The 115,343-nt window shown below is 61.2% G+C and carries 100 protein-coding genes, 1 pseudogene and 1 riboswitch (2 of these 102 only partly in view); of the genes and pseudogenes, 54 read left to right on the forward strand and 47 right to left on the reverse strand.

Annotated elements, in window-relative coordinates; genetic code table 11:
- The 3 genes from M5C56_RS11055 to M5C56_RS11065 form a co-directional block, all read right to left on the reverse strand.
- Positions 1–75, reverse strand: partial view of a hypothetical protein gene (locus tag M5C56_RS11055; protein WP_247263137.1) — the 5' portion only. Its footprint begins 852 nt before the window's first position; only the first 75 of its 927 coding nucleotides appear in the window; the start codon lies at positions 73–75; the stop codon falls past the left edge of the window.
- Positions 76–184: 109 nt separating this feature from the next.
- Positions 185–370 carry a hypothetical protein gene (locus M5C56_RS11060; RefSeq protein WP_103496203.1) on the reverse strand — a complete coding sequence of 62 codons (186 nt, stop codon included), beginning with the start codon at positions 368–370 and terminating at the stop codon, positions 185–187.
- 570 nt (positions 371–940) lie between these two features.
- Complete coding sequence (locus tag M5C56_RS11065; protein WP_103496204.1) at positions 941–1,219, reverse strand: DUF3077 domain-containing protein; 279 nt, start codon at positions 1,217–1,219, stop codon at positions 941–943.
- A 515-nt stretch (positions 1,220–1,734) separates the two neighbouring features.
- On the opposite strand from M5C56_RS11065, the gene M5C56_RS11070 reads away from it, so the two are divergent.
- Positions 1,735–2,250 (forward strand): cytochrome b/b6 domain-containing protein, encoded by a 516-nt coding sequence (locus M5C56_RS11070; RefSeq protein ID WP_247263136.1) that lies wholly within the window; start codon positions 1,735–1,737, stop codon positions 2,248–2,250.
- A 3-nt stretch (positions 2,251–2,253) separates the two neighbouring features.
- On the opposite strand, the gene M5C56_RS11075 is transcribed toward M5C56_RS11070, so the two are convergent.
- The 4 genes from M5C56_RS11075 to M5C56_RS11090 all read right to left on the reverse strand — a co-directional run bounded on the left by M5C56_RS11075 (position 2,254) and on the right by M5C56_RS11090 (position 4,846).
- A complete protein-coding gene (locus tag M5C56_RS11075) occupies positions 2,254–2,607 on the reverse strand; it encodes a VOC family protein (protein WP_103496206.1) in 354 nt (117 codons plus the stop codon).
- A gap of 81 nt (positions 2,608–2,688) precedes the next feature.
- Positions 2,689–3,168, reverse strand: coding sequence for a VOC family protein (locus tag M5C56_RS11080; protein WP_103496207.1), 480 nt, complete (start codon positions 3,166–3,168; stop codon positions 2,689–2,691).
- A gap of 91 nt (positions 3,169–3,259) precedes the next feature.
- Entirely contained in the window at positions 3,260–3,421 is a 162-nt protein-coding gene (locus M5C56_RS11085) for a DUF2986 domain-containing protein (RefSeq protein WP_103496208.1), read from the reverse strand.
- 174 nt (positions 3,422–3,595) lie between these two features.
- Complete coding sequence (locus M5C56_RS11090) at positions 3,596–4,846, reverse strand: outer membrane protein transport protein (RefSeq protein WP_247263135.1); 1,251 nt, start codon at positions 4,844–4,846, stop codon at positions 3,596–3,598.
- Between the two features lie 332 nt (positions 4,847–5,178).
- Between M5C56_RS11090 and M5C56_RS11095 the strand changes: the two genes are divergently transcribed.
- The 4 genes from M5C56_RS11095 to lepB all read left to right on the forward strand — a co-directional run bounded on the left by M5C56_RS11095 (position 5,179) and on the right by lepB (position 9,086).
- Entirely contained in the window at positions 5,179–5,952 is a 774-nt protein-coding gene (locus tag M5C56_RS11095; protein WP_103498728.1) for an SDR family oxidoreductase, read from the forward strand.
- A gap of 76 nt (positions 5,953–6,028) precedes the next feature.
- The gene (locus M5C56_RS11100; protein WP_103498727.1) at positions 6,029–7,231 is read left to right on the forward strand and encodes a low temperature requirement protein A; all 1,203 of its coding nucleotides are present in this window, start codon (positions 6,029–6,031) and stop codon (positions 7,229–7,231) included.
- Positions 7,232–7,237: 6 nt separating this feature from the next.
- A complete protein-coding gene (locus M5C56_RS11105; RefSeq protein ID WP_103498726.1) occupies positions 7,238–8,143 on the forward strand; it encodes a LysR family transcriptional regulator in 906 nt (301 codons plus the stop codon).
- A 274-nt stretch (positions 8,144–8,417) separates the two neighbouring features.
- Positions 8,418–9,086, forward strand: coding sequence for a signal peptidase I (lepB, locus tag M5C56_RS11110; protein WP_103498725.1), 669 nt, complete (start codon positions 8,418–8,420; stop codon positions 9,084–9,086).
- 87 nt (positions 9,087–9,173) lie between these two features.
- On the opposite strand, the gene M5C56_RS11115 is transcribed toward lepB, so the two are convergent.
- Positions 9,174–9,878, reverse strand: a complete 705-nt coding sequence (locus M5C56_RS11115; protein WP_247263134.1) for an SDR family NAD(P)-dependent oxidoreductase — start codon at positions 9,876–9,878, stop codon at positions 9,174–9,176.
- 165 nt (positions 9,879–10,043) lie between these two features.
- Here M5C56_RS11115 and M5C56_RS11120 point away from each other — a divergent pair, with 165 nt between their 5' ends.
- On the forward strand, positions 10,044–11,021 hold the full coding sequence (locus M5C56_RS11120) for an alpha/beta hydrolase (RefSeq protein WP_103498723.1): 978 nt from the start codon (positions 10,044–10,046) through the stop codon (positions 11,019–11,021).
- Positions 11,022–11,078: 57 nt separating this feature from the next.
- Here M5C56_RS11120 and M5C56_RS11125 read toward each other — a convergent pair whose 3' ends face one another.
- From M5C56_RS11125 to M5C56_RS11140, 4 genes are all read right to left on the reverse strand, one after another.
- Complete coding sequence (locus tag M5C56_RS11125) at positions 11,079–12,794, reverse strand: amidase (RefSeq protein WP_103498722.1); 1,716 nt, start codon at positions 12,792–12,794, stop codon at positions 11,079–11,081.
- 147 nt (positions 12,795–12,941) lie between these two features.
- Positions 12,942–14,120 carry a cystathionine gamma-synthase gene (locus M5C56_RS11130; RefSeq protein WP_103498721.1) on the reverse strand — a complete coding sequence of 393 codons (1,179 nt, stop codon included), beginning with the start codon at positions 14,118–14,120 and terminating at the stop codon, positions 12,942–12,944.
- Positions 14,117–15,493, reverse strand: a complete 1,377-nt coding sequence (locus M5C56_RS11135) for a cystathionine beta-synthase (RefSeq protein WP_103498720.1) — start codon at positions 15,491–15,493, stop codon at positions 14,117–14,119. Before M5C56_RS11135 ends, M5C56_RS11130 begins: the two co-directional genes overlap by 4 nt.
- A 263-nt stretch (positions 15,494–15,756) precedes the next feature.
- Positions 15,757–17,313 carry a rhomboid family intramembrane serine protease gene (locus M5C56_RS11140; RefSeq protein WP_247263133.1) on the reverse strand — a complete coding sequence of 519 codons (1,557 nt, stop codon included), beginning with the start codon at positions 17,311–17,313 and terminating at the stop codon, positions 15,757–15,759.
- Positions 17,314–17,447: 134 nt separating this feature from the next.
- Between M5C56_RS11140 and M5C56_RS11145 the strand changes: the two genes are divergently transcribed.
- The gene (locus M5C56_RS11145) at positions 17,448–18,179 is read left to right on the forward strand and encodes a type 1 glutamine amidotransferase (protein ID WP_103499648.1); all 732 of its coding nucleotides are present in this window, start codon (positions 17,448–17,450) and stop codon (positions 18,177–18,179) included.
- 21 nt (positions 18,180–18,200) lie between these two features.
- Here the strand turns inward: M5C56_RS11145 and M5C56_RS11150 are convergent, their stop codons facing one another.
- Positions 18,201–18,911 (reverse strand): murein L,D-transpeptidase catalytic domain family protein, encoded by a 711-nt coding sequence (locus tag M5C56_RS11150; protein ID WP_103499649.1) that lies wholly within the window; start codon positions 18,909–18,911, stop codon positions 18,201–18,203.
- A 143-nt stretch (positions 18,912–19,054) separates the two neighbouring features.
- Between M5C56_RS11150 and M5C56_RS11155 the strand changes: the two genes are divergently transcribed.
- A complete protein-coding gene (locus M5C56_RS11155) occupies positions 19,055–20,632 on the forward strand; it encodes a L,D-transpeptidase family protein (RefSeq protein ID WP_103499650.1) in 1,578 nt (525 codons plus the stop codon).
- A gap of 86 nt (positions 20,633–20,718) precedes the next feature.
- Positions 20,719–22,923 (forward strand): OsmC domain/YcaO domain-containing protein, encoded by a 2,205-nt coding sequence (locus M5C56_RS11160; RefSeq protein WP_103499651.1) that lies wholly within the window; start codon positions 20,719–20,721, stop codon positions 22,921–22,923.
- A 55-nt stretch (positions 22,924–22,978) separates the two neighbouring features.
- On the opposite strand, the gene M5C56_RS11165 is transcribed toward M5C56_RS11160, so the two are convergent.
- Positions 22,979–23,479, reverse strand: coding sequence for a GNAT family N-acetyltransferase (locus M5C56_RS11165; RefSeq protein WP_103499652.1), 501 nt, complete (start codon positions 23,477–23,479; stop codon positions 22,979–22,981).
- 150 nt (positions 23,480–23,629) lie between these two features.
- A complete protein-coding gene (locus M5C56_RS11170) occupies positions 23,630–24,610 on the reverse strand; it encodes a helix-turn-helix domain-containing protein (RefSeq protein WP_103499653.1) in 981 nt (326 codons plus the stop codon).
- Between the two features lie 107 nt (positions 24,611–24,717).
- Between M5C56_RS11170 and M5C56_RS11175 the strand changes: the two genes are divergently transcribed.
- Both M5C56_RS11175 and M5C56_RS11180 read left to right on the forward strand, forming a co-directional pair.
- Positions 24,718–25,269, forward strand: a complete 552-nt coding sequence (locus M5C56_RS11175; RefSeq protein WP_103499654.1) for an acyl-CoA thioesterase — start codon at positions 24,718–24,720, stop codon at positions 25,267–25,269.
- 110 nt (positions 25,270–25,379) lie between these two features.
- Positions 25,380–26,126, forward strand: coding sequence for an EcsC family protein (locus M5C56_RS11180; RefSeq protein WP_103499655.1), 747 nt, complete (start codon positions 25,380–25,382; stop codon positions 26,124–26,126).
- A 4-nt stretch (positions 26,127–26,130) separates the two neighbouring features.
- Here M5C56_RS11180 and M5C56_RS11185 read toward each other — a convergent pair whose 3' ends face one another.
- On the reverse strand, positions 26,131–26,928 hold the full coding sequence (locus M5C56_RS11185) for an AraC family transcriptional regulator (RefSeq protein ID WP_103499656.1): 798 nt from the start codon (positions 26,926–26,928) through the stop codon (positions 26,131–26,133).
- A 105-nt stretch (positions 26,929–27,033) separates the two neighbouring features.
- On the opposite strand from M5C56_RS11185, the gene M5C56_RS11190 reads away from it, so the two are divergent.
- Positions 27,034–27,990, forward strand: coding sequence for a threonine dehydratase (locus M5C56_RS11190; RefSeq protein ID WP_103499657.1), 957 nt, complete (start codon positions 27,034–27,036; stop codon positions 27,988–27,990).
- Positions 27,991–28,027: 37 nt separating this feature from the next.
- On the opposite strand, the gene M5C56_RS11195 is transcribed toward M5C56_RS11190, so the two are convergent.
- Positions 28,028–28,855, reverse strand: a complete 828-nt coding sequence (locus M5C56_RS11195; protein ID WP_247263132.1) for a helix-turn-helix transcriptional regulator — start codon at positions 28,853–28,855, stop codon at positions 28,028–28,030.
- A gap of 99 nt (positions 28,856–28,954) precedes the next feature.
- On the opposite strand from M5C56_RS11195, the gene M5C56_RS11200 reads away from it, so the two are divergent.
- From M5C56_RS11200 to M5C56_RS11225, 6 genes are all read left to right on the forward strand, one after another.
- The gene (locus tag M5C56_RS11200) at positions 28,955–29,839 is read left to right on the forward strand and encodes an SDR family oxidoreductase (RefSeq protein WP_103494413.1); all 885 of its coding nucleotides are present in this window, start codon (positions 28,955–28,957) and stop codon (positions 29,837–29,839) included.
- A gap of 186 nt (positions 29,840–30,025) precedes the next feature.
- Positions 30,026–30,292 carry a ParD-like family protein gene (locus M5C56_RS11205; protein WP_103494412.1) on the forward strand — a complete coding sequence of 89 codons (267 nt, stop codon included), beginning with the start codon at positions 30,026–30,028 and terminating at the stop codon, positions 30,290–30,292.
- A complete protein-coding gene (gene map / locus M5C56_RS11210; protein ID WP_103494411.1) occupies positions 30,289–31,101 on the forward strand; it encodes a type I methionyl aminopeptidase in 813 nt (270 codons plus the stop codon). Before M5C56_RS11205 ends, map begins: the two co-directional genes overlap by 4 nt.
- Positions 31,102–31,188: 87 nt before the next feature.
- Positions 31,189–32,061: an AraC family transcriptional regulator gene (locus tag M5C56_RS11215; protein WP_103494410.1), complete on the forward strand. Its 873-nt coding sequence runs from the start codon at positions 31,189–31,191 to the stop codon at positions 32,059–32,061.
- A gap of 156 nt (positions 32,062–32,217) precedes the next feature.
- On the forward strand, positions 32,218–33,486 hold the full coding sequence (locus tag M5C56_RS11220; protein WP_103494409.1) for a DUF1479 domain-containing protein: 1,269 nt from the start codon (positions 32,218–32,220) through the stop codon (positions 33,484–33,486).
- A gap of 103 nt (positions 33,487–33,589) precedes the next feature.
- Positions 33,590–35,158, forward strand: coding sequence for a sensor domain-containing diguanylate cyclase (locus tag M5C56_RS11225; protein ID WP_103494408.1), 1,569 nt, complete (start codon positions 33,590–33,592; stop codon positions 35,156–35,158).
- 130 nt (positions 35,159–35,288) lie between these two features.
- On the opposite strand, the pseudogene M5C56_RS11230 reads toward M5C56_RS11225, so the two are convergent.
- Both M5C56_RS11230 and M5C56_RS11235 read right to left on the reverse strand, forming a co-directional pair.
- Positions 35,289–36,095 (reverse strand): annotated as a pseudogene (locus tag M5C56_RS11230) (hydantoinase/carbamoylase family amidase); the annotation flags it as partial.
- A 76-nt stretch (positions 36,096–36,171) separates the two neighbouring features.
- Positions 36,172–37,029, reverse strand: a complete 858-nt coding sequence (locus M5C56_RS11235) for a LysR substrate-binding domain-containing protein (RefSeq protein WP_103494407.1) — start codon at positions 37,027–37,029, stop codon at positions 36,172–36,174.
- A gap of 243 nt (positions 37,030–37,272) precedes the next feature.
- On the opposite strand from M5C56_RS11235, the gene M5C56_RS11240 reads away from it, so the two are divergent.
- From M5C56_RS11240 to metC, 10 genes are all read left to right on the forward strand, one after another.
- Positions 37,273–38,106 carry a transporter substrate-binding domain-containing protein gene (locus M5C56_RS11240; protein WP_103494406.1) on the forward strand — a complete coding sequence of 278 codons (834 nt, stop codon included), beginning with the start codon at positions 37,273–37,275 and terminating at the stop codon, positions 38,104–38,106.
- 152 nt (positions 38,107–38,258) lie between these two features.
- Positions 38,259–39,080: a transporter substrate-binding domain-containing protein gene (locus M5C56_RS11245; RefSeq protein WP_103494405.1), complete on the forward strand. Its 822-nt coding sequence runs from the start codon at positions 38,259–38,261 to the stop codon at positions 39,078–39,080.
- On the forward strand, positions 39,077–40,486 hold the full coding sequence (locus tag M5C56_RS11250) for an FAD-binding oxidoreductase (RefSeq protein WP_103494404.1): 1,410 nt from the start codon (positions 39,077–39,079) through the stop codon (positions 40,484–40,486). The genes M5C56_RS11245 and M5C56_RS11250 overlap by 4 nt, the downstream gene beginning before the upstream one ends.
- Positions 40,483–41,697, forward strand: coding sequence for an aminotransferase class I/II-fold pyridoxal phosphate-dependent enzyme (locus tag M5C56_RS11255; RefSeq protein ID WP_103494403.1), 1,215 nt, complete (start codon positions 40,483–40,485; stop codon positions 41,695–41,697). Before M5C56_RS11250 ends, M5C56_RS11255 begins: the two co-directional genes overlap by 4 nt.
- Positions 41,697–42,419 (forward strand): amino acid ABC transporter permease, encoded by a 723-nt coding sequence (locus M5C56_RS11260; RefSeq protein ID WP_103494402.1) that lies wholly within the window; start codon positions 41,697–41,699, stop codon positions 42,417–42,419. Before M5C56_RS11255 ends, M5C56_RS11260 begins: the two co-directional genes overlap by 1 nt.
- Positions 42,409–43,083, forward strand: a complete 675-nt coding sequence (locus tag M5C56_RS11265; RefSeq protein WP_103494401.1) for an amino acid ABC transporter permease — start codon at positions 42,409–42,411, stop codon at positions 43,081–43,083. The genes M5C56_RS11260 and M5C56_RS11265 overlap by 11 nt, the downstream gene beginning before the upstream one ends.
- Positions 43,070–43,891, forward strand: a complete 822-nt coding sequence (locus M5C56_RS11270; RefSeq protein WP_103494400.1) for an amino acid ABC transporter ATP-binding protein — start codon at positions 43,070–43,072, stop codon at positions 43,889–43,891. The genes M5C56_RS11265 and M5C56_RS11270 overlap by 14 nt, the downstream gene beginning before the upstream one ends.
- Before the next feature lie 29 nt (positions 43,892–43,920).
- Positions 43,921–44,520 (forward strand): cysteine dioxygenase, encoded by a 600-nt coding sequence (locus M5C56_RS11275; protein WP_103494399.1) that lies wholly within the window; start codon positions 43,921–43,923, stop codon positions 44,518–44,520.
- Positions 44,517–45,173: a glutathione binding-like protein gene (locus M5C56_RS11280; protein ID WP_103494398.1), complete on the forward strand. Its 657-nt coding sequence runs from the start codon at positions 44,517–44,519 to the stop codon at positions 45,171–45,173. Before M5C56_RS11275 ends, M5C56_RS11280 begins: the two co-directional genes overlap by 4 nt.
- A 26-nt stretch (positions 45,174–45,199) precedes the next feature.
- On the forward strand, positions 45,200–47,944 hold the full coding sequence (metC, locus tag M5C56_RS11285) for a cystathionine beta-lyase (protein WP_103494414.1): 2,745 nt from the start codon (positions 45,200–45,202) through the stop codon (positions 47,942–47,944).
- Positions 47,945–47,960: 16 nt separating this feature from the next.
- Here metC and M5C56_RS11290 read toward each other — a convergent pair whose 3' ends face one another.
- Positions 47,961–48,866 (reverse strand): AraC family transcriptional regulator, encoded by a 906-nt coding sequence (locus tag M5C56_RS11290; RefSeq protein WP_100943409.1) that lies wholly within the window; start codon positions 48,864–48,866, stop codon positions 47,961–47,963.
- Between the two features lie 125 nt (positions 48,867–48,991).
- On the opposite strand from M5C56_RS11290, the gene cobF reads away from it, so the two are divergent.
- Both cobF and M5C56_RS11300 read left to right on the forward strand, forming a co-directional pair.
- Complete coding sequence (cobF, locus tag M5C56_RS11295) at positions 48,992–49,741, forward strand: precorrin-6A synthase (deacetylating) (RefSeq protein ID WP_103494397.1); 750 nt, start codon at positions 48,992–48,994, stop codon at positions 49,739–49,741.
- A 211-nt stretch (positions 49,742–49,952) separates the two neighbouring features.
- Entirely contained in the window at positions 49,953–52,286 is a 2,334-nt protein-coding gene (locus M5C56_RS11300; RefSeq protein WP_247263131.1) for a glycoside hydrolase, read from the forward strand.
- Positions 52,287–52,289: 3 nt separating this feature from the next.
- On the opposite strand, the gene M5C56_RS11305 is transcribed toward M5C56_RS11300, so the two are convergent.
- The gene (locus M5C56_RS11305; protein WP_103494227.1) at positions 52,290–53,582 is read right to left on the reverse strand and encodes a glycosyltransferase family 4 protein; all 1,293 of its coding nucleotides are present in this window, start codon (positions 53,580–53,582) and stop codon (positions 52,290–52,292) included.
- An 88-nt stretch (positions 53,583–53,670) separates the two neighbouring features.
- Positions 53,671–53,890: riboswitch (cobalamin riboswitch) on the forward strand.
- 94 nt (positions 53,891–53,984) lie between these two features.
- Here M5C56_RS11305 and cobW point away from each other — a divergent pair.
- The 4 genes from cobW to M5C56_RS11325 are packed head-to-tail and all read left to right on the forward strand — an operon-like array spanning position 53,985 to position 60,514.
- Entirely contained in the window at positions 53,985–55,052 is a 1,068-nt protein-coding gene (gene cobW / locus M5C56_RS11310) for a cobalamin biosynthesis protein CobW (protein WP_103494228.1), read from the forward strand.
- Positions 55,053–55,055: 3 nt separating this feature from the next.
- Positions 55,056–58,829: a cobaltochelatase subunit CobN gene (gene cobN, locus M5C56_RS11315; protein WP_103494229.1), complete on the forward strand. Its 3,774-nt coding sequence runs from the start codon at positions 55,056–55,058 to the stop codon at positions 58,827–58,829.
- Between the two features lie 12 nt (positions 58,830–58,841).
- Positions 58,842–59,867, forward strand: a complete 1,026-nt coding sequence (locus M5C56_RS11320; RefSeq protein WP_103494230.1) for an AAA family ATPase — start codon at positions 58,842–58,844, stop codon at positions 59,865–59,867.
- A gap of 35 nt (positions 59,868–59,902) precedes the next feature.
- Entirely contained in the window at positions 59,903–60,514 is a 612-nt protein-coding gene (locus M5C56_RS11325; RefSeq protein WP_103494231.1) for a VWA domain-containing protein, read from the forward strand.
- 162 nt (positions 60,515–60,676) lie between these two features.
- Here M5C56_RS11325 and M5C56_RS11330 read toward each other — a convergent pair whose 3' ends face one another.
- Positions 60,677–60,940: a hypothetical protein gene (locus M5C56_RS11330; protein WP_100943402.1), complete on the reverse strand. Its 264-nt coding sequence runs from the start codon at positions 60,938–60,940 to the stop codon at positions 60,677–60,679.
- Positions 60,941–61,300: 360 nt separating this feature from the next.
- On the opposite strand from M5C56_RS11330, the gene M5C56_RS11335 reads away from it, so the two are divergent.
- Positions 61,301–62,626, forward strand: coding sequence for a sigma-54 dependent transcriptional regulator (locus M5C56_RS11335; RefSeq protein ID WP_103494232.1), 1,326 nt, complete (start codon positions 61,301–61,303; stop codon positions 62,624–62,626).
- A 67-nt stretch (positions 62,627–62,693) separates the two neighbouring features.
- Here M5C56_RS11335 and M5C56_RS11340 read toward each other — a convergent pair whose 3' ends face one another.
- From M5C56_RS11340 to M5C56_RS11375, 8 genes are all read right to left on the reverse strand, one after another.
- On the reverse strand, positions 62,694–63,995 hold the full coding sequence (locus M5C56_RS11340) for a hypothetical protein (RefSeq protein ID WP_103494233.1): 1,302 nt from the start codon (positions 63,993–63,995) through the stop codon (positions 62,694–62,696).
- Between the two features lie 49 nt (positions 63,996–64,044).
- Positions 64,045–64,794 carry a hypothetical protein gene (locus M5C56_RS11345; protein WP_103494234.1) on the reverse strand — a complete coding sequence of 250 codons (750 nt, stop codon included), beginning with the start codon at positions 64,792–64,794 and terminating at the stop codon, positions 64,045–64,047.
- Between the two features lie 43 nt (positions 64,795–64,837).
- Positions 64,838–65,518, reverse strand: coding sequence for a C39 family peptidase (locus M5C56_RS11350; RefSeq protein WP_103494268.1), 681 nt, complete (start codon positions 65,516–65,518; stop codon positions 64,838–64,840).
- A 63-nt stretch (positions 65,519–65,581) separates the two neighbouring features.
- Positions 65,582–66,556 carry a heme utilization protein gene (locus tag M5C56_RS11355; protein ID WP_103494235.1) on the reverse strand — a complete coding sequence of 325 codons (975 nt, stop codon included), beginning with the start codon at positions 66,554–66,556 and terminating at the stop codon, positions 65,582–65,584.
- Between the two features lie 65 nt (positions 66,557–66,621).
- Positions 66,622–67,197, reverse strand: a complete 576-nt coding sequence (locus tag M5C56_RS11360) for an adhesin (RefSeq protein WP_103494236.1) — start codon at positions 67,195–67,197, stop codon at positions 66,622–66,624.
- Between the two features lies 1 nt (position 67,198).
- On the reverse strand, positions 67,199–67,639 hold the full coding sequence (locus M5C56_RS11365; RefSeq protein WP_103494237.1) for a hypothetical protein: 441 nt from the start codon (positions 67,637–67,639) through the stop codon (positions 67,199–67,201).
- A gap of 338 nt (positions 67,640–67,977) precedes the next feature.
- The gene (locus tag M5C56_RS11370) at positions 67,978–68,505 is read right to left on the reverse strand and encodes an AAA family ATPase (protein ID WP_103494269.1); all 528 of its coding nucleotides are present in this window, start codon (positions 68,503–68,505) and stop codon (positions 67,978–67,980) included.
- A gap of 61 nt (positions 68,506–68,566) precedes the next feature.
- On the reverse strand, positions 68,567–70,201 hold the full coding sequence (locus tag M5C56_RS11375; RefSeq protein ID WP_103494238.1) for a methyl-accepting chemotaxis protein: 1,635 nt from the start codon (positions 70,199–70,201) through the stop codon (positions 68,567–68,569).
- Between the two features lie 295 nt (positions 70,202–70,496).
- Here M5C56_RS11375 and M5C56_RS11380 point away from each other — a divergent pair, with 295 nt between their 5' ends.
- Together M5C56_RS11380 and M5C56_RS11385 are read left to right on the forward strand one after the other, a co-directional pair.
- On the forward strand, positions 70,497–71,324 hold the full coding sequence (locus M5C56_RS11380; RefSeq protein ID WP_103494239.1) for an undecaprenyl-diphosphate phosphatase: 828 nt from the start codon (positions 70,497–70,499) through the stop codon (positions 71,322–71,324).
- Positions 71,321–71,752, forward strand: a complete 432-nt coding sequence (locus tag M5C56_RS11385; protein ID WP_103494240.1) for a DUF1294 domain-containing protein — start codon at positions 71,321–71,323, stop codon at positions 71,750–71,752. The genes M5C56_RS11380 and M5C56_RS11385 overlap by 4 nt, the downstream gene beginning before the upstream one ends.
- Here the strand turns inward: M5C56_RS11385 and M5C56_RS11390 are convergent.
- Together M5C56_RS11390 and M5C56_RS11395 are read right to left on the reverse strand one after the other, a co-directional pair.
- Positions 71,747–72,106 carry an MmcQ/YjbR family DNA-binding protein gene (locus M5C56_RS11390; RefSeq protein WP_103494241.1) on the reverse strand — a complete coding sequence of 120 codons (360 nt, stop codon included), beginning with the start codon at positions 72,104–72,106 and terminating at the stop codon, positions 71,747–71,749. The genes M5C56_RS11385 and M5C56_RS11390 overlap by 6 nt on opposite strands.
- The gene (locus tag M5C56_RS11395) at positions 72,103–73,011 is read right to left on the reverse strand and encodes a LysR substrate-binding domain-containing protein (protein WP_103494242.1); all 909 of its coding nucleotides are present in this window, start codon (positions 73,009–73,011) and stop codon (positions 72,103–72,105) included. The genes M5C56_RS11390 and M5C56_RS11395 overlap by 4 nt, the downstream gene beginning before the upstream one ends.
- Positions 73,012–73,140: 129 nt before the next feature.
- On the opposite strand from M5C56_RS11395, the gene M5C56_RS11400 reads away from it, so the two are divergent.
- A complete protein-coding gene (locus M5C56_RS11400) occupies positions 73,141–73,752 on the forward strand; it encodes an FMN-dependent NADH-azoreductase (RefSeq protein WP_103494243.1) in 612 nt (203 codons plus the stop codon).
- Between the two features lie 249 nt (positions 73,753–74,001).
- Positions 74,002–75,033 (forward strand): dienelactone hydrolase, encoded by a 1,032-nt coding sequence (locus tag M5C56_RS11405; protein WP_103494244.1) that lies wholly within the window; start codon positions 74,002–74,004, stop codon positions 75,031–75,033.
- 1 nt (position 75,034) lies between these two features.
- Here the strand turns inward: M5C56_RS11405 and M5C56_RS11410 are convergent, their stop codons facing one another.
- Together M5C56_RS11410 and M5C56_RS11415 are read right to left on the reverse strand one after the other, a co-directional pair.
- A complete protein-coding gene (locus tag M5C56_RS11410) occupies positions 75,035–76,228 on the reverse strand; it encodes an MFS transporter (protein WP_103494245.1) in 1,194 nt (397 codons plus the stop codon).
- Positions 76,229–76,353: 125 nt separating this feature from the next.
- Entirely contained in the window at positions 76,354–77,943 is a 1,590-nt protein-coding gene (locus M5C56_RS11415) for an ABC-F family ATPase (RefSeq protein ID WP_103494246.1), read from the reverse strand.
- 723 nt (positions 77,944–78,666) lie between these two features.
- Here M5C56_RS11415 and M5C56_RS11420 point away from each other — a divergent pair.
- Positions 78,667–84,963, forward strand: a complete 6,297-nt coding sequence (locus M5C56_RS11420; protein ID WP_247263129.1) for a TcdA/TcdB pore-forming domain-containing protein — start codon at positions 78,667–78,669, stop codon at positions 84,961–84,963.
- Positions 84,964–85,072: 109 nt separating this feature from the next.
- The gene (locus M5C56_RS11425) at positions 85,073–85,417 is read left to right on the forward strand and encodes a hypothetical protein (RefSeq protein WP_103494248.1); all 345 of its coding nucleotides are present in this window, start codon (positions 85,073–85,075) and stop codon (positions 85,415–85,417) included.
- Between the two features lie 14 nt (positions 85,418–85,431).
- Here the strand turns inward: M5C56_RS11425 and M5C56_RS11430 are convergent, their stop codons facing one another.
- Positions 85,432–86,538 (reverse strand): GNAT family N-acetyltransferase/peptidase C39 family protein, encoded by a 1,107-nt coding sequence (locus M5C56_RS11430; RefSeq protein WP_103494249.1) that lies wholly within the window; start codon positions 86,536–86,538, stop codon positions 85,432–85,434.
- A gap of 92 nt (positions 86,539–86,630) precedes the next feature.
- Here M5C56_RS11430 and M5C56_RS11435 point away from each other — a divergent pair, with 92 nt between their 5' ends.
- Both M5C56_RS11435 and ilvA read left to right on the forward strand, forming a co-directional pair.
- Complete coding sequence (locus M5C56_RS11435; protein ID WP_103494250.1) at positions 86,631–88,217, forward strand: RimK family protein; 1,587 nt, start codon at positions 86,631–86,633, stop codon at positions 88,215–88,217.
- Positions 88,218–88,416: 199 nt separating this feature from the next.
- Positions 88,417–89,448, forward strand: a complete 1,032-nt coding sequence (gene ilvA, locus M5C56_RS11440) for a threonine ammonia-lyase, biosynthetic (protein WP_103494251.1) — start codon at positions 88,417–88,419, stop codon at positions 89,446–89,448.
- Between the two features lie 11 nt (positions 89,449–89,459).
- Here the strand turns inward: ilvA and eco are convergent, their stop codons facing one another.
- Positions 89,460–89,939: a serine protease inhibitor ecotin gene (eco, locus tag M5C56_RS11445; RefSeq protein WP_103494252.1), complete on the reverse strand. Its 480-nt coding sequence runs from the start codon at positions 89,937–89,939 to the stop codon at positions 89,460–89,462.
- Between the two features lie 427 nt (positions 89,940–90,366).
- Here eco and M5C56_RS11450 point away from each other — a divergent pair, with 427 nt between their 5' ends.
- Both M5C56_RS11450 and pgm read left to right on the forward strand, forming a co-directional pair.
- Positions 90,367–90,636 carry a DUF1652 domain-containing protein gene (locus tag M5C56_RS11450; protein ID WP_103494253.1) on the forward strand — a complete coding sequence of 90 codons (270 nt, stop codon included), beginning with the start codon at positions 90,367–90,369 and terminating at the stop codon, positions 90,634–90,636.
- A gap of 164 nt (positions 90,637–90,800) precedes the next feature.
- Positions 90,801–92,447: a phosphoglucomutase (alpha-D-glucose-1,6-bisphosphate-dependent) gene (pgm, locus tag M5C56_RS11455; RefSeq protein WP_103494254.1), complete on the forward strand. Its 1,647-nt coding sequence runs from the start codon at positions 90,801–90,803 to the stop codon at positions 92,445–92,447.
- Positions 92,448–92,605: 158 nt separating this feature from the next.
- Here pgm and M5C56_RS11460 read toward each other — a convergent pair whose 3' ends face one another.
- The gene (locus M5C56_RS11460) at positions 92,606–93,304 is read right to left on the reverse strand and encodes a pirin family protein (protein ID WP_103494255.1); all 699 of its coding nucleotides are present in this window, start codon (positions 93,302–93,304) and stop codon (positions 92,606–92,608) included.
- Between the two features lie 271 nt (positions 93,305–93,575).
- On the opposite strand from M5C56_RS11460, the gene M5C56_RS11465 reads away from it, so the two are divergent.
- Positions 93,576–96,041: a UvrD-helicase domain-containing protein gene (locus M5C56_RS11465; RefSeq protein ID WP_103494256.1), complete on the forward strand. Its 2,466-nt coding sequence runs from the start codon at positions 93,576–93,578 to the stop codon at positions 96,039–96,041.
- 149 nt (positions 96,042–96,190) lie between these two features.
- On the opposite strand, the gene M5C56_RS11470 is transcribed toward M5C56_RS11465, so the two are convergent.
- Positions 96,191–96,481, reverse strand: a complete 291-nt coding sequence (locus M5C56_RS11470; RefSeq protein WP_103494257.1) for a DUF1652 domain-containing protein — start codon at positions 96,479–96,481, stop codon at positions 96,191–96,193.
- A 170-nt stretch (positions 96,482–96,651) separates the two neighbouring features.
- Here M5C56_RS11470 and M5C56_RS11475 point away from each other — a divergent pair, with 170 nt between their 5' ends.
- From M5C56_RS11475 to M5C56_RS11490, 4 genes are all read left to right on the forward strand, one after another.
- Positions 96,652–97,467 (forward strand): helix-turn-helix domain-containing protein, encoded by an 816-nt coding sequence (locus M5C56_RS11475; RefSeq protein WP_103494258.1) that lies wholly within the window; start codon positions 96,652–96,654, stop codon positions 97,465–97,467.
- Between the two features lie 49 nt (positions 97,468–97,516).
- Entirely contained in the window at positions 97,517–98,923 is a 1,407-nt protein-coding gene (locus M5C56_RS11480) for an FAD-dependent oxidoreductase (RefSeq protein WP_103494259.1), read from the forward strand.
- Between the two features lie 104 nt (positions 98,924–99,027).
- On the forward strand, positions 99,028–100,107 hold the full coding sequence (locus M5C56_RS11485; protein WP_103494260.1) for a polyamine ABC transporter substrate-binding protein: 1,080 nt from the start codon (positions 99,028–99,030) through the stop codon (positions 100,105–100,107).
- 336 nt (positions 100,108–100,443) lie between these two features.
- Entirely contained in the window at positions 100,444–102,069 is a 1,626-nt protein-coding gene (locus M5C56_RS11490; RefSeq protein WP_103494261.1) for a methyl-accepting chemotaxis protein, read from the forward strand.
- A 49-nt stretch (positions 102,070–102,118) separates the two neighbouring features.
- On the opposite strand, the gene M5C56_RS11495 is transcribed toward M5C56_RS11490, so the two are convergent.
- From M5C56_RS11495 to M5C56_RS11535, 9 genes are all read right to left on the reverse strand, one after another.
- Positions 102,119–103,096: an NAD(P)-dependent oxidoreductase gene (locus tag M5C56_RS11495; protein WP_103494262.1), complete on the reverse strand. Its 978-nt coding sequence runs from the start codon at positions 103,094–103,096 to the stop codon at positions 102,119–102,121.
- Positions 103,097–103,115: 19 nt separating this feature from the next.
- Positions 103,116–104,414, reverse strand: a complete 1,299-nt coding sequence (locus M5C56_RS11500) for an MFS transporter (RefSeq protein WP_103494263.1) — start codon at positions 104,412–104,414, stop codon at positions 103,116–103,118.
- Positions 104,415–104,477: 63 nt separating this feature from the next.
- A complete protein-coding gene (locus M5C56_RS11505; protein WP_103494264.1) occupies positions 104,478–105,431 on the reverse strand; it encodes a sugar kinase in 954 nt (317 codons plus the stop codon).
- Positions 105,424–106,212, reverse strand: a complete 789-nt coding sequence (locus tag M5C56_RS11510) for a TIM barrel protein (RefSeq protein WP_103494265.1) — start codon at positions 106,210–106,212, stop codon at positions 105,424–105,426. The genes M5C56_RS11505 and M5C56_RS11510 overlap by 8 nt, the downstream gene beginning before the upstream one ends.
- 71 nt (positions 106,213–106,283) lie before the next feature.
- Positions 106,284–107,312, reverse strand: coding sequence for a LacI family DNA-binding transcriptional regulator (locus M5C56_RS11515; RefSeq protein ID WP_103494270.1), 1,029 nt, complete (start codon positions 107,310–107,312; stop codon positions 106,284–106,286).
- 104 nt (positions 107,313–107,416) lie between these two features.
- Positions 107,417–108,346: an alpha/beta hydrolase gene (locus tag M5C56_RS11520; protein ID WP_247263128.1), complete on the reverse strand. Its 930-nt coding sequence runs from the start codon at positions 108,344–108,346 to the stop codon at positions 107,417–107,419.
- Between the two features lie 221 nt (positions 108,347–108,567).
- Entirely contained in the window at positions 108,568–109,509 is a 942-nt protein-coding gene (locus M5C56_RS11525) for a choline ABC transporter substrate-binding protein (protein WP_100943482.1), read from the reverse strand.
- A 134-nt stretch (positions 109,510–109,643) separates the two neighbouring features.
- Positions 109,644–110,255: a LysE family translocator gene (locus tag M5C56_RS11530; RefSeq protein ID WP_103499143.1), complete on the reverse strand. Its 612-nt coding sequence runs from the start codon at positions 110,253–110,255 to the stop codon at positions 109,644–109,646.
- A 51-nt stretch (positions 110,256–110,306) separates the two neighbouring features.
- Entirely contained in the window at positions 110,307–111,158 is an 852-nt protein-coding gene (locus M5C56_RS11535) for an AraC family transcriptional regulator (protein ID WP_103499142.1), read from the reverse strand.
- A gap of 172 nt (positions 111,159–111,330) precedes the next feature.
- On the opposite strand from M5C56_RS11535, the gene M5C56_RS11540 reads away from it, so the two are divergent.
- The 4 genes from M5C56_RS11540 to M5C56_RS11555 form a co-directional block, all read left to right on the forward strand.
- Positions 111,331–112,434, forward strand: coding sequence for a P1 family peptidase (locus M5C56_RS11540; protein ID WP_103499141.1), 1,104 nt, complete (start codon positions 111,331–111,333; stop codon positions 112,432–112,434).
- Positions 112,435–112,743: 309 nt separating this feature from the next.
- On the forward strand, positions 112,744–114,192 hold the full coding sequence (locus tag M5C56_RS11545; protein ID WP_103499140.1) for a serralysin family metalloprotease: 1,449 nt from the start codon (positions 112,744–112,746) through the stop codon (positions 114,190–114,192).
- Positions 114,193–114,249: 57 nt separating this feature from the next.
- On the forward strand, positions 114,250–114,639 hold the full coding sequence (locus tag M5C56_RS11550; protein WP_247263127.1) for a protease inhibitor Inh/omp19 family protein: 390 nt from the start codon (positions 114,250–114,252) through the stop codon (positions 114,637–114,639).
- Between the two features lie 183 nt (positions 114,640–114,822).
- Positions 114,823–115,343 carry the 5' end (the start) of a type I secretion system permease/ATPase gene (locus M5C56_RS11555; protein WP_103499139.1) on the forward strand. It continues 1,261 nt past the right edge of the window, so 521 of the gene's 1,782 nt are visible here — the first part of the coding sequence; its start codon is at positions 114,823–114,825; the stop codon falls past the right edge of the window.

Here is a 115,343-nt window from a genome sequence, read left to right on the forward strand (position 1 = left end):
TGAATTGGTCTCGGCTTCTTTTAATGACTGTTTTAGGCGTGGTAGCTTTAGTAATAAATTTTTAGCAAATAACATGTGTGGTGATGGTGCTGTCCCTCTTGCATCGTAGATTCTTATAGCAAAATCGTCGATCCGTCCTATTTTGTTTCTTTTGTTAAAAATTTCTATTTTTAAAAAAACCGACTCAAGTTTTTTTTGCTTTTCCAGTAAAGGTTTTTTCGTTTGTGGAGAATTTGAAAAATAATGTATTTGATATTTGAAATTTTGGATTGAATTTTAAGATGTAGTTGTCGATAAATGTGAAGAAGCCAAGTATTCCGCCAACCGCTCCTATAATTGAGCTGATAGCCTGTAAGTCGCTGGTGATCATATTTTCTCCTATAAAAAATAGTAGGTGGGGAATGGTGAGGTTATTTCTTGCTCTCGAATTCCGTTTCTAGTTAAAAATCTCCCGAGCTGACTAGGTCACGCTTGAAGCTACGGTTGAAAAAAATACATAAATATTTTTCTGTGCCCAGTTCTGGGTTAGCATCCAGACTAGCAATTTTTTGTTTTAAAGGATAGATTGCTTGTGTTTTTTATACGAAATTTAATGGCCACTTCTGGTCAGTTGCAGTCGTTGATAGGGTTAGTAGAGAGTCGGGAGCCTGCTATGAATTTCCAGGTGTAGGTGACGTCGTACTGCGTTGACTGGTGAATGGATAGCAATACGACTGCGCAGAGTCGCACACAGCCAGAACTGTAGTCAGAGGTTAGGGGGGATAGATTGGTTTTCCCGTTATTGCTGTGTTAAATCAATCTTGCCCACTATTAACATGAAAACGCCATAGTGCATCAGGGGGGGCAGCGTTTTTTTGACGCCAATCGCGAGCAAGCTTACTTCAATAGTAGCTTTGTCTGGCCGGTAATTTCGACCGGCCAGTAGTTGTCCAGTCCCAACCTAGGCCTTTTGGCCAGACAACATCCTCTGGTTCAGATCGTCGACCACCGCCTTGCCCATTTCACAAAGGTAGTGGGACGCCCACGCATAACGTTCCCCATCTTTCTCCATGGCCGCATCCAAGGCCAAGTGTTTTGCGCAGTAAAACAGATTGGAGGCGTGCTCCATGGCGTCCTTGATCGGGATATCCGGGTTAACTCGGAACAACTCCTGATCACCCGCACCGCAGGAGGCAAAAGTAATGACACCGAGAGTCTTTATAGGGGGATGGTCACTCATTGAACACCTCCAGCAATTACGCAGGTGTCCGAGGTGTGAAGGTCCGAAGCGAGTACGTGCATGTCTAAAGCTCCTACGTCTAAGTGAGAGCCGCCACGTTCGTTCCAAGCGAGGGGGTGGCAGCTGTACGCAGGTTGGAAACCGGGGACATAGGACCCGGCAGGACCGAAATCCTCCCGCGCACAGCCGCCATTGAAAAAAGCGGACGAAAAAACGCCCGCAATTGTAACCGATGGGCGCCTGTGCGCTATGTCTTCGGGTTTCCAAGCCCGGTCGCCGAATAGGCGGCGACATTCGAAGACTAGTGCCCAGCCTTCACAGCGACAAGCCCGGGAGTATTACCGATTGTGGCGAAGGGATTTCATTGACGCAGAGCATCCAAACCCCGCAAACACAGGGGGTAGGGCGCCCAAACCCTTGCAGTGCGGATAGCGGGATAGTACCGTGGCACTGCAAATAGAAATGCAAATCCTTCTTACTAATGGGCGCCGCACGATTTTATGGACCAACCCGTCTTGCAATCACCCCCCAAGCCCTATACGACCACCCGTATCTACCTGCATTGGATCTCCGCGCTGGTCATCCTCTGGGCTACGTTGAGCGGCTTTGGTGTGACCTTGCTTCCCGTGCATCACCCCGTTCGCCAGTGGGTGGAAAGCATCAATCCCCAAATAACCACGGTGTTTATTCCGCTCTTTGCCTGGCGCCTGTGGTTATACCTGAGCGCCTCGTCCGAACAGCCGACAGGCCCCCGAGACCTGCAGAAAAGCATCGCCAAGCTGACCCACACCCTGATCTATTTCTGCGTAAGTGGCGTACTGCTGACCGGTGTGGTGATGATGAACCATCCCGTGCTGTTGCTTGGGATCATGCCATTGCCGCAGTTGCTTCACTCGGTGCCAGCCCTGGCAGAGGTTCAACAACTGCATCATCTGCTCTGCACGATGCTGGTCGCGCTGCTGGCATTGCACTTGGCCGCAGTGGTGCGGCATCAGTTCCGAGGCAACCCGGTGCTGCGCCGGATGCTATGAAGTTCAGCCACTGTGTTGCAACACATTGATCAACGTACCCAGTGGATCACGCACGAAGAAGCGCCGAACGCCCCAAGGTTCGACGGTCAGCGGGTAGGGGATCTCGTAACCCGCACGTTGCGCCCGCTCGAAGACCTCGTCGAGGTTGTCCACTTCGATGGACAGCTGCGGAACCGGCGCGCCGGAACCGCCTTCGCTGGCAATGCTCAGCTGTGCGAGGGCCTGGCTGTCGGAGGCCAGGGTGACGATCCAGCCGTGGTCCATCACCGGGGCGATATCAAACAGCTCGCTATAAAAGGTTGCGACTTCGGCGGGGTGCTGGCTGGTCAGGTTGGCGACGATACGGCGGATGGTCATGACGGGCTCCAGATGGGACAGGAGCGTTCAGCATAGTCGGATTGCCAATCTATCCAAACACCCGGCCCCGAGTCGTACGGCTTAACCCTTCAGCGCCGCTTCGATCACCGCGATATCAATCTTTCTCATGCCCATCATGGCCTCGAACGCCCGCTTGGCCGCGGCTCGATCAGGGCTGGCGATCGCTGTCGTCAATACACGTGGGGTGATCTGCCACGACAGCCCCCACTTGTCCTTGCACCAGCCGCAGGCACTTTCCTCGCCGCCGTTGCCGATAATCGCGTTCCACAGGCGATCCGTTTCGGCTTGATCGTCGGTCGCCACCTGGAACGAAAACGCCTCGCTATGTTTGAACACCGGGCCGCCGTTCAGCCCGAGACAAGGGATGCCCATCACGCTGAATTCGACCGTCAGGACATCGCCCTGTTTGCCCGAAGGGTAGTCGCCAGGTGCACGGTGGACGGCGCTCACCGCGCTGTCCGGGAAAGTCTCGGCATAAAACGTCGCGGCCTCCAGGGCGGTGCCGTCGTACCAGAGACAAATCGTGTTTTTGCCGGTCATCTTGAGTCTCCACGATTGGGGAATGGTCCGTGGATTTTAGTCGATGACAGATTGGAGCGATTGCCGAGCATGCCGTGATGCCCGTTATCGATCAGCTTTCAGGGGAGATGATGGGGGCTTGACCGGCTTCAGCCGCCAGTTTCAATCGGTCAGCTTTACTGATGTATGTGTTTTTGCTCTTGGGGGCCAATTTGGCACTGGCCTTTTTGGCGTTGGCCTTGAATAACTGCTTCAGCTTTTTTTGACGATTCATATTTTCCTACTCGGCTTGTCAATGCATGAATGGTATCAGCTCCTTGATCGGCTTGAGAAAACAAAACACCCCGCGAAAGCTGACCTTCGCAGGGTGTGGGGGGCTCTCATCAACCTGCATCAGACCTTGCAGGTTCTTCTAGCCAACAATCGAGCGCTTCAAGCTCGCCGTGAATCAGAACTTGTAGGTAAAGCCCAGGCCGTAGCCCCATGCGCTGTTTTGGTACTGGGCGCTGTAGGAGCCTTTCTGCGGGTTGTTCAGGTTGATGTTGACGTCTTCTTCCTTGAGGTAGGAGACGGCGAGGTCGATGGTCAGGTCGTCGGTTGGGCTGTAGCCGGCACCGACGCTGACAACACGGCGATCACCCGTTGGGATGCGCACGGAACGGTCGGTGTTGTTGGTCGGTGCCTGGTCGACCGACAGGCCGCTGCGCAGGACCCATTCCTTGTTGACCCGGTAGGACACGCCAATGGCCGAGGCCCAGGTGTCATGCCAGTTCTGCGGTTCGGTGCTGGTGGTGAGCTGGCCGGCGAGCGGGCCGGTCACACCCTGGTTGTTGATGGTGATGTCTTGCAGGCGGCTCCAGCGGGTCCAGGTGGCACCGCCATAGACGGTCCACTGATCATCCAGTTTCTGGGTGATCGAGAAGTCCACGTTCTCTGGCGTGGTGATATCCAGGGAGGTCTTGTAGCGGGCGTCGGGAATCCTGAAACCGGTGAGGCCGGTGACGCTGGTGTGGCCGTCCAGCGAATAGCTGACCTTGGAATGGTAGGTCAGGCCCAGGCGGGTGGTGTCGGTCGGTTGGACAATCACACCGACGTTGTAGCCCACCGCGGTGTCGTCGCCCTTGACGTCGACAAAGCCGTTGCCGATCGGCAGCGTGGAGCTCAGCTCGCCGTTGATACGGTTGAAGGTCGGACCGAAACCGATGGAAACCACGTCGTTGATGGCGTAGCTGACCGTCGGTTGCAGGGTCACAACCTTGACCTGGCTCTTCTGGCCGTAGTTGCTGCCGGCAAAGCCGCTTTCATAATCGGTGATCAGGCCGAAAGGTGCGTAGGCCCCCAGACCCACTGCCCAGCCGTTACCCAGCTGTTTGACGAAGAAGGCATTGGGTACGGACGTGAACGGGACCATATCACCGTCGTTGGTGCCGCCCGGGCGACCGCCGCTGGTGTTCTTGATATCGGTCTTGGCATCCAGCACCGCGACGCCGGCAGTGACTTGGTCGCGCTTGAGCAGCGACATGCCGGCCGGGTTACCGTAAAGGGTGCTGGCATCTTCGGCGGAAGAAGAACGACCGGCATAACCGGTGCCCATTCCGCTGATGCTTTGTTCGTTGATGGCAATACCACTGGCGAAAAGTGGGCTGGAAGCGAGGGTAACGGCAAGGCTAAGTGTGGTCTTGAGTATGACTTTTTTCATTATTAGAACTCTGGGGGTAATCACGTGCGGCGCAAATTACCAATGTTTCAGTTTTGATGCTATAGGCTGAATGGCTTGAGATAGAGCGGCTTGTAGGGCAATCCGACGAGAAATTGCCAGGTTTTATGGAAAATAGGTGTTTGTGATAACGGTCGATAGAAGTGGCTGATGAGTCATGGCTTTTTCAGGTGCGGGGATCTCTCTGAGACTTTCTCCGCTCGCCACTGAGGATTGGTCGTAATACCTGGACAGATCATCCAGCCTTCACTGGCTTATCTTTGCGCAATGCATCTCTAGACTGTGGCGTACTTTCATCAGCCAGGAGCTACGCCATGCCAGACCATTCCATCAAAGGTAAAGTGGTGCTTGTCGCCGGTGGCGCCAAGAATCTGGGGGGGCTTATCGCTCGGGACCTGGCGCAACAAGGTGCGAAGGCAGTGGTGGTGCATTACAACAGCGCCGCCAGCCAGCCGGATGCCGAGGCCACTGTGGCGGCGATCAAGGCCTTGGGCGCCGACGCCGTGGCGTTGCAGGCCGATCTGACCACGGCCGGTGCGGTGGAAAAACTCTTCAAGGATGCGGTGGCGGCGGTGGGGCGGCCGGACATTGCGATCAACACTGTCGGCAAAGTCTTGAAAAAACCGATGTCCGATATCAGTGAGGCCGAGTACGACGAGATGATGGCGGTCAATGCCAAGTCCGCGTTCTTCTTTATCAAGGAGGCGGGTAAACAGCTCAACGACAACGGCAAGATCTGCTCCATCGTCACCTCGTTGCTGGGGGCGTTCACGCCTTTCTATGCGGCTTATGCCGGTGGCAAGGCCCCCGTCGAGCACTTCACCCGGGCCGCGGCGAAGGAGTTGGGCGCACGCGGTATCTCGGTGACGGCGGTAGGCCCGGGGCCCATGGACACCCCGTTCTTTTACCCGGCTGAAGGCCAGGACGCGGTCAACTACCATAAAACCGCAGCGGCTCTGTCGCCGTTCTCCCATACCGGGCTGACGGATATCGCGGATGTGGTGCCGTTCATTCGCCATCTGGTCAGCGACGGCTGGTGGGTCACCGGCCAGACGATCCTGATCAACGGCGGCTACACCACCAAGTGAGCCGATAAAAAACATTGCAACCCCGGCAAGGCGCGTTGACACTTTTTCCCGACACTACCAGGCCACGGGGTTGGACATGAGCGTAAACCAGCACGCGCCTCATCCTTTGCTTCGCCATCGCGACGGCCATCATGCGCGGGTGACCTTCGAAGAACTCATGTTCGATCTGGTGTATGTGTTCGCCGTGACGCAACTCAGTCACGGCCTGCTCAATCATCTGACCGGGGTCGGGGTGATGGAGACCCTGGTCCTGTGGTTCGCCGTGTGGCTGGGCTGGCAGTACACCGGCTGGGTCACCAACTGGTTCGATCCCGAGACGCCGTTGATACGGGGGCTGATCTTTGCCCTGATGATCCCGGCCCTGCTGATGGCCGCCAGCATCCCCGAGGCTTTTGCCGGGCGCGGACTGGTTTTTGCCCTGGCCTATGTCTCGATACAGGTCGGGCGCACGGGCTTTATCGTGTTGCAACTGCCCCGTGAGCATCCCCTGGCGCCCAATTTCAGACGCATGCTCGGCTGGGTGGTGGTGGCCGCAGTGTTCTGGGTGGCCGGTGCCTGTGTGGACGGGCCGCTGCGCATTGGCCTCTGGTTGATCGCGGTGTTGTGCGAGTACATCTCGCCCATGTTCGGTTTCGCCTTCCCCGGCCTGGGACGTTCGCGTACGAGTGACTGGACCATCGAAGGCGGCCATCTGGCCGAGCGCTGCCAGTTGTTCGTGATTGTCGCCCTGGGCGAAACCCTGCTGGCCAGCGGCGCGGTCCTGGGCGAAACCGGGCATTGGGAGATGCCCATCCTGCTGGGCCTGGGAGCGACGTTCCTCGGCACCCTGGCGATGTGGTGGTTGTACTTCGGGACCGCCGGCAAGGACGCCACGCAGCGCATCACCAGCGCCGACGATCCGGGCCGTATCGGTGCCTACTTTCACTATATCCACGCCATTCTGGTGGCGGGGATCATCACCACGGCCGTGGGTAACGATCTGGTGATGCTGCATCCCGACGGGCAGCTGTCGACGGTCGATGCCATTACCCTTGTGGCCGGTCCGATGATCTACCTGTTCGGCAGCATTCTGTACAAGCGTGTGGTGTATCGGGTGGTGCCCAAATCCCATCTCGCCGGGCTGCTGTTGCTGCTGGCGCTGGTGCCCGTCGCCTATACCACGGACCTGCTGATGATGAGCTGGCTGACCACGGCGGTGATGCTGGTGGTGTGTGTTATTGAAGGACGCGTGGTCAGGCGCTATCGAGCCCGGCACGCCCACGCAACCCTCAAGCATTGACGGCCTATGGACAGAATTGAGCAATACCGGGTCTTTCTTCAGGTGGCCGAGCTGGGCAGTTTCATCCAGGCCGCGCGGGTGTTGAAACTGCCACGGGCGACGGTGTCCGCGGCTGTGCAGAAGCTGGAGGCGGATGTCGGCACGCGCCTGCTGCATCGCACCACGCGCAAGGTCAGCCTGACCGCCGACGGCAGCCAGTTGCTGGAGCGTGCACGGCGGGTGCTGCTGGATATCGATGATATCGACCAACTGTTCCAGACCCATCAGCAGCACGTCTTGGGGCGGCTGAGTGTCGATGCGCCCAGTCGCATCGCCCGGCGCCTGATCATCCCGGCATTGCCCGACTTGCTGCGTCGCTACCCAGGACTTCAACTCTGTTTGGGCTCCACTGATCGGGCCATCAATCCGATAGAGGAGGGGGTCGATTGCGTGATTCGTTTCGGCACGCCAGAGAGCAGCAGCCTGGTGGTAAAACCCTTGGGGCAGGTGCTACTGGTCAACTGCGCGAGCCCGGGATATCTGGCCGAATGGGGTGTGCCGGAGCATCCCAATGATCTGGAGGACGGTCATCTGTGCATCGGCTACGCGCCCACCATTGGTGGCCAGGAGTTACCTTGGGAATACGTCCTCGAGGGTGTCGAACAGTCCCGGGCACTGCCCAGCCAGGTCGTGGTGAACAACGCTGAAAACTATATCGCCAGCTGCTGTGCCGGGCTGGGACTGATCCAGGTGCCGTTGTTCGATGTCCGGCATCTGCTGGAGGCCGGGGTTCTGGTTGAAGTCATGCCCGCGTACCGAGCGGCACCCATGACGGTTTCGGTGTTGTATCCTGATCGGCGACAGCGCTCGCGCCGGCTCGGCATGTTTATCGAGTGGTTCGCGACGCTGATCGAGCCTTTTCTAGCGCGCTGATTGAAGGTGGCTTCATTCGCGCCCGGCTGATTGTCAGCGTGCCGTTTTCCCTGGCGGAATGTTGGTTGGCGCTCAAGCTTGTGGAGTTCTACCCGCAATTGTCGGTGGATCTCCGTGTGGAGGACGACCCCGTTGACCTCGCCCGGCATCGCCAGTCGCTGCGCTGTTCATGTAAGCTGTTTGCGCTGTAGTAAACGTTGGCAAAAAATGACCCTGGGTTGCTTGGCGGATGCCAGGAGCGTTCTCTGCAGCCCTTTCTGTATTGCGAGGATGTATGCGACGTTGGTTGAGCCGGTACCGTTACGCCATTATTTTCTGGCTGTGCTTTGGCGTTTTCCGCACATCCTTGGCCGATTGGAATCCCATCCCCTCCGGATCCATGCGCCCGACCTTGGTTGAGGGGGATGTGGTGCTGGTGAATCGGGTGGCTTACGACCTCAAGTTGCCTCTCACTGATATCTCCCTGGTCAAGGTTGATAATCCTCGCCGGGGCGATGTCGTGACCTTCACCTCACCCAAGGATGGCATCCGCTTGATCAAGCGGATCGTGGGTATTCCTGGCGACACGCTGGAAATGAGGAATGAGGTGCTGTGGGTCAACGGTACCCCTGCAACCTACCTGAATGCGCAGGACATCATCGAGCCGATCGCTTCTGGTCAATCTGTCCCGGGTATCAAGCTGACCGAACGCGCGGACAAGAGTCAGCGCTCCGTTCAGTTTATGCCGACGGTACGCGCCTTACGGAATTTCGGTCCTGTTGTGGTACCTGCCGACCATTACTTCATGTTGGGGGATAACCGTGATGACAGCGCGGACTCAAGGTATATCGGCTTTGTGCCACGCCGGCTGTTGATCGGGCATGCGCACCACATCCTGGCGTCGGCTGAGATCTTGGATCACTGGATGCCGCGATTTCGCCGATTTGGCTCGCCGATATTGTGATGCTTGGAGGACATGGCGAGACATCAGGCCGTTTAGGTCTTCTCTTTCTGTGCGCTGTTGTAACAGCAATGACTTTAGCCATGAGTTTTACCAAGGCAGTACGGCTACGTTCTCATTTTCGAGAGAGTAGAATTGGTTGGACGGCGGTGCGCTTTTAACAAGATCAAATAATCGCTTTGCCGAGCGGCTGGGTTCCAGTGTCGCTTCCGCGACCCCGATGCCTGTTTTCAATCTGCCAGGATGAACGGCATAGCAGGCAACGCGATCGCCAAATTCGTCCGCTATGCAAAGAGACAGCATATTCAACGCGGATTTCGAGATTCTATAAGCATAAGAGCAGCCTTTTTTGGAAATGTCGCGGGCTGCGTTGTGCTCCACGGAGCCTCTGCGCGACGAAATGTTTACAATGGTTTTGAGTGAAAAGGTATTCAGCAGGCGTGCTGATAATGCAAAAGGGGCTATGCAGTTGACACTTAATGAGTTTTGAATATTTTGTGCGGTTTCACTGAGCAATGACGCTCCCTTGCTGCCCATGCCGGCATTGTTGATCAGCAGGTCGATGTTGTTGATGTTGTTTCTTTTCAGGGTGTGCTCCAGGTCGCTTATTTTTTCTTCGATGTTTTCATCCAGAAAATCTATTTCATAGTGTCGGTCCGCGAGACCCTGTGCCTCAAGCGTTCGAAGTTTATCGGCGGATCTGCCAAGCGCTATAACAAAATGCCCTTCAGCCCTGGCCTGCTGGCACAGTGCACGACCGTATCCACCCGTGGCACCGGTAATCAAAACTATCATCTTTCCTCCCTGATTCTTTTGAGGTATCGCGATGCTATTAGCCAATAGTGCTGCACCCTTTGTGTCAGTAGCAATAGAGGGCGCTCCTGCAGGCAGGGCTTGTTCAGATGTGGGGAAGGCATGCATAGTCTTGGGTCAGCTGGCATCTATGGACTGGAAAACAAAATGTTCGTTTCTGGAAACTACTTGAGCCAATTAACCTTGGCTGTATTGCTCTGCTTGTCCGCGGCGATGGCTCAGGCCGCGGGCATAAAAATCGTTCAGATTCCCTCCGATGCCAGCGGCCCGGCCTTGAAGGCGATTATCTGGACGCCCTGCGCGGATGCCGCACAGGAAGTACCGATGGGACCTTTTGTTTTGACGGGCCGACGCGACTGTCCGGTAGTGGGAGAGAGGCTACCCTTGGTGGTGATTTCCCACGGTCACGGTGGCTCTTTCCTTGGCCACCATGACCTTGCCGAGACACTGGCTGATGCCGGCTTTATCGTGGCTGCCATCAATCATCCGGGTGACACCTTTTCCGATATGAGCCACGGCGTCGATTTTTCTCCGTTCGTCGAACGGCCGACCGATATAAAACGCCTGATCGATTACATGCTGGGCGCCGCGCCGGACGCCGCCAGGATTGACCCGCAGCGGATAGGCTTCTTTGGGTTTTCACGCGGTGGCTACACAGGCCTTGTACTGGCCGGCGGCAATCCGGATTTCCTCAACGCCAACGTGCCGTGTCCAGATCCGGCATGGCCCATTTGCCAACAACTGCGTAACAAGGATGTCCCCACGCAGCCGTTGACCCATGACCCACGGATCAAAGCCTTTGTGTTGGCGGATCCGCTCAACGAATTTCCAAACCCTGGCAACCTGACGAATGTGAAAGCCCCGATGCAGCTTTGGGCTTCAGAGTTTGGCGGCGATGGCGTGCTGCCTGAAGCCACGCCTGCACTCGCCAAGGCACTGCCCCGGAAACCGGAGTTCCACCGTGTTTCCGGCGCCGCGCATTTTGCCTTTCTTGCCCCGTGTCCTGTGGCGTTGAAACAGGATGCGCCGCAACTCTGTGTCGATGCCAAGGGATTCGACCGGGTTGCCTTTCACAAGCAGCTTAACGAAAGCGCGCGGGATTTTTTTGCAACGCATCTCCGTTAGCGTATTGATCTCATCGAGTCCCCCCACTGGAGCGTTTATGACCGATACCCCTTCTGATTACTGGTTACTCGTTGCCAATGCCGGCGTACGAGGCGGGATCAAGCGCTTGGTCCCGGTCGATTCAAACGCCGAAGCGAGATGAAGCAGCGCTGAGTCGTCATACGCCCGGCCAGCGAAGGTCAGGCCGACCGGCATGCCGATATCCGCCATGACGCCCATCGGCACAGTGACCGTGGGCACACCCAGATGGCGGATGGCGAGGTTGCCGTTGGCGACCCAGATGCCGTTGCTCCAGGCGATATCCGCCGACTGCGGATTGATATCGGCATCCGCCGGACCGACGTCGGCCACCGTCGGGAAGAGCACCGCATCGAGCCCCAGGCGATCCATCCACTCCTCGAGATCGATACGACGGGTCTGTTCAAGCCCACGCAGTCCGTCAGCCAGGGTGCTGATCTCGTTCCAAGGGGTAATGCCACGCTCGGCCATCCGCACATACTCGTCCATGCCGGCGGCCAGGTCGCCTTCGCGGTTGGGCAGGGTGCCGGGGTCGTGGGGGAAAATCTTCGGCCCGTCCACGTCTACCAGACGGTTCAACGCCGGATCGCCGTTGGCCCGCAGGAAGTCATCGAAGGCCCAGGCCGACAGATCCCACAACTCATGGTGCAGGAACTCCTTGGACACCAGGCCCCGGGTGAACACCGTCGGCGTGCCGGGACGATCACCTTCGCAATTGGAGACCAGCGGGAAGTCGACTTCCACCACCTCGGCACCGGCCGCTTCGAGGGCCTTGCGCGCGGCTTCCCAGAGATCGATCACGGAAGCCCGGGTGTTGATGCGTTGCCCCGTCGGACCACCGATCCCCGGGGCCTCGCTGGTGCCCGCTTCGGGATCGGCATTGATGAACATACGCGGCACACCGAAGCGTTTGCCGGCGAGTGCATCGGTACCGGCGGCCAGTGCGCCATAGGACGCGGGACGCACCGAGGCCACGCTCGGAATCGGTACCCAGGGTTGCATCCGCCACAGATCGCCACGGGTGTCGGGATCTTCCGCCACCACCACGTCGAGCACTTCGAGCAGGTCGGCCATGGTCCTGGCATAGGGCACGACCACATCCATGGTCGGGGTCAGCGGCCAGTTGCCGCGCACCGAGATCACGCCCCGGGAAGGGGTGTAGGCACACAAGCCATTGTTCGAAGCCGGTCCACGTCCGCTCGACCAGGTTTCTTCCGCAAGGCCGAAGGCCGCGAAGCTGGCCGCGGTTGCGGTCCCGGCGCCATTGGATGAGCCCGAGGCGAACGGCGCGGTGAGGTAGCCGGCGTTGTACGGGCTTTCCGCCCGGCCGTAGACTCCGCGCTGCATGCCGCCGTTGGCCATGGGCGGCATATTGGTCTTGCCCAGGCAGATGGCACCGCCGGCGCGTAGCCGTTCGATGGTGAACGCGTCGCGATGGGCGATCAGCTTGGCGAAGGCCGGACTGCCGGAAGCGGCGGTAAGCCCCTTGACCAGATAGCTGTCCTTGGCTGTATAGGGAATGCCATCGAGTGGCCCCAGTGTTTCGCCCTTGGCCCGGCGAGCATCGGAGGCCTGTGCTTCCTTGAGGGCATCGGGGTTGCGAACCACTACCGCGTTGAGGGCGGTAGGCGTGTCGGGGCCGTCGTAGGCGTCGATCCTGGCGAGGTAGGCCTGGACCAGCTCAACCGCCGTGGTCTGGCCGGATTCGAGCGCAGCACGCAGCTGGGCAATGGAAACTTCGGTTACTTCGATCATGTTGTTAGCGCCGACTGCGGAGGGGGCGTGATGGGGATTGGCATTACAGGGGATGCTGGGCCACTCAATCAGCCCGATGGAAAACGCAGTTTAAAATAAAGACGGCAGGCCACCAACTTTCATTGAAGGTGGCCTGCGCGGCGGGGTTTAGATCCGTGCCAATGCCTGCGCCAGATCCGCCCGCAGGTCTTCGACATCCTCGACACCCACCGACAAGCGCACCAGCCCATCGCCGATGCCAAGTTGCGCGCGGGTTTCAGCAGGGATGCTGGCGTGGGTCATGATCGCCGGGTGTTCGATCAGGCTTTCCACGCCGCCCAGGCTCTCGGCCAGGGCGAAGATCTCCACGCTTTCGAGGAAGCGCTTGGCCCCGGCCAGGTCGCTTTTCAGGTCAACCGAAATCATCCCGCCGAAGCCACGCATCTGCCGACGCGCCAGTTCGTGCTGTGGGTGTGACGGCAGGCCCGGGTAGTAGACGCGCGCCACCTGTGGCTGACGCTCCAGCCAGGTCGCCAGGTCCAGGGCGTTGCTGCAATGGCGCTCCATGCGCAGCGACAGGGTCTTCACGCCGCGCAGGGTGAGGAAGGCGTCAAAGGGCCCGGCAATGGCACCCACCGAGTTTTGCAGGAAGCCCAGGCGTTCGGCGAGTTCGGGGTTTTTCCCGACCACCGCGATGCCGCCGATCACGTCGGAGTGGCCGTTGAGGTATTTGGTCGTGGAGTGCACCACGATGTCGAAGCCCAGCTCCAACGGACGCTGGATCCACGGACTGGCAAAGGTGTTGTCGGCGACGCAGATGATGCCGCGATCGCGACAGATGCGGGCGATGGCGGCAAGGTCGGTGAGGCTCAGCAGGGGATTGCTCGGCGTCTCGACCCAGACCATCCGCGTAGTGTCCTGCAGCGCCGCTTCGAAGGCGTTGAGGTCGGTCAGGTCGACGTAGCTGAAACGATGCCCGGCGCTGCGTTGGCGAACCTTGTCGAACAGGCGAAAAGTGCCGCCGTACAGGTCATTGCCGGAGACCACATGGGCGCCGGCGTCGAGCAGTTCGAGCACGGTGGAAATCGCCGCCAGTCCGGAGGCAAAGGCGAAAGCCTGGGTACCGCCCTCAAGGTCGGCCACGCAGCGCTCCAGGGCAAAGCGTGTCGGGTTGTGCGAGCGACCGTAGTCGAAGCCCTTGTGCACCCCGGGGCTCTCTTGCAGATAGGTGGAGTTGGCGTAGATCGGCGGCATCAGCGCGCCGGTGGTCGGGTCCGGCGACTGCCCGGCATGAATGACACGGGTAGCAAAGGCGCGGGGAGCGGCGGACTTGTCGTGCTGACTCATGCAAGGGATCTCCGTAAGTGATTGAGCAGGTCGACGCGGGTAATCAGGCCATGGAAGCCCGAGGCGTCGGCGATAATCGCCACCAGCCCGCGAGCCAGCTCGGCCTGCAGTTCAGCCAGGCTGGCGGTGGGGGCCAGGGTTTGCAGTTTGTTGGTCATGACGCTGGACACGCTCAGACGGAAGTGTGTCGCGTCGTCATGCATACCCAGCAGGATATCCGATTCGTCGATCACGCCCACCAGTTGTTGGCCGTCCACCAGCACCGGTAGCTGCGACACGTCCGCCAGGCGCATGCGCTGGAAGGCGGTGAGCAGGGTGTCGTCCGGCCCGACGCTGATCACCCGGCCATCCTCGAAGCGCCGCGCGATCAGGTCGCGCAGATCGCCGTAGTGCTTGTACTTCAGCAAGCCCTGGTCGTTCATCCACTGGTCGTTGTAGACCTTGGACAGGTAACGGGTGCCGGTGTCGCAGACAAAGGTGACGACGCGCTTGGGTTCGGTTTGCTCGCGGCAATAACGCAGCGCCGCGGCCAGCAAGGTGCCGGTTGAGGAGCCGCCGAGAATGCCTTCGGCGCGCAGCAGTTGGCGGGCATGGTCGAAGCTTTCTTCGTCGCTGATCGAATAGGCCTTGCGCACGCTGGACAGGTCGGCAATCGACGGGACGAAGTCTTCGCCGATGCCTTCCACGGCCCAGGAACCCGCGGTGCCGATGGTGCCGCTGCGGCTGTATTCGGCCATTACCGAGCCGACGGGATCGGCCAGGACCATGGCCAGGTCCGGTTGTACGCGTTGGAAAAAACGGGTCAGCCCGGTCAGGGTGCCGGCCGAGCCGACGCCGACGACGATGGCGTCCAAGTCGTGTTGGGTTTGTGCCCAGATCTCTGGCGCTGTACTGGTTTCATGGGCCAGCGGGTTGGCCGGGTTGTTGAATTGATCGGCGAAGAACGCGTCGGGAATATCCCGCGCCAGCCGCGCGGCGACGTCCTGGTAGTACTCGGGATGGCCCTTGCCGACATCGGAGCGGGTGATATGCACCTCGGCGCCCATGGCCTTGAGGTGCAGGACTTTTTCGGTGGACATCTTGTCGGGGACCACCAGCACGACCCGATAGCCCTTGGCCCGGCCCACCAGGGCCAGGCCGAGACCGGTGTTGCCGGCAGTCGCTTCGACGATGGTGCCGCCGGGACGCAGGCGCCCATCACGCTCGGCCGCATCGATCATTGCCAGGCCGATACGATCCTTGATCGAGCCGCCAGGGTTCTGCGATTCAAGTTTGAGGAACAACGTGCACGGGCCGGTATCGAAGCGGCTGACGCGCACCAGCGGCGTATTGCCGATCAGTTCGAGCACGGCGGGGCGGGAGTTGTTCGGCATGTGTCACCTCGTTACGGGGGCGTTCGTATTGGATGGACAGCAGGCTGGGGCGGCTGGTTGCAGATAAATGTATCGCTTGGAACATAGGCCGGGATTGCCCCGGCCGCAACCTGGAGGCGGCCAATCATGGACAGACTGGTGACGGTGAATGTGTTCACCCGATCGGGTTGTTCAAGGTTCTATCGGGCCAGTGATACGCTCATTGGCCTCCCTGCGGCGTTGAGCGTGCCGCTGGTGATCAGCAGGCTCGGGGATGGCCGCTTTCAATGACGTCCACCTTGCTTGTTGGCCGCGGCCAGTTGCTGAAGCACGGCGATCTGTTCCATCGAGTCACTCTTTAGTGTCTTGACCTGGGCCAGCAGCGCGGGATCCGGCGTGGGGCCGAGCCTGACCATGATGGCGCTCAGACTACACATTTTTCGCATGTCGTCGAAGTAGCGCAGCATGGCTGACCTGATCACGATTTGCGGCGAATTGGCGGGTAGATGGGCGCTGTCAACGGCGGCATACAGCTTGTCCCATTGCGGGACGACCTCTTGCGAGATGGCGTTGGCTATCGCCGCTCTTTTACCCGGCGTATCGCTAGGCTGGTGCAGGAGCGCGGCGATCTCTTTCATTGCCTTTTGCTCGCTCGGGCCAAGACTGGGAATCAATGCCCTGAATTGAATCTCTTCACGGGCAGTCTCGCTGGAACGCGCCAACGGGTAAACCGATGCGATCAGGACGGCGAGTACCAGTGCACAGGAAAACAAGGTGCTTTCAAGCGCCACTTTTGTGCGAGCTGTCGGGTTGAGCGACCTGGCCAGGGTCAAGCCAAGTAACACGCCGCCCAGCAAGCCGCCGAGATGGGCGCCATTGTCGATGCCCGGGTGGGTAAAACCGTAGAGCAGGTTGTACCCGATGAGTACCAGTATCGAGACGCGTTGCTGTACGGCAATCGACTTCGGTAACTCGTGGCGGTACTTCAGTACGAACACCAACAGTCCACCGAACACCCCGAAAATCGCCCCTGACGCCCCCGCACTGTTGATCATCGGATGCCATAGCAAACTGGCAATGCTGCCGGTGACACCGGCAAATAGATACAACATCAGGAATCGCCCGCTTCCGTACAGGCGCTCGGCCAGTCGGCCGATCTGGTACAGCGTGAACATGTTGAGCATCAGGTGGATCAGGCCGAAATGGACGAACACCGATGTGAGCAGGCGCCACCATTGCCCCGTCAGTGTGTCAGGGCCGAAGTTCGTGCCCCATTTGACGGTCATTGCCAAGTTCTGCGCCATGACACCAACACCACCCGCGCACATCGCGAGGTAAACCAGCACGTTGATCGCGATCAGCCCGTAGGTGGCCCATGTGATCGGTGCCAGTGTCCGGATCCGTTCGGAGTAGCTGGACAGGGCTATTTGCTCGGCCTCATGGGCAGGCGTTGCGTGTCCGGGGAGCCATTCGAGGATTTGTTGTGCTGCGTTGCGGCTGGATGCGATCAGGAAGACGTGTTGGATGCCCTCGGGCCCATGAATGTCGAAATAGACATACTTTCTGATGGTTTTGGCATCAAAGATCTGGCTGCGCGGGATGACCCGTTTCGTTTCGGTGGAACGTCGGAACAGCCTGCGACTCGACTTGATGAGCACGACTTCCTCATCGGTGATGCAAAGCTCTCCTTTCCTGAGCATGGAGCGCAGAACAGCACCGCGTTGCCCTCGCTTGGGCCTGACGGCGAACCGGGCCCTGGACGTTCCTATGAGCTTGCTGCCCGGAATATCCGGGAGTTCCGGGGGGAGGGTGAAGACCATCGTGGGTTCAATCCGCTCCATGTTCTGCGCTTCCTGTCGACTTATTGGTATGTGGCAAAATGCTATCAGTAAGGTTCCTCCCACATGATGAAAGATGACTGGACTTCATCCTCGAGGATGGGTAACAAACAGGGACTGTCACCAGAGGAATTCCAATGAAAGTCCATTTCGTCGTTCACGAAGCCTTCGAGTCGCCGGGTGCCTACGAGGCCTGGGTTGAAGAACGCGGCTACGAGGCAAGCTACTCGCGGGTTTATGAGCGTCATGCTTTCCCGGACGTGGATAACATCGATCTGCTGGTGGTGCTGGGCGGTCCTCAGTCACCGGCCACCACCCGGGAAGAGTGTCCGCACTTCGACGCCGCGGCCGAATGTGCGCTGATCGCCAAAGCCGTTACGGCGCAAAAGGCCGTGGTGGGTGTCTGCCTCGGTGCCCAACTGCTCGGCGAGGCACTGGGGGCCAGGTTCGGTCACAGCCCCGAGAAAGAGATCGGCAAGTACCCGATTACCCTCACCGAGGCGGGGAAGGACAACGACAAGATCGCTCATTTCGGCGACGTCGTTGAGGTCGGGCATTGGCACAACGATATGCCCGGCCTGACCGAGAACGCCAGGATCCTGGCCTATAGCGAAGGCTGCCCACGGCAGATCGTTGAATACGGTCCGCTCGTGTATGGCTTTCAATGCCATATGGAGTTCACCCTCGATGTTGTGGAGCGGCTTATCGCCGCGTCCGAGAGCGAACTCGTGGAGGCCACTGGCGGCCGTTTCGTCCAGCAACCGGCAGCCCTTCGGGCCAATGACTATGGGCAAATGAACCAGAAGCTCTTTGGGTTTCTGGACAAGCTGGTGGCGCAGTACAGGCTGCGCCAAGGCCATCCGAGGTAGAGGTGCTGTTTCCCCTGGGGATCAACCGCCGGGGACTGTGGCACTGGCCATCTGCTGGGGTTTGCAGTTGAGATAGGCCGAGGATTTCAGCCAGTGCTTGTCGGGGTACCAGACAAACATGAACTGGCCGTCCTTGAGTTTGTCGACCACCTGCCGCGCCACTTGCGGGCGGACGGCGGGGCAGCCCTGGCTGCGGCCGAGACGGCCTTCGCGCTTGCTCCACTGGGGGCTCACGTAGTCGGCTGCATGAATCACGATGTCACGGTCGCGGGCGCGGTCATTGAAACCGGGCTCCAGGCCGTCCATGCGCAGGGAATAACCATGGGTGCCCTCGTAACTTTCCTGGGTGCGGAACAGGCCCAGGCTGGATTGATAACTGCCCACCTGATTGGAAAATTGGGTGGCGAAGTTCTCTCCGGATTTTTGTCCATGGGCGACCAGGTCGCGCAGCACCAGGGTCTTCTTGCGCAGGTCGAAGATCCACAGGCGCCGCTTGGTCGAGGGTTGCGAGTAGTCGATCACCGCCAGGCGCTCGGATTGTTCGAGGCCGCTGTTGATGGCGCATTGCATGGCGCTCAGGGCGTTTTTCAGAACCAGGGGGTTGAGTTCCGGCGCCGCGTGGGCGAGTCTGCGGTACAGCGTCGGTTCATGGCCCTTGGCGGCCAGGGCAGAACTGCAGGGTGCAGCCAGGGTCAGAATAATCAGGCAGAGTCGGGAGCAAGAAGTCAGCATGTTGAAGAGTGCCTCAGCCGTCAATCCAGGCTCGCGCCTCCCAACGGTCTTCGGGCAGCGTGGTCACAGGCTGCCTGAAGGTTTTTCGCTTCTGTTGCAGCTGTGAACTATCAATGCGACGACCGTGGATTGGAGTCAAGCCGTTGTTCAAAAAACACGCATATTACTTGAGCATTTACCTGCTCGTGGCACCACTGGTCGCGACAGCAGAAGACCTGCTCACCGATCTGCCCATGCCTTTGCCGTCGTTCCTGACGCAGTTGTCGACCGAGTGCCCGGGCCTGGTCGCACAGTTGGACACGTCGGCACAGCAGCGTTTGCAGGCGTTTTACCAGTCTCAGAATGATGCGCCTGTCTGGTCCGTCAGCGGGCGTCTGTCGGCCTTGCAGGCGCAGTTGCCGTTGTTGGCCGATGACGGCCTGGACCCGGCGCGTTACCCGTTGCCCCAGGACACGGGAGCCGGCAACGCGCTGTGTACCGATGTCGAAATCAGCCGGCAGTATCTGCAAGCCTTGCAGGACCTGCGTTACGGTCGTTTGCAGCAGGCGCGCTTCGAGCCGCTCTGGCATGCACAGCCGTCGACCCGCGACGTCGACGCCGAGGTCCTGACGCTGGCGGCGACGGGGCTGCAGGATATGGCCCTGGCCTTTGATCAGGCGCGGCCGAATATCGAGTTTTACCGCAGCCTGCGGCGGGTCTACGCGGCGCAGCGCCTGCAGCCATTGGCCCATTGGCAAGCGATCGCCGGTGGAACCTTGCTGCGTCCCGGGATGGAGGACGCTCGGGTACCCGCACTGGCGCAGCGAATGCTCGCCGAGGGCTATCTGGAGAGCCTGCCCGGCGGTCCTGAAAAAACCTACGGCGAGGAACTGAGCAGCGCGGTCAAGCACTTCCAACTGAGCCATTCGCTACAGGGCGATGGGGTGATCGGGCCAGGCACCCTGACCGAGCTGAATATCAGCCCGGCGCTACGGCGCGAGCAGCTGCGGATCAACCTTGAACGCTTTCGTTGGCTGGCACCGGACCTGGAGCCAGAGGGGGTGCTGGTCAACGTCGCGGCGGCCCGGTTGAGTGTCTATCACGACGGCGCGCCGGTGTGGCAGACACGCCTTCAGGTAGGACGTGCCGATCGGCAGACACCGCTATTGAAATCCCGGGTCACCCGGCTGACCCTGAACCCGACCTGGACCGTGCCGCCGACCATCATGCGTGAGGACAAGCTGCCGGCTATCCGTCAGGATCCGACCTACCTGAGCCAGCAGAACCTGCAGATCCTGGACAGTGCAGGCAATCCCCTGGCGGCGGACGCCATCGACTGGGAACGGCCCGGCAATATCATGCTGCGCCAAGAGGCCGGTCCACGGAACCCGCTGGGCAAGATCGTCCTGCGGTTCCCCAATCCCTTTTCGGTATACCTGCACGACACCCCCAGCCAGCCGCTATTTGCCAAGGGGCCGCGGGCTTTCAGCTCGGGTTGTGTGCGGGTCGAGCAGCCGATGCACCTGCGGGACCTGCTGCTGACCCCGGCGGAACGTGCACGGACCGAGGAGTTGCTGGCCAGCGGCACCACCCATGAATTCAGGCTGGTCGCGCCGGTGCCGATCCTGCTCGGTTATTGGACGGTGCAAGTCGCTGGTGACGGAACCTTGCTCTATGCCCCGGATATCTATGGGCATGATCCGGTACTGTTGAAGGCCTTGGGAGGTGCGTCGAGTCATTGAGTGTGGCGATTGAAAGCACAAGACTTCCAACTGAAAAACCGGATAATGGCGGCCAATTATTTGTCTCGTTATTTTGGTAATCCCGCATGGAAATCAAGGTCAATTTTCTCGACAACCTTCGGCTTGAAGCCAAATTCGATGACTTCACGGTGGTGGCCGATCAACCTATTCGCTATAAGGGCGATGGGTCGGCCCCCGGCCCGTTCGATTATTTTCTGGCTTCGTCGGCGTTGTGTGCGGCTTACTTTGTGAAGTTGTACTGCGAAACCCGCAATATTCCCACCGACAATATCCGTCTTTCGCAGAACAATATTGTTGATCCGGAAAACCGCTACAACCAGATTTTCAAGATTCAGGTCGAGTTGCCGGCGGATATCTCCGCCAAGGACCGCCAGGGCATTTTGCGTTCCATCGACCGTTGCACGGTAAAGAAGGTCGTGCAAACCGGGCCTGAGTTTGTGATCGAGGAAGTGGAGAACCTGGATGCCGATGCCCAGGCATTGCTGATGCTCGGCCCGGTTTCGGACGCCGCGACCTATATTGCCGGCAAGGATCTGCCGCTGGAACAAACCATCGCCAATATGTCGGGCATTCTGGCCGGCCTGGGCATGAAGATTGAAATCGCTTCGTGGCGCAATATTGTTCCCAATGTGTGGTCGCTGCACATCCGCGATGCGCATTCGCCGATGTGTTTTACCAATGGCAAGGGCTCGACCAAGGAAGGCGCATTGGCCTCGGCGTTGGGCGAGTTTATCGAGCGACTGAATTGCAATTTCTTCTACAACGATCAGTTCTGGGGCGAAGACATCGCCAATGCGGCGTTTGTGCATTACCCGAACGAACGCTGGTTCAAGCCTGGCCGCAAGGATGAGCTGCCGGCTGAAATTCTCGACGAGCATTGCCTGGCGATCTACAACCCCGATGGCGAGTTGCGTGGCTCGCACCTGATCGATACCAACTCCGGCAATGAAGAGCGTGGTATCTGCTCGTTGCCGTATGTGCGTCAGTCGGATGGCGAGGTGGTGTATTTCCCGTCGAACCTGATCGAGAACCTGTTCCTCAGCAATGGCATGAGCGCCGGTAATACGCTGGCCGAAGCGCAGGTTCAGTGCCTGTCGGAAATCTTCGAGCGCGCGGTAAAACGCGAAATCCTCGAAGGTGAAATCGCACTGCCGGATGTGCCACAGGAAGTCCTGGCGAAATACCCCGGTATCCTGGCCGGTATCCAGGGTCTGGAAGAGCAGGGCTTTCCGGTGCTGGTGAAGGATGCGTCGCTGGGCGGGGAATTCCCGGTGATGTGCGTCACCCTGATGAACCCGCGTACTGGCGGTGTGTTTGCTTCGTTCGGGGCGCACCCAAGCTTTGAGGTGGCGCTGGAGCGCAGTCTTACGGAACTGTTGCAGGGTCGCAGTTTTGAAGGTCTGAACGATCTGCCCCAGCCGACCTTTGAAAGTCACGCGGTGATGGAGCCGAACAACTTTGTGGAACACTTTATCGACTCCAGCGGTGTGGTGTCGTGGCGTTTCTTCAGTGCCAAGTCGGATTTCGAATTTGTTGAATGGGATTTCTCCGGCCAGGGTGAAAACTCCAATGCCGAGGAAGCCGCGACCTTGTTCGGTATTCTTGAAGACCTGGGCAAAGAGGTCTACATGGCCGTGTATGAGCATATCGGTGCAACGGCCTGCCGCATTCTGGTACCGAATTACTCGGAAATTTATCCGGTGGACGATCTGATCTGGGATAACACCAACAAGGCGCTGTTCTTCCGCGCCGATATCCTGAATCTGCACAGCCTCGACGATGCCGACCTCAAAGCCCTGGTCAAGCGTCTGGAAGAAAGCGAGCTGGACGACTACACCGATATCACCACCTTGATCGGCATCGAGTTTGACGACAATACGGCTTGGGGTCAGTTGACGATCCTGGAGTTGAAGCTGCTGATCTATCTCGCTTTGAAGCAATTTGACGAGGCGAAAGAGCTGGTGGAAACCTTCCTGCAGTTCAACGACAACACGGTCGAGCGCGGGTTGTTCTACCAGGCCTTGAATGTGGTGCTGGAGGTGCAGATGGACAACGAGCTGGAATTGAGCGATTACGAGGTCAATTTCCGCCGGATGTTTGGCAACCCGCGGATGGACGCCGTGATCGGTTCGGTCGAGGGTAGCGTACGCTTCTTCGGCTTGACGCCTACCAGCATGAAGCTGGAGGGGCTTGATCGGCACCTGCGCCTGATCGACAGCTACAAAAAGCTGCACGCGGCGCGGGCCAGGGTGACGGCGTTATCCAGCTGAAATAGTGCTGACAAAAAAGCACCTCAGGTGCTTTTTTGTTTTTTGCGGCCAGTCTCTAGAGCGAAAGGATGAATAGATATTCATCCTTCGTCTTGTCCATACCGAGTTCATGTTCAAGCAGAAACCCGCACCGGCTCAGTACTTTTTGTGAGCCAATATTGTTCTTGTAGACAATGGCCAGCAGTTGCGTAAGGTTCCAGTGCGTCCGTGCCTCCTGGATAAGATGCTGCAGTGCCAGGGTGGCGAGTCCCTGCCCGCAAAAGCGTTGATCAATCCGATACCCGACTTCTGCACAACCCTCTGGTGAGTTGATGTTTTTCAAGTTGGCTCGACCGACTATTCCCTCACTGGCTTCTTCGATAACAAAGGGATGCCAGGCACCGAGAGCAAAGTCGGACAAATAGCGCTCAATATGATCGGTAACCCCTTGCCGTGAGTAGAAGGAAGGGGCACGGGCGTCAATTTGAGATTCGAACCATTCACGGTTATGGGTTTCGAATCTCAGCAAGGCTTCAATATCCGTTTCTTCTAGCGTGCGAACACTGAATCTCTGCATTGGTTCGCGCCTCCTTGCTTGAATGCTCTTGGGCGTGGGTCTTCGCTTGCCGAGTATTATCAGCCTCACTTGAGTAATCAATGCTTTTTTGTACACCAATGCTCAGTTTGTGCCGCGCTTCAGCGGTCTTCTAGCAGGCCCCTGGATCCCTCATTCCATGAAGGCGTGGTTCGTAACGGGTTGAAATTGCTTCCGGTAGGCGGCCGGTAACAAACCGACTCGCTGCTGGAAGAGCCGGCGAAAGGAGTTGCTGTCTTCGTAACCCACGGCGTTGGTAATGCTGCCCACGCTCATTCGAGTCGACTCGAGCAACTGCTTTGCCCGTTCCAACCGTAGTGTCTGTAGATAGAGCAGTGGCGGGTAGCCCGTGGCGTCCTTGAAGCGCCTTTTGAAATTCCTGACACCAAACGCGAATTGTTGAGCGATGTCGTCAATCAGCACCGGCTGCTGGAAATGCGCGTCCAGCCAATTCTGAACCCGCAGTATCTCAGCATCCCCGTGAAGTTTTGGCGGTGTCCACGTGGCATAGGTCGACTGCTGGGTTCGTATCTTGTCGACCAGCAAATACTTGCTGCACTTGCGGGCCAGATCGAGCGACGCGAAACGCCGGACCAGAAACAGCAGAAGGTCCATGGCGGCGCTCGCACCGCCGCTGGTGATCAAGCGATTGTCCTCGTAAAGCATCTGCGCTTCATCCAGGCGCACCTTGGCGTAACGGCGACGGAAGAGGTCGGCAAAGGCCCAATGGGTCGTGCCCCGGATGCCGTCCAGCAGCCCTGCCTCGGCCAGCATGAAGGCGGCCGTGCACATGGACGCCAGCACCGCCCCTTGCGCATGCTGCTGCCGTAGCCATGGGCCATGATCGGCGAAGGTCGGCAGGGCGTCTTTCAGAGTGAAAAGAAAACCGGGGATCAGTACCAGATCGGTATGGGCTATCGCCTCGATCGACCGGTCCACCCGCAGCTTCTGCCCGCCCCATGCCGCGACATCAGCACCTGTCAGCGAAGCACAGACCACCTCGAACGGTGGGCTGGCGCTGTCGGCGAACAAGTTGGCGGCACTCAGCACTTCAAGGGCCAGGGTGGCGCTTGCGGCGGAGCATTGATCAACCAGGAGCAGGGTGATGTGCATGAAGGTCCAGTTGCGCTTTTCGCATGAAATAAGTCATTTATGCACCTACTGTAACCCAGCGGGCTCCCCGTAAAGTACGCCGCTCTTTCCCTCACATCGGTGTATTCATGAATCTGTGGTTCAGACTTCTGCTCATGTTGTTCCGTCGCCCTTGGCGCAAGCCCGTTGACGGCTTGGCCACCACCGTCATCCGCCTGCGTGTCTGGCCGTCTGATCTCGATCTCAACCGGCATGTCACCAATGGTCGGTATTTCAACCTGGCCGATGTGGGGCGCATGGACTTCGTGTTGCGCAGTGGCGCCTATCGCGCCGCCTTGCGTCACCGGGCAGTGCCGATCGTGGGGGATACCTGGGGCAAATTCCGTCGCGAGTTACGGCTGTTCGAAGCCTTTGAAATTCACAGCAGGATTCTCGGCTGGGACCACAAGTGGAGCTTTATGGAGCACCGCTTCGTGAGCAAGGGCCGGGTGGTCGGTACCGTGGTGATGCGCGGTCTGTTTCGCTCCGCCCGGGGCACGGTGGCTCCAGGTGAGTTCGTCCGCGAGATGGGGCTGACCGAGCAGCCGGCCGATATGCCTGGATGGCTGACGGATTGGTCCAACTGCTGTGATGACATGAGTGCCGAGATTCGAGAGGAAGAACAGCAAATGGCATCATGACTTGCCTTTTCCATACGGTGGCCGCACTTTGATACTCACGTTGCCACAAGGATGCACTGGAGCTTTTTGTCCTGTAGCTGTCCTGCCAACCCAGTATCGAGTACGGATTGATGAGCTTCTCGGAAGACGATCGAAATGAGCTGCAATGTGCAAAGAACCTGCTGGAGAACCCCGGCTTCGTCGCCAAGCTGACGAATATTATCGGCATGCCCATCGAGGTCGCACTGGCGCAGTTACCCAAAAGCATCACCAAAAGAATTGCCGGCATCACTCAATCAGCACTGGTGAAGGCCCTCGATGCCGCGGTGTTTACCATGAAGGATAGGCCGGGCGAGGGACCTTCCAATCTCTGGCACAAGACCGGCATCGCTGTCAGCGGGGGCGTCGGCGGCTTTTTCGGTTTTGCCGGGCTCAGTGTCGAGTTGCCGCTCTCAACTTCAATCATGCTGCGCTCCATTGCCGATATCGCCAGGAGCCATGACGAGCGCATTGATACCGACGAAGCGAAACAGGCTTGCCTGGCGGTCTTTGCACTCGGCGGTCGATCAACCAAGGACGATGATTCGGAAACCGGTTATTACACCGTGCGGGCCGCGTTGGCGAAGTCCCTGTCGGATGGCTCGATACTCAAGCTGATCGCCACCATCGCCGAACGCTTCAGCATCCACGTGGGGGAGAAGGCCGCCGCACAGGCCATACCGGCGATCGGCGCGGTGGGCGGCGCGCTGATCAACCTGGCCTTTATCAACCACTTCCAGGACATGGCGCACGGGCATTTCATTATCAGAAAGCTGGAGCGGCGCTACGGACAAGAGGCGGTCCAACAGTTGTACCAGTCCCTTCCAGCGCGCGGATAGCCGATCACCCACGCATGTCTCGCGGACTGACGCCCAAACGCTGCCTGAACGCCGTGGCCATATGGGCCTGGGAGGCAAAACCGCAGGCCTGGGCGATGTCCGCCAGGCGCTCTGCCGGGTTGCGCAACAGGTCCCGGGCGCGGACCAGGCGTCGATCGATCAGGTAGCTGTGGGGGCTCTTGCCCGTGGCGTCCTTGAACGCCCGTATGAAGTAGCCTTCGGATAACCCCAGCACCGCCGACATTGCCTGCACACTCAACGCCCCGTCGAGCCCGGCGTCAATGAACTCATCGAGCAGGCGCAACCGCTGGGTAGTCATCGAACCCCGCAGAGGTTCCGGCAACCGATCGTCTCCCGCCGCTCGTTGAACCAGGGCCAGTGCCCAGGTCTCCCAGTCGTCCTCCACCGAGGCCCGTAACAGCGCACTGCGCATTCGCTGGGCGAGGGCAATGGCTTGCCGATCGATGCGATTGTTGAACGCATGGTCCCCCGCCAGCGGCGTGCCGTCGGTGCGAATCAGTCGCAGGTACTCACCGCCCTTGGGCGATTCGGAAAACACATCACACCCCGGTGGTATGAACGCCAGGCCGTTGGGCGTGGCGACAAATGGGCGGATCCGGTCGCTGCCAATTGCGTGCTGGCCTCGCTGGCTGTCGAAGGCAAAACCAACGGCGGCCTGGGTTGCGATATAGCGGGTTTCGTAGCTGGCCGCCGGTAGCAATTCGATCGCCCACGGCCCGGCCTCGGCCCGACGGACCGGTTCGCGCAGGGGCGGTGACGGCAAGCTGTTTCGGCGATTCATAGGCTCCATCTTACTGAAGGGCACGCCTGAAGGTCAGGTCAATTTTCTGAAAGCCAGCAGCTTGTGCGTCTGCCTAGACTGGGCAAAACCTCAGAGAGAATAGCCATGCACGGACTGACTCGCGACGACATCGAAAACGCTGCCCGCCAGGTGTACCAGGTGATGCCCGCCACCGCCCAATATGCCTGGCCATTGCTGGCCGAACGCTTGGGGTGCACGGTTTGGGTCAAGCACGAAAACCACACCCCCACCGGGGCTTTCAAGGTGCGCGGCGGCATTACCTTCATGCACTGGCTCAAACGTACCCACCCGGACACCCGAGGCGTTGTCACCGCCACCCGCGGCAACCACGGCCAGAGCATCGCCCTGGCGGCCCGGGCGCTGGGCTTGAGGGCGTTGATCGTGGTGCCGCGGGGCAATTCCGTGGAGAAAAACAACGCCATGCGCGGCTTTGGTGGCGAGGTCGTCGAGTTTGGCTGGGATTTCGACGAGGCCCGTGAGGAGGCCGCGCGCCTGGCTGAGGCGCAAGGCCTCTACCTGGTGCCGCCGTACCATCCCGAGTTGATCAAGGGGGTTTCCACTTACGCGCTGGAGTTGTTCAAGGCGGTACCGGACCTGGACACCGTTTATGTGCCCATCGGTTGCGGATCGGGAGTTTGTGGGGTGATCGCCGCCCGCGATGTGCTGGGCCTCAAGACCCAGGTGGTGGGCGTGGTATCGACTGAAGCGGACGCCGCGAAGTTATCCTTCGAAGCCGGAAAAATACTGGAAACCGCGTCGGCCAATACCCTGGCCGACGGTATGGCCGTGCGCAAGCCGATCCCCGAAGCCTTTGCGGTTTATGCGGCGGGTACGGCGAGGATCGTATCGGTGACGGACGAGGAGGTCAGCGAGGCCATGCGCGTGTATTACAGCGACACCCACAACCTGGCCGAAGGGGCAGGGGCGGCGGCGCTGGCGGCGTTGATGCAGGAGCGTGGGGCCATGGAGGGGAAGAAGGTGGGGATCATTCTGACCGGTGGGAATGTCGACCGGCCGGTGTATGCGAAGGTGATTGGGTAAGCCGCTGACCGGGCTGCCTGGATCGACTGCTGCCTCCTCAGGCACGGTCGACCAGGACCTTGATTTTTTCCGCTGTGGTGTCGTCGATTGGGGTATAGACGATCATGCCCAGATCCGGCCGACCGTCGATGGAAAACGCCGAGTGCTCCAACTCGATGCGCCCCAGTTCAGGGTGCAGCAAGCGCTTTACGCTTTCTCCCTCTGCATAACCGTGCACTTCATGATGGCGCCATAACGCTGCGAATTCCGGGCTGACGGTGCAAAGCTCGTCCACCAGTTCGCTGACCTCGGATACCAACCCGGCGCGTGCCACATCCGCTCTGAACGCACCGACCACAAAACGCGACACACTCTCCCAATCATGCTGTTTGGCGCGGACCGCCGGATCGCAGAACAGGAACCGCAGGATATTGCGTTGTCCAACCGGCAGCGTGCTGTAGTCCGTCAGCACGACAGCGGCGGCCCGGTTCCAGGCAATGATGTCCCAAGTGGCACTCTTGATGATGGCCGGGCTGGCCGGCAGGGAATCAAGCACGCGCTGCAGCCTGGGGTTGATGCCTTCCACAGGCGTGTAGTGGACTTCCGGTGGCCGACCCAGCGCCAGCATGTAAAGGTGCTCGTGCTCCGATTGCGTGAGCATCAAGGCGCTGGAGATCCGCTTCAATACGGCGGCAGACGGCGCGCCGCCACGCCCTTGTTCCAACCAGGTGTACCAGGTCGGGCTGATATTGGCCCGCTGGGCCACCTCTTCACGGCGCAGACCAGGTGTTCGCCTGCGTCCGGTATAGCCCAGGCTGGCAGGGTCGAGACGTGCCCGGCGGCTTCTTAGAAAATCCCCGAGAGAGCTGCCCGTATTGGCTGGCATGAGAAGTCCTGTTAGTCATCTTAATAGGATAACGTCACTACTTTAACGGGATAAAGAATGCTCCGATAGTGAATGGGAAACCACCCAGGAGACTCTGCTATGCGAATATTTCTGACGGGCGCGACCGGTTTTATCGGTTCGGCGATTGTTCGTGAACTGCTCAAGGCCGGGCACGAGGTCATTGGCATGGCCCGTTCGGAGATGGGCGCACAGGCACTGCTCGACGCAGGGGCTGAAGTGCATCGCGGCGATTTGGAGGACCCCGAGAGCCTACGCGCCGGTGCGGCGAAGGCCGACGGTGTTATCCATACGGCTTTCGACCATGATTTCTCGAGGTTTGTCGCCAATTGCGAGAAGGACAAGCGTGCCATTGAGGCACTGGGGTCCGCACTCGCGGGTTCCAATCGTCCCCTGGTCATTACCTCCGGGACCGGGTTGGGCAGCTCCGCACATGGGGTACTGGCGACCGAAGATGTCTGCAATACCAGCCATCCCAATCCACGCGTCGCGTCCGAGCTGGCGGGAAATGTTTTGTTGGAAGCAGGCGTCAACCTGTCGGTGGTGCGATTACCCCAAGTCCACAACACACTCAAGCAGGGCCTTATCACACCGCTTGTTGCCGTTGCGCGCGAAAAGGGCATCTCGGCGTACATGGGTGAAGGCCGTAACCGTTGGCCGGCGGGCCATCTCTTCGATGCCGCGCGTCTATACCGCCTGGCCCTGGAGAAAGGCGAGCCGGGGGCGCGTTATCACGCCGTCGGCGAAGAAGGCGTCAGCAGTCGCGAAATAGCCGAGGCGATTGGCCGGGGTCTGAATGTACCGGTGGTGTCGATCACGGCTCAGGAAGCCGTGGCGCACTTTGGCTGGCTGGAGATGTTCGTCAGTCTGGATATGCCGGCTTCCAGTGCCCAGACACAAGCACGCCTGGGTTGGCATCCGACAGGGCCGCTGCTGATCGCCGATCTTGACGAAGCACGTTTCTAAGAGCCATTCAGGGGGGCAGTTTTCTACCCCCCTTGCGATCTGTCGCGGAACCTGTGGAAGCGCCCTGGAGCGGGCGATCGTACTGACACATGGGCTGCGCGATAGTCACCTCGCACGATGAAATTGCGATCCCACACCGTTATCGACTAATATACGATTCATATATATTTCATATTGGATAAGTCGATGGGCATCGTAAAAATTTCAGAGGGTATGCATGAGCATCTGCGCGTCGCCAGCGATGCCTTGAGTCGTTCGATCAATGCCCAGGCCGAGCACTGGATGCGCATCGGCATGCTGGCGGAGCTGTATCCCGACCTGGATCACCGCGACATCAGTCGTTTGCTGATTCGTGCCGAACTGGCTGGCGGCCTCGATTTGAAGCAGCTGTGTGCGCTTGCCGATCTTTCCCAAGGCTCCCAGGTCCATGCGGCACCAGGAGCCCAGCAATGAAAACCAACGTCAAGATCAATACCCAGGCGGAAATAGCCCTGTCCGGCGCGGCGGGCAAACTGGCCGCCGAGGTGCTGGCCATGATCACGCCCCACGTCAAGGCGGGTGTTACCACCGACGAGCTGGATCAGCTTTGCCACGATTACATCGTCAATGTGCAGAAGGCCATTCCCGGTAATGTCGGCTACCACGGCTTCCCGAAAACCGTGTGTGCCTCTGTCAACGAGGTGGTCTGCCACGGCATTCCTTCGGCCAAGGTGCTGAAGGACGGCGATATCGTCAATATCGATATCGCCGTGGTCAAGGATGGCTGGTACGGCGACACCAGCCGCATGTACTTCGTCGGTGAGCCCAGCCCGCAGGCTCGGCGTCTGGTCAAGACCACGTATGAAGCCATGTGCGCGGGTATTCGCATGGTCCGCCCCGGCGCGACCCTGGGCGATATCGGTCATGCGATTCAGAGCGTTGCCGAGCGCGACGGCTTCAGTGTGGTGCGCGAGTACTGCGGCCATGGTATCGGCAAGATCTACCACGATGAGCCACAGGTCCTGCATTACGGCTATCCGGGTCAGGGCCTGACACTGAAAGCCGGGATGATTTTCACCATTGAACCCATGCTCAATGCCGGCAAGCGCCATGTGAAAACCCTGAGCGATGGCTGGACGGTGGTCACCAAGGATCAGACCCTCTCGGCCCAGTGGGAACATATGGTGGCGGTCACCGACGACGGCTTCAAGGTGTTGACGCCTTGGCCTGACAGCGTCGACGACTATCCCGCCATTGTTCAGGCGCCTATCAGGTCATCGTAAGCAGGCAGCGCCTGCGGGAAGTGTGACTGGTGACGCCCAATGATACGATTGTGGCGTGCTCACTTCCCTCTAAGGCAGTAATGGTTCATGAAGCCCAGTTTCGAGAAGGTACCCAGCGCAGCGGATACTTCCTGGACCTTGCTGAACAGGCGCCTTGCGCAGGCGATACCCTTTGAGTGGCACCATCATCCTGAGTACGAGCTGACCCTCACGTTGAACAGTCGAGGGCATCGCTATATCAGTAATGATGTGGCGCTGTACGACGATGGCGATCTGGTCCTGATCGGCCCTAACGTCCCACACAGTTGGTCCTCCGCCGAACTTATTGATCCGACCGGACCGCACATTGCCTTGGTCATCTGGTTCTCCGAGGCTTGGGTGCAGGCTCTGGTCAAACTGTGCCCGGAGATGGGGGCTGTCCGCGCCTTGTTGGTAGCCGCTCGGAATGCCCTGCGTTTCAGTGACGCCGCTTCTGGCGAACTGCGCCCTATCATCGAAGCGATGGTGGATCAGGACGCTACGCAACGGCTGATCTCACTGCTGACGGTGCTGAACAGGCTCGCCCGGGATGTGCATGCCGAGAAAATTGCCCCCGCCTGCAGCACTCAGGCCTTCACTGCAATCACCGAAGATGCTCGTATCCATCGGGCCCTTGATTACATTCACGACCACTATGCGAGTGCGCTGAGTCTTTCAGCGTTGGCGGAGATGGCCTGCGTCAGCGTTTCAGCCTTTCATCGAATGTTCAGGAGGCACACGCGGTGTACGGTGTTGGAGTACATCGTCCGGTTGCGCGTCGGACACGCCTGTGCGTTGTTGATGCAAGGCAACGTGGCCGTTTCGATCATTGCCGGGCGGGTGGGGTACTCGTCCCAAGCGCTTTTCAACCGGCAGTTCAAGGCGCAAAAGGGCATGACCCCTTCGGAGTTCCGGCAGCGGCACGGGCACCATTTCCAATAAGCCTGCCCATGGCGACCTGTCAGGCCGTTAATCGAATGGCGCCATGGGCGCAAGGAAGGAAGCCAGAATCGTATTGCTCAACGCTTGAAATGTGGCTGCCGCCAAGCACCGCCCAATGTTTTGATGCCTGTACGAACAATAAGACGCAGGTGTCTCATGAATCAGTATCAAGCATTCGAAAGCGCGACGCTCCCGGACAACTACAAGGACAGCATCGTCAAAATGAAAAAGACCTTGCGCGCGCAGATAGGCGATGTGGAGTCCTTGTTTGCCGAAGTCTGTGGGTTCATTACGGCCGAGATCGCCTCGATCAAGGCGCAGGAGGCGCTGACCGGTTCCGGATGGCCAGTCCTAGAATTTGACGCCATCGCCGCGGGTGAGGTGAGCGAAGAGCAACTTGCAGGAATCAGGCGCCGGGGCTGTCTGGTGATCAAAAATCACTTCCCCAGAGAGCAGGTCCTGGCATGGGACAAGGGGCTTCTGGAGTACTTGGACAAGAATGACTTCGACCGGATTTATCGCGGGCCGGTCGATCAATTCTTTGGCAACCTCGAGGCCTCGCGGCCGGAGATTTTTCCGATCTATTGGTCGGTTTCACAGATGCAACTGCGCCAGGATGCGCGCATGGGCACCGCGCAGTCATTTCTGAACCGGCTGTGGAAAATTCATTCCCAAGGTCAGCAGTGGTTCAACCCGGATATCAACGCGCTTTACCCGGATCGCGTACGCCGTCGTCCACCCGGCACCACTTCCCGGGGGCTGGGGCCGCATACCGACTCGGGGGCGTTGGAGCGCTGGCTGCATCCTGCCTACTTGAAGGTCTTCGACAAAATCTACCGCAATGACTTCAAGTCTTACGACCCTTGGGATGCAGCGTATCGTACCGAGGTAGACGAGTATGCCTACAAAGACACGGTGAAATGCTCCGCATTCAGGACCTTTCAAGGCTGGACCGCATTATCCGATATGCGCGCCGATCAAGGTGTATTGCATACCTTGCCGATCCCCAAGGCCATGGCCTACATGCTCCTACGTCCCTTGCTCGATGATGTGCCGGAGGATGAGCTGTGTGGCGTCGCGCCGGGCAAGGTACTGCCGGTTTCGCAACAGTGGCATCCGCTGCTGGTCCAGGGGCTGACGCCCATCCCCGATGTGCAGGCGGGGGACTCAGTTTGGTGGCACTGCGATGTTATCCATAGTGTTGCGCCCGTGGAGGATCAAGAGGGCTGGGGTAACGTCATGTATGTGCCCGCAGCCCCGATGTGCCCGAAAAACCGCCAATATGCCAAGGACGTTTGCCGAGCGTTCGAGGCCGGCGAGTCGCCGGATGATTTTCCGCCTGAACACTACGAAGCGTCATGGAAGGGCCGTTTCACGGTTGAGCAGTTGAACGCCTTCGGGCGCAACGGTTTGGGCCTATTCTGAAGGGGGGCTGGCATCGTGAGTGCCTCTCATGGCCAGAAATGTGAGGTGTCGGTGAAAATCGCATAAGCTACATCACATCATTTCAACCACACGGAAGGGTTTCATGATCACAAAAGCGACCTCGTTTCTAAGGACCGAATGGGCGAATGCCAAGCTCAAGCTCGGCCATGTGGTGCTTTTTGTGGCAGCGGTCTGTATCTCATTGATCGCGATCAGCATCTGGGGGATGTTCAATTCTTTGGAGTACCACTTGCATGACAAAGAAATCCAGATGTCAAACCTTTCCAAGGCCTTGTCATCCAGTATCGCGGCGACGCTCACTCAAGTTGACACCGTGATATTGGGTATTCAGGGACAAGTGGAAGTTGAGGGCACCGGGGCGCAGACCCTGGAAAGGCTGGGGGCGATACTGAAAAACCAACAAAAAAGCCTGCCGCAAGTCCATGGTTTTTTTATTTATGACGAGCAGGGGCGCTGGTTATTCAACTCAAACGGCGCAACTCCGCCGGGCGTCAACAATTCGGATCGCGACTATTTTATCTACCATCGCGATCATGCCAGCTCGGCGCCCTATATTGGCCCCTCCATACGCAGTCGCTCAACAAATGAATGGGTCATGACCATCTCGCGGAGGCTCAATCACCCGGACGGCAGTTTCGCCGGAGTAACAGTAGCCACGATCTATCTTAAATACTTTCTCGGTCTCTATGACGGCATCGACATGGGGGCCAATGGCCTGATCAATCTGACTTCCTCCACAGGGCATATCGTCGTACGCAAACCTTTTCACGACGCTGATATCGGCACCGATATTTCAACGGGGGAAGTCTTTGCGTTGCTGAGGCCTGAGATCAGCTCGGGCACTGCTACCATAAGGTCATTTATTGACCATGTTGAGCGGGTCATCAGCTTTCAGCGGGTCAATGGCTACCCCCTGGTGGTGATTGCGGCCTTTGACAGAAGTGAAGTTCTGGCGGATTGGCGTAACGAATCCTTTGCCAGCTTTCTTATTTCATCGGTATTGCTGATTGTGCTCAGCGTTCTTGGCTATCGGCTGATCAAACTCATGAGCCAGCAGATTCAGGCGCAAAAGGACTTGCAGCGTTCTGAAAAAAATTATATCGAGGCCAACAAGGCGCTCGGGCAACTGGCGCTCGAGGATAGCCTGACGGGCCTGCCGAATCGCCGTAAGTTTGACTTGTTTATCAGTGCGGAGATCAACAAGGCAAGACGCAGGCCTGATGACATTGCCCTGATCATGATCGACGTGGATCTGTTTAAAAAATACAACGATCATTACGGTCATGTTCAAGGCGATGAGTGTTTGAAGATGGTGAGCACCATTATCAAGAAAAACATCACTCGAGAAGGCGATCTGGCCGCCCGCTATGGAGGAGAGGAGTTTGCTATCATCCTCTCGAATACAGACTACGTGGGTGCCTTTATTATTGCCGAAAGAATTCGAACTGAAGTGGAGAGTTGTTCCATTCAACATGATGAATCGCCGGCCAAAGTCGTCACCATCAGTGTGGGCATCAGTGCGTTGTCAGGCTCAAGAATGGACACGCCTGAGAACTTGATCGATATCGCTGACAAGGCACTGTATGTCGCCAAGACCAGTGGTAGAAATCGGACCGTTATTTCCAATCATCTTTCGGATGCGACGGTTTGAGCTGAAACGGCCAAGTGCCGACGGCATTCAAGCGCTTGCCAACCACGCCTGTTGGCGGGCCCGAAGCGAATCCGCGGACTCACCCACCAGCTTCGCGTAGACGCCGGTGGCCTGTGGTTTTCGGGGAGTGCTACAGCTGGACGTTCAGGCGATGGCTGACCACATCCAGGAGCACCTCGGCACCTTTGATCAACTGATCGTCATCGGTGTGCTCGCGCGGGTTGTGGCTGATGCCGCCACGGCTGGGTACGAAGATCATCGCCGACGGGGCAATTCTCGCAATCATCTGTGCGTCATGGCCCGCGCCCGAGGTCATGCGCTTGTGGCTGAAGCCGAAACTTTGGGCGCTGGCTTCGATCTCGTCGGCCAGGCCGGCGTCGAATATCACCGGTTGGAAGCGCACCAGTTGTGTGGTGCTGATATGCACGCCCTCGGCCTCCGAAATTTTGGCAAGGAACCGGGAAAGTCGTTGTTCGGCGGCTGCCAGCCGTGCTTCATCGGGATCACGCAGGTCCACGGTGAAGCTGGCCTTGCGCGGTATGACGTTGATCACATTCGGCTCGAAATTCATGCAGCCGACGGTGGCCAGGGTGGTGTCGTCCGAGTCCATGGCGATCTTGCGCAGTTCGGCCACCACCGCGCTGGCGACGTAGCCGGCGTCATGACGCAAGCGGGTAGGGGTGGTGCCCGCGTGGTTGGCATTGCCTTGCACGATCACCTGTTGCCAGGAGATTCCCTGGAGGTTTTCCACCACGCCGATCAAGGTGTTTTCCGCCTCGAGGATCGGCCCCTGCTCGATATGCAGTTCCAGGTATTCGTGGGGGACGATGGCTCCCGGTTGCAGGTCGCCGGCATAGCCGATGCGTGCCAGCTCTTCGGCGAGGCGCGTGCCGTCCGTGCCGATGGTGGCCAAGGCGTCCTCAATCGACAGCCCCCCCGGCGTACACCAGTGAGCCTGGGTTACGGGCTGACGGTCATCGCGCGGTGGAGGTGGAGAATGAGCGCTTGAGCGCCTACAACCCCTGGCTGCTACGAATCAGATCATAGGCCCGGCGCACCAGTGGATTGACCGTGTTGGGGCGGATCCACAGGTGATAGGTCACATCCGGCAAGCGCGGCAAGCCATCGTTTTCCCCCAGTACCCGCATATCCGGCCCCAGCAGCTCCATGCTGCGCGGCGTCACGCCGAGTCCGGCACGAATCGCCGCCTTGATGCCGATCAGGTTCGAGGCCAGGTAGGCCTGGCGCCAGGCAATCCCCTCACGCTCCAGTGCTTCCATGGCATAGCGCCGGTAGATACTCGGTTCTTCCACCAGGATCAGTGGCAACGGTTCGCTGGGGACATGGATGTACTGCGCCGAACAGATCCACCACACCGGCGAGGTGCGCAGGGCAAAACCTTGCAGGCGCGAGTCTTCGCGGGTGGAAATGACCATGTCGATCTTGCCCCGGTGCAGGTCTTCCATCAGGTAGGGGCTGCGGCCGACATCGATTTCCAGGCGCAGGCGCGGTGCCGAGCGGGCGATATGGCTGAGGATCGGCGGCAGGATGGTGTCGGCGATATCGTGGGGCGAACCGATGCGCAGTACGCCACTCAAGTGGCTTTCCTTCAGGGCATTGAGCGCCTCGTCATTCAGCGACAACAGTTGCCGGGCATGACGCAGTAACTGCCGCCCCGGCTCGGTCAGCTGTTTCTGCCGGCCCTGTTTCTGGAACAGGCTGACGCCCACCTGCTGTTCCAGGCGTTGCATCTGCTGGGTCACGGACGATTGCGTGCGCGCCAGGTGCTGGCCGGCTTCGGCAAAACTGTGATGGTCCACCACCGCGACGAAGGTGCGAAGCAGTTCCAGATCCAGGGTCGGAGAGGGCATGGCGGCTCGAATTCATATCAAGGGCGATCGCCAATAGATTACAGATGCTGATGTATTTGGCGAGCCTAAATTATTCTTAACGCTGAAAGTCCCAGTAAACAGGGGATATGCCGTTTTTCTCAAAAGCTAATAACCAGAAAGTTATAACAATATTAGATATTTGAATTTCCGTTCGTCCCTGGCGCTCCCTAGCATGCAGGTCAACAAGGTCGGGATACGCCGATTGCCATCGAGGGGATAGTCATGTCGTTCAAGCGCACACCGGGCCAACGCCTGCTTCCTGCTTTTATCGGCGCCGTGCTGGCGTTGGGGGCGGTGGCTGCGGCCCAGGCCGATACCACCCTGGACAAGATCGAGCAGCGCCACAAACTGGTGGTCGGCGTGCTGTTGTCCGGCGGGCCGTTCGGTTCCATCGATCCGTCGACCCAGGCGCCCAAGGGCCTCAATGTCGATTTGGCCAATGCCCTGGGCCAGGACCTGAAGGTTGATGTCGAACTGGTGCCGGTGCTGCCGGCCAACCGCGTGCAGTTTCTGCAGCAGGGCAAGGTTGACCTGCTGATCGCCAATATGGAGTGGACGCCGGAGCGCGACGGCCAGTTGGGGCATGTGCCGACGCCGTTCTACAAGGTCGGCGGTACCGCGGCGGTGTTGAAGAGCAGCAAGATCACCCGCTGGGAAGACCTCAAGGGGCAGCCGGTGTGCACTTCCCAGGGCAGCAGCTATGTCAAGCCGTTGAGCGAGCTGGGCGCGCAGTTGAAAGCCTTCAAGAGTTCTTCGGAGTCCCTGCTGGCACTGCGCGGCAACAACTGCGTGGCGGCGGTCCACGATGCGACGCTGATCAATCCGCTGCTGGCGGGCAACCCGGAGTGGCAGGACTATCGCGCCATCACTCCGGAGTTGAACCCGGCCCCGTCAGTGATCTGGACCCGTCAGGGCGAGGTCGATACCCAGAAGCGCTTGGACACGGTGGTCCAGGGCCTGCACCGCAGCGGCTGGCTGATCGAGGCCGAGAGCCGTAATCAGATCTCGCCGAAGTCGCCGGCGCTGGTGGAGTTGCATAACCAGTTCAAGGGTTGATTCTCACGCCGATTCGCAGGCAGCCCCGTTCATTGTAGGAGCATGGCTTGTCGGGACGCCGCACTGCGGCGAAGGGGTCCGTAAGACCGCTAAAAGCTTCGCGGGCAAGCCCTGCTCCTACAGACCGATGTTGCATTCAAGGAATACTCTACATGCTCAGATTGTTACCCTTCGCCCTAGCGCTCTTCGCCTCCCTGGCCCAGGCCGATGCCACCCTCGACAAGATCCAGTCGCGGCACAAGATCAGTATCGGCGTGATCCTCAGCGGTCCACCGTTCGGCACCATCGACCCGGCCACCGGTGCCCATCAAGGCTATAACGTCGAGCTCGCCAAGGGCCTGGCCCAGCGCCTCGGCGTGGAGCTGGAAAGCGTCTCGGTACTGGCACCCAACCGCGTGCAGTTCCTGCAACAGGGCAAGGTCGATGCGCTGATCGCCAATATGCAGTTCACCGAAGAACGCGCCGAGATCCTCGACTATGTGCCCACGCCTTACGAAGAAGTCGGCGGCGCGGCGCTGATTCGCAAGGGCGCCGGCATCACCCGTTGGGAAGACCTCAAGGGCAAGCCGGTCTGTGTTTCCCAGGGCAGCAACTTCACCAAGCCATTGCAGGAAGTCTATGGCGCGCAGATCAAGGCCTTCCGCAGCCAGTCCGAATCGCTGCTGTCCCTGCGCGGCAATGGCTGCGTGGCCGCGGTCCACGTCAGCCCGACCATGCACAGCCTGCTCGACGAGGCCGAATGGTCCGGCTACGAGATCCCGCTGCCCACCGACCTGATCCCGTCGAATTCGGTGATCTGGGTGCGCAAGGGCGAAAAGGATATCCAGGCCCGTCTCGACGCGATTGTCCGTGACTGGCACCGCAGTGGCTGGCTGATCGAGCTGGGCAAGCGCACCGGCATGCCGCCCTCTCAAGCGCTGCTGCAGTTGCATGAGCAGTTCAAGGATGCGGCTCCACTGGCGCAGCTCCCATGAGTGGGTTGTTCGCGCAGTTGCAACAACTGCTGGGCGCGGCCCATGTCCAGGACTCCATCGCCGGGAGCGCGTTCCTCAGCGACAAGCACCGTGTCTACCATGGCCGGGTCGTCGCCGTGGTGCACCCGGCCAGTACCGAGGAAGTCGCCGCCGTGGTGCGGGTCTGCGCCCACCATGGTGCGCCGCTGGTGGTGCAGGGTGGCAATACCGGCCTGATGGGCGCGGCCACTCCGGACGCCACGGGCAGCAGCGTGTTGGTGCTGCTCGACCGCATGAACCGCATCCGCCAGATCGATACCGACAACGACACCGTCACCGTCGAGGCCGGCTGTATCCTGCAGAACCTGCAGGACGCGGCCCGTAACGCCGGGCGCCTGTTTCCCCTGAGCCTGGGTGCGCAAGGCAGTTGCACCCTGGGCGGCAATCTCGGCACCAATGCCGGCGGCACCGGTGTGTTGCGTTATGGCAATACCCGCGAGCTGACCCTGGGCCTGGAAGTGGTGACCGCCGACGGTGATATCTGGAACGGCTTGCGCGGTCTGCGCAAGGACAATACCGGCTACGACCTGCGCGACCTGTTTATCGGCAGCGAAGGCACCCTGGGCATTATCACCGCCGCCACCTTGAAACTCTTTCCGCTGCCCAAGGCCCAGAGCACTGCGTTGCTGGCATTCGACTCCCTGGAGCAGGCGGTGACCTTCCTGTCCCATGCCCGCGCCGGTTTTGGCGCCGACCTGACGGCTTTCGAACTGATGTCCGCCGCCTGCCTGGCGTTGTTGCGCCAGCAATTTCCCGATGACCCGCAACCCTTCGCCCAGGCACCGCAAGCCTGGTTCGCGTTGCTGGAGCTGTCCGACAACCACAGCGCCGAACATGCCCGTGATGCTTTCGAACGGGTGCTGGGCGAGGCCTTCGAGCTGAATCTGCTGGCCGATGCGCTGATTGCCGAAAGCCTGGCCCAGAGCGCCGCGCTGTGGCAGTTGCGGGAAAACATGAGCGAAGCCCAGGCCCGCGAGGGGCGCAATATGAAGCACGATATCTCGCTGCCGATCTCGCGCATTGCCGACTTCGTCCGCGAGACCGATGCCTTGTTGCAGGAACATTTCCCCGGCGTGCGCAACCTGACTTTCGGCCACCTCGGCGACGGCAACCTGCACTACAACGTCGCCGCGCGCCTCGGCCAGCCGGTCGAAGCGCATATGGCCCACTACGCGGCGCTCAGCGCCCTGGTGCATCGCAATACCCACGCCCACGGCGGTTCCATCAGCGCCGAGCACGGTATCGGCCAACGCAAGCGCGCGTTGCTGGCCGAGGTCAAGAGCCCGGTGGAGCTGGACCTGATGCGCCGAATCAAACAGGCCCTCGATCCCCGTGGGTTGCTCAATCCAGGCAAGGTGCTGCCATGACTGTTCGACTGTCCAAACGGGTGCAGAAGGTGTCGCTGTCGGCCAATGCGGCAGCCAAGTCCCGGGCCACGGCCTTGCGCGACGGCGGTCGCGACGTGCTTGACCTGACCACCGGCGAGCCGGATTTCGATACCCCCTTGCATATCAAGGAAGCGGCCTGTGCGGCCATCGCCGCCGGCGCGACCAAATACACCGCGACCCCGGGCGTACCGGCGCTGCGCGAGGCGGTGCGGCGCAAACTCCAGCGCGAAAATCGCCTCGACTATGACGTGCCCCAGATCGTGATCGCCAACGGTGCGAAACAGATCATCTTCAATGCCTTCGCCGCGACCCTCGACGAGGGTGACGAAGTGCTGGTGCCGGTGCCGTACTGGCCGTCTTTCCCGGACAGCGTGCGGATCAATGGCGGCGAACCGGTGTTTATCCACTCGACCCTGGAGCAGGGCTGCAAGCTGACTCCGGCGCAGCTCAACGGCTTGATTGGCGAGCGCACCCGCTGGCTGATCCTCAACAGCCCGGGCAACCCCAGCGGTGCGGTCTACAGTGCCGATGAGCTGAGTGCGTTGGCCGAGGTGCTGCGCCGCCATCCCCAGATGCTGGTGCTGCTCGATGAGTTGTACGAGCACATTCGTTTCGACGGCCAGGCGCCGCTGAACCTGCTCAATGTCGCGCCGGATCTGCAGGAGCGCTGCCTGCTGGTGGGCGGGGTGTCCAAGACCTATGCCATGACCGGCTGGCGCATCGGCTTTGGCGCCGGTCCCCAGGCACTGACCACGGCCATGAGCGTGGTCCAGTCGCAATCGGCGTCCGGTGCTTCGTCGGTCAGTCAGGCGGCGGCCCTGGCGGCTTATGAAGGCGGGCTGGATTTCCTCAAGCCGCAAGTGGCGGCCTATCAGGAGCGCCGCGATCTACTGGTGGCCGCCTTGAGCGAAGTCGACGGGCTCGAAGTGCTGCAACCCGAGGGCGGTTTTTTCGTCTTTGTCCGTTGTGCCGGCCTGATCGGCCGCCTGCGCCCGGACGGCCAGGTCATCGGCAGCGACAACGAACTGGTGGATTATCTGCTGGAGGAGGGCGTCGCCGGGGTCGCGGGGAGCGCCTATGGCCTGTCGCCGTGGTTCCGTCTGTCGATCGCCACGGCCACCGACAGCGTGCGTGAGGCCGGCCGCCGGATTGCCGCCGCCTGTGCCCGGCTGGGCGAGGGCCCGGCGTGATGGAAACCTTTGTGCAGTGGGCCGCCCACCTGGGGCTCAACTACCGCTTCCTGCTGGACGGCTACCAACGCGGCAGCCTGATCGACGGGGCCTGGACCACGCTGCTGCTGTGCGTGCTGACCATTATCGGCAGCCTGCTGGCGGGGCTCACCCTGGCGGCGATGCTGACCAGCGGGAACAAGGCGCTGTCGCGTCCGGCGCGGCTATTTATCGAGGTCACGCGCAATACGCCGACCCTGGTCCAGCTCTACTGCGCCTTCCTGGTGCTGAACATGCTGCTGACCCAGGCGGTGGGCGCGGCCAACCCGCTGACGCCGTTTGCCTGGGTGGTGATCGTGATTTCCATGCACAAGGGCGCCTTCCATGCCGAAGCCCTGCGCGCCGGGATCGAGGCGGTGCCGGCGGTGACAATGGAGGCCGCCAGTTCCCTGGCCTTCAGTCGTCGCCAGTTGCTGTGGAATGTGCAGTTGCCGCTGGCCCTGCGCTTTGCCCTGCCGTCACTGGTGAACAACCTGATCGACCTGGTGAAGATGACCGCCGTGGCCTCGGCCATTGCCGTCGGTGATATCACCTACGCCTCGATCATGATCTGGACCCAGAGCGACAACGTGCTGGAACTGATGATTCTGATGCTGAGTTTTTTCGGGATACTGAGTTTTATCGTCAACTGTGTGGGCCGGGCGTTGGAAGCGCGGTTGAGGATGCCCGGTTATGGTCATTGAATCCTTGTGGCAATGGTCGCCGGCGCTGGCCGTGGGCTTTGCGCAGAATATCCTGATCAGCCTGCTGGCGATTGTCATCGGCTCGCTGCTGGGTTTGCTGATCGGTGCGCTGGGGCTGTCGCCGCTGCGGATCCTGCGCCTGCCGGCACGGCTATGGGTGCAGCTGTTTCGCAACGCGCCCTGGCTGGTGCTGATCTACTTCACCACCTACGTGTTTCCCTTCGAGATCCATATCGGCGGCACCTACCTGCCGTTTCCCGACTGGCTGAAAGTCACCGTCGGCCTGGCGCTGCCGGCCAGTGCCAACGTCGCCGAGATCTTTCGCGGGGCCATCGGCTCGATTCCCGGCACCCAGTGGGAAGCCGCGCGCTCCCTGGCCTTCAGTCGCGGCCAGTTGTTTCGCTCGATCATCCTGCCTCAGTGCTTCAAACGCATGCTGCCGCCATGGATGAACCTCTACGCGGTGATCACCATGGGCACGGCGCTGGCGTCGCTGGTGGGCGTGCATGACCTGATCGACACCGCGCAGATCGCCAGCAACACCGTCAACCGCACCGGCTTCACCGTGCTGATCTACTTCAGCGTGCTGGCGTTGTTCTTTGTCTATTGCTACCCGATTTCCCGTCTGACCCAACGCCTGGAGCGACGCTATGCCTTCTACTGAACCCCTCGTCAGCCTGCGCGACCTGCACCTGTCGTTCGGCGCCAACGCGGTGCTCAAGGGCATCGACCTTGATGTGCAGCGTGGCCAGGCAGTGTCCATCATCGGGCCTTCGGGCTCGGGCAAGTCGACGATCCTGCGTTGCATCACCGGGCTGCTCAAACCCCAGCGCGGGACCATTCGCGTCGGCGCCACCGAGGTGCGCCAACTGCACCGCGAGGCCGAGCTGATCGAGTTGCGCAAGCGGGTCGGCTTCGTTTTCCAGCAATACAACCTGTTCCCGCACCTGTCGGTGCTGGACAACCTGCTGATCGCCCCGTGCAAGGTGCTGGGCCGCAGCCGTGCCGACGCCGAAAAGGAGGCCCGGCAGTTGCTCGCCAAAGTGCGCATGGAGCACAAGGTCGACGCCTTTCCCGGACAACTGTCCGGCGGCCAGCAACAGCGGGTGGCGATTGCCCGGGCCCTGGCCATGCGCCCGGAACTGATCCTGTTCGATGAAGTGACCTCGGCCCTCGACCCGGAAACCGTCGGCGAAGTACTGACGGTGATTCGCGAGCTGACCGAAGAGGGCATGACCTGCGTGCTGGTGACCCATGAAATGCGCTTTGCCGAGGAGATCAGCGATCAGGTGTATTTCACCGAAAACGGTCTGATCGTCGAATCCGGCAGCGCCTACCAGGTGTTCCAGCAGCCGCAAAGCGAACGCACCCGCGAATTCCTCCGGCATGCCCTGGGCGACGCCGGCCGTCGCCACCTGCAACCCGACCCGTATTTGCTGAGCAATATCAGCCGCTACAGCCTGTCCGTCTGACCGTGATCCACCCGATAAGGAGCCTGCCCATGAGCACCACCGAACGCGCCAACGTGATCGAATCTTTCCTGGTGAAAATCCGTGCCATCCATCAGCGCGGTGTTGACCGTGCCGCTTTGCAAGAGATCGTCGCCCTGTTGGAAGACCTTGCCGAGCGCCGCGACCTGTTCAACTTCGAAGCCTTTCCGGCACCGGTGGCGGGTGAGGGGAGTACCGCCTTCCGCTATCGCCTGAACGACGATGGCGAGACCCCGACCCTGTACCTCAACTCGCTGCTGCCGGGCAAGAACACCATCGCCCACAACCACGAAACCTGGGCGGTGATCAGTGCCGTCGAGGGCCAGGAACTCAACCGCGTCTATGCCCGCGGTGACGACGGCAGCGACCCTCGGCGTGCCGAGCTCAAGCTTGAGCGCGAAGTGGTGGTCCAGCCGGGCACCTCCATCGCTTTCCTCGGTGAAGACCTGCACAGCATCCGTGTCGATGGCGAGCAGGCGACCCTGCATTTCCATCTCTACGGGCGTCCGCTGGAATCCCTCAATGGTCGCTATGGCGTGCAGGACGACGGCAGTATCCTCAACTACAACGCTTCGCAGATGGCGCCTTCGATCAAGGCCTACGCGGCATGATCGACCTCCATTACTGGCCGACGGCCAATGGCTTGAAAGTCGGGATTCTGATCGAAGAGCTGGGGTTGGAATATCGCCTGCTGCCGGTGAACATCCGCCAGGGTCAGCAGCGTGAAGCGGCGTTCCAGCAGATCAGTGCCAATGGCCGGATTCCGGCCATTGTCGATCACCGGCCGGCCGACAACGGCGAGCCGTTGAGCCTGTTCGAATCCGGGGCGATTCTCAACTACCTGGCCGACAAGACCGGGCAGTTCCTCCCGCCGGCCGGCAGTCGCGAGCGGCGACGGGTGCAGGAGTGGCTATTCTGGCAGGTGGGGCATATCACGCCGTACCTGAGCCAGTGGCAGCTGTTCCGGGAAAAGGCCCCGGAGCCGATTCCCTTTGCCCTCGACCTGCTGCAGGGCGAAGCCACCCGGCTGTATGAAGTACTGGAGCGACGCCTGGCCCTGCAGGACTTTGTCGCGGGTGAATACAGCATTGCCGATATGGCGATCTTCCCCTGGATCCAGCCCGCCCGGCAGGGTTTCGACCTGGGCGACTACCCGGCGATCAACGCCTGGCGCGAACGCATCAAGGCCCGTCCGGCGGTGCAGCGTGCCTACGCCAGGGGCCGTGAACTGGCCGCGGGCGAGCGCTCGTTGGTGCTGGAATGAGCTCTTCACTGGAAAGCGGGGTTTATGTGAGTAAAACCATTACACCGGCACAGTTGCAGCAATGGCTGTTCGACGGACGGGAAATCGCCCTGTTCGATGTGCGTGAGCACGGTCAGTACGGTGAGGCCCATCTGTTTCACGGGGTGCATTTGCCCTATAGCCGCCTGGAGCTGGAGGTCCGTCGTCTGGCACCCGAGCCGCGAGTGCGGTTGGTGATCTACGACCAGGATGGCGGCGAACTGGCTGCCCGTGCCGCGCAACGCCTGCAGGCATTGGGTTATGAGCAGGTGCATGTGCTGCAGGGCGGTGCCGACGGTTGGCAGGCGGCGGGCCTGCAGTTGTTCGCCGGCGTGCATGTGCCGTCCAAGGCCTTTGGCGAATGGGTGGAAGAAGCCTGTCATACGCCGCATATCAGCGCGACCGAACTGGCTGACTGGCAGGCCCGGGGCGAACCCTTGGTACTGCTGGACGGCCGACCCTTCGACGAATACCGCAAGATGACCATTCCGGGCTCGGTCTGCTGCCCGAATGGTGAGTTGGGCTATCGCCTGCACGACCTGGTGGCGGACGAGTCGACGCCGATCGTGATCAACTGCGCCGGGCGCACCCGCAGCATTATCGGGGCCCAGACGCTGATCAATCTCGGGGTGAAAAACCCGGTTTATGCCCTGGAAAACGGCACGCAAGGTTGGTTCCTGGCCGATCTTCAGTTGGAGCATGGCAGTACCCGACGCTACAGCGATGTGGCGCCGCCGGTGGGTATCGAGCAGCAGCGCGAGGCGGCCCGCACGCTGGCCCGGCGTGCCGAGGTGCCGACGGTCACGGCGGCCCAGGTCACGGCCTGGGCACAAGCGGGTGACGGCAGTTTGTTCCTCTGCGATGTGCGCAGTGCCGAGGAGTTCGGTCTCGGCAGCCTGCCGGGCGCGCAACACACGCCGGGAGGCCAGTTGATCCAGGCCACCGATTTGTATATCGGTGTGCGCCAGGCGCGGGTGGTGGTGTTCGACGACGATGGCGTGCGCGCACCCATCGTTGCCAGTTGGTTGCGCCAGTTGGGGCACGATGCCCGGGTCCTGGAAGACGGGTTGTATAGCGGTTTGCGCTTGCCGCTGGCGGGCACCTTGCCATTGCCCGAGTTGCCCGCGCTTGAGGCGCAGGAGCTGTCCCGTGAACTGGCCGAAGACGCGCTGGTGCTGATCGACCTGCGTCCGAGCATGGTCTTTCGCAAGGCCCATCTGGCCGGTTCGCGCTGGTCGATCCGCTCGTTGCTCGCCGCTGAAGTCGCGGGCGAAGAGCGGCCCCTGGTGCTGCTGGCGGACGATATCGCCGTGGCGCAGTTGGCGGCCCTGGAACTGCCCGAGGCCCAGCGCCAACAGGTGCGGTTTTCCAGCGCGGACCTGTCGGCCTGGCAAGCGGCCGGGCTGACGCTGGTCAACGATGCGTCGGTGTTGCCTGACGAGCGTTGCATCGACTTCCTGTTTTTCACCCACGACCGCCATTCCGGCAACAAGGACGCGGCACGCCAGTACCTGGCCTGGGAAACCGGCCTGCTGGCGCAGATGACCCCGGCGGAAATCGCCAGCCTGAAACCGCTGGCACCGGCCAAGGCCCCCGTGGATGTGCGGACCCGGCTGGTTCACGCGGCCCGTACCCTCAAGGGCAGCGGCCCGCGTTCGGTGAACGTGCCGGTCACTCGCTTGAGCACCGTGCTGTTCGACAACCTGGCGGATATGCGTGACGCCCGCCGTCGCCGCGACAGCGAACGGGTCCTGAGCTACGGCGCTCGGGGCAATCCCACGGCCTTTGCCCTGGAAGACCTGGTGACGGAGCTGGAAGGCGGCCATCGCACGCGTCTGTTCGGAACCGGGCTGGCGGCGGTGGCGCAGACCTTCCTGGCCTATCTGCGTCCGGGCGACCATGTGCTGATTACCGATGGCGTCTACTTCCCGGTGCGGCGCCTGGCGAAGGAGTTCCTGGCGCCCTTTGGCATCGAGGTCGGTTATTTCCCGGCGGACGGCCGGGATATCGAGTCGCGTCTGCAGGCCAATACCCGCATGGTCTATTGCGAGTCGCCGAGTTCCCTGCTCTACGAACTGAACGATCTGCCGGCCATCGCGGCCTTGTGCAAGCCACGGGGTATCCTGCTGGCGGTCGACAACACCTGGGGTTCGGGCTACCAGTACCGGCCGTTGGTCCTGGGGGCGGATATCTCGATCATGGCCTTGACCAAGTACCTGTGCGGTCACAGCGACGTGGTGATGGGCAGTGTCTGTACCACCGAGGCGGCCTGGCCGGCGTTGGCGCGGATGAGCGACAGCTTTGGCAACACGGTGAGCCCGGATGATGCCTACCTGGTGCTGCGCGGTGCGCGGACCCTGGCGGCGCGCCTGGAGGTGCATCAACGCCAGGCGCTGGAAGTTGCTCGCTGGTTGCAGGCGCAGCCACAGGTGCGCCAGGTGTTCCATCCGGCCTTGTCCACGCACCCGGATCATGAGCTTTGGGTGCGGGATTTCGGTGGCAGCAACGGGCTGCTGTCGTTCGAGTTCGCTGACGCCGATCCCGGACAGTTGGAGCGCTTTATCGGGGCGTTGCAGTTGTTCGGGCTGGGGGCTTCATGGGGCGGCTATGAAAGCCTGGTGACCGTGGTGGATGTGAGCGAGCGGCAATTTGCCGAGCCGACACTGCACCCGGTGATCCGCTTGCATATCGGCCTGGAGGCGGTTTCTTCGCTGATTGAAGACTTGCAGCGTGGTTTTGCCGCCCTGGCGTAACCTGCCGACCACGGCTTCAGCCGTGGTTCTGCTCCGTCAGGCGCTGTACCGCCAGACGCCGGTAATGCGAGGGCGTCATGCCCTTGAGTTGCTGGAAGCGGCGGTTGAAGTTGGAGATATTGTTGAAGCCTGACTCGAAGCAGACATCGGTCACCGGCTTGTCGCCGTCCGCGAGCAATTCGCAGGACTTGCTGATGCGCAGGCGATTGACGAATTCGACGAAACAACGGCCGGTGGCCTGCTTGAACACCCGGGAAAAGTAGGTGGGCTTCATGCCCAGGTACTCGGCCACTTCTTCCAGCGGCAGCTCCCGGGCATAGTGGGCAAAAATATAGTCGACCGCCCGGTTGGTGCGGTCGATATTGTGCTCGTCGGCCAGTTGTGGTGTGGTAACACCCGACAGCAACTGGTAATCGTCACAGTTGCCGAGCAGCTCCAGCAGGATCAGGAAGTGACCGAGCCGGGTGACTCCCTGGGAGTCGGCGATACGTTGCATCAAGGTCGTGGCCTGGCGCACGGTGTGCTGGCAACGGAACTCGATGCCGTACTGGGCCCGTTCCAGCAGTGGCGTCAGGGTTTTCAGCTCGGCGAACACCAGATGGCCACTTTCGAACAGCTCGTCGGTGAAGTTCACCAGCATGTCGCGCTTGGGCACCACTTCGTCCTCGGCCACCTGGCTGATCCAGTTGTGGGGCAGGTTGGGGCCGGTCAGGAACAGGGTCTGTGGGTAGAAGTTGCCGATATAATCGCCAATGAACACCTTGCCGGAGCTGGCGACGATCAGGTGCAGTTCGTATTCCTTGTGGAAATGCCAACGGACCAGGGGGCAGGGAAAACCATGCTGGCGATAGATGATCGACAGGCCGTTGTGGTCGTCCATCAGCTCGTAGGAGGGGTCGGTGACGCGGGCTGCTCGGGTCATGCCTGGCTACTTGTCGTTTTTTGTTGTGGGCGCTTTCCGATAATGCCCTCATCCTTGCCATCGCGCCAGTTGCGCCGTACCCAAGAGGGGGACGTGCCAGGCGTCAGACAACCGGAGCGCCAGTCATGAAAACCCTTCTGCTGATCGGCATGGGCCCCGGCCACCCGGAGCAGATCACCGTCCAGGCGATCAATGCGCTCAATCGCGCCTCGGTGCTGTTCCTGCTGGACAAGGGCGAGACCAAGGACGATCTGTTGAATTTGCGCAAGGACATCTGCGAACGCTACATCCAGCAGCCCGGTTGCCGACAGGTCCAGGTCAGCGATCCGGTGCGCGAGGACTCGGCGGCGTCCTACGAGGCGGGTGTCGAGCACTGGCATCGACAACGGGCGGCCCTGTTCGCGCGGCTGATCGACGAGGAGCTGGGCGAGGATGAGTGCGGCGCGTTCCTGGTCTGGGGCGATCCGGGGCTCTATGACAGTACCCTGAGAATCCTTGAGCGGGTCCGTGCGCTGGGCGGTCCGGCGTTTGCCGTCGAGGTGATTCCGGGCATCAGCAGTATCCAGGTGCTGGCCGCGCAGCATCGGATTGCCCTGAATCGTATCGGCGAGCCGCTGCTGATCACCACCGGGCGACGGCTGGAAGCGGCTGATCTGGACAATGTGGTGGTCATGCTCGATGCCCGCTGCGCGTTTAGCCAGTTCGCCGACCAGGACCTGGAAATCTATTGGGGCGCCTACCTGGGGACCGAAGACGAGCTGCTGGTGGCCGGCAAGCTCCACGAGGTGGGCGAGCGGATTCGCCGTGTGCGCGAAGCCGCGCGCAAGCGCAAAGGCTGGATCATGGACTGTTACCTGTTGCGCCGGCCGCTGTAGGAGCGGAGCCTGTCGGATCGCCGCACCGCCGCGAAGGGGCCCGTGAGGCCGCTGAAAGCTTCGCGGCGGTGCGGCGATCCGACAAGCTCCGCTCCCACATCCACAGATTTTTAGTGCTTTCACTCGACTTGAGGAGAAGCGGACTACAGGGTCTTTTCTCCTCGGTCAGTTAAGGTTCATCGGTTTACACACCTGAATCGATGAGGACAACATGAAGGTCATGCCGCCGCGGTGGATGAATGATCGTCACTGCCTGCAGATCTGGCTGACCCTGCTCGGATGGACCTTGGCCCTGAGCGTCGAAGGGGCTTCCCAGGTCTACCTGCCTCATCGTTCAGGGACCTTTGTCGTCGACCCGGCGACCCTGGCCGTGTCCCTGCACCACAGCGACGAACATCGGTTCCCGGCCTTGCTCAGCGCCGCGGCCTTCGACGAGGACGCGCAGGTCATCGAGCGAGACGGTAACCGCTGGCGGGTCCGACAGGCGGACCAGGATTTCAGGATCGAGGTCGGGGTCGATGGGAATGCCCTGGTGGTCACGGTGCAGGCCGAACAACCGGGGCGGCTGGAGTGGCCCAGGCCCGTCGAGGACGGGGCGATCGAAGCCCATGCGATTCCCTTTGGCGAAGGCGCCTATATCCCCAGCGACGATCCGAAATGGCTCGACTGGCTGCTGCGGCGTTATCAGCCGGCCCGGCTCAATGGGGTGTTGTCGATGCCGTTCTGGACCGAACTGCGCAAGGACTGTTCCATCACCTGGATCGTCGAGACGCCGTTCAACACCAGCTTTGGCATCAAGGCGCAAAACGCCCGGCCCTTGCCGACCCTCAGCCATGCCTTCAATCGCCTGGCCCCCGGCGCGCCTTACCGGGTACGCATCGTCGTCGGCCCGCGGGAACCGCTGATCGGCGCACGGCTGTACCGCCAGTGGCTGCGCGATCACGATCAGTTCGTCTCGTTGCGCGAGAAAATCCACACTCAACCCCACGTTGCCCGCCTGGGCGGCGCGCCGCATATCTATCTGTGGGATGCCGGACCGCTGAAGGCGGGCGATATCCTGCACTGGCCGGAGTTCCTGCGCTTTTTTGCCCAGCACCGCGATGACAGCGATCACCTGGCCTCCAGGCTCTGGGGGGCCTTCGAGCTCAAGGCTCGAGAGGCCTTCCTGCTGGCGTTGGGTGAAGCCGATAGTGCCTTTGGGCAGGTCCCACCTTTTGCCCGGATCCAGGTGATCCGGGCGATCAATGCCGGGTTGCTCGCGGTGATCGGGCGTGAGGCCCGGGCACCCTTGCCCGGCAATCATGATCCCCTGGCCGAGGTGGCCTGGGCGCAAACGGTGCGTCAGCAGTTGCGCGAGGCCTTTGGTGATCTGCTGGCACCGGCCGAGCGCTGGGGTGGTGGTTTGTCCCTGGACACCGTTGCCGCCTTGCAGGGGGCGGGTCTGGCCCGGGCCTGGCTGGGCGCCGATGACTGGCGCGATGCCTTCTGGCACCCCGAGGCGGTGGACGCGGCCAAGGCCGCCGGCTACCTGGTGTCGGCCTACGACAGTTACGGCAGCGCGCATCCGTCGAATCTGCAAGCCAGTTGGGCGACCGCGAAGATGGGCGATGAACTGGTCGCCGCCGGTTATACCGACGAGCAGGGCAAGAAAGTCCAGGGCTTCAATGGCCGTGGTGTGTTCGTCAATCCGCGCAGCGTCGAGGCCTATGCCCGGCGGCGGATCAGCGCCGTGGCGCGGGCGGGGCGCCTGAACAGCTATTTTCTCGATGTCGACGCCGCCGGTCCCGAGTTCAGTGATTACACACCGGGTCGGGAAACCAGCCAGGCGCAGGATGCCGAGGCGCGCCGCCGGCGCCTGGCGTATCCGGTCCAGGCGCTGGACCTGGTCACGGGCAGCGAGGGCGGGCAGGCCTTCTATGCGCCGATCATCGCCTTCAGCCATGGCATTGCCACCCAGCCCTTTGCCTGGATGGACGCGGATATGCGCAAGAACAAGCGCTCGCGTTATTACCTGGGCGGTTATTGGCCGCCGGAAACCCCCAACCTGTATTTCAAGGCGGTCCCGCTCAAGCCGGAGGTGGCGCGCTTCGTGACGTCGGCCGAGTTTCGCCTGCCGCTGTACCAGATAGCGCTGCATGACAGCCTGGTCAGTACCCATCACTGGGAGTACGGCTCGCTGAAGTTCTCCAGCGAACGTGATGTCACGGCCTTGCTGCAGTTGCTGTACATGGTGCCGCCGCTGTATCACCTGAACGATCAGGTGATTTCCCGTGACCTGCCGCTGATCAGTGCCTACGACAAGGTGTTCCGGCCCTTGCACGAGCGCCTGTTCAGCCAGGCCTTGGACGATTTCCAGGTGTTGTCCGGGGATCGCCTGCTGCAACGCTCGACCTTTGCCGATGGCACGCTGATTACCGTCAACTTCTCCGTCAGGCCCAGCCGCACGCCGGAGGGCCGGCAACTGCCTCCGTTGTCGGCCCATGTGGTGGTGGCCGGCGAGCCGGCGCAACTGATCGAGATCCGCCAGCTCCTCGGTGCCTCCTGAGGCTCAGTCGACGCGGTTCTTCGCCTCGATCCACTGGGACATGTACTGGGTGCTCTTGTGGTGATGGTGGCGCAGCATCGCCCCAGTGAAATTGTTCCGACGGTGGGCCGCCAGATCCTCGCGGCAGGCCTGGATCCGGGCAATCAACGCCGGGCCGTGGACCCGACGCTCATAACGGGCGGCGAGCAGCACCTGGCCGTTGGCCTGGGCCTGCTGCCACAGCGCACGGTCCTGGTAGAGACGCACGGCCGATTGCGCCAGGGCGACGGCGCTGGTTTCGATGGCGCCGGCCCAGGGCAGCTCACCGTGCATGGCTTCGGCGCCGATGGGGGTGGTGACATTCGGTGTGCCGCAGAGCATGGCGTCAAGGATCTTGCCCTTGATCCCGGCGCCGAAACGCAGCGGCGCCAGGCACACCCGTGCCGCGGCCATGACCTGCAAGGCGTCCTCGGCCCAGTTCATCACATGAAAGCCCTGGGCGGGGTTATGCAGCGCAGTGGCCTTGGGCGGGGTGTAGGCGCCATAGATATGCAACTGGGCCGTGGGCAGCTGCTGGCGGATCAGCGGCCAGATCGTGGTCTTCATCCAGAGCACGGCATCCCAGTTCGGCGCGTGGCGGAAGTTGCCGATGCTGAGAAAGTGCGCGCGCTCATCGAAATCGCGGTACGCCGCCGTGGGCATGTCGATCATCAGTGGGCACCAGTGCAATAGCGCCGCCGGGACCTTGAACTGCTCGATCAGCAACTGCGACTCGACATCGGAAATCATCAGGTTCAGGTCCGAGCGGTAGATGGCGGCGATTTCCCGCTGGGCCTGATCGGTCGCGCTCATCTGTTCGAACATCTGCCGCTGGTCGGGGGCGAACAGGGTGCTGAAGTCATTCAGGTCCTGATCGTCTTTCAGGCGTGCCTTGAGCTGTTGCTGGCGGGCATCGCGCAGGCTTTGCAGGTCCGAGGTCTCCAGCACCCGCAGGGCCCCGGGACAGTGTTTTTCCACGCGCCAGCCGAACTGCTCTTCCATCATGAAACGGTCGAACAGCACCACGTCGGGTTGCAGGTCGGCGACAAAACTGTCGAAGCTGCTGTTATTGAGCTCGATGCGACATTCCTCGATGCCCAGGCTCGCCAGGTCGGCCTTGTGCTCGCCGATAACGGCCGGGCTGGCGAAGGTGATGCGCCAGCCGGCCTCGAGAAAGCTTTCGAGGATCTGCATCATGTGCCCGCCGGCGGCCGACGAGCGCGGTTCCGGCCAGACATAACCGATAACCAGGACCTGGGTGATGTCGGTGGCGTTCATAACAGGATTCCTTGAAACGGGCAGGGCGGGAAAAGGGGCGCAATTAAACCACAGCGGCGCTCGCGATTGACCTGCCCCGGCGCACTGCGTAGCCTTGCAGCTTCGAGGTTCTTCGGCGCTCGGCCGAAGCTAAGAAGGGAACGCGGTATGCCGCGGCTGCCCCCGCAACTGTAAACGGTTCGATAGCCCTGCAATGCCACTGCCTACGGGCGGGAAGGCGCAAGGCCCGGCCGGTTCGCCTGCTTTCGAGAGCAAGCGCGACCGCCAGACCGTAAGCCAGGAGACCTGCCTCGTCACCGTTTCTCACTACAACCGGGCGGGGTGATCCGGTGGCGAACGCATCCGCGCCCAAGGGCCGCGGTTCTCGTCCCGTATGCCCGCCACTTTGCCAAAGGGCATCCGATGAAAACACTGGCCAAGCTTCCCGTCACCATCGTCACCGGCTTTCTCGGCTCGGGCAAGACCACCCTGTTGCGCCATATGCTCGACAACGCCCAGGGCCGCCGCATCGCGGTGATCGTCAACGAGTTCGGCGAATTGGGCATCGACGGCGAGATCCTCAAGCAGTGCTCCATCGGCTGCAGCGAAGAAGAAGCCAATGGCCGTGTCTATGAACTGGCCAACGGCTGCCTCTGCTGCACGGTCCAGGAAGAATTCTTCCCGGTGATGCGCGAACTGGTGGCGCGCCGTGGCGACCTCGATCATATCCTTATCGAAACCTCCGGCCTGGCGCTGCCCAAACCCCTGGTACAAGCCTTCCAGTGGCCGGAAATCCGCAGTGCCTGCACCGTCGATGCGGTGATCACCGTGGTCGACAGCCCGGCCGTGGCCGCCGGCACCTTCGCCGCGTTCCCGGACCAGGTGGATGCCCAGCGCAAGCTCGACCCGAACCTGGACCACGAATCGCCGCTGCACGAGCTGTTCGCCGACCAACTGTCCAGCGCCGACCTGGTGATTCTCAACAAGGCCGACCTGATCAGCCCTGAAGACCTGGCCCGGGTGCGCCTGGAAGTGGCCGAGGAGCTGCCGCCGGCGGTGAAAGTCATCGAAGCCAGCAGCGGTCGCCTGCCCCTGGACGTGCTGCTGGGCCTGGGCGCCGGTTCCGAGGAGCATATCGACGGTCGCCACAGCCACCATGATCACCACCACCACGATGACGATCATGACGACCACGATCATGATGCCTTCGACTCGATCTCCCTCGAACTGCCGCAAGCCGATGAAAGTCTGCTGCTGGACGCCCTGACGCAACTGGTGGTCAAGCACGGTATCCTGCGGGTCAAGGGTTTCGCCGCGATCCCGAACAAGCCGATGCGCCTGCTGATCCAGGGTGTGGGCAGCCGTTTCGACAAGCATTTCGACCGCGCCTGGACGGCGGACGAGCCACGTGTCACCCGCCTGGTGCTGATCGGCCAGGAACTGGATGCCGCGCTGCTCGAATCGACCCTGCGCGCCGCGCTGACTGTCTGACCCATGCATCTGCTCAGGACCCAGCCCGGCGGTTTTGTATCGGATGACAATATCGCCGACCTGGGGCAAACCCCCGCCGAGCTGGTGATCCTCTGCAGCGGCGACTCAAGCCTGGCATTGCTCGCCGAAGCGGCGCGGCAACTGCCTGAAAATTACCCCAGTCTGCGCCTGGCCAACCCCATGCAGGTGCAGAACCACGCCTCGGTCGACCTCTATTTCGACCAGGTGCTGCAACACGCCCGGGTCATTCTGTTGTCTCTGCACGGTGGGATCGGTTACTGGCGCTACGGTATCGAGCGGTTGGTGCAACTGGCCGAGCGCGGGGTGACCCTGATCCTGGTACCGGGGGACGACCGTCCGGACCCGGAACTGAGCGACCTGAGCACGGTGCCCGCCGAGGAAGGCCGGCGGCTTTGGCATTTTCTGCGCCAGGGCGGCATGGGCAATGCCCTGGACCTGTATCGCTGTCTCGCCAACCTTTGGTTGGGGCGCGACTACTCCTGGGCCGAGCCGCAACCCTTGCCGCGCACGGCGATCTATCATCCTCGCCATGGCAGCGTCGGACTGCCTGCCTGGCGTGCCGACTGGCAGGCCGGGCAACCGGTCGCGGCGGTGCTGTTCTACCGCTCGCACTTGCAGGCGGCCAATACCGCCTTCGTCGATGTGTTCTGTCAGCGCTTGCAGGCGGCAGGGCTCAATCCCTTGCCGATTGCCGTGGCCAGTCTCAAGGAGCCCGCTTGCCTGAGTGTGGTGGAGGATCTGCTGGACGAGGTGGCGGCCGCGATCATCCTCAATACCACCGGATTTGCCCAGTCCAGCCCCGAGGCTCCCCATCTGCGGCCGTTTCGCCGGGATATCCCGGTGATCCAGGCCATCTGCGCCCAGGACAACGAGCCCGGCTGGCAGGCCAGCGAGCAGGGCCTCGGGCCCCGCGACCTGGCGATGCATATCGCCTTGCCGGAACTGGACGGGCGCATCATCAGCCGGCCCATCAGCTTCAAGGACCTGGCCTGGCGCAGCGAGCGCAGCCAGAGCGATGTGGTCTGCTACCGCGCCCAGCCCGAACGCATGGATTTCGTTGCCGAACTGGCCCGTCGCTGGATCGATCTGGCACGGCTGCCCAATGCGGACAAGCGCGTTGCCCTGATCCTCGCCAACTACCCGACCCGCGATGGGCGGATCGGCAACGGCGTGGGCCTGGATACCCCGGCGGCGGCGCTGAATATCCTGCGGGCGCTCAAGGAGCAGGGTTATCCGTTGAGCGAGGATTTGCCTGAAAGCGGCACGGCGCTGATCCAGGCCTTGCTCGGTGGTGTCAGCAACGATCTCGACAGCCTTGACCTGCGGCCGTGTCACCAAAGCATGGCGCTGGCCGATTACCAGACGATGTTCGAGCGCCTGCCCGAGGCCAATCGCCAGGCGGTCATCGCGCGCTGGGGCCGGCCGGAACAGGACCCGATGTTCCGTGGCGGGCGGATGATGGTCGCCGGGCTGCGTTTTGGCCTGACCTTCGTCGGCATCCAGCCGGCCCGGGGTTATCAGGTCGATGCCAGCGCGGTCTACCATGACCCGGACCTGGTGCCGCCCCATGGCTACCTGGCGTTCTATTTCTGGCTGCGACACACCTACGGCAGCCATGCGCTGATCCATGTCGGCAAGCACGGCAACCTGGAGTGGCTGCCGGGCAAGGGCGTCGGGCTGTCGCAGCAGTGCTGGCCGGATGCATTGCTGGGGCCATTGCCGAATATCTATCCGTTTATCGTCAACGACCCGGGCGAGGGTGCCCAGGCCAAGCGCCGCACTCAGGCCGTGATCATCGATCACCTGATGCCGCCGTTGACCCGAGCCGAAACCTACGGACCGCTGCGGGATCTGGAGTTGCTGGCTGACGAATACTACGAAGCTCAATTGCTCGACCCACGGCGTGCCCGCGAATTGCAGCGTGACATTCTCAAGCTGGTGCGCGAGACGCAGATCGACCGTGAACTGCAACTCGACGCGGGCCTGGACAGCGATGCCGACGCGGCGATCTGGCTGCCCCGGTTGGACACCTACCTGTGCGACTTGAAAGAGTCGCAGATCCGCGACGGCTTGCATGTGTTCGGCGAATCGCCGAGCGGGCGCCTGCGCATCGACACGCTGCTGGCCTTGCTGCGGATTCCCCGTGGCGACGGGCGCGGTGCCCAGTCCAGCCTGTTGCGGGCCTTGGCCAAGGCCTTTGAAATGGGCTTCGATCCGTTGGACTGTGCCCTGGCCGAACCCTGGAATGGGCCCCGGCCTGAGTCGTTGCAAGGCGTCAGCGAGGAAACCTGGCGTACCGCCGGTGACAGCCGCGAGCGCCTGGAACTGTACGCAGGGCAACTGATCGAGCGGGCGTTGCAAGCCGGGATCGATTGGCCGGACACGGCGTTGTGGACCGATGTGCGGCTGATCATCGATGGCTTGCTGACGGTGGTCGCCCCGCGCCTGGATGCTTGTGGTCCGGCGGAGATGAATGGCCTGCTCGATGCCCTGGCGGGTCGCTTCGTGCCGGCGGGTCCCAGCGGCGCGCCGAGTCGCGGACGCCTGGACGTATTGCCCACCGGGCGCAATTTCTTTTCCGTGGATGTGCGCAACCTGCCGACCACCACCGCCTGGCGCATCGGTTTTCAGTCGGCCAACCTGATTCTCGAACGGCATTTGCAGGACCATGGCGATCATCTGCGCCAGCTCGGCCTGTCGGTCTGGGGCACGGCGACCATGCGCACCGGCGGCGACGATATCGCCCAGGCCATGGCGCTGATGGGCGTGCGGCCGGTGTGGGCCACGGGTAGCCAGCGGGTCGACGATTTCGAGATCTTGCCCCTGAGCCTGCTGGACCGTCCACGGGTCGATGTGACCCTGCGCGTGTCCGGGTTTTTCCGCGATGCCTTTGCCAACCTGATCCGCCTGTTCGACGCGGCCGTGCAGGCCGTGGCGGCGCTGGACGAACCGGCGGATATGAACCCGTTGGCTGCCCGGGTCCGCGCCGAGCGCGAGCAGTTGCAAGCCGAAGGTCTGGATAAGGAACAGGCGGCCCGTCAGGCCGGCTGGCGAATTTTCGGTGCCAAGCCCGGGGCCTATGGCGCCGGGGTGCAGAACGCCATCGACGGGCGCTTGTGGCAGAGCCGCGAGGACCTGGCTGAGGTCTACCTGAACTGGGGCGGTTATGCCTATGGCGGCCAGGATGAAGGCACGGCGGCACGTGGACAGTTCGCGCAACGCTTGAGCCAGGTCCAGGCGGTGCTGCAAAACCAGGACAATCGTGAGCACGACCTGCTCGATTCCAATGATTACTACCAGTTCCAGGGCGGCATGCTGGCGGCGGTGGAAACCCTGCGCGGCGAACAGGCCGCCAGCTATCATGGCGACCACAGCCAGCCGGACCTGCCGAAGATCCGCACCCTCAAGGATGAGTTGAACCGGGTGATCCGCTCGCGGGCGGCGAATCCGAAATGGATCGACGGGGTCAAGCGCCATGGTTACAAAGGCGCTTTCGAGCTGGCGGCGACCGTCGACAACCTGTTTGCCTTCGACGCCACCACTGGCCTGATCGACGATCACCAATACGCGTTGCTGGCGGATGCCTATCTGCTGGACCCGGACACCCGTGACTTTGTCCGCGAACATAATCCGGCAGCGCTGCGGGATATGACCGAGCGCTTGCTGGAAGCCCAGCAACGCGGGTTGTGGAGCGAGCCCGGCGAGTACCGCGAGGCGCTGGAAAACCTGCTGCTGGATATAGAAGAAGATTCCTGAGGTGTGCAAGCCATGAGCGATACCCCGCATTTCCCGCTGTCGGCCGTGGTCGGCGCCGACGACCTGAAACTGGCGCTGTGCCTGACGGCGATTGACCCGAAGATCGGCGGCGTGCTGATCGAGGGCCCACGGGGCATGGCCAAGTCGACCCTGGCCCGTGGGCTGGCGGATCTGTTGGCCAGCGGGTTGTTCGTCACCTTGCCCCTGGGGGCGACGGAAGAGCGGCTGGTGGGCACCCTTGATCTGGACGCGGCCTTGGGCGAAGGCCGGGCGCAGTTTTCCCCCGGCGTGCTGGCGAAGGCCGACGGCGGGGTGCTCTATGTCGATGAGGTCAACCTGCTGCCCGATCATCTGGTGGACCTGTTGCTGGACGTCGCCGCCAGTGGCGTCAATCGGGTGGAGCGCGATGGTATTTCCCATCGGCACTCGGCGCGGTTCGTATTGATCGGCACCATGAACCCGGAGGAGGGCGAGTTGCGTCCGCAACTGCTGGACCGTTTCGGCCTCAACGTAGCCCTCAGCGGCCAGCCGCAGCCGAGCGAGCGGGGGCAGATTATCCGTCGGCGCCTGGATTTTGATAGTGACCCGCAAGGTTTCTGCGAGCAGTGGGCGCCGGCGCAGGAGGCCTTGCGCGAGCGCTGCCGCCAGGCCCGGGCACGCCTGCCGGAGATCGCCCTGGATGACCAGGCCCTGGAGGCGATTACCGAACGCTGCTTTGCGGCGGGTGTCGACGGCATGCGCGCCGACCTGGTGTGGTTGCGTGCCGCCCGGGCTCATGCGGCCTGGCGCGGTGCCGGGCAGATCTCCCCGGAGGATATCGAGGCGGTGGCCGAGTTTGCCTTGCGCCATCGTCGTCGCGAAGGTGTGCCGCCAACCTCGGCACCGGCCTCGAATCCGGGGGCAGCGCCCCAGTCGGCAAGCGAGCCCGGCGAGGGCCAGGGGCAATGGGGTGAGCTGCCGGCCCAGGCCTTGCCGGTGGGGGCGCGCCGGGAAATTCCGAGCTGGCCAAAAAAGCCCCAGGCATCCGCCCTCGACTGAAACCGGGGGCGGATGCCAGGCCTCGGTCAGGTCGTTTGTCCGCTGGGCGTCAAGGCGTCAGCAGGGCTGGTGATAGCGGTGCGATCAGTTGGGTGGAGACCTTGCTGGGCGGGCGCCCGCGTCTGCGCAAGGACCTGCGCTTTCGTCCGCGCAGCCGCTCGCCCCATGAACTGTGGCTGGTGATTGTCGATGCTTCGGCCTCGACCCGCCGGCACCATGCGTTGAGTGAGGCCAAGGGCTTGCTGGCGCAGGTGTTTGACGATGCTTATCGGCAGCGGGCGCGCCTGGCGTTGATGACTGCCAGCGGTGATCGGCCCAAGTGGCAGCTTCAGGGTTTGAAAGCTTCGAGTGATTTACGCGGTTGGCTGGAGGACTTGGGAGCAGGGGGCGGAACGCCTTTGCAGGCAGCGCTGGCGCAAGCGGCGGATTGGTTGGCCAAGCGGCAGAAACGCTTTGCGGCTGAACAGCAGCGGGTGCTGTTGCTGACGGATGGGCGTTTGAAAGCCTGGTCGGGCTTGCCGGTCTTTAACTGCCAGGCGTTGCTGGTGGACCTGGAAAAAGGTCCGATCCGCCTGGGACGTGCCGTGCGGTTGGCGGCGGAACTGGGCGCGCAGTATCGGCATATCGAAGAGCTTTCGACACCCTGAAAGACACTGCGATCGTGCGGGAGAACGCGGTCAACTGTAGGAGCAGAGCTTGCTCGCGAACCGCTGCAAGCGGCCATACACCTTGGAGCTACGGCGCCTATGAATCCGCCTTCGCGAGCAAGCTCTGCTCCTACAAGGTTTTGCGTGTTCTCTGGAGCGCTATCAGGCCGACAATGTCCACGGCTGCAGGTCGTAGCCTTTCTGGCTCAACTCCGCACGGGCCTGTTGCAGCAGGCTGACCAACTGCTCGGAGTCGGAGTAGGCGCTGCAAGGAATCTGCTGGCGACCGATGCTGTTGTTGGTCCGGTCGATCACGGTCAGGCTCAGTTCGCCTTTGTCTTGTGCCACCCAGGCAACACATTGGAATGGCTTGAGGGCCTGGCCGGCCATCAGAAGTGCTTCGTTCATACGGAGCGGGGCGTTCATGGGTTTTCTCTCAAGTATGCCCAAACAATTTCGCTGGACCGTCGGTTTGGGCTCACCGTTTCGGTCGGTTACTTGTACTGATGTCCGATCGCGGGCATCAGGTCACACAAGTCATAAAGTTTTTTTCACTTTCTTTCATATACTCAGTTCAAGCCCCGGTATGGCCACGTCCGCTCCGCCAAACCAGTAGCGGTGGCCCGAAGGCTCTGGCTTGCAGCTTTCCGGATCTATGGCTTATGCATCGGCAAAGTTATAACCAAACGGTACAAGCCTGCGTCAAGTTCTTGCTAGTGTTACAGGCAGGTTTGCCAACTGCTTGTTTCTAATAAATATTTAAAACTCTGGCGCCAAGGATCAGTCATGCAAGAAGCGGTTCCGCTCAGACGCCTGCTGGTGGTTGATCCCTGCGATGATTGTCATCGCCTGTTACCTGGCTTGCGCACCGTCGGCTGGGATGTCGACAGTTGCAATCTGGACGCCGCCCTCGACCGTTCCTGCGATGTCGGTCTGTTGCGTCTGCAACCGTTTCATCTCGAACGCCCTGAAGCGGTCAAGGACCTGATCAGCCGCAGCGGCACCGAGTGGATCGCGGTCCTCAGCCAGGAAGTGCTGCGTTTGCAGAACGTCGGTGACTTCGTGTGCGAGTGGTTCTTCGATTTCCATACTTTGCCCTTCGATGTTTCCCGCGTACAGGTGACATTAGGTCGCGCCTTCGGCATGGCGCGCTTGCGCGGCCAGGGTTCGATCCATGTCGACCAGCCGGAGCACGAGTTGCTCGGCGACAGCCGGCCGATCCGCGAGCTGCGCAAGCTGCTGGGCAAACTGGCGCCCACCGAGTCGCCGGTGTTGATCCGTGGGGAAAGCGGGACCGGCAAGGAGTTGGTGGCGCGCACCCTGCATCGTCAGTCCCAACGACACGCCAAGCCATTCGTGGCGATCAATTGCGGGGCGATTCCGGAACACCTGATCCAGTCCGAGCTGTTCGGCCATGAGAAAGGCGCCTTTACCGGAGCGCACCAGCGCAAGGTCGGGCGCATCGAAGCGGCCAACGGCGGCACCTTGTTTCTCGATGAAATCGGCGACTTGCCCCTGGAGTTGCAGGCCAATCTGTTGCGTTTCCTCCAGGAAAAGCACATCGAGCGAGTCGGCGGCAGCCAGCCCATCGCGGTGGATGTACGGGTGCTGGCGGCGACCCATGTCGATCTGGAAGCCGCCATCGGCAGCGGGCGTTTCCGCGAGGACCTCTATTATCGGCTCAACGTCTTGCAAGTGATAACGGCGCCACTGCGCGAACGGCATGGCGATGTGGCGATGCTGGCCAACCATTTTTCCCATTTCTACAGCCAGGAAACCGGGCGCCGGCCGCGTAGTTTCAGTGAAGAGGCCTTGGTCGCCCTGGGCAATCATGCCTGGCCGGGCAATGTCCGCGAGCTGGCCAATCGGGTCAGGCGCGGGCTGGTGCTGGCCGAGGGGCGGCAGATCGAGGCCCGGGACCTGGGTTTGAACAGCCTGCCGTGCGACAGCGCACCCATGGGCACCCTCGAAGACTATGTGCACCGTGCCGAGCACCAGGCACTGTGCGATGTGTTGAACCGGCACAGCGACAATATGAGCGTGGCCGCCCGGGTGCTGGGGGTGTCACGTCCGACTTTCTATCGATTGCTGCACAAGCACCAGATCCGCTAGGGCGCGGTGAGCGAAACGAAAAGGCCCGCAGCGTTTGCACGTTGCGGGCCTTTTCCATGGGGCTGCGTCAGAAGTAGTAGGGGAATTTCACGCTGAAGGAGAAGTCCGGCGCGTCGGGGGTCATGCCCAGGGACAGCATGGGTACGATGGTGAGGTTCGGCGAAGCGGCAATGGTCATGCCGATGTTGAAGAACCCCGAGTTGGCATCGCTGCCGATCACGTTCTGCCAGCTCTGACCGCTCTGCTGGAGCTTGCTCCTGCTTTGCACCAGGTCCGAGAACGAGAAGGACATGCTCATCTTCTCGTTCAGGGCGAAGGCCACGCCCGCGCCGATCTGGAAGCTGTCGCCGAGCTGGACCTTGCCGGGAACGACCACACCCTGTTGTGCACTGATATCGTTGAACGATTGCTCGAAGTTGTGAGTGTAGGCCAAGGTGCCGAACAGCACGGCCGGGTCAAAGGTTTTGACCAGCGAGATGCCGGGTGTGACGGACCAGACACCGTTGCCGGTCGGCAAGCTTTGCGGATAAGTCAGGCTGGTGCTTTGAGACGAGGTGAGGAACTTGATGCCATACGGATCCTTGCCGGTAGGCGCCTTGATCCGGAAACTGAAGACGGCATCCGGCCAGTTCTCCGACTCGTCGAGGAACTTGTAGGCCACGCCGAAGTTGACGTCGCCCAAGGCCGGGTCCTGTCTCACCGTTTGCTCGACGGTGGTGCCGGCTGCGCCACCGTTGCCGCCTCCGGCTTGATAGACCGAGTCCCGGTAGACGATCGGGGCGTTTATGTCGAACTGCCAACGGTTGTCGAGGTTATAACGGCCGGTCAGGTCGAGCGTCCAGGTATCGGACTTGATCCGATCCAGGTTGATATTGCCGAGGAAGATCGAGTCCAGGGCCAGAAAGCCGTTGAGAAACAGCTGCCGGGTATCGTAGTGCGAATACGTGACACCCGTCTCGACACTGAACTTGCCATTGCCAAAGAAGCCGCTGGCCTCGTTGTACAGGTCGGACACACTCTGGGCCGGTGCTGAATCATCCTTGAGGGACTGGCCATAAGAGGCGCCAGATGTGCTGGCCGCTGAGCCTGGAGCGCTCGCGCCGGCCGCCGCCACCGTTTGCCCCTTTTTCAGGTCCGCCGGGGATTTGACCAGGCGTTTGGGCGGTGGCGGTGCCGGTTGATCCTCGACCTGACGAACCCGTTGTTCCAGTACCGACAACGCTTGTTGCTGTTGTACGTAGCGTTGTTTCAGCTCCTGGAGTTCCTGTTTCAGGGCCTCTACCTCGGGGTCAGTTGCTGCTTGCAGCATCGTCGCCGGGAAGAGCGCACCCACACATACCGCCATGCGTAGAGAGAGCGATAGAGACATGAGATAAGTCGTCCTTTTCTGACATCCAATGGTCGAAAATGAGCGTAGTTCAGAATCCCATACTGCGTAGTCCCTTGAGTTGAGTCAGGCTGCAATCCAGTGCTCCCACGGTAGGCATGTTGTTCTGCAACACCACATTGAGTTGGGTCATGCTGTTGACCAGGTTGTTGCCACCCAGCAGGGTAGTGGACTGCAACACACCGCCCTGGGCGATCTGTTGCAGCGCGTTGCCCTGATTGTTGTTGGCCAGTATCTGCATTTTCACGCCGCTGGCCGCGGCAGAGACGGTGACGCTGCCGGCGGCACCGGAGCCGGTAATGCTGCCGCCGCTGGTGAGCGCCTGGCCCATTTGCTGAGGGCTGGTCGGGACCTGGTTCGCTTCACTGACATTGATCGCCACGTTGTTGCTGGCACCGTTGCCGTCGCCAGCGGCACGCACTACCTGGGTCACTCCCGCCGAGGCGTTCAGGCCGGCACCGCCGATCACCGTGCCGGTGCCCTGGGTGGGGGCCGCCCCGTTGCCCTGGGTGCTGAAGGTGGTGACGTAGAACTGCGGTTTGACAGTCGATTGCTGGATTTGCAGGGAAGTGGCCGCGCCGATGATGTCGCCCCGGGCGTTGGTCCAACTGCTTTGCATGACAATGCCGAAACTGATGATGCGTCCTGGCATGACGTAGCGACCACGCAGTTCGGACATCTCTGAATCTTTCAGTTCGATAGGCTTGAAGGGCAGGGTTGCGTGTGCCGGCAGGCAGGTGAGTGCCAGGCAACTGACCATCAACCAGTGTGAGTTTTTCATGTGCTGCTCCCGGAGCATCCTGCCCCTTTATTTTTAGTTCACCTTAGAAGAAGTCGCTCTGGATAAAGCCGAAATCCATCAGTTCCGCGTCCTTGACCGGGTGGAAGGTGTCCAGCTTGTTCTTGGCCGTCAGCGGGGCCGGTGGGTCGAGCAAGGCGTTGCTCTTGTCGTAGCCGGGACCGATGATGGCGAAGATGATGCCGTTCCAGCCTTTCTGGAAGTCGGCCTTGCTGTAGCGCTTGTGGCCCAGTACCGGGTCGCCGATATAGACCCAGTCCTTGTCGGCGCGCTGCATCACCACGAAATGCTTGTAGCCGCGGATCTCCATCATCACCACGACCGGAATGGTCACGCTGGGCAGGCTGTCGGCGGGAATCTTGTAGCCCCTGGCGCGCATGCCGATGCTTTCGATGTAGCGCTTCATGTCCAGCATGGAGAAGCCTTGCTTCTTGACCAGCTCCTGGTCGGAGGTGGTCAGCATGCCTTTGATGATCTGTTCTTCGTTGACGTCCAGCCAGTAGGCCTGGCGCAACAAGGTGGCGAGTGCGGCGGCACCACAACTGAAGTCGGTCTTCTGCTCGACCAGGTCGGAAAAACGCCGTTCGCGAATGCTTTGTACGTGCTTGTAGAAAACCACTGCACCCGGCAGGCCGGGCACGGCCATGGTCGCGGCCTGAATAGGGATGGAGAGAAAAAGCGCGAGGGCAAGGGCGATAGTACGCATGGTCATACGCCTCTCAGAGCTGAAAAAAGAGCCCCGTTTCCGGGGCTCTCAGTACTGTTGCCACTACATGCAGGCGCGGCAGCCTGCTGCGATGGACAGGGTGTTGCCTTGTTGGTTGCCGACACCGGCCGCCACGTTGGCACCCACATTGCCCGAGGCATTGTTGAGCGAGTTGTTGATGCTGGCGTTGTTGACCACAGGCATGGTCCAGCCGTTAGGTGTCATCACTTGATAGGTGGCGACGCCATTCAGGTCGATAGTCCCCATCTCGGTACCTTTGATGGTTTCTTTCCCTTTGCCGTTGTCTCCGCCACCCCAGCCGTCATTGCCATAACCGCCTTTGCCGCTGCTTTCGGTGCCTGAGAAGGTCCCTTTGTAGCTGCCATCAATATCGATAGTGGCTTTGAGGGTGGTGACTTTGTAGGCTTGTACCGCGGCGTTGGCCACTTGCAGGCCGTTGGAGTTCTGGGTAGCCGCGCCGGTTGCCGACGCGACACGACCGCCGGATACGGCGATGGCCAGGTCGTTTTTCTGTTGGTTGAAGTTGCCGGCAGCAACGTTGACACCCATGTTGCCGGAGCCGTTGTTACCAGAGTTGTTCAATGACCCATTGTTCTGGGTGGATTGGTTCAGGACCGTGTTGTTGTGGTTGGTTTGGGTCAAAGTGGTGCTGGAAACGGCGCTGCCGAAGATGAAGCTTTCGTCGGCGGTGGCCAGCGCGGCTTCGTTGAGCTGCTGGTTGCCATCGCCGGCCGCGGCGTTGGCGCCCATGTTGCCGCTGGCACTGTTCAACGAGCTGTTGATGCTGCCGTTGTTCTGGGTGCCTTCGTTGACGACGGAGTTGCCGTGGCTGTCCTGGGTGTCATTCACCGAGGCGGTGGCGCCTGCGGTGATTTGCAGCAGGGTCGCCAGGTCCGGGCCTTTGTCATGGTCATGATGACGACGACCGTGTCCTTCATCACCGCCTGCCTGAGCGGCCATTGCCATGATGGCGGCCAGAGCGAAGACCAGTGGTTTGAGAGCCATTGTAGGTTTCATGGTGTGTATCTCCGTGCTTATTAGTTGAGTTAAGTGTTGGTACTTTCTAATGGGCACTGCACGGGTCAATCAGCGACCCGGATACTGAGGGTGTTGGCCATACGGTTGCCCACCCCCGCGCTCTGGCTCACCTGAATCACGCCCCGGCTGCCGGTGAAGGCCTGGTCGCTGGTAACGACCTGGCGACTGCCGGAGGGTGTGGATGAGTCCGAGTTCGGTGACAGCGCCACGTTCTGTTGGGACAGGACGCTGTCGTCGATGCTTTGCGGCGCGGCACTGATGCTGATCCGCACGGCATTGATCATCTGGTTGTTGGCACCGGCGGATTGGTTGACCCCAACCATGCCGTTGCCGTTACTGAAAGAGTTGCCCTGGATGGCCGCCTTGGCGTCGATTGCCGTACTGGCCCCGGTGGTGATTTTCTGGTTCAGCGAGGTCGTGGCACTGGCGTTGGTGCCGACCGCGATGGCGCGGCTGTTGAGCTGTTGCTGCTGGTCGCCGGCGGCCTGGTTGACCATCACGTTGCCGTTGTATTGCTGGCTACTGTTGTTGATCGTGGCGCTGTCGATAACCGGGCTACCGGAGTCGGCCAGTACGCCGGCGCTACTGAACAGGGCGAGAAGAAACAGTGAATGGCGCATGTCATTGCCCCTTGCCGATGGCGCCGAGGGCGTTCATACCCGCCGACAGCCCATGGTTGATCGTGTTGGCGATGCTGGCGCCATTGCCGCCGCCGTGTCCGGCGGTCATCCCTGGCAGGCCATTGGGGTTGTTCAGGCCGGGCATGCTGGTGGTATTGGTGGTGATCAGTTGGCTAATGGAGCCGCCGGTACTGATGCCAGCGATATCGCCATCACTCAGTTCCTGGCCGGTGGTCGAGGTGATTACGGCGGAAGGGTTGGCGTTGACCGTGGTGGGGTTGGGATCAGGTTGTAGGGCCGGGCGGCCATAACTCTGTGGTTGCACGGTACGATCAAGGACAATCACTCCGTTGCCACCGGCCTGGGCCGTGAGGCAGAGCATCGAACTGATCGCGCAACTGATCAGCACGGTGCGGGTAAAGCCGGTAGTGAAAGTCCCCATGACGGCATTCCTTCTTCAGTACGCTGGCCCTAGCCTGGCGTTTGAGAGGGAAAGAGCAGAAGCTGTGCCGCTTTTTGTTTTTCCTTTTAAAACAATGGGTTGTTTTGGAAGGCAAATGAATCGCGTGAAAACTGTTTCACGGATGAGACAGTATCGAGGGGGGCAGACGGGGAGATTTCGGCGCAACGCGGTAATACGGGCCTTTCAGGGGAGGTGTATCAGGGGCTTAACACTTGGGGCAGTGCCGTGCCTGAACCGTTGATTTTGAGGCTTCGCCTGTGTAGCGGGTGTTTCAGAAATGGACACTGATCCCGATTTTCCTGGGGTTTTCGGCGTTTTCAGGCACTTTCAAGCAGCCGGGCGACGGCCGCGAAGGCCTGCTCGCGACGCGCCTGCCAATCGCCTTCGATCACCGTTACCGGTTGTCCATGCTGTAACAGCCAATCCAGGCTGGCGGCGAAAAAGGTCTGGCGTTCACCCAGCTCCGGTTGGCAGCGCTGGCCATCGTCGATCCAGCCCACGCCTTCGGGACGCAGTAACAGGTGCAGGTCATAGTGGCGCGCCAGCAGGGCCTGTTCGATCCACGCCGGGCATTCGCCGAACAGGATCCGGCTCCAGAGCAGATTGCTCAGCAAGTGGGTGTCGAGAATCAGCAGCCTGGGGGCCTGCGCGCGAGCCGCATCCTCCCAATCAAGCTGCCCGCGGGCGATGGCCGGGATATCCTCCAGGCAAGTATCACGCGGGTTGCACTCGATGAAATAACGCACGTATTCGCCCACCACCAGGCCACCGAAATGGGCTTGCAGTTCGGCGGACAGCCAGCTTTTACCACTGGATTCAGGCCCCGCCAGGACAATGACCTTCATGGGCGCGGGCATGGGAATTCCTTGGGCTCGAAAAAAGGAGGGCGATTGTACCCTCCCGCTCTCAGACCTTGAACTGCTTGAGCAAGGTATTGAGTTGCTGGCTCAGGTTCTTGAGCTTTTCACTGTCGACACTCGATTGCTCGGCCGCCAGGGCCGTGCTGTGGGACAGGCCCGCCGCGTCGGTGACGTTCTGGTTGATTTCCTCCACCACATGGGACTGCTCAAGGGTGGCGCTGGCAATCGAGGCATTGAGCCCATTGAGGTTACGCAGGGCCTGGCCGATGGCGTTCAGGCTCTCACCGGCCAGGCCGGCCTGCTCGATGGTCAGTTGCGAGGCACGGCTGCTGTCGCCGATGACTTTCACCGCGGCTTCGGAATGACCTTGCAGGCGTTCGATCATCGACTGGATCTCCGCCGTGGACTTCTGGGTGCGCTGGGCCAGCAGGCGCACTTCATCGGCGACCACGGCAAAGCCGCGACCCTGTTCACCGGCCCGGGCGGCTTCGATGGCGGCGTTCAGGGCCAGCAGGTTGGTCTGTTCGGCAATCGAGCGAATCACTTCCAGGACGCTGCCGATCTGCGTGCTTTCGGCCGCCAGGGTGCGGATCACCTCCACCGCCTGGTTGATGGTGGCGGAGAGTGAATCGATCTGTTGCAGGCTGTTGTCGATATTCAGTTGGCCCTGGCGCGCCTGGGCTTCGGCATCACGCATCTCGCTGGCGGCCTGCTCGGCATTCTTGGCCACGTCCTGCACGCCATAGGTGACTTCGTTGATCGCCGTCGCCACCATTTCCATCTGTTGCGATTGCTGCTGGCTGCGGGCCTGGGCCTGGGTGGCGTTGCTGCCCAGGTCGCTGGAGGACTGGCCGAGTGCGGTGGCCGAGTCCTGGAGCTGACCAACCACGCTGCGCAGCTTGCTGGTAAACCCGTTGAAATGGCGGGCCAGTTGCGTTACTTCATCCTGCCCGTGGGTATCGAGGCTGTGGGTCAGGTCGCTTTCACCGCTGGCGATATTGGCCATGGCGTTCACGGTTTCCTGCAGGGGGCGCACGATGCTGCGGGCAATCATCGTCACCAGCAACGCCATGATCAGCGCAATCCCCAGGCCGATCAGCGACGCTCGCCAGACCTGGCCGTAGAACTCGTCCTGCAGGTCGTCGACGTACACGCCCGAGCCGAGGATCCAGCCCCAGGGTTCGAAGAGCTGGACATAGGAGGTTTTCTGTACCGGGGCGCTGGCCCCCGGTTTTGGCCAGCGATAGTTGATCATCCCCGCGCCCTTGGCCTTGGTCAGGGTGACCATCTCGTTGAACAGGGCGTAGCCGTCCGGGTCCTTGATCCCTGACAGGTCCTGGCCTTCAAGCTTGGGGTTGGCCGGGTGCATGATCATCACCGGGCGCAGGTCGTTGATCCAGAAATAGTCGGTCTGGTTGTAGCGCAGGCCGCGGATCACGTTCATGGCCTGCTTCTGCGCGGCGTCGCGGCTGAGGGTGCCGGCGGTTTCCAGGTCATGGTAGTAGTTGAGGATGCCACTGGCGACCTGGACCACGTGCTGGGTCTTCTGCGCCTTGCCCTGGTACAGGTCGTCATGGATCTGCTGGAGCATCAACAGGCCCAGGGTCAGCAGCATCGCCATGGCGACGATGAGGATGAGCCACAACCGCCGACTGATCGACACATTTCGCAAACTATTCATGAGGACACCGCTCCTTGTTTCTTCTTGTTGTGATCATCGCCAATCTGCATCCAAACAGGTTTTATCGCTCCTGCCCAGCAGGCTTTTGGCTACTTTCCTGGCAGCCACAAACAGACGTGTCTGATAGGATCTCGGCCCGAAACTGACAAACCTGAGTTGATGTTTGATTTTTCAGGCATTTTTTACGCTTTGACGACAAGTGGTGCGGCACGCTGTGTACCTGTTGTCATGGGCAACTGATCGAGCGTCGAATTTTTCAAGTGCCGCGCGGGGTGTGCGGCAGCATGGGGGAATAATGGATCTGTGGACCGCCGTACAGGCAGTGATTCTGGGTATTGTCGAGGGTTTGACGGAGTTCTTGCCGATCTCCAGCACTGGGCACCAGATTATCGTCGCGGACCTGCTGAATTTCGGTGGGGAACGGGCGATTGCCTTCAATATCATTATCCAGCTCGGGGCGATCCTGGCGGTTGTCTGGGAGTTTCGTCACAAGGTGTTCTCGGTGGTCCGGGACCTGCCGACGCAGCGCAATGCCCAGCGCTTTACTTTCAACCTGCTGGTGGCGTTCCTGCCGGCGGTGGTGCTGGGGGTGTTGTTCAAGGAGGTTATCGCCACCTATCTGTTCAACCCGATCACCGTCGCCGCCGCGCTGGTGGTGGGCGGCTTGATCATCCTCTGGGCCGAGCGCCGCCAGCACGTGGTGCATGCCGAGACGGTGGATGAGATCACCTGGAAAGATGCCCTGAAGGTCGGCTTCGCCCAATGCCTGGCGATGATCCCCGGCACCTCGCGTTCCGGTGCGACCATTATCGGCGGCTTGCTGTTCGGGCTGTCGCGCAAGACCGCCACCGAGTTTTCGTTCTTCCTGGCGATGCCGACCATGGTCGCCGCCGCGGTGTATTCCGGTTACGGTTTCCGCCATCAGTTCCAGATGGCGGACTTGCCGGTGATTGCCCTGGGTTTCGTGACGTCCTTTGTTTTCGCGATGATCGCCGTGCGCGGCTTGCTGAAGTTCATCGCCAGCCACACCTATGTGGCGTTCGCTTGGTATCGGATTGCTTTCGGCCTGGTGATCCTGGCCACCTGGCAGTTCGGCTGGGTCGACTGGTCGAGCCACGGATGAGGGCGCCACGTAACGAGGAACGTACCCGCCAGGCTGGCGGCCGGGTCCGGCATCTCAAGCTCAAGCTGGCGGTGCTGCTGGTGCTCTGCGTGTTGCCTGGATTTGGCGCGCTGAAGATGTGGCTCGGCGGTGGCTCCCCGGCACCGTTGTGGGCTTACGGACTGGTCAGCCTGCTGGCGTTTTTTCTCTACTGGAGCGACAAGCGCAAGGCTCGCGACGAAAGCTGGCGTACACCGGAGAAGGTCCTCCACGCCATCGAGCTGCTGGGCGGCTGGCCGGGGGCGCTGATCGCCCAGCAGGTGTTTCGGCACAAGACCCGCAAAGTCTCGTTTCAGTTGGTGTTCTGGTTGATCGTGCTGTTGCACCAGGTGTTCTGGATCGACTACCTGTTCCTCGGCACCAGCCTGGTGCACCTGTCGTTTCTATAACAGCAGGCCGACCTGGACGCGCTTGGGCAGTTTTGCCACCACCAGTTGGTGGGAACGCTGGATCAACCCTTGCAGTTCGTCACGGCCAAGCGGGTAGGGTGTGTCCATGATGATCCAGTGGGCCCTGGCCAGATACGGCGCGGGCCCGATCCCCGGACGGTCGACATGACCGAGGAACAGCTCCTTGTCGACCTTGAAGGCCAGGGAGTCGCCGCGCAGCCCTTGCACGGCGAACATCTTGTTGCCGGCAATGGAAAATACCCGCACGCCGCCCCATTTGTAGTCTTCCCGCGCCCCGGGCAGTGTCAGGCAGAACTGCGCGACGTCTTCCCGGCTCAGGCTTGATCCTTTCACAGTGTTCTATCTCCGCAACCTTTGAAAACTTCAGCCAGATGATCGATCCAGGCCCGCACCGCCGGCAGTACGCCGCGCCGATGGGGGTAGACGGCCTGCAACCAGCCGCCGGGCAAGGACCATTCCGGGAGTATCTGCACGAAAGTGCCGTTGGCCAACTCCTGCTCACAATACAGCATCGGCAGGACGGTAAAGCCCAGGCCGGCAAGGGCACAGGCCTTGCGCACGACAAAGTCGTCGACTCCGAGTCGGGCCTCGAGGGTCAGTTCGCGTTTTTCACCCTCGGCGTTGATCAGGCTCAGGTGCACCAGCCGATCAGCCTCCAGGGCGCCCAATACGGGTGCATTCCTGAGATCGTCCAACTGGTTGATGGGGTGTTGTTCGAGAAAGGCCGGTGTCGCCAGGATAAAGGTTTGCGCCTGACGCAGGCGGCGGGTCACCAGCAACGGGTCTTCGTCGCCTTGTTCGCGGACCCGCAGGGCGACATCGACGCCCTCGGTCACCAGGTCGACCCGCCGATTGACCATCAGCACTTCCAACTGAACCAGCGGGTGCGCGGTCAGGAAGCTGGAGATCACCCAGGGCATGAACTCCTGGGCCAGGCCCACCGGAGAGGAGACGCGCAAGCGTCCACGGGGTTCGCTGGACATGCTGGCCACCGCCTCGTCGGCCATCTCGGCCTCCAGCAGCATCGCCTGGCAATGGCGCAGGTAGCGCTCGCCGACCGCCGTGAGTTTCAGCTGGCGGGTGGTGCGTTGCAGCAAGCGCGCGCCGAGGCGTTCTTCCAGCTCGGCGATGCGTCGCGACAGGCGCGACTTGGGAATGCCCAGCAGACGCCCGGCCGCCGCGAAGCCGCCGGCTTCGACCACCTTGGCGAAGTAGTAGAGATCGTTGAGGTCCTGCATGGGCGTGACTCGATTGTTCTATGGTTGGGACAAACTATCACATTCAAGCTGTCTAATCGGCTATTGGTTTCGCCTGTAGGATTATCTCAACTTGATCGCCCAGTGGCGATCCTCACTTGGAGATCCCGCATGAAACTCTTGCACATTGATTCCAGCATCCTGGGCGACAACTCCGCCTCCCGTCAGTTGAGCCGTCAGGTGGTCGACGCCTGGAAACTCGCCGAGCCTTCTGCCGTGGTGACCTACCGCGACCTGGCCAGCGACGCCATCAGCCACTTCTCCAGCCTGACCCTGGTCGCCGGCGGTACCGCTGCCGAACTGCGTGACGCCGCCCAGCGCCACGAAGCCGAACTCAGTGCTTCGACCATCGAAGAGTTCCTCGCCGCCGATGCCATCGTCATCGCGGCACCGATGTACAACTTCAGCATCCCGACCCAACTCAAGGCCTGGATCGACCGCATCACCGTCGCCGGCAAGACTTTCCGTTACACCGAAGCCGGTCCTGAAGGCCTGGCGGGTGGCAAGAAACTGGTGATCGTCTCCACTTCCGGCGGCCTGCATGTCGGCATGCCTACCGGCGTAGCCCATGAAGACTACCTGAACGTGCTGTTCGGTTTCCTCGGCATCACCGATATCGAATTCGTCCGCGCCCATGGCTTGGGTTACGGCGAAGAAGTCCGCGCCAAGGCCATCAGCACCGCGCAGGCGCGGATCAGCGAAGAGCTGTTCGCCACCGCGTAAAGCTTTGGTAAACGCGCGAGCTTCTTTCGGGAACACCCATTAAACTCCGTACTCTGATCATTATGAATGGTCAGAGTACGGAGTTTTTTGCGTCTGGCTGTTCAGGTTTGGCTCGGTTTATGCAAGCATCGATCAACCATAGGTGCTCTGAAAAACCTCGAAAATCAGTCAAAGCCCTCTCCAGAGCTTTAGCTTCAGGGAATTGAAGAGAATTGGCGTGCTAATTACGCAGCAAAGGTGGACATCCCCATGATGCGTCTTTGTGCAGTGTTACTGATCTGCTTGTCCAGCAGCCTCCTGACGGTGCAGGCTGCGCCGCCCGCTCATTGGAGCGTCGGTTATCATCGTCTGATATTCCTCGATCCGCTGGATCTCAAGCCGATGTCGGCGATTGCCTTCTATCCTTCCAGTGATCGTGAGCACACGAGCCGGATCGGCAACTACACGATCCAGGCCGGCGAAGACGTCAAGGTTGCCATTGGTCGCTATCCACTGCTGATGTTGTCCCATGGCAACACCGGCACGCCCCTGGCCCTGCACGACCTGGCCACTTCCCTGGCGCGCAAGGGCTTTATCGTGGTCGCGGTGTTGCACCCGGGCGACAACTACAAGGATCAAAGCCGCCTGGGGACGCTGAGCAACCTCTATGGCCGGCCTATGCAGATTTCCGAAGCCATCACCGCCGCCCTCGGCGACTCGACCCTGTCACCGTTTATCGAAGCCGAGAATGTCGGCGTGATCGGTTATTCGGCGGGCGGCGAAACCGCGCTGATCCTGGCCGGCGCCCAGCCGAACCTGGAGCGTCTGCGTCGTTATTGCCAGCAGCGTCCGGATGACAAGGATGCCTGCAACACCAAGGGCGAATTGATTGTCGACCGCGATGACCTGCAGCCGGTGGCCGATCCACGGGTGCATGCGCTGTTGCTGATGGCGCCGCTGAGCCTGATGTTCGGCCGCCATACCCTGGCCGGTGTCCATGTGCCGGTACTGATGTACAGCGGCGGTGACGACAAGCTGGTGTTTCCGGACAAGAATGCCGCCGCCCTGGCGCGCAAGCTGCCGGTGGCGCCGCAGTTCAAGCTGATCGCCGGGGCCGGGCATTTCGTCTTCATGGCGCCGTGCGGCCCCGAGCAACTGCAGGCCACGCCGGGACTCTGTACCGATGCCGAAGGGGTCAACCGCGAGGATATTCATCGCGACCTGATCCACGAAGCCGGGCGCTTCTTCAGCAAGACCCTCAGTACGCCGAGCCATGGCGGGATGCAGACCGCCGATCAGTGAGTCAGTGGGCGGCCGCGCGACGTGCCAGCAGCACCGTGACCGACAGGCCGCCGACCGAGAGGAGTGCGGCCGTGAAGAAAATCCACGAATAGCCCAGGTTCGAGGCCACCGCGCCCATCACCGGACCGGCGATGGCCAGTGCCAGGTCGAAAAATACCGCATAGGCGCTCAGGCCCGCGCCGCGACTGCTACTCGGCACCTGTTTGATCGCCTCCACACCCAGCGCCGGATACACCAGCGACAGGCCAAACCCCGCCAGGCCCGCGCCGGCCAGGGCGACGCCGGTGGAAGGCGCCAGCCAGAGCAGCACCAGGCCCAGGGTCTCGATACTCATGCAGGCGATGGCTGCCTTGAAACCGCCGAAGCGGTTGATGCAGCCGATAAAGAACAGCCGGGCGAGGATGAAGCAGGTGCCGAACACCGTCAGGCAATAGGCGGCACCGGTCCAGCCGCGGCTGAGATAGAAGAGGGTGACAAAGGTAGTCAGGGTGCCATAGCCGATGGAGGCCAGGGTCAGGCTGGCGCCATAGGGCGCGATACGCCCGAACACCGCCCAGAACGGCAGGCGCTCACCGCGAATCACCGGCACCGAAGGTTTGTTGCGAATCAGCAGCAGCGCTCCGAGGGCCAGGGTCGACAAGGCGATGCCGAGGCTGGCGAAGCCGTAATCCTCGACCATCAGCACCCCCAATGGCGCGCCAATGGCGATGGCGCCGTAGGAGGCGATGCCGTTCCAGGAAATGACCCGGGCGGTCTGATCCGCGCCGACCTGGCCAATGCCCCAGCTGATGGTGCCGACGCCGATCAGGCCCTGGGCGATCCCCAGCAGCAGGCGCGCACCGATCAGAATCCCCAGGCTCAGCAGTGGCAGGTGCTGCACTTGTGTCGAGACCCACGTCAGCGCGCCGCTGAGCACAATGCCCGACAGGCCATAGATGATCGAACGTTTGGTGCCGATACCGTCGGCCATGCGCCCTGCCATGGGGCGGCTGAGCAGGGTCGCCAGGTATTGCGAACCGATGGTCAGGCCAGCGATCACCGCGCTGAACCCCAGTTGTCCGTGTACATAACCGGGCAACACCGCAATCGGCAGGCCGATGCAAAGGAAGGCGATGAAGGTGTAGAAGACGATGGAAACGATCTGCAGGGTGATCGTCAGGTTGCTGGTCGGTCTGGGAGGTTGCTGGGCGGACATGAAGGCTCGTTCGCGGGCGGGCGGTTAGAGGCGAACATGATGGCGGGATGGGAGGATAAAAGAAAGCAGGCTAACTAATTTCTTGTGTGCTCTATGGGAGCCGGCGTGCCGGCTCCCATAGTTTTTTAGAACACCACGCCCTGGCTGCGCAGGTAGTCGTCATAGGTGCCGCTGAAGTCGATCACGCCGCTTGGGCTCAGTTCGATGATGCGGGTGGCCAGGGATGAAACGAACTCACGGTCGTGGCTGACGAAGATCAGCGTGCCCGGGTAGTTCTCCAGCGCCAGGTTGAGGGACTCGATGGATTCCATGTCCAGGTGGTTGGTCGGTTCGTCCATGATCAGCACGTTCGGCTTTTGCAGGATCAGCTTGCCGAACAACATGCGGCCTTGCTCACCACCGGAGATGACCTTGACCGACTTGAGGATCTCGTCGTTGGAGAACAGCATGCGGCCGAGGGTACCGCGAACCACTTGTTCGCCTTCCTTGGTCCAGCGGCCCATCCAGTCGAACAGATTGGATTCGTCTTCGAAGTCCGAAGCGTGATCCTGGGCGTAGTAGCCCAGTTCGGCCGCTTCGGTCCACTTGACGGTACCGGCGTCCGGGGTCAGTTCGTTGACCAGGGTGCGCAGCAGGGTGGTCTTGCCGATCCCGTTCGGGCCGATGATCGCCACGCGCTCGCCGGCTTCAACCTGGAAGCTGAAGTCCTTGAACAGGGTCTTGCCATCAAAACCTTTGGCCATGCGCTCGACGATGACCGCCTGGCGGTGCAGCTTCTTGGTCTGTTCAAAGCGAATGAACGGGCTGACGCGGCTCGATGGCTTGACTTCGGCCAGCTGGATCTTGTCGATCGCCTTGGCGCGGGAAGTGGCCTGCTTGGCTTTCGAGGCGTTGGCCGAGAAGCGGCTGACGAAGGATTGCAGCTCGGAGATCTGTGCTTTCTTCTTGGCGTTGTCCGACAGCAACTGCTCGCGGGACTGGGTCGCCACGGTCATGTATTCGTCGTAGTTGCCCGGGAACAGGCGCAGCTCGCCGTAGTCCAGGTCCGCCATGTGGGTGCAGACGCTGTTCAGGAAGTGACGGTCGTGGGAGATGATGATCATCAGGCTGGAGCGCTGGGTCAGGATGTTTTCCAGCCAGCGGATGGTGTTGATGTCCAGGTGGTTGGTCGGCTCGTCGAGCAGCAACACTTCCGGATCGGAGAACAACGCCTGGGCCAGCAGCACCCGCAGTTTCCAGCCCGGGGAGACTTCGCTCATCGGGCCGTTGTGCTGCTCGATGCCGATACCCAGGCCCAGCAGCAATTCACCGGCGCGGGATTCGGCGGTGTAGCCGTCCATCTCGGCGAAATCGGTTTCCAGCTCGGCCACGGTCATGCCGTCTTCTTCGGTCATTTCCGGCAGCGAGTAGATGCGGTCGCGCTCGGCCTTGACCTTCCACAGCTCTTCGTGACCCATGATCACGGTGTCGAGTACGCTGAATTCTTCGTAGGCGAACTGGTCCTGGCGCAGTTTACCCAGGCGTACGTTCGGTTCCAGCATGACCTGGCCGCCGGACGGGTCGAGGTCGCCGCCGAGGATTTTCATGAAGGTCGATTTGCCGCAGCCGTTGGCGCCGATCAGGCCGTAGCGGTTACCGGCGCCGAATTTGACCGAGACGTTCTCGAAGAGCGGCTTGGCGCCGAACTGCATGGTGATATTTGCGGTGGAGATCAATTACTTTACCTATCAAGGGGTTACGCGCTGCTGATGGGGTGCTTGGGCCATTCCCTGGGCATTTCAGGAGCTTTTCCATCTCGCTCCGGTCACCGCTAGAGTTCAGCCAGCGCGCGTACGTAAAGAGCAGCATCCGACGCTGTGTCCGAGCTGCTGTGCAATTTAAAGGCGGGATTCATTCCAGACATTGGGCCTATTGTCGCATACGGATGACGACAGTTACATGGCTGTCGGCGAGTGTCTGTCTGTGAGGCCCAGCACAGAGCCATGTCTATACATATGTACGACTTGAGACATAACGCTTCTCAGCACAATACGTCCCCGTAATTGAAATCATGATTCTGGAGGCGGTACATGGGTGTTGGAGCGGCTACAACCAGGGACGGTGTGGATGGGAACGGGAGCAGCGGATCGAGGAAAAGACCCGGTTCGGCCCTCGGGAACGAGGGCGGACGCCCCAGGATCCAGGGGAATGAAGCCGGTACCTCGACACAAAGTAATGAGCCGAGCCCATTCGGGACCCGCCTCGCCCTCTGGGGGCAATCGAAGCGCTACAACGAAGCCAATGAAACCTTTGATAGCCAGATCATCCTGGAACTCGGCGAGGTCCCAGGGATTGCCGACGCCATACGCTCACTCGGACTGCAGCATCCCGACAAGCCCACGGTGTGGTTTCGACTGAATGGACAGGGCTATGCGCCGGTGCTTGGCGATCCCGCGCTCATGAACGGTCATGCCCGTATCCTGGTCCTCGGCGTAGCGGGTGCGGAAGGGGTCTTGAGCGGCTATACGCCGGCCCAGGTGGAAAGCCGGATCAGCGAGTTCCGTGGCTGGCTGCGTGATCGCTACCACTACGGTAGTTATGGCTTGAAAGGTTCTATTTACGAGGACTATCTGACCACTGCCTCGAACTGGAACACCCGGCATCCCGCTTATCCGGTGACCGGCATGGGCCGCGGCGGCAAACGTGATCCCGATTTCTGGCGCAAGGTGAAAGAGCGCCTGCGCGATAGCAGTGGAACACGCGCGGAAAAGGTCCGGGCGCTCAGCCAGATGGACCTCAGGATTGATCTGCGTGGCCTGCCTTTTTTCAGCATGCCGGGCAGTGTGGCCACCGAACTGGAGCAGGTGGATGGCGCACTGATTGCCGATATCCTTCACCGCCAGTCAGAGGGTACCCCTGCACCTGTGGTCACCCGCGTGATAGAACCCATGGCCGGCTCGGGGGTTTATTCGAACTGGGCCAGGGCGCTGGGGTTCAAGGGCAAAATCATCGTCAACGATATCAATCCCTTGATCGCGGTGACCCAGAGCGAGGTGGTCAGCCATCCGCAGGGCGTCGTCAGGGGTGTCCAGGAGATCAAGTCCGATCTCCTGGCGATCAGCCGCCAGCATGGCTTTGATTTCGACGACAACCTCTCAATGAGTTTTGAGCGCCTTTTTCCGGATGACGTCCCTTTACCCAAAAAAGAGGCGGAACAAGCAAGACGGCGGGAAAAGCTCAAGGCGTTTGTCAGGCAGGATCGGGCGGACAATCTTCGTCAGGCGGTAAAGGATTATTTTGAAGACAGTCTGGCTGAATTGATCTCGCTGAAAGATGGCAAGGTGATTGTTGATGAGCCGGCGGTGCCGAAAATTGGTCAATTAACCGCCAGGACACGGGTCGCCGCGTTGTTTTATGTCATGCAGAATGCGGCCAAGCATACTAGTGCGGTCACCATCAACCAAGTCTCCTCGGCAGAGTACAGGTTGCACTTGCCTCTGTCCTTGCTGACGGCGGAGGAACATTACCGGGTCAATTTTCTTCCTTTGATCACCAATGAAAGAAAGTTGTTTTTTATCAGTCGGCTCCACGGCGGGAATCTCGACAGCACCGAGTTCCTGAACGGTGACGGTTGGGAGTTGTTTGCGCGATCCGATCTGGGGCCAGGTGATCTGATCCTGCTCAGCGGGCATTTCAGTAATAGCTATCTAAGCGTTGAAGAGTTTTATGAGAAAGTCGATCGTTATGTGACGCGAGCGGTTGAAAAGGGTGCGCAGGTCCTGATTATCAATGACTTCAGTGAGGCGAAGGAGCAGGGATTCAAACAGCGTGGTTACCAGGTTTCCCGGCATGCGCGATTGAGTAACAATAAACGATCCTATCTGTTGGCGTTGCGCAATGTTGTGGCGACCTCCAGTACACCCGAAGCATTAAACAATCGTCTTCGCGATTTCGTGGTTGCGATGCATGATATCGAGAAACGGGTCGGTTTTATTCCCGGTGAAGTATTGGTCGGCTGGAGTGACGAGGATTATTACGACCCCGAGGCGGTGCAGAGGGCGAATGTCGAGCAGTGGTCGGCGTCAGCCTCTGACGACGAGAACAGAGAGCCTCTTTCGCAAGATGACAGCGTACTGAACCGGGACGAAGTCGGCGAGTGGGATCTGCCGGCGCTGGCGGTATCCAACGAAGGCGAGGGTACCAGCCGGTTCGACTACCAACTGGTCGTTCAGCTTGAAGATAATCGGACGGTCAGGCAGGCGGCGATTGATCTGGCCGGTAAACACCCTTCGGATTCATTGTTGCTCCAGCTCGATGTCGCGGGCCAGTTGCGCTTCGCGCCAGGCCAGGATGCGCTGCTGGCGCGGATCGGCCAATTGAACCGGCAGGGGAAAAACCACTGGCGTTTGCAGGCGGTGGGTCATGGCCGTGACGATGCCGCCGGGCAGCGGACCCTGGCGGGTTACTTGCCGTCCGAACTGGCGCAAGGCCTCAGGCAGTTACTGGACCATCCTTTGCTGTCCGGGCAGGTGCGGGCGCGAGCTGTCGCGCCGGAACATATCAGCCTGGTGGGGTGTGCGCTGGTGGATAACGAGCTGACAGAAACCAGCAGCTATATACAGGCGTTCGTACACGGCCTGGATCGGGAAAAACTCTCCGTACGTTCCGTCGCGGCCCATTCGGCGAAGATTATCGTCAACCCGCAGGGCGGCAAACGGGGCGTCACCCTCACGGACACCAAGATGGTTCTGCGTCGCAGCGGCGATGCCTGGATGGCGCTGGTCGCGCCAGGAAAAACCGGGTATGACGAGAGCCTGCTGCTGACGGAGACGCTGGATGAAAAACTGGCTCAGTTGGAGCTGAAGAAACAGCGGCTCGGCGTGGTGACACGGGCGCAAGGCTTTCAGCAAGGCATGGAGCAATTGTACCGTGACAATAATCTGTCCGCGGGCGAATGGCTGCCGCTCTGGCACAGCCTGAAGCAGGAGGAAGCTGCCAAGGGCGGCGAGTACCGATTGGAATTCGTACAGGTTGCGCATCCTGAAGAACCGACCCGGGTACTGCGTTTGACGGACCGCCGCGTGGTTGAATTCATGCAGGACTACAACCGGCAACTGACCCGGGTCGCGCAGGCTCACGAGGGGGCGGGCGAGCCCTTGGCGGGCCAGGTCGACGCGACCGAAGGGGAGGCCGCCGATGGGCTCAATGCCCTGTTTATGGTCCAGACCCTGTTCGCCTGGTTTGGCCACAAGAGTCGCACCGAGGCGGCCGGCGGCGAGTTGACGGGGGTATTGGGCTGCTCGCTACAAGTGCACGCTTGGCTCAATACGGCGCAGATTGTCCATGGCACGGTCATGGATGTGGCGAAAGTCGTGCACCTGTTTCGTTCGGCACTGGCGATCAGCAAGGGCCAGGCGTTTTTCAGTGAGGCGCAGTCCCTCAATGTGATGTCGTCGCTCTCCAGGCTCAATGCCGGCGTTGGCCTGTTCTTGAACCTGGGCAGCGTGGTACTGGACGTCATCGAGTTGTCCCAGGCGCAGAATGAAGCCCAGCGTGCGGTCTTCGCCACCCAACTGGCCTTTGATAGCGCCGGACTGGCCCTCGGCGTGTTCAGTCTTGGCGCTTCGATGGCGGCGAATGCCGGTATCGTCGGTGCCGCCTCCGCTTCGGGTTTTGCCGGCGCGCTGGCGGCACCCGTGGCTGGCCTGGGTATCGGCTTCACCGCCCTGGCCCAGGCCTTCAGTGCCGTGGCCGAGGAGGCCGCCCAGGTGGGTAGCTATTTTGCCGGTCTCGATAGCGCCTATCGCCAGGGCGGCTATCGGCGCGTGGAGCGCAAAAACAGCACCGGTCATGGGGCGGATGTCCAGGCCCCCGGGCATCCCCTGATGGAGTCCATTCCGGGCGCGGTGATCAGCGCACTGGATCTGCGTCGCCAGCAACTGACCCTGGGCAGCCAATACCTTTACCGCAACGACCCCAGGGGCTCGACCGGCTCCGGCAGGAGCAACTACTTCCTCTGGTGGCCAGGCCGCGGAGCGAACCTGGACAAGAGCCAGGCGATCAATATTCGCGAAGGTATCGGTTATCGCCAGGCCGAGGTCAGCTTCGCCCCCGGCGATGCGATCCTGGTGCTACCCATGACCCCGAAGTCGTACCTCAATTACGAATACATGATCCTGCCGTTTGCCACCACTCGGCACGACTACGGTTTTGATGTGTTGCGCAGGCTCGAGGAAGACTATCGATTCGACTTTGACTTCTACGCCTTCCCCGGCGAGCGGATTGTCCGGCGGATTATACCGGAGTACGTGGAGACACCGGTCAGGGTGTTATTGGACGCCCAGGACCGTGACATCCTGGTGCCCGCGCTGCCGGATATCCTGCAGGGCAAGCTTTCCTATCAATTGGAGGGTGAGGGCGGTCATTACCGTCTCAGTCTGCTGGACGGTGTGTCGATTTCCCTGAGTGGCACGGCGAACAGCCGTTGGACATTGGATGCCCGGCAATTGAAGGAGGCCACGATACGCCTCGACGGCAGTCAGTTGCAGGTGGGGAGCCTGGTGATAACCCTGGCGGAGAACTGTGGCGAGATTTCGTTGATCGACGCCAGTGGCGAACTGTTTACCGTCGACCGGGAGAACCAGCAACTGAGCCTGTTGGAGGCCGATGGCAGTGTACTCGCGGATTGGCAGGCCCTGCATGCGCATCTCAAGCAGTTGACCAGCCATTCACCCCACAGCCAACCCTTCGTGACGGTTGATCATTATCGCCCGGCCAGGCAGGACACCGGCAGGGCGTTCTATCAGGTGAGCCAGGACCGTTTTATCTACACCGATTATCCGCAGGCCAGCGAGTTTCTCGGCCAGGCGCAGTTGGGCGGTATCGTCGAAGACAAGGCCTGGTTCTACCGGGACGCGGATGTCTGGCAGGTGGCAATCGCCACGGGACAGGTACTGGTCCAGTACCGGCCGCGGACCTTTGCCGGAACCATCACCCACAGCAGCCTGGTGCAGCGCGATGGTCAACTCCTGCTGGCGATTGAAGAGCTGTTGCCGGACTGCTCCGTCGAGCACATTTATCAGGTCGAAGAGGCCTCGCTGAAACTGCTGGCGATCCATCGGGTCGGACAACTGTTCAACCCCGGCGAAAACAGTCTGGCCCTGCTATCCGCCGCTGCACACTGGCGTGATCCGCTAAAACGGATGACCGAGCGGCAAGTCAGCGCCATCTGCGCGCCAGTAGTGACCTGCGCCGCCAGCCTGGGGCAGACGACAGAGCGCGAGTGGCTGGTTTTCAACAGCGAGTACCAGCCGCCGCGTGTGGTGCGGGCAAATCTGGGCGCGGCCCTGCCGCGGGACCTTTCGCTGGTGGGGTCGACGGGGGGTGACAAGCCGGGTTTCTACTTCTACGACCCACATGCGCGACGGGCTTACTTCCAGGCCGATGAAGGCATGAGCGGGATGCTGGCTACGGCGGTGGACCTCAGCGAGGTCAGTGCTGTCCGGGGCGGCGATCAGTCACCGTGGCTGGCCCTGACGACGGAGGGATGCCTATGGCTGTTGGACCGTGGCGCTGCGCGGCTGGCGGGCGTGGTTGCCAGTTGGGTCGTCGGCCACCGGGAAGATCTGGCGACGGCGCTCGGACGGCTGGCCAGTACGGCGCCAGCACGACTCGACAACCTGGCGTTATGGGGGCTGGGAGGGCTCGCGGGAAAAACCACCGGCGCCTGGTATGACTGTGCCGCGCAACGGCTGGTGCAGGGCGGCAGCAATCTTGATGGACGGCAGGCCCTGACCTATCTGGGACTGACCGCCGATGACCACCATGCCTGGATTCTGGATGGCGAGAGCCAACAGCTCTATCGCCAGGCCCTGCTCCCGGCCAAGACCGGGTTGGCATTCGACGAGCAGTTGCTCCCGTCACCAGCGGCCCCCGATGCGATGGCCTGGCAGGCGCCGCAGCGGTGGATCAGGGGGCAGCGGCAAGGGACCCGGTTGCACCTGGAAAGCAGCGACGGGGTCATGGTCCTGCTGCCGGTTGCCGCCACCCTGACGGAGCGGGCGGTTCTGATTGCGCTGCGGATCAAGGCACATCAAGAGCTCGCGCAAGTCAGCGAGCGAATCGCGGCGTTGCGCCAGCATTACGATCTGCCGCCGGCCGTGCGATTGCTGACCGAGCCGGGCCAGGCCCCCGGCTGGTATCTGCCGGACAGCGCGGAGCTGCTCTGTGCCCAAGGTCCGCAGGCAGACCATCAGTTGACTTACCTGGGCAAGGCCGCAGGCCAGGCGGGCGGTTATATCCATGATGAAGACAGTGGGCAATTGTGGTGCCTGGACAATCTGCAGGCGACGCCGGTAGGGCGCTACAGTTTTGTCCATTTGTCCAAAGGCAACCTGATCCTGCAGCTCGATCACAGCAGTCCGGCGTACGGCGAGCCGTTGCCGGTCCTGGAGGAGGCCGAGTGCCTGATGGTTTCCGGCCACAGCCATGGCGTGCATCACTACCCACTGGGTCGTGGGTTGCTTAGCCATTATCGACAGATCGTCATTGACGCGCAGAGCCGTGATGCGGTTATCAGTGCCGATTCCGAGCGGCTGGTGTTGCAACACAGCGGCGAGGATCTGATGCTCTATGACAGTGACGTCCATACCAGCCTGCTGATCCCGGATATCGAGCAGGCGGCGCAACGCGGGACCAAATTGCAACTGGCGCCCCAGGCGCTGAGTGGCCTGCTGGCAGGGCTGGGCCGACAGTAAGGCGGCCGGCTGTGCCACGGCGGCACTGAATTCGAGGCGGTTGCGGGTATATTATGGGGCGAGGCGTTGTCCAACCCCCATAACGAACTCACCCTTGAAGAGAGGCGTCATGAACAGACTGGTCTTCGCTCCGATAGCCTTGCTGGTCGTCGGGCTTCTGGTCGTTGCCCTTCCTGCCGAAGGTACTCCCCAGGGCGCGCCGCGGTTGCTGGCGCAAAACCTGCCCAACAGCGACAACCCCTACAACAGCCCGATTCGCCGCGCCAATCCAAACAGTCGCCAGGGTTCGGTGTCCAGCGCACCGCCCTTGCGCGGTCCGAGTACGTTGCCGACGCCACGGCCTGCGACCATTGAAAACGGCGCGATCCAGAATGGCTATCCGCGCGATCAGTCGGCACCGATGGCGGTGCCAATCAGTCCCGGTACCCGCAGCGATCCGAATATGCAACGCTGAGTATCGCTCCCAGCTTATTGCTGCTCTCTTCGATAGACAATCACCGCCGCCCGCAGCTTGCTGCTGCCGAAGGCGCTCATCTTGTCGAACTCGGCATGACTGACCGGCAGATGCTGGCAGTCCAATGGCTGGCGATGCTGGCTGTGATCGACATCCGGGTCGTGCAGATAGACGAATTCTTCATCACAGTCGGTGACGATCACCCAATGCGGGGCCTTGGAGCGGGTCAGACGGTAGCTGCTGATCAGCACCAGCGGTTGTCCCGCTGCGGCCAGCAGGCGTGGCAGGTCCAGCGGGCCGCCGAACACCTGCTCGACATCGGTTGACGCCAACTCGCTTTCAAAGCCCTCGTGGACCAGGCGCATGACGTCTTTTTTATGTTCGTTGCGCACACCGTTGAGCAGTAGCGGCCCCCTGATGCTCACTTGCAGGCGCACCGCGAAACCTCGGCGCCAGGCGGCCAATGCCAGGCCCTGGGGGCTGCAACCGCCGTGGCCGGAGGTCATGAACACCGTGGTCGCCTCGCGCCAGATCTGCACCTCTTCCCGACGCGAGGTACTGCGCCCGGGCTGCAACGCGCCCATGGCCATCAGCAGGCAGGCCGGTCCACAGGTGAACTCGGTGGTCTGGGCGTAGTAGGGAACCTGCAGGTCGCGGCTGTCGCGGTGTTCGAGAATACGTTTTTCCAGGCGCAGGGCGTCTGCGTGGTCCTCGTAGTAATCGCTGATCCGCCCGAAGCGGCGATAGCCGTTGCGTTCGTAAAGGGCGATGGCGGCGGCGTTGTCGCTGCGTACTTCCAGGCGCAGGTAGGCGCAGTCATGCTCCAGGGCGCAGGCTTCGCTACGTTGCAGCAGTGCCTTGCCCAGTCCGGTGCCGCGAGCGTGGGGAGCGATGGCGATGGAGTACAGGCGCGCCAGGGAGGTACCGCGATGAAACAGCACCAGGGCATAGCCGGCCAGTCGACCGTCCGCTTGCTGGGCGACCATCAGTTGCGCATGGGCACGGCTGACCATCCACTGGAAGCTGCGGGCGGTCAGCCGGTCGGTGGTGAAACAGTGCTCTTCCAGTTCCAGCAAGGCGGGCAAATCATCGGTCGTGGCAATGCGAAAGACAAGATCCATATAACCACCGTAAAAGTTGTGTAACGAAACGGGACTTTCAAAAAACTTCGTGCTTAATAGGAAGTGTCTTGTTTTCCATGGGGTCGGTTTTTATGTCAGCGGTACAAGGTCATTGGCGCGAAGTATCCGAGCAAACTGCACTGACAGCAATAACCACGACAAGTATTTTGTCAAGTTCAACAAGTCCCGGCAGTCAGTTGGTTATTATCGTGGAGCGCAAGGAAGACTGGGCTTCTTATTTTCCCAGCGAAGACATCGTCACGGCCCAGGAGTACCTTGAGCAGACCCGGGGCAATGAGCCTGGCAAGCGTGTCCAGGTGATCAACCTGTGCCGCAGCTACAAGTATCTGGGCCACGGCTATTACTGCTCGTTGCTGGCCGAGGCGAGAGGGCACAAGGTCATTCCGTCGGTGCGCACCATCAGCGAATTGACCCGCAAGGCGCTGTACGGCCTGGCCCTGGACGATCTCGACAAAACCCTCGATAAAGCCCTGGGCCATCAACTTTACCAAGGCACCGAAGGCTTTACCCTGACCTTGTATTTTGGCAGTACGGTGATTGAACCATTACAGGATCTGGCGCGTCAGTTATTTGAAGTTTTTCCCTGTCCGATATTGTTGGTCGAGTTTAAAAAGACCAACGCCTGGCATATCGAAGGGGTCAAGTCGGGCACCTTGCACAAGTTGCGCGAAGATCAGGAAGATCACTTTGCCCAGTCCCTGGACAGTTTCAGTCGCAAGATCTGGCGCGTGCCCCGTTCGCGGCGCCTGGCCCGTTATGACCTGGCGGTGTTGCATGATCCCCAGGAGGCGCTGCCGCCGTCCAATGCCAAGGCACTGGAGAACTTTATCCGGGTCGGCAAGGGCCTGGGCATCGATGTCGAACTGATCGAGAAAAAGGATTATTCGCGTATCGCCGAGTACGACGCCTTGCTGATCCGCGAGACCACCAGCGTCGACAACCACACCTACCGCTTCGCCAAGAAAGCCGAAAGCGAAGGCCTGGTGGTGATGGATGATCCGACCTCGATCCTGCGTTGTACCAACAAGGTCTACCTGACCGACCTGCTCAAGAGCCACAAGCTGGGCATGCCCGCCACCGAGATTCTCTACAAGGAACGACCGGAAGATTTCGAACGGGTCGGCGATCGGCTGGGTTTCCCCCTGGTGCTGAAAATCCCCGACGGTTGTTTCTCCCGTGGCGTGATCAAGGTCGAAAGCCAGCAGGCGTTGCTGGAGGCCACCGCCGAGTTGTTCGAACACTCGGTCCTGCTGCTGGCCCAGGAGTTCTTCTACACCGAATACGACTGGCGCATCGGTGTCCTCAATCGCAAGCCGATCTTCGCCTGCCAGTACTTCATGTCCAAGGGCCATTGGCAGATCTACAACCACAAGGCCAAGGGCCAGGACATCAACGGCGAATGCCGCACCCTGGCGGTTCACGAAGCACCACGGGCGGTGGTGGAGCTGGCGGTCAAGACCGCCAACCTGATCGGCGACGGGCTCTACGGTGTCGACCTCAAGCAGTCCGGCGACAAGGTGGTGGTGATCGAGGTCAACGACAACCCGAACATGGACGCCGGTACCGAGGACGCCTATCTGCAGGATGACCTGTACGGCCTGGTGCTCGAGGAGTTCGTCCGGCGTCTGGAGCTCAAGCGCCGTGGCCAGGCCTGGTAATCGATGCATCCGGGCATTGACTTGGCCGTGGTGCCCGGATAACGTCGACACATGACTTCCGTACAGCGCTTTTCTCAGCCAAGCATTATTACCGCCATTCCTTATCTGGCGGGCTGACCTGTATCTGTTACCCAAACCCGCCTCCGAGGCGGGTTTTTTGTTTCTGTCTCCGAGGCCAAACGATCACCCGGAGACCGCCATGCCCAGCACCGCTACCCTCAGTCAGGAACCTGCCACCCATAGCCATTTGCTTGGCGACTATGTGCGCAAGATCCTTGCCGCGCCGGTCTACGACCTGGCGATTCGTACCCCGTTGCAAGTGGCCCCGGCGTTATCCCTGGCCCTGGGCAATCAGATCCTGCTCAAGCGCGAGGACCTGCAGCCGACGTTCTCCTTCAAGATCCGTGGGGCCTATAACAAGCTGGTCCAGCTCAGCGAGGCCCAGCGACGCTGCGGCGTGATCACGGCCTCGGCGGGCAACCACGCCCAGGGCGTGGCCCTGGCGGCGCGAACCCTGGGGATCCAGGCGACCATCGTCATGCCCACCCGCACACCGGAACTGAAAGTGCAGGGCGTGCGCAGTCGTGAAGCCACGGCCGTGCTGCACGGGGAGAGCTTTCCGTTTGCCCTGGCCCATGCCCTGCAACTGGCCGGGGAGCGTGGCTACACCTTTGTCTCGCCATTCGATGACCCGGATGTGATCGCCGGGCAGGGTACCGTGGCCATGGAGTTGCTCAACCAGCATCCCGGGTCGCTGGATGCGATCTTCGTTCCGGTCGGCGGCGGCGGGTTGATCGCCGGCATCGCCGCCTACGTCAAATACCTGCGGCCGGAGGTGCGCATCATCGGCGTGGAGTCGGAGCACTCCAATTGCCTGCAGGCGGCGCTAAGGGCGGGGGAGCGGGTGGTGTTGCCCAAGGTCGGGACTTTTGCCGACGGCGTGGCCGTGGCGCAGATCGGGGCGTATGGTTTTGAAATCTGTCGTGAGTATGTCGATGAGGTCATCACCGTCAGCGACGACCAGCTGTGCAGCGCGATCAAGGACATCTATGACGATACCCGCTCCATCACCGAACCTTCCGGTGCGCTGGCGGTGGCGGGCATCAAGCAGTACGTGGCGGCCCATGGGCTGCGCGGCCAGACCCTGGTGGCGGTCAACTCGGGGGCCAATATCAACTTCGACAGTTTGCGCCACGTTGCCGAACGCGCAGCCCTGGGCGGGGCTGCGTGAGCCAGAACGGTTTATTCGGGGCTGGCGGGCTTGATCAGCTTGGACGGTGTCCAGATCCGATAACGGATCTCGAGGTCATCGGGCGCGTAGATCACCAGGGGCAGCTTGCTGTTGTAACGTAGCATGTAGCCTTCGCCGATCACCGGGACGAAGTCTTTTTTCGTCTTGCTGCCGGGCGGGCAGGCCATCAGGGTGGACATCGGCCCGGTGACTTTCTCCAGGCGGTAATAGGAGTAGCTCCAGCCCTCGAGGTTTTTCTCGTCCAGGTTGCCGCCCAGGCGCTTGGTGTTGCAATCGACGGGCATGACCTTGCCGGCGATGATCTCGACCCGATGGTCGGAGTCCTTGGTCATCTTCGGCACGCGAATGACCGAGCGGGTGAATCCGTCTTCGGCCTTGGGGAAGGGGGCCAGGTCGGCTTTGTCGGCGGCGAACACGCCGGTGGTGGTTAGCGCCAGCAGGAAGGTTGCGGCGATAGTCGTCGAATTCATGAGCTCTCGTTGCCCTGTCATGAGGGGGTACTCCCTCGTTTGATGGATGCGGTGGCGGCACGGTGCCTAATGACACTGGCGCTGGATGCCGGTCCAGGCCAGGGGCGTTTGCCACGATACCGGCAAACGGCACGATCCTAGAAGGCATTTGATGCATTTTGCATGGACGCGCGGGTCTATTAGCGCCTTAACGCATTGATTTTTCCAACAAACAATAATTCATCTTGTTTCGGCACGCTGAGTGCAGGGTCATTGTGTCGGATTGTCGGACGAATAACCTTAACGAGCTGTGTGAAAAGGCCTAATCTGAATATCGGTGTCGTCCTCCATGGCTGGACCGGGCGCCCGCTTGAAACGCAGATGTGAATGGCTAACCCTGGCTGTTCTGCCAAAGACCTGGCCGTCTCACATAAAGGAGAGAGTCGCCATGCAAGTATTGTCCACGTTGGAGTTACGCAACATCATCGAGAGCAGTTTCCTGCCCACGCGCTGCCAATGCAGCCTGGGGGCGGACGAGTCGTTGACGGTCAGAGTCTTCGACCGAAAATCCGAACGGATCGACCTTATGGTCACCGGAATCCAGGCATCGAAGCTTGACAGCAGTCGGGCCATCTCCGACTTGATTGCAGGACTGCGCTATGACCTGAAAAATCATCAGGTCGCCGCCCTTGGCGAAATGAAAGCACGGGCGCGCTAACGCGCCGCATCATTTGCGCTGATCAAGAGACGCGCTTCCTCTCACGGGGGAGCGCGTTTCCCATGGAAAATCTTCGCGCCAACGGATAGAACCCTTAACGTCAGTGTCGAACTGCCAGTAAACTGCGCGTCTTCCCCCGTACCATCCATCTCCAGAGGTTTTGCATGACACTCAGTCCTTTTGCGGGCAAGCCGGCACCGGCACAGTTGCTGGTTGATATCCCGCGACTGGTATCGGCCTATTACACCGGCCAGCCCGATGCGGCGATCTCCACCCAGCGTGTGGCCTTCGGCACCTCCGGGCATCGTGGCACTTCGTTCGAGCTGAGTTTCAACGAGTGGCATGTCCTGGCCATCAGCCAGGCCATCTGCCTGTACCGCCAGGCCCAGGGGATCGACGGTCCGCTGTTTGTCGGCATCGACACCCATGCGTTGTCCACGCCGGCCGGCGCCAGCGCCCTGGAAGTGTTCGCCGCCAATGGCGTGGACACCATGATCGCCGCCGCCGACGAGTACACGCCGACGCCCGCGGTCTCTCACGCGATCATCTGCTACAACCGCGGTCGCACCTCGGGCCTGGCGGACGGCGTGGTCATCACCCCGTCCCATAACCCACCGGAAAGCGGCGGCTTCAAATACAACCCGCCCAATGGCGGCCCGGCCGATACCCATGTCACCAAGTGGATCGAGGCCAAGGCCAACGAACTGCTCGCCAACCGCCTGGCCGGTGTGAAGCGTGTGAGCTACGAGCAGGCGCTCAAGGCCAGCACCACCCATCGCCACGACTACCTCAACACCTACGTGGCCGATCTGATCAATGTCATCGACCTGGATGCCATCCGTTCCTCCGGCCTGCGCCTGGGCGTGGACCCCCTGGGCGGGGCCGGCGTGCGCTACTGGTCGGCGATTGCCGAGCACTATCGACTGAACCTGGAAGTGGTCAACACCGAAGTCGACCCGACCTTCCGCTTCATGTGCGTGGACTGGGACGGCAAGATCCGCATGGACCCATCCTCCAGCCATGCGATGCAGGGCCTGATCGGTTTGAAAGAACGCTTCGACGTGGCCTTTGCCTGCGACCCTGACCATGACCGTCACGGCATCGTCACCCCGTCCGGCGGCCTGTTGGCGCCGAACAACTACCTGGCGGTGTCCATCGACTACCTGTTCCAGAACCGTCCGCAGTGGCGCGCGGATGCTGCGGTTGGCAAGACCGTGGTCAGCAGTGGCCTGATCGATCGGGTTGCGGCACGCCTGGGCCGGCGCCTGTACGAAGTGCCGGTGGGCTTCAAGTGGTTCGCCGACGGCCTGTTCGACGGTTCCCTCGGCTTTGGTGGCGAGGAGAGTGCGGGGGCGTCGTTCCTGCGCAAGGACGGCAGTGTCTGGACCACTGACAAGGACGGCCTGATCCCGGCCTTGCTGGCGGCGGAAATGACCGCGCGCACCGGGCGTGATCCGAGCCAGATCTATCGCGGCCTGACCGATGAACTGGGCGAGCCGTTCTCCGTGCGGGTCGATGCCAAGGCGACCCCGGCGCAGAAGGCCCTGCTGAGCAAGCTGGCACCTGAGCAGGTGACCTCCACGCAACTGGCGGGCGAGGCGATCCAGCGCATCCTCAGCCATGCGCCGGGTAACGACCAGGCCATTGGCGGGTTGAAGGTGATGACCGAGAACGGCTGGTTCGCCGCGCGTCCTTCGGGCACCGAGGATATCTACAAGATCTACGCCGAGAGCTTTATCGGTGACGATCACCTCAAGCGCCTGGTGGAAGAAGCCCAGGTGCTGGTGGATGGGGCGATTTCACCGAGCTGAACACGGTTTCTGTAGGAGCCGGCTTGCTGGCGATAGCGGTGGTGAATGCTACATCGCTATCGCTGGCAAGCCAGCTCACAGTTGATTGCGTTTGCAGCGTAAAAAAGGGGTGAACGACGATTGTCGTTCACCCCTTTTTGGTTTTGCCGATCAGCGAATCAGGCCAGGTCCACCAGGATGATTTCGCTGTCCTGCACGGCGGTCACCCGCAGCACCTGCTCGTCGGCCACCGCCACCCCGTCGCGGGCTTCGGCACGCAGGCCATTGACCTCGATCACCCCCGTGGCCGGCACCAGATAGGCCCGACGACCGCTGTCCAGGCGATACTCGGCACTTTCCCCAGCCTTCAGATTGGCCGCCACCAGGCGGGCATCGGCGCGAATCCGCAGGCTCTGGTCGTCGCCGCTCTTGCCGCTGGCCAGGGTAACGAAACCTTCGCCACGTTCACCCTTGGGAAACGGCTTGGCGCCCCAGGACGGGGGCGAGCCGGCCTCGTTGGGAATCACCCAGATCTGGAAGATCTTGGTCGGCGTCGATTCCAGGTTGTACTCGCTGTGGGCGATCCCGGTCCCGGCACTCATGACCTGCACATCACCGGCTTCGGTACGGCCCTTGTTGCCCAGGTTGTCTTCGTGGCTGATGGCGCCTTCACGGACATAGGTGATGATTTCCATGTCCCGGTGCGGGTGCTTCGGAAAACCGGTGCCGGGTGCGATCACGTCGTCGTTCCAGACCCGCAGGTTGCCCCAGTTCATGCGTTGCGGATCATGGTATTCGGCGAACGAAAAATGGTGGTGCGCATCCAGCCAGCCATGATGAGCGCCGCCCAGGGTCTTGAAGGGTCGAAGTTGCAGCATGAGTCTTCTCCTGTTCAGGTTCGTCATGGGCCGGCAGGAGCCGGGGCAGGACGGTAACCGGTGGTTGATGGCAGCGATCATCTATTAAATAGATATCGATAAAAAGCGTAAAAAATGCCTTAAATCAATCTGTTTATTCGATTGTTTGAGTTCTCTCTGGACTTTCAATTCGTCGCCTAAATGGCTGATCGAAAAGCAATTGACTAGAACTCGGGACGTAATGGAGCGACCATAGGCCTTTCGCCCAGACCGTCGCCTACCTGGAGTCAGCGTGCCATCACCGACACCCGAACCGCCTGCCGAACTTTCCTCCCTGGCTCAATTGCCCCTGTTCAAGCGCTTGCTGGCCAAGTTGCTGGGCGGCGGCCTGAGTCGTTTGCGCGCCCAGCACGTGGCGTCCTGGTTGCAGGGCCAGGCTGACGGCTTTCGTAGCGGCCATGGCGCCGGCCTCGAGTACGGTTATGAGGAGGGGCGACGCGACGGCCTGGAGGAGGGACGCCAGGTCCTGCTGATCCGCGATACGCGTCCGGTAGAACATCGCGCACCCGGGGTCGACGACCATCTGTTCGACGATTGGCGCCTGCCGCTGACGGCGGAATTGAAGAAGCGGATCAAGGCCGATGTGGCTCGGCTCCTGCCTGCCCAGTCGCAGCCCAGTGCGGCGCAATGGAAAATGATCTTCAGTGACACACCCTCGACGTCGGTGATCGCTGGTGCCGGTGCCGGCAAGTCGACTTCGCTGGTGCTGCGCATCCTGCTGCTGACCCACTACCTGGGCTTTGAACTGGACGCGATGACCGTGGTGACCTTTACCCGTGAGTCGCGCAAGGACTTCATGGCCAAGCTGGTGGAGGTCATGGGTCTCTGGGGGCATGTGCTCAGCCCTCGGGATGCCCGTGAGGTGGTACGCACCTTTCACTCGCGGATCCTGCCCATGGTCCGCAGCCTGCCGGGCTTCGGTCAGTTGCAGGCGTTCGAGAACCTCAGTGAGCGTAGCCTGTTCGCCGAGGAAGGCGCCGACAGCAACCCGTTCGACCTGCGGATCAACGACGCCCAGCGCCAGCAGTTGAATGCCTGCTATCAACGTTTGCACACCGATAATCCGCGTTTTCGCGAAGTGCTGGTGCCGCTCTACAAGCAGGCTCTGCAACTGCGTGAGCTGGACCAGGACCACCCGGATGTGCGCAAGCGCATGGCAGTCACCGAGCTGGCGTCCAAACGCGACGAGGAGCTGTGCGACACCCTGGAGGACCTGTGGTTTCGCGCGGATGCCTGGCCGATTCCCGGGATTGAACCGGACCGTGAGGTCATCGAGATCAACGGTTCGCCGTTCCATTGCCATGGTTACATTGCCGAGCTGGAGGCTTGGGTGGTACTTGGCTTCGATCCGCGGGAAAGTCCGCAGATCAGCCGTCCCGGATCCAAGCTCACGGTGCGCGCCGAATGGGCGGTAAAACGCACCTTGTTTCAAGCTTTCTGCCGTAAGCCATTGATATGGTTGGATAGTTACGAGTCAGCTAAATGCGTTTTGTCGTCCCTGGCGGGTAATGCCACCGCCGGTCCCGGCTTCGATTACAAGGTCAAGGGTGAACTGGCGTCCGCACCGCTGCTCGACTGTTTTGTGATGGCCGCCGGTTTTATCGAAAACCTGGGTCTGGATGTGCCGGCCGCCGTCGCGCGGATGAGTTTCGCCCAGGACGATCCGGACCGCTTCTTCTTCGAAGCCCTGAGCCTGTTCTGGAAGGCCCTCGAAACCCATCTGCTGGCCCAGTCGCCACCGATCATGACCTATAACCGCATGTTCTCGCTGTTCGGCGAAAACACCCCGGAAAACCAGGCGCTGCTCAGTGACGAGCTATTGCGTCCGTTGTCGCACCTGATGATCGACGAGTTCCAGGACGTTTCACCGCAGATCGTCTCCTGGTTGCGGGCCAGCCTGCGGGAGATCCGCCGCCGTGGCCCGGCGATGCAGGTCGGTCGCGCGGCCCGGCATTCATCGCTGTTGTGCGTCGGCGATGACTGGCAGTCGATTTATGGCTGGCGGGGGAGTTCGCCCAAGTACTTCATGGAATTCGGCAAGCAATTCCCGTCACCGGCGACCACCCGGGTCATGCTCAGTGACAACTATCGCAGTCATCAGCACATCATCGATGCGGCCGAGCATATTGTCCGCGCGGCACCGGCGATTGCCGGGAAAAAGGCCAAGGCCAGCGGCGAACCAAAGGAACTGTGGCCGGTCAATGTGCTGGATCGGGACGATGCCGGTTTGGCCAAACGTTTGGAAGAGCACTACCGGCGTGGCGAAAGCATCTTGATGCTGTTTCGAAAAAGTAGCGATAAGTTACTGATTAATGAGCATATTTCTTCTGTAGTTAATGTTGATTCTAGCTTGCCTTTCGAGCAGCGACGGCTCAAGCAACTGACCTATCACAGCGCCAAGGGGCTGCAGGCCGATGTGGTGTTCCTGTTGGGCGACTGCCTGCATCTGACCCGTTCACCCTACAAGAACCAGGTCTATCGCATGGCCGGGCTCGGGGAGGATGGCGATGCCGAGGCCTACGACAAGGCGCAGAAGGACGAGATCCTGCGGCTGGCCTATGTCGGCATCACCCGGGCGGTAAAGCATTGCTATTGGTATCTGGACGGGCAGGACGGCCAGGCCGCGAACGGGCCCAAGGCCTCGGATCGGGTGGCGGGGGACAAAGCGTTTTTCGCCGATTTACGCGTCAAGCGCTGAAGGTTGCGCTTATCTATGGAACTGTAAAAGGGGATTGAACACGCCCTATAAACTTGTGGGAGCGGAGCTTGCCCGCGAAGCTTTTAGCGTTCTCGCGGGCCTCTTCGCGGGCAAGCTCCGCTCCCACAAGGTCAGGTGTCGCCTTTGAGTCAGTTGACGGCCCGCAGCCCCATGGGCGGCACAAAGGCCTCAAGCTCATCCTCGACCGCCTCGATGATCCGCTCCACATCGGCGGCGTTCATCACCGTGGCGCAAGGAATGCCGGCGATGGCGATCAGCGTTTCGCCGCTGGCCCGGTCGAATAGCCGGGCGACCATGCTGCCCGGCGCATCCATGCTGGCTTCGAAGCCCATGGGATGAAAATGCCAGCGCATCAGTTGGCATGCGTTGGGGAAAGTCACCTTGCTGAAGACTCTACTCATGTTGCCCACCTGGATCATTGAGCGCTTCCTTTTGCTCGCGGGTAGGAACGGCGGGACCTCATGGTCCCACCAGCACAAGGCTTAAAAATAGCATCCGTTCAACGAGCGCAAGAGAGTTTTTTCAAGCCGTTCGGCGATTGTTTTCGTGTAATTTGATCTATGTCTCTTAATCTTGGTTCGAGTGCGCCATGTCCGACGACAATGACGGCCCGCAGCAGACCCGGGCGACCGGCGAAACCGTTTTGCGTTACCACCTGTGCTGGAAACACCGCGACCTTGACGGGGTGATGGCGCTGTACCATCCCCAGATCCAGTACCACGACTTCTTTCAGAACCGTGTCCTGGGCCTTTCAGAGCTGCGCGAATACGTACGATCGAGCATGCCGCGCGAATCAGATGAAGCCCTCGAACATAGCGATCGCATCCGTCTGGATGGCAATACCGCTTTTATCCAGTACCAGATGACCCTGCGTGGCGGCGAGGGCCTGGTATCGTTTCATTCCAGCGAGGCGATCACCGTGCGTGACGGCCTGATCTGGCGCGTGAATGAATACGCGTCCCTGGTGCGCGAACAGGTCGCCAGCACGACCACTGGCGGTAGACGCGCGGCGACCAGTCGCCTGGGCCTGTCGCCGCGGCAACTGAGCTTTATGGCGGATGACCTGCAACAGTATTTCCAGCGCCAGCAAGCCTACCTGGACCCCGACCTGGACCTGCAACGGGTAGCCGGGGAGTGCGGCTATAGCCGTAATCAGATTTCCTATCTGCTCAACCAGGTGCTCGGCCAGAGTTTCTACCGCTACGTCAACCAGGCGCGCCTGCAGCATCTGCTGGCTGCACTGGACAAGGCCGTGCCGCCGTTACGTATCGATGAGTTGGCCTTTGCCGCCGGATTCAATTCCTTGTCGGCCTTCTACAAGTGCTTTCGCGAGCACACCGGCCTGTCGCCCAAGGCCTACGTCAAGGAAATTTCTCTGCGTGCACGCGCGCAAGACAGCCTCTGAGCACTGGCACTAGGATCGCAACCATCTGTTACCGGTTGTGGAGTCTGGAATGCCAGCATGGCGCACTATCAGTTTATGGATGGATCAGCTCGATGAGCCGCTGACGCCACGGGCGTCCCTGGAGCAGGACCTGGATGTCGATGTGGCCATTGTCGGCGCCGGTTACACCGGGCTGTGGACCGCCTATTACCTCAAGCGCCAGGCCCCGCAATTGAATGTGGTGATTGTCGAGGCGCAGACCGCCGGTTTCGGCGCGTCGGGGCGCAACGGCGGTTGGGTGATGGGCAATCTGCTGGGCGAAGACCGTCTTTTGGCCGGGCTGTCGCCGGAACAGCGGCGGGCGTCCTTCGACTTGCTGCATGACATCCCCGACGAAGTGAAGCGGGTGATCGATCGCGAAGGCATCGACTGCGACTACCGCAAGGCCGGGGCGTTGTACTGCGCCGCGCGTTACCCCGAGCAGGAACACAGCCTGCGGACCTACCTGGACAAACTCTACAAGCAGGGGCTCAACGAGAGCGATTACCGCTGGCTGGGGCCCGAGCAACTGGCCGGGCAGATTCGGGTCGCCCGGCCCTACGGCGGCATCCATGCCGCCCATATCGCCACGGTCCAGCCGGCCAAGCTGGTGCGCGGCCTGGCCCGGGCCGTCGAGCGCCTGGGTGTGCGGATCTTCGAAAACACCCCGGTGACCGACTGGCGCTCTGGCGGCTTGCGCACGGCCCGGTCGCAGATTCGCAGTCGCTGGGTAGTCCCGGCCGTGGAGGGTTACTCGGTGACGCTGCCGCCCCTGGGCCGCTATCAACTGCCGGTGCAAAGCCTGCTGGTGGCCACCGAACCCTTGTCCGCCGCGACCTGGGACGAAATCGGCCTCAGCCAGGGCCAGGCCTTCAGCGAGAGCAGTCGCCAGGTCACCTACGGCCAACGCTCGGCGGACAACCGGCTGATCTTCGGTGCTCGCGGCGGCTATCGCTTTGCCGGCCGGCTACGGCATGACTTCGACCTCACCGACAGCGAAATCGAGCTGCGTCGCTACCTGTTCGGCGAGTTGTTCCCGCAATTGAAGAAGGTCCGCATCAGCCATTCCTGGGGCGGCAACCTGGGCATGTCGCGACGGTTCCAGCCGCACATGCTCTGCGACCCTGCCAATGGCCTGGCCCTGGCCGGAGGCTATGGCGGCGAGGGCGTGGGTGCCAGCCATCTCGGCGGGCGGACCCTGGCCGACCTGATCCTGGAGCAGGACAGCGAACGGGTCCGGCAACCCTGGGTGATCCGCGAGGGGGGCCTCCAGGCACTGAAAGCCTGGGAGCCGGAACCCTGCCGCTGGCTGGGCTACAACGCGATCATCCGCAGCTTTGTCCATGAGGACCAGACCCTGGCCGACCCCGATACGCCGCCCTGGCGCCGCAAGCTGGCGAGCAGCGTTGCCGGCTTTATGGAGGGTTTCATGCAGTAACCGGCGCCTGGGCGCCGGCTCATCCATCACAAGACCGATGCACTGATTTTCTGATCCTCTGATCGCCCGAACCTGCCAACAAAAACTCACACAGGAATCGACTCATGATCCGCATGTCCCTTGCTCCCTTGATGCTGGTCGCCTCCCTCGGCCAGGCGGCCGAGACCGTCAAGATCTACAACTGGTCGGATTACATCGCCCCGGACGTCACCCAGAACTTCCAGAAGGAGACCGGGATCGCGTTCACCTATGACGTCTATGACAGCAACGAGACCCTGGATGGCAAGTTGATGACCGGCAAGTCCGGCTACGATGTGGTGTTCCCGTCCAACCATTTCATGGCCCGGCAGATTGAGGGCGGGGCGCTGAAAAAGCTCGACAAGCGCCAGTTGCCGAACTGGAAGAACCTCAACCCGGCGTTGCTCAAGGCGCTGCAGGTCAACGACCCCGGCAATGAACATGGTTTCCCGTACCTGTGGGGCAGCACAGGCATCGGTTACAACATCGACAAGGTCAAGGCGGTGCTCGGTGATAACGCGCCGGTGGACTCCTGGGACTTGATCTTCAAGCCCGAGAACATGCAGAAACTGCAGAAGTGCGGGGTGGCGATACTCGACAACGGCCCCGAATTGCTCCCGGCCGCTTTGAACTACTTGCACCTGCCGCACCACAGCAAGAACCCGGCGGACTATAAAAAAGCCGAAGCCTTACTGATGAAAGTGCGTCCCTATGTGGCTTACTTCCATTCCTCGAAATATGTCAGTGACTTGGCCAATGGTGATATCTGCGTCGCGGTGGGTTTCTCCGGCGATATCCTGCAAGCTGAAAGCCGGGCCAAGGAAGCGAAGAACGGTATTGATATCGGCTACTCGATTCCCAGGGAAGGTGCCGCCATCTGGTTCGATATGGTCGCCATGCCGGCCGATGCCCGGGATGAAAAAGCCGGTTACGCCTTTATGAACTACCTGCTGCGCCCGAAAGTGATGGCCGGTATCAGCAACTATGTGAAGTACGCCAATGGCAATGCGGCGGCTGATAGCCTGGTGGACCCGGCGCTCAAGGCCGATACCAAGGTGTATCCGAGCTCGGAAATGATGGGCAAGCTGTTTGCCCTGGAAGCGATGCCATTGAATATCGATCGCATTCGCACGCGGCTGTGGAGCAAGATCAAGACCGGAGAATGATTCGCTATAACTGTTGCTCCGCTTGTGGGAGTTCAGTGCTCCCACAAGTTACCGCTTCAGATCATTGAACATGCCTGTACAGTTAGTGGCTTATAGCCATAATTTTAAGCGCGTAGGGCGCCAATTGTATCGGTGATGAAATATTTCGCCATGCCAAGTCATAAAGTGAAATATTTTTTCATTCCCCCTGAATAAATTCACAACTTCTGCCGATAATCAGTTGTAAGCCCACCGTCACTGAAAAGAGTGGTGCAACACTGTCGGTATGGCCAGTTGCTATCTGACAGGTTTACGGCATGGAAGCTAGTAGTCCTCAAGCCTTATAGAGAGCAGCCCATGTCCCTACGAAATATGAATATCGCTCCCCGCGCGTTTCTCGGTTTTGCATTTATTGCATTGCTGGTGATTGTGCTGGGGGTCTTTTCCCAGACCCGTATGACGGTGATTCGCCAGGCATCCATTGATATGGAAACGAATCAACTGCCTAGCGTCGGGTTTCTCGGCAATGTGCTCGAAGACGTGCTGCGTATGCGCATCCTGTCTTTTCGCCTGCTGCTCAACCGTGACTCCGCATCCCTGCAGGACACCGATACGCGGGTTGCCGCCCTGGTGGACAAAGTTCGCAAGGACGTGAAGAGCTACGCCGATTTGCCTGCTGATGGGGATGAGCTGGCCAAGTACAAGGAGTTCTCGGGCACGCTCGACACTTATATCCGGGACCAGAGCCAGATGTTGGAGCTGTCGCGACAGGATAAGGTCGATGAGATGCGTAATCTGATCAATAACCAGATCAAGGCCGGTACTGACCTGATGGGCGTGCAGCTCAACCAGTTGGTGGCGATCAACAAGGCCGGGGCCAAGGCTGCGTCGGCCCAGGCCGGTGAGCAATACAGCAATGCCAGTTTCGGCATTATCCTGGTTTCGGTGGTGGCGGCGCTGGCGACCGTGCTGCTGGCCTGGTTGTTGACCCGCAGCATCGTGGCGCCGCTGAACCAGGCGGTCGAAGCCGCTGAAGCCATTGCTGGTGGCAACCTGACCAAGGCCATTGCCATTGAAGGCAAGGATGAACCGGCCCGCCTACTGGGCGCGTTGTCAAAGATGCAAGGCAACTTGCGCAAGACCATCGAGCAAATCTCTGGTTCCGCCACGCAGCTGGCGTCGGCCGCTGAAGAGCTTAGCGCGGTGACCGAAGAGTCGTCCCGCGGGCTGCAGCAGCAGAACAACGAGATCGAGCAGGCGGCCACCGCGGTCAACGAAATGACCAGTGCGGTGGAAGAAGTGGCACGCAATGCGGTGTCCACCTCCGAAGCCTCGCAGCAATCCAATCAGGCGGCTCGTGACGGACGCGACCGTGTCGTGCAGACGGTGGAGGCGATCCAGGCCATGACCCAGGACGTGCAAAGCACCTCGGTGCTGATCGAAGGCCTGGCCACCCAGGGTCGCGATATCGGCCAGGTGCTGGATGTGATCCGCGCGATTGCCGAACAGACCAACCTGCTGGCCCTCAATGCCGCTATCGAAGCCGCACGGGCGGGCGAGGCCGGGCGTGGTTTTGCGGTGGTGGCCGATGAAGTGCGGGCGCTGGCCCATCGTACCCAGCAGTCGACCAAGGAGATCGAGCAGATGGTTGCCGGTATCCAGAATGGCACCGGTCAGGCCGTGCAATCGATGCAACAGAGCAACCAGCGGACCCAGAGTACCCTGGAAACGGCCCGTGCCGCCGGTGTGGCCCTGGAGCAGATCACCCAATCGATCAACCTGATCAACGAGCGCAACCTGGTGATTGCCAGTGCCTCGGAAGAGCAGGCGCAGGTCTCCCGCGAAGTGGACCGCAACCTGGTGAACATCCGCGACCTGGCTTCCCAGTCGGCCGCTGGTGCCAACCAGACCAGTGCCGCCAGCCATGAGCTGTCGCGCCTGGCGGTGGACCTCAATGCCATGGTCGCGCGCTTCGTGATCTGACGCTGCGAGCGTTGCCAGGGCTCGGCGACGCTCGCTACCGGCACGGCTGTCAGTGCGGGTAGGCCTGGGGATTGACCAGATTTGCCGGTCGTTCTCCGGCCAGGGCTGCCAGCAGATTGTCCACCGCACAGCGTGCCATGGCTTCACGGGTTTCAAAGGTGGCCGAGCCGATATGCGGCGTGGCCACCACGTTGGCCAGGTTCAGCAACGGCGAGTCCGGCGCCAGGGGTTCGCGCTCGAACACATCGAGGCCGGCGCCACGGATCTGCCGGTTCTGCAAGGCCTGGATCAGCGCCTGCTCGTTCACCACCTTGCCCCGGGAAATATTGATAAGGATGCTTTCCGGGCGCATCAGGGCCAATTCCCCGGCACCGATCAGCCCCTCGGTCTGAGGGGTCAGGGGCAATGTCAGGCAGACAAAGTCGGCTTCCTGCAACAGTTCGTGCAGTCCCAGGTAGCGCGCATTGAAGCGTTGTTCCACTTCAGGCTTGGGCGAGTGACTGTGGTAGAGCACCGGCATGCCGAAGCCGAAATGCCCGCGCTGGGCCAGGGCTTCACCAATACGGCCCATGCCGATGATGCCGAGCTTCTTGCCATGTACATCCGTGCCGAAATGCAGCGGACCGATATTGCGCGTCCACTGTCCGTTGCGCACCAGGTTCGCCAGTTCCACCACCCGTCGGGCGCTGGCCAGGATCAGGGCGAAGCCGGTGTCGGCGGTGGTTTCGGTGAGCACGTCCGGCGTGTTGCTGAGCAGGATCCGTCGGCGGGTCAGGTAATCGATGTCGTAATTGTCGACCCCCACCGAGACGCTGGCGATGGCCTCCAGGTGTGGCGCCAGGTCAAGCAGTGCGGCGTCCAGCTTCAGGCTGGCACCGAGCAGGCCCCGGGCCTCGGGCAAGGCGGCACGCAGTTGCGCCAGGCCGTTGTCACCCAGATCGTCGATCAGGGTGACCTGGGTGTGCTCATGCAGGCGGGCCATCAGCGAGGGCGAGAGCTTCTTGTACAACACAACCGGTTTTTTCATCGGGTTCGCTCGACAGGGTTCAGGGATGGGACAGCGCACGGGGCGTCGGCAAGCCCTTGGGGGCTGCGCGATCGCTGGCGCCGGGATTGAGGAATACGGTCAGGATCACTGACAGCAGCAGGGCGCCGCTCATCAGCAGGTAGGAAGCCCCCGGCGAACCGGTTTCGCTGTTCAGGTAGCCCACCAGGTAGGAACCACCGAAGGAACCGAGGGCACCCATGCTGTTGATCAGAGCCATGGCACCGCCGGCAACGTTGGCTGGAAGGATCTCCGGGACAATCGCAAAAAACGGTCCATAGGGCGCGTACATGCAGGCACCGGCGATCACCAGCAGGCTGTAGGACCACCAGAAATGTTCCGCGCCCAGGGCGTAGGAGGCATAGAAGGCCACCGACGCCACCAGCAGCGGTGGCCAGACAAAACGTTTGCGCCGTTGCAGCTTGTCCGAGCCCCAGGACACCGCGAGCATGGCGATCACCGCGGCCAGGTAGGGCAAGGCCGACAACCAGCCGGCTTCGACCATGTCCATCTTCAAGCCGCTTTTCAGAATCGACGGCAGCCACAGCACAAAGCCGTAGACGCCGATGCTCCAGCAGAAGAACTGCAGGGCAAGGATGATCACCTTGGGTTCGCGGAAGGCCTGGGCATAGTTTTTCACCGCCTTGATGCCGACCTGCTCGGCGGCCAGGGCGCTGTCCAGGTCGCGCTTTTCCTGCGCGCTGAGCCAGCTCGCCCGGGCTGGACGCTCATCGGCCAGGCGCCACCAGATAAAGGCCCAGATCACCGCCGGCAGGCCTTCGACGATAAACATCCAGCGCCAGCTGAAGTGCTGCACCAGATAACCCGAGACCACCGACATCCAGAGCATGGTCACCGGGTTGCCGAGGATCAGGAAGGTATTGGCCCGCGAGCGTTCCGCACGGGTGAACCAATAACACAGGTACACCAGCATCGCCGGCATCACGGCGGCTTCGACCACGCCAAGCATGAAGCGGATGCCGATCAGCATATAGGCGTTGGAAACGATGCCGGTGAGGGTGGCCAGGCCGCCCCAGAGGATCAGGCTGACGAAGATCAGCTTCTTCACGCTGTGCTTCTGCGCGTAGAGGGCGCCGGGCACCTGGAAAAAGAAGTAGCCGAGAAAGAACAGTGCGCCGAGCAGCGACGACAGCCCGGGGGTGATCTGCAGATCGGCGGCCATGCCCGAGGCCGCGGCGAAGCCATAGTTGGCGCGGTCCAGGTAGGCCAGGCTGTAGGTGATGAAAACGATGGGCATGATGTACCACCAGCGGCGGGTGGCGAGTTTCAGCGTGTGCATGGTGTGGCTCCTGAGCTTGTTGTTTTTGTCGCAGCAGGTGGCATTCGGAAAACGCGGTCTTGCTTAGCCGACGGGCGCGGGTCGGCGTGCCGCTGTCAGCTGTTCCCGGGTCGGCAAACCCTCCATGTCGCCGCGGCTCTGCACCGCCTGGGCGCCGATCCAGTTGCCGCGCGCCACGGCCTGGGCCGCGCTGTGGTTCTCCAGCAGCGCACTGACCACGCCAACGGCGAAAGCATCACCGGCACCGACCGTGTCCACCACGACCTGCACCGGCACCGCGGCGACAAACCCCTCGTCGCGATGGGTCCGGTAGTAGGCGCCGTCAGCCCCGAGCTTGATGGCCACGACGGCGGCGCCCTGGTCGAGGTAGAAGGCGGCGATATCCCGCGGCGCCTGGTAACCGGTGAGCAAGCGGCCTTCGCCCAAGCCCGGCAGGACCCAATGGGCGAGGGCGGCCAGGGCGTTGATGTCTTCGATCATCTGTCTTTCGCTGGGCCACAGGCTCGGTCGCAGGTTGGGGTCGAAGGACACGCTGCGCCCGGTCGCCGCCATGCGTGTCATCAGCTCGAACGACAGCTCGCGGGCACTGGCCGAGAGGGCAGGAGGAATCCCGGTGGCATGCAGATGCCGGGCCTTGAGCAGCTCCGGGCGGATATCGGCCACTGACAGGTGACTGGCGGCCGAACCCCGACGGAAATACTCCACCTGCGGGTCCTGGCCCTGGTCTTCCCGGGACTTGAGTTGAAAACCGGTGGGATAGCCCGGGTCGATATCGACGTAATCGCAGTGCAGGCCTTCGCCTTGCAGGGTGTCGATCACAAAACGGCCGAGGGAGTCGGCGCCGACCCGGCTCAGCCAGTTGACCTTGAAGCCCAGGCGCGCCAGGCCGATGGCGACATTGCTGTCGGCGCCGGCGATGCGCTTGTGGAAGTGCCCGACCCGGGCCAGGTCGCCGGTCTGTTCGGCGACGAACATCGCCATGGTCTCACCGAACGAGAGGATTTCGATTTCAGGCATGGGCTGTTTCCTCCATGGAGTGGCCCAGGCGGGCGAGGGTGCGTACCTGTTCGCGGGTGACGGCCAGCAGGTCGTCGCCTTGCAGCGGGTATTCAACGGCTCGGGTCAAACCTTGACTCATCTGGCCCAGCAAACGTTCCCACTGTTCCAGGTCAACGGCGTTCGGTGGCAGGGCGACGAGCTTGCCGTCCGCACGCAGGGCCACGGCCTTGCAGTGCAGGTAGTCGACATGCCGGCCGAGCAGGCGCGCGGCGCTGCTGGCGGATTGGTCCTGCCAGCGCCAATTACCGATGTCGAAGGTCATTTTCACCGGCAGTTGCTGTTGCTCGACCTGATCGAAAAAGCGCAGCAGGGGTTCGATTCGGCCGCCCTGGGTGGTCTGGTCGTTCTCCACCAGCAAGCGGACTGATGATGCCGACAACAATCCTGCCAGTGCCGACAGGTCGCAGTTTTCACTGAAGTAGCCCAGGGAGACTTTCAGCCAGCGGGCGCCAAAGGCTTCGGCGCGTTGCAGGGTAGCCGCCAACTGCGGGTCGGGACGCGACTGACCCGCGGGCCACAATTCCAGGGGTGACGAGTAGGCACACTCCAGGCCCATGGCCGTCGCGCGGGTTGCAAAGCGCTGCGGATCTTCGTTGGTCAGCAGTTCTTCGCGTACTTCGATGCGACTGGCGCCGGCCTCGGCCAGCAGTTCGATAAAACTTTCCTGGCCACGTTCGCGAACCAGCGTCGCGCCGTAACTGGAGAGGCTGATGGAGACGGGAAACAGCTGTTCTTTCATTGTTGTTGTACCTCTGAAACCGGTTTCATTTTTTGGCAGGCTTTACAGCGGAGGCCAGGCTCCGCTGCGTCTCAGGCAAATCTTGTACGTTGGGTGGACCCACGGACGATCAACTGCGCGGGAAAATCGAGGGCTTTGGCGGCGCCCTTGTCACCCCGCAGGCGCTTGAACAGGCAGTCGAAGGCACTGGCGCCGATCTGCTGTGTGGGCTGGGCGAGGGCGGTGATACCGCTACCTACCAGGGGGAACCATTCCAGGTCGTCGAGGGCGATCAGGCCGATATCGTCGAACAGATTGCAGCCCAGCTCGCGCAGGGCCTGGACACAGGCCAGGGCGGCAATGCCGTTGGCACAGAACAGCGCCTTGGGTCCGGCACTGGGGGCCGCCAGGAAATCCTGCAACTGATGTCGCAATGATTCGCCGGTATGGCCGATGCTGCCGCTCAGGGCATCACGCCTGGTGATTTCGAGATTGAAGTGTTCAATCCGTTCCAGCCGCGAGCTGGTGCCGTCAAGGGGTTCACTGACCAGCATCAGGTCGCGGTAACCCTGTTGCTCCAGGTGCTCGACGGCGCTGCGTACGGCGGCACCATTATCAAGGCCGACCAGATCGCTGCCCAGGTGCTCGACCCTGCGGTCCACCAGCACCATCGGCATTTCCCGTTGCAGTGCCTGCAATTCTTCGAGATGGTGACCGAGGGTATTGAGGATCAGGCCTTCGATGTTGTACGAGCGCAGCGCCGCCAGGTGCAGGCGCTCCTGCTGGTCGTCGCGGTCGGTGTTGCACACCACCAGGCTGTAGCCGTGGGCGCGGCAGGCGGTTTCCACGCCATGCATCACGGCAATCGAATAAGGGTTGCGGATATCGGCCACCAGCATGCCGATCAGGCGCGTACGGCCGCGTTTCAGGCCACGGGCCATCTGGTTCGGGCGGTAGCCCAATTCGCTGATCGCCTGTTCGATGCGCAGGGCGATGGCTTCGGAAAGCAGGGCGCGGTCATCGCCGATAAAACGCGACACGCTGGCCTTGGAGACCCCGGCGCGTTCAGCGACATCGAGCATGGTCACGCGGCTGCGTTGGGCGGCGGAAAAACTGTTCACGGCCTGAAACCTTTTCTTGGAGTTGTCGGCAGGCGGTTGGTGCATTGGCACTGAAACCGGTTTCAGAAGAACTCAAGGCAAGGTCAGTCGTCAAGTAACTTTTGCTACAGGTCCAGGGAGTGGTGCAGGGCGGCGAGGAGTTTTTCGTAGAGCAGATCGACCTCCGGTGCACTGCCCCGGGCGCGCAGGCAGCCGTGCACCAGGCCGTGGCCGGGATGGAAATCCACACTTACACCGGCCGCTTGCAGGCGTTCGCTGTACTCCACGCCGTCGTCGCGCAAGGGGTCGAATTGCGCCACGGCGATAAACGCCGGGGCCAGGCCCCGCAGGTCCGTGGCCTGCAACGGCATCGCATAGGCCGAAGGGGTGGCCGAACCCGGCAGGTACAAGGCGTGGTAGCAGTGCACATCGCTGGCGCCGAGCAGCGGCGCGTCTGCGCATTCGATGCGCGAGGGCAGTCGGTCGTCGCCACCCAGTCCTGGATAGATCAGGGCTTGTAGCCGCGGCTGCGCTTGGCCGGTATCGCGCAGGGCCAGGCATACGGCGGCGGCGAGATTGCCCCCGGCGCTGTCGCCGGCAATCGCCATGCGTTGCGGGTCCAGTTGCCAGGTTGCGGCGCTGTCCTGCAAACCGCGCCACACCGCCAGGCAATCATCGAAGGCCGCCGGGAAGGGATGTTCCGGTGCCAGTCGGTAGTCGACCGCGATGACCACGGCGTTGAGCCGGGAGGCCAGTTCAGCGGTGATGAAATCGTGGGAGTCGAGGTCGCCGACCACCCAGCCGCCACCGTGCAGGTAGACCACGCCGGGCCAGCCATTGGCGGGTGTTGCTGAAGTCGGACGGTATTGGCGTACGGGCACCTGGCCGATCAACTGTTCGCTGACGCTGATGTTCGCCGGGCGTGCTGGGGTGAAGGCTCGGCACATAGCGCTGTAGCCAAGGCGTAGGCCATTGATCGTGCTGTCCGGGGCGTTGAGATCGAGGGTCTTGGCGACAAAGGCGCTGAGTTCGGGGGAGAGCGGGTAATCGGTCATGCGCAGTCTCAGTTCTGTACGAGGTGTCAGGAGAACCTGTGGCGGCGATCTTTAGGGCCTCTTCGCGGCGGTGCGGCGATCCGACAAGCCCTGCTCCTACAGTTCGGCGTCGGATACAGATTTTGCGCACTCCATGGACCTGTAGGAGCTTGGCTTGCCAGCGAAGAGGCCCGTGAGGACGCTAAAAGCTTCGCGGGCAAGCTCCGCTCCTACAATGGGTGTTATTTCAAACTGGCCTGCACGGTCGCCACACCGTCCTTGCCATCAACACTGGTCACGCCGGCCAGCCACTTCTGCAGATCTTCCGGGTGATCGCGCAGCCATTTCTTGGCCACGTCCTGGGGCGTCTGGCGCTCCATGATCGGCACCATCAACTGGCTTTCCTGGGCGGCGCTGAAGGTCAGGTTCTCCAGCAGCTTGTTCACGTTCGGGCAACGCTGGGCGTAGTCCGGGGCGGTGACGGTGGACACGGTGGCCGCGCCTTCGTTAGGCCCGTAGACATCTTCGCTGCCGGTCAGGTAGGTGATCTTCATATTGATGTTCATCGGGTGCGGGGTCCAGCCGACGAACACCACGAACTCCTTGCGATTGACCGCCCGCTGCACGGCCGCGAGCATCCCGGCTTCCCCGGACTCCACCAGATTGAAACCCTTGAGGCCGAAGTGGTCGGTATCGATCATGGTCTTGATGGTGGTGTTGGCGCCGCTGCCGGGCTCGATGCCATAGATCTTGCCACCGAGCTTGTCCTTGAACTTGGCAATATCGGCGAAGGTCTTCAGGCCCGCGTCAGCCACATATTGCGGCACGGCGAGGGTGGCCTGGGCGTCGGAGAGGCTGGGCTGGGCCAGGACCTTGACCTGGTTGGCGGCGACAAAAGGCGCGATGTTCTTGTCCATCGCCGGCTTCCAGTAGCCGAGGAAGATATCCAGGCGCTTGTCCCGGATCCCGGCAAAGATGATCTGCTGCACGGCGCTGGTCTGCTTGCTTTCATAACCCAGGCCGTTGAGCAGCACGTCGGCCATGCCACTGGTGGCGATCACATCGGTCCAGTTGACCACGCCCATGCGCACGGTCTTGCAGGAAGCGTCTTCGGAGGCGAGCACGCTGGTGCTCAGGAGGGCGGTACCGCAGAGGAACAGACAGCTGTTGAACAGTCTTTTCATGATACGCAGGTCTCGCGGCAGGTCGTTTATTGTGGAGTTCGGTGTCTTCATGCACCGTCCGGCCACGTTACGCAGCCGGCTGCTGGCAAAAGCGCACCAGTGCGACCGGCTTTTGCACTGCAGCGACCCCGACGTTATACCAACACGCTCAGCCAGGCTGAAACCAGCAACAGCAGCGCCATGCAGCGATTGAACCGCCGCATCGCCAGGGGCGAGCGAAACAGCCGCGCGGAGCCGACACCGAGTACCGCCCACAGGCTCATGCATGGCAGCGACACCAGGAAGAACACCAGGGACAGTGACAGCACGTGGGCCTGGCGTTCGGCACCGCTGCCGGCGAACACGCCGACCACCGCCAGGGCCATCATCCAGACCTTCGGATTGATCAGTTGCAGGCTGGCCGCGCCCAACAGGCCGAGACGTTTGGCCGGAGCTGCATCAGGGTCGATGGCACTGGCCGGTGCGCTGAAGATCTGCCAGGCCAGGTAGCTCAGCCAGGCGATGCCGAGCCATTGCATGCCGGTGCGGACCTGGGGCCGTTGTGCCAGCGATTCACCGACACCGCTGCCCACCAGCAGGACGATCAGTGCCGCGCCGGCACCGGCGCCGAGGATGATCGGCAGGGCTGCCGCCAGGCCATGGCGGGCACTGTTGCTCAGCACCAGGATATTGTTCGGCCCGGGGGTGACGGAGGCGACGATGGCGAAGAGCACAAAGGGCAGGAAGCTGGAAAGGCTGGACAACATGGGGAGGGGCTCCACTGAAAGATCGATCAACCGATCTTCCCGCGCGCCGCCTCAGGCGTCTGGAAGATTTGAGCAGCGCTTGCGGTAGGCGGCGGGCGTCAGCCCGTAGGCGCGGACAAACCAGCGGCCCAGGTGGCTCTGGTCGGCAAAGCCCAGGGTCATGGCGACGTTCGCCGGGGTTTCGCCCCGGGACAGCAGTTGCCGCGCCTTGGCCACCCGCAATTGCACCAGGTAGGCGTGGGGCGGCAGACCGTAGGCGGCCTTGAAGGCTCGGGTCAGGCGGAAGCGGTCGACACCACAGACGGCCGCGACCTCATCCAGGCTCAGGTCATGTTGCAGATGGGCGTGCAAGTACTCGCGGGCAACCTGCGCAACCCGTGGCAGGCGCGGGTCCTCGCGGTAGCGGGCGCGCCAGTGCAGATGGTCGGTGAGGCTGTCGAACAAACGGTCGAGGGCGCTTTGCCGGACGATGCGCAATTCCTGGGTGTGAATGGCCTGGAACGCGGCACTGGTGGCCTGGGCCAGGCGGGTGTCGGTGGCCAGGGTCGCGGCAAAGCTCAGTTGGCTGCCCGCCGGGGCTTCCTCGAACAGCGCGCTCAGTTCCCGTTCCAGCCAGTGTGGGTCGAGATAGATGGTGCGGTAGGTGAAGCCGCCGTCGGTGGGTGCGTCGCCGTCATGGATCTCGCCGGGTTCGAGCAGGAAGACGTTACCTGCCAGGCTTTGGTAGCGGGTGCCCCGGCAATTGAACTGCTGCACGCCTTGTTCGGTGACACCCACCAGGTAGCTGTCGTGCCAGTGGGCATCGTAGGCATGGGTATGCCCCTGGAAACGCGCGCGCAGGGTTTCGATGCCGGTGTCGCGGTCCTGGTTCAGGTCGACCCAGTGGTTGACGGTGCTGGACATGGGGTTCCTGGAGTCGTGGTCAATCTGCAGTGCTTCAGTAGAGGCTGGCGGCCGGGTAGCAGTCTAGAAGATCCGTGCACGGGCTCGACAGTACCCCGATAGGGGAATTGGCGAGCGGGAAGTGAGCGCCTAGAGTGGCCGCACATTTCAAACCCGCGGACAGAGAGGGATTATGCGCGCACGTGAATGGGGAATCACCCTGGGCCTGGGAACACCGGGGCCGTTCAATGCCATCACCGATGTGCCCGGTGTACGGGTCGGCCACAGTACATTGAAGACCGAGATCGACGGCAAGCAGGTGCGCACCGGCGTGACGCTGATCCAGCCACGGCCCGGCGCGGCGCGGCAGCAGCCCTGTTTCGCCGGTTGCCATGTGCTCAACGGCAATGGCGATGCCACGGGCCTGGAGTGGATTCGCGAAGCCGGGCTGCTGACCACGCCCGTGGCGATCACCAATACCCATAGCGTCGGTGTGGTGCGCGATGCGCTGATCGCCGACGAGCGCGACAGCCTGGCGGACCCGGCGGTGTACTGGTGCATGCCGGTGGTGATGGAAACCTATGACGGGGTGCTCAATGATATCTGGGGCCAGCATGTCGGCCCCGCGCAGGTCCGTGAAGCGCTGGCCGATGCCAGGCCCGGTCCGGTGACCGAAGGCTCGGTGGGTGGCGGTACCGGGATGATCTGCCATGAATTCAAGGGCGGTATCGGCACCTCATCCCGGCGCCTGTCGGCAGCGCAGGGCGGCTGGACCGTCGGCGCGCTGGTCCAGGCCAATCATGGCAAGCGCCAGGAGCTGCGGGTGGATGGCTATCCGGTTGGTCGCCAATTGCTGGATATCCCGTCGCCTTTCGCCCGTCGTGGCACCCCGGGCATGGGCTCGATCGTGGTGATTCTCGCCACCGACGCACCCTTGCTGCCCCATCAATGCCAGCGCCTGGCGCAACGGGCTTCCATCGGTATCGCCCGCACCGGCGGCGGCACCGAGGACTCCAGCGGCGATATCTTCCTGGCCTTCGCCACCGGCAACGACCAGTTGCCACCCGCCGACTACGGGCGCAAGGACCTGCCGTTCAGCAGCCCGCTGGCGATGCTCAACAACGATCATATTTCCCCCTTGTTCCTGGCGGCCGCCGAAGCGGTGGAGGAGGCGATCATCAATGCCCTGCTGGCCGGCGAGGACATGAACACGGCCGATGGAACAGCGGTATCGGCGTTAAGCGGCGAAGTTGTCCTGAATGCATTGAGAACGAGTGGTCGACCGGGAAATTTATAAGTATAAAAGTGACTGGCTGGTCATTTATTGATGCACTTCCCATATGCATTCTTGCGACTTGAAGTTTTCCGAAAGTCTGCTTGCGGGAGTCGGCCGTTACTGTCAGAAAAAACTTTCATGGCGTTGTCCAGCGTTTGTAGGTGTTTTCGGTGTTTATGGGATTTGTTATCAAAAAAGCGCTGGACGTTTGATTTCAAATTGTGTCAGTTTCTCGCTGCCTTCAAAAAGGGCGAGTGATAGGATGATCTCGCCAAGGGATTGTCGCTATCTGACAAAAACTGTTTCACTTGCAAACAAGGAAGTGTGTTTATGTCGAAAGTCAAAACCAAAGCTATTGTTTCTTCTGATGCGGCACTGGCGGCCAACGGGACAAGTTCCGCCTTTAACCAGATCGATAGCTTCAGCCATCAATACGACCGTGGCGGTAATCTCACGGTCAATGGCAAACCCTCCTACTCCGTCGATCAGGCCGCCACGCAACTGCTGCGTGACGGTGCCGCCTGGCACGATCTGGACGGCAGCGGCAAGATCGAACTGACCTATACCTTCCTGACTTCCCAGACCTCGAATTTCAGCGGTCTGGGCGTCACCGGGTTCAGCCAGTTCAGCGCGCTGCAGAAGTCGCAGGCCGTGCTCTCCATGCAATCCTGGGCGGACGTGGCCAATGTGACCTTCACGGAGGCGGCGAAGGGTGGCGATGGTCATATGACCTTCGGTAACTACAGCGGCGGGCAGGAAGGCGCGGCGGCATTCGCCTTCCTGCCGGGAACCGAGCCTGGCTACGACGGCCAGTCCTGGTACCTGACCGGTAGCGGCTACAACGTCAACAAGACGCCTGGCCTGAACAACTACGGTCGCCAGACCCTGACCCATGAGATCGGCCATACCCTCGGCCTGGCTCATCCCGGCGACTACAACGCCGGCGAAGGCAACCCGACCTACAATGACGCGTCCTATGGACAGGACACCCGCGGCTACAGCGTCATGAGCTACTGGAGCGAAAGCAACACCAGCCAGAACTTCAGCAAAGGCGGGGTCGAGGCTTATTCCTCGGGCCCGCTGATGGATGATATCGCGGCGATCCAGAAACTCTACGGCGCCAACTACAGCACCCGTTCCGGCGACACCACCTATGGGTTCAACTCCAATGCCGGTCGCGACTACCTGAGCGCCACTTCGTCTTCGGACAAGCTGGTGTTCTCGGTCTGGGACGGCGGCGGCAACGATACCCTGGACTTCTCCGGGTTCACCCAGAACCAGAAGATCAACCTGCATGACGGCTCGTTCTCCGACGTTGGCGGCATGGTGGGTAATATCTCCATTGCCCAGGGTGTCACGATCGAGAACGCCGTCGGCGGTTCGGGCAACGACCTGCTGATCGGCAACGATGCGGCCAACGAACTGCGTGGCGGTGCCGGCAACGATATCCTCTACGGGGCTGGCGGTGCCGACAAGCTCTGGGGTGGTTCGGGCAACGATACCTTCGTGTTCGCCGCCGTTTCCGACTCGGCGCCGAAAGCGGCCGACCGGATCATGGACTTCACCAGTGGCCAGGACAAGATCGATCTGTCCGGGATCACCCATGGTTCGGGCCTGACCTTCGTCAACGCGTTCACCGGCCATGCCGGCGATGCGGTACTGACGTATGCCTCGGGCACCAACCTGGGTACCCTGGCGGTGGACTTCTCCGGGCACGGCGTCGCCGATTTCCTGGTGACCACCGTGGGTCAGGCAGCGGTCACGGATATCGTGGCTTGAGTTGATGCGGTAGGGGCAGCGCTGCAGCGCTGCCCTCTGGCCAGGTAGTCCATGCCCATGATCAAGAGCTTTGTTCGCAGTACCTATTCGACGTGGCTGATGGCTGCGTTTCTGGCGTTTTCTGGAGAAGTCACCATGGCGAGCAGCCTGCTCATGACCAGCCCCGAGGCCCTTGTCGGCCAGTGGCGGATGTACCCTGAAGGTGAGAACCCCCAGGCCTGCAAGCTTGACCTGGCGTTGCAGTCACCGCGCCTGAGTGGCGACCTGGAGTGCATCGCCGGCTGGTTGGGCGAACGCCCGGCCAACTGGGAACCGACCCCCGATGGCCTGTGGCTGTATGGCGCCGAAGGGACTGGCATCGTCCATCTCAATCGGCAGAAGGCGGATCGTTATGAAGTGCGTTTGAAGAATGGAAGCGTTCTGGTACTGGTGCGCGATAAGCCCTGAGCATCCAGGTGCAAATCGATTAAACGGCAACTTGATGCCTTGTGCCTGTTAGTTGTTTTCTCGTTCAGTCTTTATGCGTCGCTAAAGAACGACTCCTATTGAAAGTACCTATATTCCCGAGCGGCTCGCCGGCCATCGAATAAAGGTGCGTATCCGGCTGTGCGTAAACTTCAAGGAAGAGAGATGAACCCGCCGAAAATGATGTCCGGGACACCTTTGATCCGTGTGCTCGGCGATTATAAAAGTGTGTTGCTCAGCGTCGGTTGTTTCACCGCGTTGATCAATCTGCTGATGCTGGTGCCTTCGATTTACATGCTCCAGGTCTATGACCGGGTATTGACCTCCCAGAACGAAACCACCCTGGTCATGCTGACCCTGATGGTGGTGGGGTTCTTTGCCTTTATCGGGCTGCTGGAAGTGGTCCGCAGTTTTATCGTGATCCGCATCGGCAGCGCCCTGGAGCGGCGCTTGAACCTGCGGGTCTACCAGGCGGCCTTCGAGCGCAACCTGTTGCGCGGCGAAGGGCATGCCGGCCAGTCCCTCGGCGACCTGACGCAGATTCGCCAGTTTCTCACCGGCCCGGCCCTGTTCGCCTTTTTCGACGCACCGTGGTTTCCCATCTACCTGCTGGTGATCTTCCTGTTCAATCCCTGGCTGGGGGTGTTCGCCAGTGTCGGGGCCTTGTTGCTGATCGCCCTGGCCTG

The sequence above is a fragment of the Pseudomonas sp. MWU13-2862 genome (assembly GCF_023242495.1).
GTDB classification, from domain to species: domain Bacteria; phylum Pseudomonadota; class Gammaproteobacteria; order Pseudomonadales; family Pseudomonadaceae; genus Aquipseudomonas; species Aquipseudomonas gingeri_D.

Coding starts and splice junctions, on each gene's coding strand:
- M5C56_RS11470 (WP_103494257.1), bottom strand. CDS start 96,481: ATGATCCAGGTGGGCAACATGAGTAGAGTCTTCAGCAAGGTGACTTTC.
- M5C56_RS11485 (WP_103494260.1), top strand. CDS start 99,028: ATGATCCGCATGTCCCTTGCTCCCTTGATGCTGGTCGCCTCCCTCGGC.
- M5C56_RS11320 (WP_103494230.1), top strand. CDS start 58,842: ATGAGCGATACCCCGCATTTCCCGCTGTCGGCCGTGGTCGGCGCCGAC.
- M5C56_RS11280 (WP_103494398.1), top strand. CDS start 44,517: ATGATCGACCTCCATTACTGGCCGACGGCCAATGGCTTGAAAGTCGGG.
- M5C56_RS11130 (WP_103498721.1), bottom strand. CDS start 14,120: ATGAGTCAGCACGACAAGTCCGCCGCTCCCCGCGCCTTTGCTACCCGT.
- M5C56_RS11430 (WP_103494249.1), bottom strand. CDS start 86,538: ATGGATCTTGTCTTTCGCATTGCCACGACCGATGATTTGCCCGCCTTG.
- M5C56_RS11490 (WP_103494261.1), top strand. CDS start 100,444: ATGTCCCTACGAAATATGAATATCGCTCCCCGCGCGTTTCTCGGTTTT.
- M5C56_RS11495 (WP_103494262.1), bottom strand. CDS start 103,096: ATGAAAAAACCGGTTGTGTTGTACAAGAAGCTCTCGCCCTCGCTGATG.
- map (WP_103494411.1), top strand. CDS start 30,289: ATGAAAACCAACGTCAAGATCAATACCCAGGCGGAAATAGCCCTGTCC.
- M5C56_RS11240 (WP_103494406.1), top strand. CDS start 37,273: ATGTCGTTCAAGCGCACACCGGGCCAACGCCTGCTTCCTGCTTTTATC.
- M5C56_RS11080 (WP_103496207.1), bottom strand. CDS start 3,168: ATGACCGGCAAAAACACGATTTGTCTCTGGTACGACGGCACCGCCCTG.
- M5C56_RS11100 (WP_103498727.1), top strand. CDS start 6,029: ATGAGCGTAAACCAGCACGCGCCTCATCCTTTGCTTCGCCATCGCGAC.
- M5C56_RS11205 (WP_103494412.1), top strand. CDS start 30,026: ATGGGCATCGTAAAAATTTCAGAGGGTATGCATGAGCATCTGCGCGTC.
- M5C56_RS11330 (WP_100943402.1), bottom strand. CDS start 60,940: ATGAACGCCCCGCTCCGTATGAACGAAGCACTTCTGATGGCCGGCCAG.
- M5C56_RS11510 (WP_103494265.1), bottom strand. CDS start 106,212: ATGAAAGAACAGCTGTTTCCCGTCTCCATCAGCCTCTCCAGTTACGGC.
- M5C56_RS11190 (WP_103499657.1), top strand. CDS start 27,034: ATGCACGGACTGACTCGCGACGACATCGAAAACGCTGCCCGCCAGGTG.
- M5C56_RS11525 (WP_100943482.1), bottom strand. CDS start 109,509: ATGAAAAGACTGTTCAACAGCTGTCTGTTCCTCTGCGGTACCGCCCTC.
- M5C56_RS11105 (WP_103498726.1), top strand. CDS start 7,238: ATGGACAGAATTGAGCAATACCGGGTCTTTCTTCAGGTGGCCGAGCTG.
- M5C56_RS11085 (WP_103496208.1), bottom strand. CDS start 3,421: ATGAATCGTCAAAAAAAGCTGAAGCAGTTATTCAAGGCCAACGCCAAA.
- M5C56_RS11250 (WP_103494404.1), top strand. CDS start 39,077: ATGAGTGGGTTGTTCGCGCAGTTGCAACAACTGCTGGGCGCGGCCCAT.
- M5C56_RS11500 (WP_103494263.1), bottom strand. CDS start 104,414: ATGCACACGCTGAAACTCGCCACCCGCCGCTGGTGGTACATCATGCCC.
- M5C56_RS11160 (WP_103499651.1), top strand. CDS start 20,719: ATGGAAATCAAGGTCAATTTTCTCGACAACCTTCGGCTTGAAGCCAAA.
- M5C56_RS11435 (WP_103494250.1), top strand. CDS start 86,631: ATGTCAGCGGTACAAGGTCATTGGCGCGAAGTATCCGAGCAAACTGCA.
- M5C56_RS11450 (WP_103494253.1), top strand. CDS start 90,367: ATGCAAGTATTGTCCACGTTGGAGTTACGCAACATCATCGAGAGCAGT.
- M5C56_RS11365 (WP_103494237.1), bottom strand. CDS start 67,639: ATGGGGACTTTCACTACCGGCTTTACCCGCACCGTGCTGATCAGTTGC.
- M5C56_RS11425 (WP_103494248.1), top strand. CDS start 85,073: ATGAACAGACTGGTCTTCGCTCCGATAGCCTTGCTGGTCGTCGGGCTT.
- M5C56_RS11405 (WP_103494244.1), top strand. CDS start 74,002: ATGATGCGTCTTTGTGCAGTGTTACTGATCTGCTTGTCCAGCAGCCTC.
- M5C56_RS11225 (WP_103494408.1), top strand. CDS start 33,590: ATGATCACAAAAGCGACCTCGTTTCTAAGGACCGAATGGGCGAATGCC.
- M5C56_RS11475 (WP_103494258.1), top strand. CDS start 96,652: ATGTCCGACGACAATGACGGCCCGCAGCAGACCCGGGCGACCGGCGAA.
- M5C56_RS11265 (WP_103494401.1), top strand. CDS start 42,409: ATGGTCATTGAATCCTTGTGGCAATGGTCGCCGGCGCTGGCCGTGGGC.
- M5C56_RS11340 (WP_103494233.1), bottom strand. CDS start 63,995: ATGTCTCTATCGCTCTCTCTACGCATGGCGGTATGTGTGGGTGCGCTC.
- M5C56_RS11175 (WP_103499654.1), top strand. CDS start 24,718: ATGAATCTGTGGTTCAGACTTCTGCTCATGTTGTTCCGTCGCCCTTGG.
- M5C56_RS11180 (WP_103499655.1), top strand. CDS start 25,380: ATGAGCTTCTCGGAAGACGATCGAAATGAGCTGCAATGTGCAAAGAAC.
- M5C56_RS11255 (WP_103494403.1), top strand. CDS start 40,483: ATGACTGTTCGACTGTCCAAACGGGTGCAGAAGGTGTCGCTGTCGGCC.
- M5C56_RS11075 (WP_103496206.1), bottom strand. CDS start 2,607: ATGACCATCCGCCGTATCGTCGCCAACCTGACCAGCCAGCACCCCGCC.
- M5C56_RS11275 (WP_103494399.1), top strand. CDS start 43,921: ATGAGCACCACCGAACGCGCCAACGTGATCGAATCTTTCCTGGTGAAA.
- M5C56_RS11370 (WP_103494269.1), bottom strand. CDS start 68,505: ATGAAGGTCATTGTCCTGGCGGGGCCTGAATCCAGTGGTAAAAGCTGG.
- M5C56_RS11355 (WP_103494235.1), bottom strand. CDS start 66,556: ATGAAACCTACAATGGCTCTCAAACCACTGGTCTTCGCTCTGGCCGCC.
- M5C56_RS11125 (WP_103498722.1), bottom strand. CDS start 12,794: ATGATCGAAGTAACCGAAGTTTCCATTGCCCAGCTGCGTGCTGCGCTC.
- M5C56_RS11135 (WP_103498720.1), bottom strand. CDS start 15,493: ATGCCGAACAACTCCCGCCCCGCCGTGCTCGAACTGATCGGCAATACG.
- M5C56_RS11305 (WP_103494227.1), bottom strand. CDS start 53,582: ATGAACGCCACCGACATCACCCAGGTCCTGGTTATCGGTTATGTCTGG.
- M5C56_RS11115 (WP_247263134.1), bottom strand. CDS start 9,878: ATGATAGTTTTGATTACCGGTGCCACGGGTGGATACGGTCGTGCACTG.
- M5C56_RS11540 (WP_103499141.1), top strand. CDS start 111,331: ATGCGCGCACGTGAATGGGGAATCACCCTGGGCCTGGGAACACCGGGG.
- ilvA (WP_103494251.1), top strand. CDS start 88,417: ATGCCCAGCACCGCTACCCTCAGTCAGGAACCTGCCACCCATAGCCAT.
- M5C56_RS11060 (WP_103496203.1), bottom strand. CDS start 370: ATGATCACCAGCGACTTACAGGCTATCAGCTCAATTATAGGAGCGGTT.
- M5C56_RS11090 (WP_247263135.1), bottom strand. CDS start 4,846: ATGAAAAAAGTCATACTCAAGACCACACTTAGCCTTGCCGTTACCCTC.
- M5C56_RS11220 (WP_103494409.1), top strand. CDS start 32,218: ATGAATCAGTATCAAGCATTCGAAAGCGCGACGCTCCCGGACAACTAC.
- M5C56_RS11335 (WP_103494232.1), top strand. CDS start 61,301: ATGCAAGAAGCGGTTCCGCTCAGACGCCTGCTGGTGGTTGATCCCTGC.
- M5C56_RS11380 (WP_103494239.1), top strand. CDS start 70,497: ATGGATCTGTGGACCGCCGTACAGGCAGTGATTCTGGGTATTGTCGAG.
- lepB (WP_103498725.1), top strand. CDS start 8,418: ATGCGACGTTGGTTGAGCCGGTACCGTTACGCCATTATTTTCTGGCTG.
- M5C56_RS11065 (WP_103496204.1), bottom strand. CDS start 1,219: ATGAGTGACCATCCCCCTATAAAGACTCTCGGTGTCATTACTTTTGCC.
- M5C56_RS11145 (WP_103499648.1), top strand. CDS start 17,448: ATGAAAGTCCATTTCGTCGTTCACGAAGCCTTCGAGTCGCCGGGTGCC.
- eco (WP_103494252.1), bottom strand. CDS start 89,939: ATGAATTCGACGACTATCGCCGCAACCTTCCTGCTGGCGCTAACCACC.
- M5C56_RS11290 (WP_100943409.1), bottom strand. CDS start 48,866: ATGACCCGAGCAGCCCGCGTCACCGACCCCTCCTACGAGCTGATGGAC.
- M5C56_RS11410 (WP_103494245.1), bottom strand. CDS start 76,228: ATGTCCGCCCAGCAACCTCCCAGACCGACCAGCAACCTGACGATCACC.
- M5C56_RS11345 (WP_103494234.1), bottom strand. CDS start 64,794: ATGAAAAACTCACACTGGTTGATGGTCAGTTGCCTGGCACTCACCTGC.
- M5C56_RS11170 (WP_103499653.1), bottom strand. CDS start 24,610: ATGCACATCACCCTGCTCCTGGTTGATCAATGCTCCGCCGCAAGCGCC.
- M5C56_RS11535 (WP_103499142.1), bottom strand. CDS start 111,158: ATGTCCAGCACCGTCAACCACTGGGTCGACCTGAACCAGGACCGCGAC.
- M5C56_RS11520 (WP_247263128.1), bottom strand. CDS start 108,346: ATGACCGATTACCCGCTCTCCCCCGAACTCAGCGCCTTTGTCGCCAAG.
- M5C56_RS11550 (WP_247263127.1), top strand. CDS start 114,250: ATGATCAAGAGCTTTGTTCGCAGTACCTATTCGACGTGGCTGATGGCT.
- M5C56_RS11395 (WP_103494242.1), bottom strand. CDS start 73,011: ATGCAGGACCTCAACGATCTCTACTACTTCGCCAAGGTGGTCGAAGCC.
- M5C56_RS11460 (WP_103494255.1), bottom strand. CDS start 93,304: ATGCTGCAACTTCGACCCTTCAAGACCCTGGGCGGCGCTCATCATGGC.
- M5C56_RS11375 (WP_103494238.1), bottom strand. CDS start 70,201: ATGAATAGTTTGCGAAATGTGTCGATCAGTCGGCGGTTGTGGCTCATC.
- cobF (WP_103494397.1), top strand. CDS start 48,992: ATGAAAACCCTTCTGCTGATCGGCATGGGCCCCGGCCACCCGGAGCAG.
- pgm (WP_103494254.1), top strand. CDS start 90,801: ATGACACTCAGTCCTTTTGCGGGCAAGCCGGCACCGGCACAGTTGCTG.
- M5C56_RS11360 (WP_103494236.1), bottom strand. CDS start 67,197: ATGCGCCATTCACTGTTTCTTCTCGCCCTGTTCAGTAGCGCCGGCGTA.
- M5C56_RS11270 (WP_103494400.1), top strand. CDS start 43,070: ATGCCTTCTACTGAACCCCTCGTCAGCCTGCGCGACCTGCACCTGTCG.
- M5C56_RS11140 (WP_247263133.1), bottom strand. CDS start 17,313: ATGGAGCGGATTGAACCCACGATGGTCTTCACCCTCCCCCCGGAACTC.
- M5C56_RS11505 (WP_103494264.1), bottom strand. CDS start 105,431: ATGCCTGAAATCGAAATCCTCTCGTTCGGTGAGACCATGGCGATGTTC.
- M5C56_RS11545 (WP_103499140.1), top strand. CDS start 112,744: ATGTCGAAAGTCAAAACCAAAGCTATTGTTTCTTCTGATGCGGCACTG.
- M5C56_RS11260 (WP_103494402.1), top strand. CDS start 41,697: ATGGAAACCTTTGTGCAGTGGGCCGCCCACCTGGGGCTCAACTACCGC.
- M5C56_RS11400 (WP_103494243.1), top strand. CDS start 73,141: ATGAAACTCTTGCACATTGATTCCAGCATCCTGGGCGACAACTCCGCC.
- cobW (WP_103494228.1), top strand. CDS start 53,985: ATGAAAACACTGGCCAAGCTTCCCGTCACCATCGTCACCGGCTTTCTC.
- M5C56_RS11350 (WP_103494268.1), bottom strand. CDS start 65,518: ATGCGTACTATCGCCCTTGCCCTCGCGCTTTTTCTCTCCATCCCTATT.
- M5C56_RS11300 (WP_247263131.1), top strand. CDS start 49,953: ATGAAGGTCATGCCGCCGCGGTGGATGAATGATCGTCACTGCCTGCAG.
- M5C56_RS11120 (WP_103498723.1), top strand. CDS start 10,044: ATGTTCGTTTCTGGAAACTACTTGAGCCAATTAACCTTGGCTGTATTG.
- M5C56_RS11185 (WP_103499656.1), bottom strand. CDS start 26,928: ATGAATCGCCGAAACAGCTTGCCGTCACCGCCCCTGCGCGAACCGGTC.
- M5C56_RS11095 (WP_103498728.1), top strand. CDS start 5,179: ATGCCAGACCATTCCATCAAAGGTAAAGTGGTGCTTGTCGCCGGTGGC.
- M5C56_RS11195 (WP_247263132.1), bottom strand. CDS start 28,855: ATGCCAGCCAATACGGGCAGCTCTCTCGGGGATTTTCTAAGAAGCCGC.
- cobN (WP_103494229.1), top strand. CDS start 55,056: ATGCATCTGCTCAGGACCCAGCCCGGCGGTTTTGTATCGGATGACAAT.
- M5C56_RS11165 (WP_103499652.1), bottom strand. CDS start 23,479: ATGCAGAGATTCAGTGTTCGCACGCTAGAAGAAACGGATATTGAAGCC.
- M5C56_RS11215 (WP_103494410.1), top strand. CDS start 31,189: ATGAAGCCCAGTTTCGAGAAGGTACCCAGCGCAGCGGATACTTCCTGG.
- M5C56_RS11200 (WP_103494413.1), top strand. CDS start 28,955: ATGCGAATATTTCTGACGGGCGCGACCGGTTTTATCGGTTCGGCGATT.
- M5C56_RS11420 (WP_247263129.1), top strand. CDS start 78,667: ATGAACGGTCATGCCCGTATCCTGGTCCTCGGCGTAGCGGGTGCGGAA.
- M5C56_RS11235 (WP_103494407.1), bottom strand. CDS start 37,029: ATGCCCTCTCCGACCCTGGATCTGGAACTGCTTCGCACCTTCGTCGCG.
- M5C56_RS11150 (WP_103499649.1), bottom strand. CDS start 18,911: ATGCTGACTTCTTGCTCCCGACTCTGCCTGATTATTCTGACCCTGGCT.
- M5C56_RS11385 (WP_103494240.1), top strand. CDS start 71,321: ATGAGGGCGCCACGTAACGAGGAACGTACCCGCCAGGCTGGCGGCCGG.
- M5C56_RS11245 (WP_103494405.1), top strand. CDS start 38,259: ATGCTCAGATTGTTACCCTTCGCCCTAGCGCTCTTCGCCTCCCTGGCC.
- M5C56_RS11480 (WP_103494259.1), top strand. CDS start 97,517: ATGCCAGCATGGCGCACTATCAGTTTATGGATGGATCAGCTCGATGAG.
- M5C56_RS11530 (WP_103499143.1), bottom strand. CDS start 110,255: ATGTTGTCCAGCCTTTCCAGCTTCCTGCCCTTTGTGCTCTTCGCCATC.